The sequence below is a fragment of the Bacillus sp. FCW2 genome (assembly GCF_021228595.1).
GTDB lineage: Bacteria > Bacillota > Bacilli > Bacillales > Bacillaceae > Bacillus > Bacillus velezensis.
In genome coordinates this window covers 1,806,145-1,921,487 of record NZ_CP089436.1, presented here as the reverse complement: position 1 = coordinate 1,921,487, position 115,343 = coordinate 1,806,145, and the positions used below count along the sequence as shown (strand labels likewise).

The 115,343-nt window shown below is 45.7% G+C and carries 112 protein-coding genes and 3 pseudogenes (1 of these 115 running past the window's edge); 111 read left to right on the top strand and 4 right to left on the bottom strand.

The window, feature by feature from the left end; all coding sequences use genetic code 11:
- Positions 1-36 precede the first annotated feature (36 nt).
- From ylqF to K3G25_RS09255, 110 genes and pseudogenes are all read left to right on the top strand, one after another.
- Positions 37-885, top strand: a complete 849-nt coding sequence (ylqF, locus tag K3G25_RS09800) for a ribosome biogenesis GTPase YlqF (protein ID WP_007611396.1) — start codon at positions 37-39, stop codon at positions 883-885.
- 72 nt (positions 886-957) lie between these two features.
- Positions 958-1,725: a ribonuclease HII gene (locus K3G25_RS09795; protein WP_007611398.1), complete on the top strand. Its 768-nt coding sequence runs from the start codon at positions 958-960 to the stop codon at positions 1,723-1,725.
- A gap of 16 nt (positions 1,726-1,741) precedes the next feature.
- Entirely contained in the window at positions 1,742-3,445 is a 1,704-nt protein-coding gene (locus K3G25_RS09790; protein ID WP_022553351.1) for a hypothetical protein, read from the top strand.
- Positions 3,442-3,723 (top strand): FlhB-like flagellar biosynthesis protein, encoded by a 282-nt coding sequence (locus K3G25_RS09785; RefSeq protein WP_014417762.1) that lies wholly within the window; start codon positions 3,442-3,444, stop codon positions 3,721-3,723. The genes K3G25_RS09790 and K3G25_RS09785 overlap by 4 nt, the downstream gene beginning before the upstream one ends.
- 174 nt (positions 3,724-3,897) lie before the next feature.
- The gene (gene sucC / locus K3G25_RS09780) at positions 3,898-5,055 is read left to right on the top strand and encodes an ADP-forming succinate--CoA ligase subunit beta (protein ID WP_003154283.1); all 1,158 of its coding nucleotides are present in this window, start codon (positions 3,898-3,900) and stop codon (positions 5,053-5,055) included.
- Positions 5,056-5,083: 28 nt separating this feature from the next.
- Positions 5,084-5,986 carry a succinate--CoA ligase subunit alpha gene (gene sucD / locus K3G25_RS09775; RefSeq protein WP_003154281.1) on the top strand — a complete coding sequence of 301 codons (903 nt, stop codon included), beginning with the start codon at positions 5,084-5,086 and terminating at the stop codon, positions 5,984-5,986.
- A gap of 64 nt (positions 5,987-6,050) precedes the next feature.
- A complete protein-coding gene (gene dprA / locus K3G25_RS09770; RefSeq protein ID WP_014417764.1) occupies positions 6,051-6,950 on the top strand; it encodes a DNA-processing protein DprA in 900 nt (299 codons plus the stop codon).
- Positions 6,951-7,131: 181 nt separating this feature from the next.
- Positions 7,132-9,207, top strand: coding sequence for a type I DNA topoisomerase (gene topA, locus K3G25_RS09765; protein ID WP_095271967.1), 2,076 nt, complete (start codon positions 7,132-7,134; stop codon positions 9,205-9,207).
- A gap of 64 nt (positions 9,208-9,271) precedes the next feature.
- Entirely contained in the window at positions 9,272-10,579 is a 1,308-nt protein-coding gene (gene trmFO, locus K3G25_RS09760) for an FADH(2)-oxidizing methylenetetrahydrofolate--tRNA-(uracil(54)-C(5))-methyltransferase TrmFO (protein WP_012117550.1), read from the top strand.
- A 69-nt stretch (positions 10,580-10,648) separates the two neighbouring features.
- The gene (gene xerC / locus K3G25_RS09755; RefSeq protein ID WP_007409774.1) at positions 10,649-11,566 is read left to right on the top strand and encodes a tyrosine recombinase XerC; all 918 of its coding nucleotides are present in this window, start codon (positions 10,649-10,651) and stop codon (positions 11,564-11,566) included.
- 15 nt (positions 11,567-11,581) lie between these two features.
- Complete coding sequence (gene hslV, locus K3G25_RS09750; RefSeq protein WP_014417767.1) at positions 11,582-12,127, top strand: ATP-dependent protease subunit HslV; 546 nt, start codon at positions 11,582-11,584, stop codon at positions 12,125-12,127.
- A 16-nt stretch (positions 12,128-12,143) separates the two neighbouring features.
- Positions 12,144-13,547, top strand: coding sequence for an ATP-dependent protease ATPase subunit HslU (hslU, locus tag K3G25_RS09745; RefSeq protein ID WP_017417774.1), 1,404 nt, complete (start codon positions 12,144-12,146; stop codon positions 13,545-13,547).
- Between the two features lie 37 nt (positions 13,548-13,584).
- Positions 13,585-14,364: a GTP-sensing pleiotropic transcriptional regulator CodY gene (gene codY / locus K3G25_RS09740; RefSeq protein WP_003154263.1), complete on the top strand. Its 780-nt coding sequence runs from the start codon at positions 13,585-13,587 to the stop codon at positions 14,362-14,364.
- A 353-nt stretch (positions 14,365-14,717) separates the two neighbouring features.
- Positions 14,718-15,107 (top strand): flagellar basal body rod protein FlgB, encoded by a 390-nt coding sequence (flgB, locus tag K3G25_RS09735; protein ID WP_003154260.1) that lies wholly within the window; start codon positions 14,718-14,720, stop codon positions 15,105-15,107.
- The gene (gene flgC, locus K3G25_RS09730) at positions 15,107-15,559 is read left to right on the top strand and encodes a flagellar basal body rod protein FlgC (RefSeq protein ID WP_003154259.1); all 453 of its coding nucleotides are present in this window, start codon (positions 15,107-15,109) and stop codon (positions 15,557-15,559) included. Before flgB ends, flgC begins: the two co-directional genes overlap by 1 nt.
- Positions 15,560-15,569: 10 nt before the next feature.
- Entirely contained in the window at positions 15,570-15,890 is a 321-nt protein-coding gene (fliE, locus tag K3G25_RS09725) for a flagellar hook-basal body complex protein FliE (protein WP_007409777.1), read from the top strand.
- 42 nt (positions 15,891-15,932) lie between these two features.
- Entirely contained in the window at positions 15,933-17,543 is a 1,611-nt protein-coding gene (gene fliF / locus K3G25_RS09720) for a flagellar basal-body MS-ring/collar protein FliF (RefSeq protein ID WP_014417768.1), read from the top strand.
- 12 nt (positions 17,544-17,555) lie between these two features.
- Positions 17,556-18,572, top strand: a complete 1,017-nt coding sequence (gene fliG, locus K3G25_RS09715) for a flagellar motor switch protein FliG (RefSeq protein WP_003154256.1) — start codon at positions 17,556-17,558, stop codon at positions 18,570-18,572.
- The gene (gene fliH, locus K3G25_RS09710) at positions 18,565-19,320 is read left to right on the top strand and encodes a flagellar assembly protein FliH (protein ID WP_017417778.1); all 756 of its coding nucleotides are present in this window, start codon (positions 18,565-18,567) and stop codon (positions 19,318-19,320) included. The genes fliG and fliH overlap by 8 nt, the downstream gene beginning before the upstream one ends.
- On the top strand, positions 19,317-20,633 hold the full coding sequence (gene fliI, locus K3G25_RS09705) for a flagellar protein export ATPase FliI (protein ID WP_007611430.1): 1,317 nt from the start codon (positions 19,317-19,319) through the stop codon (positions 20,631-20,633). Before fliH ends, fliI begins: the two co-directional genes overlap by 4 nt.
- A 5-nt stretch (positions 20,634-20,638) precedes the next feature.
- Complete coding sequence (fliJ, locus tag K3G25_RS09700; protein WP_003154253.1) at positions 20,639-21,082, top strand: flagellar export protein FliJ; 444 nt, start codon at positions 20,639-20,641, stop codon at positions 21,080-21,082.
- An 11-nt stretch (positions 21,083-21,093) separates the two neighbouring features.
- The gene (locus K3G25_RS09695) at positions 21,094-21,708 is read left to right on the top strand and encodes a MotE family protein (RefSeq protein ID WP_015388236.1); all 615 of its coding nucleotides are present in this window, start codon (positions 21,094-21,096) and stop codon (positions 21,706-21,708) included.
- Between the two features lie 6 nt (positions 21,709-21,714).
- Positions 21,715-23,058, top strand: a complete 1,344-nt coding sequence (locus tag K3G25_RS09690; RefSeq protein WP_072177004.1) for a flagellar hook-length control protein FliK — start codon at positions 21,715-21,717, stop codon at positions 23,056-23,058.
- Entirely contained in the window at positions 23,059-23,499 is a 441-nt protein-coding gene (gene flgD / locus K3G25_RS09685; RefSeq protein ID WP_029973465.1) for a flagellar hook assembly protein FlgD, read from the top strand.
- 24 nt (positions 23,500-23,523) lie between these two features.
- On the top strand, positions 23,524-24,300 hold the full coding sequence (gene flgG / locus K3G25_RS09680) for a flagellar basal body rod protein FlgG (RefSeq protein WP_007409783.1): 777 nt from the start codon (positions 23,524-23,526) through the stop codon (positions 24,298-24,300).
- A 39-nt stretch (positions 24,301-24,339) separates the two neighbouring features.
- A complete protein-coding gene (locus tag K3G25_RS09675; RefSeq protein ID WP_003154243.1) occupies positions 24,340-24,555 on the top strand; it encodes a swarming motility protein SwrD in 216 nt (71 codons plus the stop codon).
- Positions 24,552-24,971 (top strand): flagellar basal body-associated protein FliL, encoded by a 420-nt coding sequence (gene fliL / locus K3G25_RS09670; protein ID WP_021493686.1) that lies wholly within the window; start codon positions 24,552-24,554, stop codon positions 24,969-24,971. The genes K3G25_RS09675 and fliL overlap by 4 nt, the downstream gene beginning before the upstream one ends.
- 33 nt (positions 24,972-25,004) lie before the next feature.
- Positions 25,005-26,003, top strand: a complete 999-nt coding sequence (gene fliM, locus K3G25_RS09665; RefSeq protein ID WP_003154240.1) for a flagellar motor switch protein FliM — start codon at positions 25,005-25,007, stop codon at positions 26,001-26,003.
- The gene (fliY, locus tag K3G25_RS09660) at positions 25,993-27,129 is read left to right on the top strand and encodes a flagellar motor switch phosphatase FliY (RefSeq protein ID WP_014417774.1); all 1,137 of its coding nucleotides are present in this window, start codon (positions 25,993-25,995) and stop codon (positions 27,127-27,129) included. Before fliM ends, fliY begins: the two co-directional genes overlap by 11 nt.
- A 26-nt stretch (positions 27,130-27,155) precedes the next feature.
- On the top strand, positions 27,156-27,518 hold the full coding sequence (cheY, locus tag K3G25_RS09655; protein WP_003154238.1) for a chemotaxis protein CheY: 363 nt from the start codon (positions 27,156-27,158) through the stop codon (positions 27,516-27,518).
- Between the two features lie 14 nt (positions 27,519-27,532).
- Positions 27,533-28,186, top strand: a complete 654-nt coding sequence (fliZ, locus tag K3G25_RS09650; RefSeq protein WP_003154237.1) for a flagella biosynthesis regulatory protein FliZ — start codon at positions 27,533-27,535, stop codon at positions 28,184-28,186.
- Complete coding sequence (gene fliP, locus K3G25_RS09645) at positions 28,179-28,844, top strand: flagellar type III secretion system pore protein FliP (protein ID WP_007409786.1); 666 nt, start codon at positions 28,179-28,181, stop codon at positions 28,842-28,844. The genes fliZ and fliP overlap by 8 nt, the downstream gene beginning before the upstream one ends.
- Before the next feature lie 14 nt (positions 28,845-28,858).
- Complete coding sequence (fliQ, locus tag K3G25_RS09640) at positions 28,859-29,128, top strand: flagellar biosynthesis protein FliQ (protein WP_003154234.1); 270 nt, start codon at positions 28,859-28,861, stop codon at positions 29,126-29,128.
- 6 nt (positions 29,129-29,134) lie between these two features.
- On the top strand, positions 29,135-29,914 hold the full coding sequence (gene fliR / locus K3G25_RS09635) for a flagellar biosynthetic protein FliR (RefSeq protein ID WP_014417775.1): 780 nt from the start codon (positions 29,135-29,137) through the stop codon (positions 29,912-29,914).
- Positions 29,914-30,993, top strand: a complete 1,080-nt coding sequence (flhB, locus tag K3G25_RS09630; RefSeq protein ID WP_014417776.1) for a flagellar biosynthesis protein FlhB — start codon at positions 29,914-29,916, stop codon at positions 30,991-30,993. Before fliR ends, flhB begins: the two co-directional genes overlap by 1 nt.
- A gap of 33 nt (positions 30,994-31,026) precedes the next feature.
- Positions 31,027-33,060 (top strand): flagellar biosynthesis protein FlhA, encoded by a 2,034-nt coding sequence (gene flhA, locus K3G25_RS09625; protein ID WP_014417777.1) that lies wholly within the window; start codon positions 31,027-31,029, stop codon positions 33,058-33,060.
- A complete protein-coding gene (flhF, locus tag K3G25_RS09620; RefSeq protein WP_021493683.1) occupies positions 33,060-34,151 on the top strand; it encodes a flagellar biosynthesis GTPase FlhF in 1,092 nt (363 codons plus the stop codon). The genes flhA and flhF overlap by 1 nt, the downstream gene beginning before the upstream one ends.
- A complete protein-coding gene (locus K3G25_RS09615) occupies positions 34,148-35,041 on the top strand; it encodes a MinD/ParA family protein (protein WP_014417779.1) in 894 nt (297 codons plus the stop codon). The genes flhF and K3G25_RS09615 overlap by 4 nt, the downstream gene beginning before the upstream one ends.
- The gene (locus K3G25_RS09610; RefSeq protein WP_007409791.1) at positions 35,038-36,105 is read left to right on the top strand and encodes a protein-glutamate methylesterase/protein-glutamine glutaminase; all 1,068 of its coding nucleotides are present in this window, start codon (positions 35,038-35,040) and stop codon (positions 36,103-36,105) included. The genes K3G25_RS09615 and K3G25_RS09610 overlap by 4 nt, the downstream gene beginning before the upstream one ends.
- A 5-nt stretch (positions 36,106-36,110) precedes the next feature.
- Positions 36,111-38,129, top strand: coding sequence for a chemotaxis protein CheA (gene cheA / locus K3G25_RS09605; RefSeq protein ID WP_029973461.1), 2,019 nt, complete (start codon positions 36,111-36,113; stop codon positions 38,127-38,129).
- Between the two features lie 22 nt (positions 38,130-38,151).
- Positions 38,152-38,625: a chemotaxis protein CheW gene (cheW, locus tag K3G25_RS09600; RefSeq protein ID WP_003154225.1), complete on the top strand. Its 474-nt coding sequence runs from the start codon at positions 38,152-38,154 to the stop codon at positions 38,623-38,625.
- A gap of 15 nt (positions 38,626-38,640) precedes the next feature.
- A complete protein-coding gene (cheC, locus tag K3G25_RS09595; protein ID WP_014417781.1) occupies positions 38,641-39,270 on the top strand; it encodes a CheY-P phosphatase CheC in 630 nt (209 codons plus the stop codon).
- On the top strand, positions 39,267-39,767 hold the full coding sequence (gene cheD / locus K3G25_RS09590) for a chemoreceptor glutamine deamidase CheD (protein WP_003154219.1): 501 nt from the start codon (positions 39,267-39,269) through the stop codon (positions 39,765-39,767). The genes cheC and cheD overlap by 4 nt, the downstream gene beginning before the upstream one ends.
- Positions 39,768-39,793: 26 nt before the next feature.
- On the top strand, positions 39,794-40,558 hold the full coding sequence (gene sigD, locus K3G25_RS09585) for an RNA polymerase sigma-28 factor SigD (RefSeq protein WP_003154217.1): 765 nt from the start codon (positions 39,794-39,796) through the stop codon (positions 40,556-40,558).
- Positions 40,559-40,585: 27 nt separating this feature from the next.
- Positions 40,586-41,053: a DUF6115 domain-containing protein gene (locus K3G25_RS09580; RefSeq protein WP_014417782.1), complete on the top strand. Its 468-nt coding sequence runs from the start codon at positions 40,586-40,588 to the stop codon at positions 41,051-41,053.
- Positions 41,054-41,196: 143 nt separating this feature from the next.
- Complete coding sequence (gene rpsB, locus K3G25_RS09575; protein ID WP_003154215.1) at positions 41,197-41,937, top strand: 30S ribosomal protein S2; 741 nt, start codon at positions 41,197-41,199, stop codon at positions 41,935-41,937.
- A 99-nt stretch (positions 41,938-42,036) separates the two neighbouring features.
- Positions 42,037-42,918: a translation elongation factor Ts gene (tsf, locus tag K3G25_RS09570; RefSeq protein WP_007409794.1), complete on the top strand. Its 882-nt coding sequence runs from the start codon at positions 42,037-42,039 to the stop codon at positions 42,916-42,918.
- 145 nt (positions 42,919-43,063) lie between these two features.
- Positions 43,064-43,786 carry a UMP kinase gene (gene pyrH / locus K3G25_RS09565; protein WP_003154213.1) on the top strand — a complete coding sequence of 241 codons (723 nt, stop codon included), beginning with the start codon at positions 43,064-43,066 and terminating at the stop codon, positions 43,784-43,786.
- Between the two features lie 2 nt (positions 43,787-43,788).
- The gene (gene frr, locus K3G25_RS09560) at positions 43,789-44,346 is read left to right on the top strand and encodes a ribosome recycling factor (RefSeq protein ID WP_003154212.1); all 558 of its coding nucleotides are present in this window, start codon (positions 43,789-43,791) and stop codon (positions 44,344-44,346) included.
- Positions 44,347-44,471: 125 nt separating this feature from the next.
- The gene (locus K3G25_RS09555) at positions 44,472-45,254 is read left to right on the top strand and encodes an undecaprenyl pyrophosphate synthase (RefSeq protein WP_014417783.1); all 783 of its coding nucleotides are present in this window, start codon (positions 44,472-44,474) and stop codon (positions 45,252-45,254) included.
- 3 nt (positions 45,255-45,257) lie between these two features.
- Positions 45,258-46,055 (top strand): phosphatidate cytidylyltransferase, encoded by a 798-nt coding sequence (locus tag K3G25_RS09550; RefSeq protein ID WP_007409796.1) that lies wholly within the window; start codon positions 45,258-45,260, stop codon positions 46,053-46,055.
- A 55-nt stretch (positions 46,056-46,110) separates the two neighbouring features.
- Positions 46,111-47,262: a 1-deoxy-D-xylulose-5-phosphate reductoisomerase gene (dxr, locus tag K3G25_RS09545; protein WP_003154208.1), complete on the top strand. Its 1,152-nt coding sequence runs from the start codon at positions 46,111-46,113 to the stop codon at positions 47,260-47,262.
- A 6-nt stretch (positions 47,263-47,268) separates the two neighbouring features.
- Positions 47,269-48,537, top strand: a complete 1,269-nt coding sequence (rseP, locus tag K3G25_RS09540; protein WP_095060061.1) for an RIP metalloprotease RseP — start codon at positions 47,269-47,271, stop codon at positions 48,535-48,537.
- Positions 48,538-48,568: 31 nt separating this feature from the next.
- Complete coding sequence (gene proS / locus K3G25_RS09535) at positions 48,569-50,263, top strand: proline--tRNA ligase (protein WP_007611460.1); 1,695 nt, start codon at positions 48,569-48,571, stop codon at positions 50,261-50,263.
- A 111-nt stretch (positions 50,264-50,374) separates the two neighbouring features.
- Positions 50,375-54,688 (top strand): PolC-type DNA polymerase III, encoded by a 4,314-nt coding sequence (locus tag K3G25_RS09530; protein ID WP_109566940.1) that lies wholly within the window; start codon positions 50,375-50,377, stop codon positions 54,686-54,688.
- Between the two features lie 239 nt (positions 54,689-54,927).
- Positions 54,928-55,398, top strand: a complete 471-nt coding sequence (gene rimP, locus K3G25_RS09525; protein ID WP_007409801.1) for a ribosome maturation factor RimP — start codon at positions 54,928-54,930, stop codon at positions 55,396-55,398.
- A gap of 39 nt (positions 55,399-55,437) precedes the next feature.
- Entirely contained in the window at positions 55,438-56,559 is a 1,122-nt protein-coding gene (gene nusA / locus K3G25_RS09520; RefSeq protein WP_003154195.1) for a transcription termination factor NusA, read from the top strand.
- 13 nt (positions 56,560-56,572) lie between these two features.
- Entirely contained in the window at positions 56,573-56,848 is a 276-nt protein-coding gene (gene rulR / locus K3G25_RS09515) for an RNase P modulator RnpM (protein ID WP_003154193.1), read from the top strand.
- A 1-nt stretch (position 56,849) separates the two neighbouring features.
- Complete coding sequence (locus K3G25_RS09510) at positions 56,850-57,152, top strand: YlxQ family RNA-binding protein (protein WP_003154192.1); 303 nt, start codon at positions 56,850-56,852, stop codon at positions 57,150-57,152.
- Positions 57,153-57,171: 19 nt separating this feature from the next.
- On the top strand, positions 57,172-59,322 hold the full coding sequence (infB, locus tag K3G25_RS09505; protein ID WP_232489709.1) for a translation initiation factor IF-2: 2,151 nt from the start codon (positions 57,172-57,174) through the stop codon (positions 59,320-59,322).
- Entirely contained in the window at positions 59,319-59,597 is a 279-nt protein-coding gene (locus K3G25_RS09500) for a DUF503 domain-containing protein (protein ID WP_003154188.1), read from the top strand. The genes infB and K3G25_RS09500 overlap by 4 nt, the downstream gene beginning before the upstream one ends.
- Before the next feature lie 16 nt (positions 59,598-59,613).
- Positions 59,614-59,967, top strand: coding sequence for a 30S ribosome-binding factor RbfA (gene rbfA / locus K3G25_RS09495; protein ID WP_003154185.1), 354 nt, complete (start codon positions 59,614-59,616; stop codon positions 59,965-59,967).
- An 84-nt stretch (positions 59,968-60,051) separates the two neighbouring features.
- The gene (gene truB / locus K3G25_RS09490; protein WP_109566941.1) at positions 60,052-60,981 is read left to right on the top strand and encodes a tRNA pseudouridine(55) synthase TruB; all 930 of its coding nucleotides are present in this window, start codon (positions 60,052-60,054) and stop codon (positions 60,979-60,981) included.
- Positions 60,982-61,000: 19 nt separating this feature from the next.
- Complete coding sequence (ribF, locus tag K3G25_RS09485) at positions 61,001-61,942, top strand: bifunctional riboflavin kinase/FAD synthetase (protein WP_007611467.1); 942 nt, start codon at positions 61,001-61,003, stop codon at positions 61,940-61,942.
- Between the two features lie 165 nt (positions 61,943-62,107).
- Positions 62,108-62,377, top strand: coding sequence for a 30S ribosomal protein S15 (gene rpsO / locus K3G25_RS09480; protein ID WP_003154182.1), 270 nt, complete (start codon positions 62,108-62,110; stop codon positions 62,375-62,377).
- 174 nt (positions 62,378-62,551) lie between these two features.
- A complete protein-coding gene (pnp, locus tag K3G25_RS09475; protein ID WP_007611468.1) occupies positions 62,552-64,675 on the top strand; it encodes a polyribonucleotide nucleotidyltransferase in 2,124 nt (707 codons plus the stop codon).
- 112 nt (positions 64,676-64,787) lie between these two features.
- Positions 64,788-65,747 carry a polysaccharide deacetylase family protein gene (locus K3G25_RS09470; RefSeq protein WP_003154180.1) on the top strand — a complete coding sequence of 320 codons (960 nt, stop codon included), beginning with the start codon at positions 64,788-64,790 and terminating at the stop codon, positions 65,745-65,747.
- 39 nt (positions 65,748-65,786) lie between these two features.
- Entirely contained in the window at positions 65,787-67,022 is a 1,236-nt protein-coding gene (locus K3G25_RS09465) for a M16 family metallopeptidase (RefSeq protein ID WP_232489708.1), read from the top strand.
- Between the two features lie 78 nt (positions 67,023-67,100).
- Entirely contained in the window at positions 67,101-67,358 is a 258-nt protein-coding gene (locus tag K3G25_RS09460; protein ID WP_003154176.1) for a YlmC/YmxH family sporulation protein, read from the top strand.
- A 156-nt stretch (positions 67,359-67,514) separates the two neighbouring features.
- Complete coding sequence (gene dpaA / locus K3G25_RS09455) at positions 67,515-68,405, top strand: dipicolinic acid synthetase subunit A (RefSeq protein ID WP_021493674.1); 891 nt, start codon at positions 67,515-67,517, stop codon at positions 68,403-68,405.
- Positions 68,406-68,407: 2 nt separating this feature from the next.
- Positions 68,408-68,998 carry a dipicolinate synthase subunit B gene (dpaB, locus tag K3G25_RS09450; protein WP_003154171.1) on the top strand — a complete coding sequence of 197 codons (591 nt, stop codon included), beginning with the start codon at positions 68,408-68,410 and terminating at the stop codon, positions 68,996-68,998.
- A gap of 124 nt (positions 68,999-69,122) precedes the next feature.
- The gene (asd, locus tag K3G25_RS09445; protein WP_014417793.1) at positions 69,123-70,163 is read left to right on the top strand and encodes an aspartate-semialdehyde dehydrogenase; all 1,041 of its coding nucleotides are present in this window, start codon (positions 69,123-69,125) and stop codon (positions 70,161-70,163) included.
- An 88-nt stretch (positions 70,164-70,251) separates the two neighbouring features.
- Positions 70,252-71,466, top strand: coding sequence for an aspartate kinase (gene dapG, locus K3G25_RS09440; protein ID WP_003154168.1), 1,215 nt, complete (start codon positions 70,252-70,254; stop codon positions 71,464-71,466).
- A gap of 30 nt (positions 71,467-71,496) precedes the next feature.
- Complete coding sequence (dapA, locus tag K3G25_RS09435) at positions 71,497-72,366, top strand: 4-hydroxy-tetrahydrodipicolinate synthase (RefSeq protein WP_003154166.1); 870 nt, start codon at positions 71,497-71,499, stop codon at positions 72,364-72,366.
- A gap of 178 nt (positions 72,367-72,544) precedes the next feature.
- A complete protein-coding gene (gene rnjB / locus K3G25_RS09430; protein ID WP_021493672.1) occupies positions 72,545-74,212 on the top strand; it encodes a ribonuclease J2 in 1,668 nt (555 codons plus the stop codon).
- 115 nt (positions 74,213-74,327) lie between these two features.
- On the top strand, positions 74,328-75,065 hold the full coding sequence (locus K3G25_RS09425) for a ClpP family protease (protein WP_003154162.1): 738 nt from the start codon (positions 74,328-74,330) through the stop codon (positions 75,063-75,065).
- Positions 75,062-75,271 carry a YlzJ-like family protein gene (locus K3G25_RS09420; RefSeq protein WP_061862200.1) on the top strand — a complete coding sequence of 70 codons (210 nt, stop codon included), beginning with the start codon at positions 75,062-75,064 and terminating at the stop codon, positions 75,269-75,271. Before K3G25_RS09425 ends, K3G25_RS09420 begins: the two co-directional genes overlap by 4 nt.
- A 134-nt stretch (positions 75,272-75,405) precedes the next feature.
- Positions 75,406-77,766 (top strand): FtsK/SpoIIIE family DNA translocase, encoded by a 2,361-nt coding sequence (locus K3G25_RS09415; RefSeq protein WP_061861466.1) that lies wholly within the window; start codon positions 75,406-75,408, stop codon positions 77,764-77,766.
- A gap of 124 nt (positions 77,767-77,890) precedes the next feature.
- On the top strand, positions 77,891-78,616 hold the full coding sequence (locus tag K3G25_RS09410) for a GntR family transcriptional regulator (RefSeq protein ID WP_007409813.1): 726 nt from the start codon (positions 77,891-77,893) through the stop codon (positions 78,614-78,616).
- Positions 78,617-78,727: 111 nt separating this feature from the next.
- Positions 78,728-79,957, top strand: a complete 1,230-nt coding sequence (locus K3G25_RS09405; RefSeq protein WP_017417794.1) for a bacillibactin exporter BcbE — start codon at positions 78,728-78,730, stop codon at positions 79,955-79,957.
- Between the two features lie 106 nt (positions 79,958-80,063).
- Entirely contained in the window at positions 80,064-80,519 is a 456-nt protein-coding gene (locus K3G25_RS09400; protein WP_003154157.1) for a MarR family winged helix-turn-helix transcriptional regulator, read from the top strand.
- Complete coding sequence (locus K3G25_RS09395) at positions 80,519-83,638, top strand: MMPL family transporter (RefSeq protein ID WP_232489707.1); 3,120 nt, start codon at positions 80,519-80,521, stop codon at positions 83,636-83,638. The genes K3G25_RS09400 and K3G25_RS09395 overlap by 1 nt, the downstream gene beginning before the upstream one ends.
- Positions 83,639-83,789: 151 nt before the next feature.
- Positions 83,790-85,070 carry an EF-P 5-aminopentanol modification-associated protein YfmF gene (gene yfmF / locus K3G25_RS09390; protein ID WP_012117578.1) on the top strand — a complete coding sequence of 427 codons (1,281 nt, stop codon included), beginning with the start codon at positions 83,790-83,792 and terminating at the stop codon, positions 85,068-85,070.
- Entirely contained in the window at positions 85,067-86,353 is a 1,287-nt protein-coding gene (yfmH, locus tag K3G25_RS09385; RefSeq protein WP_072177013.1) for an EF-P 5-aminopentanol modification-associated protein YfmH, read from the top strand. Before yfmF ends, yfmH begins: the two co-directional genes overlap by 4 nt.
- A 59-nt stretch (positions 86,354-86,412) precedes the next feature.
- The gene (gene ymfI, locus K3G25_RS09380; protein ID WP_061862203.1) at positions 86,413-87,141 is read left to right on the top strand and encodes an elongation factor P 5-aminopentanone reductase; all 729 of its coding nucleotides are present in this window, start codon (positions 86,413-86,415) and stop codon (positions 87,139-87,141) included.
- Positions 87,142-87,216: 75 nt separating this feature from the next.
- Positions 87,217-87,474 (top strand): DUF3243 domain-containing protein, encoded by a 258-nt coding sequence (locus tag K3G25_RS09375; RefSeq protein WP_003154150.1) that lies wholly within the window; start codon positions 87,217-87,219, stop codon positions 87,472-87,474.
- 127 nt (positions 87,475-87,601) lie between these two features.
- Entirely contained in the window at positions 87,602-88,393 is a 792-nt protein-coding gene (locus K3G25_RS09370) for a DUF3388 domain-containing protein (RefSeq protein WP_003154149.1), read from the top strand.
- Between the two features lie 18 nt (positions 88,394-88,411).
- Positions 88,412-89,311, top strand: coding sequence for a helix-turn-helix domain-containing protein (locus K3G25_RS09365; protein ID WP_014417801.1), 900 nt, complete (start codon positions 88,412-88,414; stop codon positions 89,309-89,311).
- Positions 89,312-89,384: 73 nt separating this feature from the next.
- Positions 89,385-89,966 carry a CDP-diacylglycerol--glycerol-3-phosphate 3-phosphatidyltransferase gene (gene pgsA / locus K3G25_RS09360; protein ID WP_007409821.1) on the top strand — a complete coding sequence of 194 codons (582 nt, stop codon included), beginning with the start codon at positions 89,385-89,387 and terminating at the stop codon, positions 89,964-89,966.
- Between the two features lie 17 nt (positions 89,967-89,983).
- Positions 89,984-91,234: a competence/damage-inducible protein A gene (locus K3G25_RS09355; protein WP_021493669.1), complete on the top strand. Its 1,251-nt coding sequence runs from the start codon at positions 89,984-89,986 to the stop codon at positions 91,232-91,234.
- A gap of 170 nt (positions 91,235-91,404) precedes the next feature.
- Entirely contained in the window at positions 91,405-92,448 is a 1,044-nt protein-coding gene (gene recA, locus K3G25_RS09350; RefSeq protein WP_003154145.1) for a recombinase RecA, read from the top strand.
- Positions 92,449-92,614: 166 nt separating this feature from the next.
- Positions 92,615-93,796 (top strand): serine hydrolase domain-containing protein, encoded by a 1,182-nt coding sequence (locus tag K3G25_RS09345; protein WP_017417799.1) that lies wholly within the window; start codon positions 92,615-92,617, stop codon positions 93,794-93,796.
- A gap of 292 nt (positions 93,797-94,088) precedes the next feature.
- Positions 94,089-95,648 (top strand): ribonuclease Y, encoded by a 1,560-nt coding sequence (gene rny / locus K3G25_RS09340; protein WP_003154140.1) that lies wholly within the window; start codon positions 94,089-94,091, stop codon positions 95,646-95,648.
- A 60-nt stretch (positions 95,649-95,708) separates the two neighbouring features.
- Positions 95,709-96,503, top strand: coding sequence for a TIGR00282 family metallophosphoesterase (locus K3G25_RS09335; RefSeq protein ID WP_003154137.1), 795 nt, complete (start codon positions 95,709-95,711; stop codon positions 96,501-96,503).
- A gap of 199 nt (positions 96,504-96,702) precedes the next feature.
- On the top strand, positions 96,703-96,963 hold the full coding sequence (gene spoVS / locus K3G25_RS09330) for a stage V sporulation protein SpoVS (RefSeq protein ID WP_003154135.1): 261 nt from the start codon (positions 96,703-96,705) through the stop codon (positions 96,961-96,963).
- Positions 96,964-97,220: 257 nt separating this feature from the next.
- Positions 97,221-98,267 (top strand): L-threonine 3-dehydrogenase, encoded by a 1,047-nt coding sequence (gene tdh, locus K3G25_RS09325; RefSeq protein ID WP_173613566.1) that lies wholly within the window; start codon positions 97,221-97,223, stop codon positions 98,265-98,267.
- 12 nt (positions 98,268-98,279) lie between these two features.
- Positions 98,280-99,458, top strand: coding sequence for a glycine C-acetyltransferase (locus K3G25_RS09320; RefSeq protein WP_029325912.1), 1,179 nt, complete (start codon positions 98,280-98,282; stop codon positions 99,456-99,458).
- A gap of 142 nt (positions 99,459-99,600) precedes the next feature.
- Positions 99,601-101,130: a tRNA (N6-isopentenyl adenosine(37)-C2)-methylthiotransferase MiaB gene (gene miaB / locus K3G25_RS09315; protein WP_232489706.1), complete on the top strand. Its 1,530-nt coding sequence runs from the start codon at positions 99,601-99,603 to the stop codon at positions 101,128-101,130.
- Positions 101,131-101,132: 2 nt separating this feature from the next.
- Positions 101,133-101,564: a regulatory iron-sulfur-containing complex subunit RicA gene (locus tag K3G25_RS09310; protein WP_003154113.1), complete on the top strand. Its 432-nt coding sequence runs from the start codon at positions 101,133-101,135 to the stop codon at positions 101,562-101,564.
- Positions 101,565-101,816: 252 nt separating this feature from the next.
- Positions 101,817-102,362, top strand: a complete 546-nt coding sequence (cotE, locus tag K3G25_RS09305) for an outer spore coat protein CotE (RefSeq protein ID WP_003154111.1) — start codon at positions 101,817-101,819, stop codon at positions 102,360-102,362.
- A 118-nt stretch (positions 102,363-102,480) separates the two neighbouring features.
- Positions 102,481-105,066 (top strand): DNA mismatch repair protein MutS, encoded by a 2,586-nt coding sequence (gene mutS, locus K3G25_RS09300; protein WP_232489742.1) that lies wholly within the window; start codon positions 102,481-102,483, stop codon positions 105,064-105,066.
- Between the two features lie 15 nt (positions 105,067-105,081).
- On the top strand, positions 105,082-106,956 hold the full coding sequence (mutL, locus tag K3G25_RS09295; RefSeq protein ID WP_232489705.1) for a DNA mismatch repair endonuclease MutL: 1,875 nt from the start codon (positions 105,082-105,084) through the stop codon (positions 106,954-106,956).
- 248 nt (positions 106,957-107,204) lie between these two features.
- Positions 107,205-107,746, top strand: a pseudogene (locus K3G25_RS09290) (tyrosine-type recombinase/integrase).
- A 248-nt stretch (positions 107,747-107,994) separates the two neighbouring features.
- Entirely contained in the window at positions 107,995-108,702 is a 708-nt protein-coding gene (locus K3G25_RS09285) for a hypothetical protein (protein WP_232489704.1), read from the top strand.
- 129 nt (positions 108,703-108,831) lie between these two features.
- Positions 108,832-109,014 (top strand): hypothetical protein, encoded by a 183-nt coding sequence (locus K3G25_RS09280; protein ID WP_232489703.1) that lies wholly within the window; start codon positions 108,832-108,834, stop codon positions 109,012-109,014.
- A 76-nt stretch (positions 109,015-109,090) separates the two neighbouring features.
- The gene (locus K3G25_RS09275) at positions 109,091-109,639 is read left to right on the top strand and encodes a hypothetical protein (protein ID WP_232489702.1); all 549 of its coding nucleotides are present in this window, start codon (positions 109,091-109,093) and stop codon (positions 109,637-109,639) included.
- A gap of 139 nt (positions 109,640-109,778) precedes the next feature.
- A complete protein-coding gene (locus K3G25_RS09270) occupies positions 109,779-110,180 on the top strand; it encodes a hypothetical protein (RefSeq protein ID WP_232489701.1) in 402 nt (133 codons plus the stop codon).
- Between the two features lie 255 nt (positions 110,181-110,435).
- Positions 110,436-110,663 (top strand): hypothetical protein, encoded by a 228-nt coding sequence (locus tag K3G25_RS09265; protein WP_197464675.1) that lies wholly within the window; start codon positions 110,436-110,438, stop codon positions 110,661-110,663.
- Positions 110,663-111,085 (top strand): hypothetical protein, encoded by a 423-nt coding sequence (locus K3G25_RS09260; RefSeq protein ID WP_232489700.1) that lies wholly within the window; start codon positions 110,663-110,665, stop codon positions 111,083-111,085. The genes K3G25_RS09265 and K3G25_RS09260 overlap by 1 nt, the downstream gene beginning before the upstream one ends.
- Positions 111,082-111,422: pseudogene (locus K3G25_RS09255) on the top strand (HNH endonuclease signature motif containing protein). The gene K3G25_RS09260 and the pseudogene K3G25_RS09255 overlap by 4 nt, the downstream one beginning before the upstream one ends.
- A 199-nt stretch (positions 111,423-111,621) precedes the next feature.
- Here the strand turns inward: K3G25_RS09255 and K3G25_RS09250 are convergent.
- From K3G25_RS09250 to K3G25_RS09235, 4 genes and pseudogenes are all read right to left on the bottom strand, one after another.
- The gene (locus K3G25_RS09250) at positions 111,622-111,906 is read right to left on the bottom strand and encodes a hypothetical protein (RefSeq protein WP_232489699.1); all 285 of its coding nucleotides are present in this window, start codon (positions 111,904-111,906) and stop codon (positions 111,622-111,624) included.
- 5 nt (positions 111,907-111,911) lie between these two features.
- The gene (locus tag K3G25_RS09245) at positions 111,912-112,373 is read right to left on the bottom strand and encodes a hypothetical protein (RefSeq protein WP_404977506.1); all 462 of its coding nucleotides are present in this window, start codon (positions 112,371-112,373) and stop codon (positions 111,912-111,914) included.
- Positions 112,350-113,623, bottom strand: a pseudogene (locus K3G25_RS09240) (ribonuclease YeeF family protein); the annotation flags it as partial. The pseudogene K3G25_RS09240 and the gene K3G25_RS09245, both read right to left, overlap by 24 nt.
- A gap of 389 nt (positions 113,624-114,012) precedes the next feature.
- Positions 114,013-114,222, bottom strand: coding sequence for a hypothetical protein (locus K3G25_RS09235; RefSeq protein ID WP_232489698.1), 210 nt, complete (start codon positions 114,220-114,222; stop codon positions 114,013-114,015).
- 717 nt (positions 114,223-114,939) lie between these two features.
- On the opposite strand from K3G25_RS09235, the gene K3G25_RS09230 reads away from it, so the two are divergent.
- Positions 114,940-115,343: the 5' portion of an MBL fold metallo-hydrolase gene (locus K3G25_RS09230; RefSeq protein ID WP_003154103.1), read on the top strand. 274 nt of this gene lie beyond the right edge of the window; 404 of the gene's 678 nt are visible here — the first part of the coding sequence; the start codon lies at positions 114,940-114,942; the stop codon falls past the right edge of the window.

Sequence of the window (115,343 nt, the reverse complement as noted above, 5' to 3'; positions counted from 1 at the left end):
TCCGGTTCCGGTAAATAAGGCAGGTGTCGAAGTCACATGACCATTCAATGGTTCCCGGGCCATATGGCTAAAGCGAGACGGGAAGTAACAGAAAAACTGAAATTAATTGATATCGTATACGAATTGGTGGATGCGAGAATCCCGATGTCATCGAGAAATCCGATGATTGAGGAGATTTTGAAAAATAAGCCGCGCATTATGCTTTTAAATAAAGCCGATAAGGCGGATGCGGCTGTGACTGCCCAGTGGAAGGACCACTTTCAGGAACAGGGCATTCCCTCTCTTTCAATAAACTCCGTTAACGGGCAGGGACTGCATCAAATCGTGCCGTCCTCGAAAGAGCTGCTGAAAGATAAGTTCGATAAAATGAAAGCAAAAGGCATTAGGCCAAGAGCAATCCGCGCATTAATCATCGGCATTCCGAATGTCGGCAAATCTACGCTCATTAACCGGCTGGCCAAGAAAAACATTGCCAAGACGGGAGACAGGCCCGGCATTACCACTTCACAGCAGTGGGTAAAGGTAGGCAAGGAATTAGAGCTGCTCGATACACCGGGAATTTTATGGCCTAAATTTGAAGATGAGCTTGTCGGCTTGCGCCTGGCGATCACCGGGGCGATTAAAGATACGATTATCAACCTGCAGGATGTGGCCGTCTTCGGGCTGCGCTTTCTGGAAGAGCATTATCCCGACCGCTTGAAGGAGCGCTACGGACTTCAGGAAATCCCTGAGGATATCGCCGCTCTTTTCGACGCGATCGGTGAAAAACGCGGCTGTTTGATGGGCGGCGGAATGGTTGACTATGATAAAACAACGGAAGTCATCATTCGGGACATCCGGACGGAAAAATTCGGCAGGCTTTCATTTGAAACACCATCAGAATAAAGACGCGCAGCGATGCGGGTCTTTATTTTTTCCGCAGAATACCGATATACATAATGTAAGGGAGAAGAGAACGTGAATACATTAACCGTAAAAAGCGTAAAAGAACGCCTGCAAGAGGTCAGGGACGAAAGCGACCCCTTCCTTGCCCAATGTGAGAAAGACCCGAGAAAAAGCGTACAGACGCTTTTAGAGCAATGGCTGAAAAAGCACGCGAAGGAAAAAGCTCTTAAAGAGCAATGGCTGAACATGACGGCATACGAAAGACTGTCATCCAAAAAGGGCTTCCGCCTGATTGCGGGTGTTGACGAAGCCGGAAGAGGGCCGCTTGCCGGACCGGTTGTCGCCGGCGCCGTCATTTTGCCGGCAGAATGCGAGATTCTCGGTCTCACGGACTCGAAGAAATTGTCGGAAAAGAAGCTCGAGGAGTATTACAGCCGGATCACGGAAGAAGCGGCGGCTGTAGGAGTCGGCATTGTCCATGCGGACGTCATTGACCGGATCAACATTTATGAGGCCGCGAGACTGGCGATGGTAAAAGCCGTCAATGCTTTAACGGAAACACCTGATTATCTGCTTGTTGATGCCATGACCCTTCCGCTTGACATTCCGCAGTCATCAGTTATAAAAGGGGATGCCAAAAGCGTGTCAATTGCCGCCGGAGCCTGCATCGCAAAAGTAACGCGGGACCGGCTCATGGCTGAGTACGCCAAAACCTACCCCATGTACGGCTTTGAAAAAAATAAAGGCTACGGAACGAAAGAACATCTTGAAGCTCTTCAGGCATACGGACCGACAACTATTCACCGAAAAACGTTCGCTCCCGTTCAATCTTATTGTTAGAAAAGAGGCTTAAGACATGAACATAAGCGGCGAAATCCAAGCGGCTTTCAGACAGCTGACGGCGGAAATCCCTCCGGACCGGCAAGACGGCGGTAAAGACAGCGGCGCTCAAAGGCTGCTGTTAGGGAAGGTTCTCCGTTTGCTGGACGATCAAAGCGCCCTTATCCAAATCGGCGGCCGGACGATGCAGGGAAAACTTGAAACCGCCCTTCGTCCGCAGGCGTATTACTGGTTTTCTTATGACAAACAGCCGGCGGAAAAAACGGGCCGGCTTCATGTCATTGACCAATTCGAAGGAAGCCCGAAAACCGTTCAGGAAGCGGCGGGAAGACTGTTAAACGCTCTTTCTGTCAAACCGGGCCCTGTGTCTCTGCAGATTGCCGAAACGTTTATGCAGCAGAAGCTGCCGATGACGGAAAACAGCCTCAAAGCCTGCATCCGTTGGGCTGAATCGCTTCCGGCCGCCGAATTGAAAAAAGCGGCGGAAACAATCGTATTTGCGCTGAAACGGGAACTGCCCGCACATCCGGAAGTCTTGTCAGCCATTCATGCCGTTAAATATCCGGTTCCGACCCGGCGCCTCCTCTCAGGACTGCTTCAGGCAATCAATCAGGCTCCGCAATCGGCAAAAGAGCTGTCTGTGCTCAAAGAGGCGGTTTCTGACGTGTTAAACGCGGAAACGGATCTTCATGCAGAACGTCTCTTGAAGAAGCTTGCCGAGGCTGCACGCATGCCGACCCCAGAAACCGGGCTGATGGATGAAGGAGAACGGACGGAATCAAAACAGTCACCATTTGTCCGAGAGACTCGTGAAAACAGAAAGGCAGTCTCAAGCCAACCTTCTCCTCCGAGTGCACGGACAGATCCGGAACTGCCTGAAAAAACGGCAAAACAGATTATAGAGAAATTAATGACCTCGGCAGAAAAAACTGAAAACCGTCCCGTAAAAGTAACGGCGGAGATCATTAAGGCTTTCATTTCTCAAGAAAAAACATTTAAAACAGCACCTGTTCTTCAAAAAGCACATTTGACAGAACAGGAGGCGGCTGTTTTCGAAAAAGCCGTTCAGCTCACCGAATTGAAATATGCGGAAAAACATGATGTATTAAGCCTTTTGCAGAAAATCAAAAAAGGACTGGGCACGCGTGATGAATTATCATTCATTAGAGCGCTTGAAAAAGGCGTGTCTCCGCAGCCGGAGAAACAAGCGCTGAAAACAGCCCTCCAAGCCGTCCGGACGCTTCAAGAAGCGCCCCAATCCGTTAAACAAGAGGCGGAACCGCTTATTCATAAATTAAACGGCCAGCTGTTTATTGAGCAGCATAACCCTTCTTTTACGCAGATGGTGCTGTCATTTCCGCTGGGAGCGTCCGCGTATGAGAATGACATCACAGTTCTCTTTAAAGGACGGAAGAAGCCGGACGGAAAACTCGATCCGTCACATTGCAGGCTCCTGTTTTTGCTGCATCTTGAAACACTGCAAGAAACCGTTGTGGACTGCATCATTCAGCAAAATGTAATGACTATTACGGTTGAGACTGATTTTGAGCTTCAGGCGGCCATCGACCCTCTCGTACCGGCTTTAAAAGAAGCCGTAAAAGAAACGGGCTTCAGTCTGTCAGGCGTCACGGCTAAAAAACGGCGCCCGAAAGACCAGAGCGCTCTTGTGGAAGAGTTTATAGAAAAAGACGGCGGAAGAAAAGTGGATGTGAAAATATGAAAGAGCAAACGCCGTTAAGAAGAGCTGTCGCCCTGCATTACGACCGGCAGAAAGACCAAGTCCCGAAGGTTGTCGCAACAGGCAGGGGGCACGTGGCGGAAAATATTATAAAAGAAGCTGAGAAGGCTGGGGTCCCCATTCAGGAAGACAGAACCCTTGTCGAATTAATGCGCCATTTGACGGTTGACGATCAGATACCGGAGGCGCTTTATGAAACCGTTGCCGAAATTTTTTCATTTGTTTACAGACTGGACGAAACCCTGAAAAACGAAAAATAAGGACCATTCATTTCCCGGACTCCGTTTAAATTTATATTTTCAATAAAATAAAAGTTAGAATGTTTGGAAGGATATAAAGATTTTGTTTTGAACCCTAGACAATTCTTCCAGTATTATATAGAATGAAAGCGCAGTCTATTTTTAGTTTTGCTACATAAGTTAGGAGGATGGGAAATGAATATCCATGAGTACCAGGGAAAAGAAGTCCTCAGAAAATACGGGGTGTCTGTTCCTGAAGGTAAAGTGGCTTTTACAGCAGAGGAAGCAGTTGAAAAAGCAGAGAGCCTGTCAAGCTCGGTTTATGTCGTAAAGGCGCAAATCCATGCTGGCGGCCGCGGCAAAGCTGGTGGGGTAAAGATTGCAAAAACAAAAGATGAAGTGAAAGAGTATGCCGAAGAACTGTTAGGCAAGACGCTCGTCACACATCAAACGGGTCCGGACGGACAAGTAATAAAACGCTTACTTATTGAAGAAGGCTGCGATATTAAAAAGGAATACTATGTCGGGCTTGTACTTGACCGCGCTACTTCAAGAATCGTTTTAATGGCGTCTGAAGAAGGCGGAACGGAGATTGAAGAAGTAGCGGAAAAAACACCTGAAAAAATTAAAAAAGCGGTAATTGATCCGGCTGTCGGCCTTCAGGGCTATCAGGCAAGGGAAATTGCATTCGCAATTAACATCCCGAAAGAGCTTGTCGGCAAAGCCGCTAAATTTATGCTCGGTTTATACAAAGCATTTGTTGAGAAGGACTGCTCCATCGCCGAGATCAACCCTCTCGTCGTTACGGGGGACGGAAACGTCATGGCGCTGGATGCTAAGCTGAACTTCGACAGCAATGCGTTATACAGACAAAAAGACATTATGGAATACAGAGATTTAGATGAAGAAGATCCGAAAGAAATCGAAGCGTCAAAATACGATTTAAGCTACATTTCCCTTGATGGAAATATCGGCTGTATGGTAAACGGCGCGGGTCTTGCAATGTCTACAATGGATATCATTAAACACTACGGCGGAGAACCTGCAAACTTCCTTGATGTCGGGGGCGGCGCAACCGCAGAAAAAGTTACGGAAGCTTTTAAAATCATTCTTTCCGATCAAAACGTAAAAGGAATTTTCGTTAATATTTTCGGAGGCATCATGAAGTGTGATGTCATCGCCGAGGGCGTTGTTGAAGCGACGAGACAAGTCGGATTGACATTGCCGCTGGTCGTGCGCCTTGAAGGGACAAACGTAGATTTAGGAAAGAAAATCCTGAATGAATCAGGCTTAAACATCACATCTGCGGAATCAATGGCAGACGGCGCACAGAAAATCGTATCCTTAGTTTAGGAAAGAATGAAAGGCAGGGGACCAGATAATGAGTGTTTTTATCAATAAAGATACAAGAGTTATTGTACAGGGGATTACAGGTTCTACCGCTTTATTTCATACAAAGCAGATGCTGGAATACGGCACGAATATCGTTGGCGGTGTAACACCTGGAAAAGGCGGAACGGAAGCGGAAGGCGTACCGGTATTCAATACGGTCGCAGAAGCGGTTCATACAACGGGCGCTGATGCGTCAGTTATTTACGTGCCGGCTCCGTTTGCGGCGGACGCAATTATGGAAGCGGTTGACGCGGAAATTGATCTTGTCATTTGTATCACCGAGCACATTCCGGTTTTGGACATGGTGAAAGTGAAGCGCTTTATGGAAGGCAAGAAAACGAGATTAATAGGGCCGAACTGCCCGGGTGTTATTACACCTGAAGAATGCAAGATCGGCATTATGCCGGGATACATTCATAAAAAGGGCCATGTAGGCGTTGTATCCCGTTCAGGAACATTGACATACGAGGCCGTCCATCAGCTTTCAGAAGCCGGCGTAGGCCAATCTACCGCTGTAGGGATCGGCGGCGACCCGGTCAACGGCACGAACTTTATTGACGTGTTAAAAGCGTTCAATGAAGATCCTGAAACACATGCCGTCATCATGATCGGAGAAATCGGCGGCACAGCTGAAGAAGAAGCGGCTGAGTGGGTGAAAGCGAACATGACGAAGCCTGTTGTCGGCTTTATCGGCGGTAAAACCGCGCCTCCGGGAAAACGCATGGGCCACGCGGGCGCCATCATCTCCGGAGGAAAAGGCACGGCAGAAGAAAAAGTCAAAACGATGAACGCCTGCGGAATTGAAGTCGCGGAAACCCCTTCTGTAATGGGTGAAACGCTGATTAAGGTGTTAAAAGAAAAAGGCTTATTTGAAACGTGCAAAACGCACTGATCGAAGCAGGGGCAGCCGTAACGGCTGTTCCTGTTTTTGCTGAAAAAAGAGGAGGTTGCCAGATTTGGATCAAGCATCGCGCTGTTTAATGGTCTGCAGTATTAATCAAATCATTTCCCCGTCTCTTCTATTAAAATGGTGGAAAGCTGATCACTCTCTGTCTTTTTTACCGGATCCGCATCCATTAACTGTTTTATCAGAAGGGAAAACAGCCCCGGAAGCAATTTTTCGGGAAATAGAGCGCAAGGAACCGGAACTTGATGAAGTTCTGTCCGATTACCGCCGCAAAGGCATTACTGTCATTCCGATTTCATCAAGCCGCTATCCAACATGGCTTAAAGCGATTTATGATCCGCCGGCTGTCTTGTATGCAAAAGGGAACACGCTGCTTCTTGAAAAAGGCAGAAAAATCGGGATTGTAGGAACGCGGAAACCGACGGAAGACGGAATAAAAGCGGCTGGGCATCTTTCCGCCGAACTCTCAAAAAAAGGCTGGGTCATTGTAAGCGGGCTTGCATCCGGTATAGACGGATTGTCTCATAAGGCGAGCATCAGGGCAAAAGGGCTTACGATCGGCGTGATAGCCGGCGGATTCCATCATATCTATCCCCGGGAAAATCTCCTGTTAGCAGAATACATGGCTGAACACCATCTCCTACTCTCAGAACATCCTCCTGAAACAAAGCCGAAAAAATGGCACTTTCCGATGAGAAACCGCATAATCAGCGGACTAAGTGAAGGAATTGTGGTCGTGCAGGGAAAAGAAAAAAGCGGTTCATTAATCACAGCTTACCAGGCCCTCGATCAAGGCAGAGAGGTATTTGCCGTTCCGGGTTCCATATTTAATCCATATTCCGGAGGACCTATAAAACTCATTCAAGAAGGGGCGAAAGCTGTATTATGCGCAGAGGATATTGACGGAGAGCTGACCGCCCGATGCGTTCAGTATACGGAACCCTTTTGAAATATCGTTTGACAAACGGTATTGTAATATTTAATAATAGTGAGGATTTAAAGTTGCACATTATTTTCATGTATAAAATGACGTTCATCATAAAGAATGAAATGTTGAAAGCCATAAAAAGGCAGCTCTAAAATGAATTGATACTTGAAAAGAGAGAGAACACCTCTTGAGGGGGATGAAAATGTCTGATTATCTAGTCATCGTGGAATCGCCGGCAAAGGCGAAAACGATTGAACGTTATTTAGGGAAGAAATATAAAGTCAAAGCTTCAATGGGACATGTCCGGGATCTTCCGAAAAGTCAAATGGGAGTTGACATCGAACAGAACTTTGAACCGAAATATATTACGATCCGCGGAAAAGGCCCTGTTTTAAAAGAATTAAAAACAGCGGCAAAGAAAGCAAAAAAAGTCTATCTCGCGGCCGACCCCGACAGAGAAGGGGAAGCGATTGCATGGCATCTCGCACACAGCCTTGATCTGGATCTCAGCTCGGACTGCCGGGTCGTCTTTAATGAAATAACGAAAGACGCCATTAAAGAATCATTTAAACATCCGCGCATGATTAATATGGATCTTGTCGATGCGCAGCAGGCGCGCCGCATACTAGACAGACTCGTCGGATACAAAATCAGCCCGATTCTTTGGAAAAAAGTAAAAAAAGGCCTCAGTGCGGGCCGTGTGCAATCCGTTGCGCTCCGGCTGATCATCGACCGGGAAAAGGAAATCAACGACTTTAAACCTGAAGAGTACTGGACGATTACCGGCTCATTTTTAAAGGGAAAAGAGACGTTTGAAGCCGGATTTTTCGGGAAAAGCGGCAAAAAGCTTCCTTTAAAAAGCGAAGAAGACGTAAAAGCCATCCTTGCTCAGCTGAAAGGCAATAAGTATACAGTTGACAAGGTTACGAAAAAAGAGCGCAAACGAAATCCCGCTCTGCCGTTTACAACGTCCACTCTGCAGCAGGAGGCTGCCAGGAAGCTGAATTTCAGAGCGAAGAAAACGATGATGATCGCTCAGCAATTATATGAAGGAATTGATCTCGGCAAAGAAGGGACAGTCGGGCTCATCACGTATATGAGAACGGACTCAACGCGGATTTCCAATACAGCCGTTGAAGAAGCGTCAGCTTTTATTGATCAGGCGTACGGAAAAGAGTACTTAGCGGGAAAACGGAAACCGGCAAAGAAAAATGAAAATGCTCAAGATGCCCACGAAGCGATCCGCCCGACTTCGGTGCTCAGAAAACCTGCCGACTTAAAAGCGGTGCTTGGAAGAGACCAGCTCAGATTATACAAGCTGATTTGGGAGCGCTTTGTTGCAAGCCAGATGGCGCCTGCAGTCCTAGATACGATGAGCGTCGATCTCAGCAATAACGGATTGACATTCCGGGCAAACGGAAGTAAAGTCAAATTCGCCGGCTTCATGAAAGTCTATGTAGAGGGTAAAGACGATCAGCTGGAAGAAAAAGACCGCATGCTTCCGGACCTTAAAGAGGGAGACACGGTTTTATCGAAAGATATTGAGCCTGAGCAGCACTTTACTCAGCCGCCTCCGCGTTATACAGAGGCGCGCCTGGTTAAAACACTTGAAGAACTGGGGATCGGCCGTCCTTCGACATATGCGCCGACTCTTGACACCATCCAGCGCCGCGGTTACGTGGGATTAGACAATAAACGGTTTGTGCCGACTGAGCTTGGGCAGATCGTGCTGGATCTTATCATGGAGTTTTTCCCGGAAATCATCAACGTTGAATTCACTGCTAAAATGGAAAGAGACCTTGACCATGTTGAAGATGGACAGACAGAATGGGTTCAAATCATTGACAGCTTCTACACCGACTTCGAAAAACGCGTGAAAAAAGCGGAAGCCGAAATGAAAGAAGTGGAAATTGAACCTGAATACGCAGATGAAGATTGTGAGTTATGCGGCTCCCGGATGGTTTATAAAATGGGCCGATACGGCAAATTTATGGCGTGCTCCAACTTCCCTGACTGCCGGAACACAAAACCGATTGTCAAACAAATCGGCGTAAAATGTCCTAAGTGCCATGAAGGAAACATTGTCGAACGAAAATCAAAAAAGAAACGCGTCTTTTACGGCTGTGACCGTTATCCTGAATGCGACTTCGTATCTTGGGACAAACCGATTGAACGAAAATGCCCGAAATGTGAAAATATGCTCGTAGAGAAAAAGCTTAAAAAAGGCATACAAGTCCAATGCGTCGAATGCGATTATAAGGAAGAACCACAGAAGTAGCGGTGAGCAGAGCCTTGCTCACCTTCTTTGTGTGGAAGGGACAAACAACAGGAGATGAAAAGAAATGAACCAGCAAACAGTTAATGTAATCGGAGCAGGCCTTGCCGGAAGTGAAGCGGCATGGCAGCTTGCAAAACGAGGAATTCAAGTGAAACTATATGAAATGCGGCCCGTCAGGCAGACGGCAGCCCATCATACTGATAAATTCGCCGAACTGGTATGCAGCAACTCCCTCCGTTCAAATACACTCGCCAATGCGGTAGGCGTATTAAAAGAAGAAATGCGGGCCCTTGACTCGGCAATCATTCAATCTGCTGATAAATGCTCGGTTCCGGCAGGGGGAGCGCTTGCCGTTGACCGTCATGAATTTGCGCAAAGCGTGACGGATCTCGTGAAAAACCATCCGAACGTAACGGTTCTTACTGAGGAAGTAACAGAGATTCCGGAAGGCCCGACTGTTATCGCGACCGGACCGCTTACGTCAGAATCGCTTTCACAGCAGCTGAAAGAGCTCACGGGAGAAGAGTATCTGTATTTTTATGACGCGGCGGCGCCGATTGTCGAAAAAGACAGCCTTGATATGGAGAAAGTGTACTTAAAATCCCGTTATGACAAGGGAGAAGCGGCGTACTTAAACTGCCCGATGACAGAGGAAGAGTTCGACCGTTTCTATGAAGCATTGACGACGGCTGAGACGGTACCTTTAAAAGAATTCGAGAAAGAAATCTTCTTTGAAGGCTGCATGCCGATTGAAGTCATGGCGAAAAGAGGCAAGAAAACGATGCTGTTCGGACCGATGAAACCGGTCGGACTGGAAGATCCGAAAACAGGCAAGCGCCCTTATGCAGTCGTTCAGCTCAGACAGGATGATGCGGCGGGAACGCTTTATAATATTGTAGGTTTTCAGACACATTTAAAATGGGGAGACCAAAAAGAAGTGCTTAAACTGATCCCCGGCCTTGAAAATGTTGATATCGTCAGATACGGCGTCATGCACAGAAACACATTTATCAACTCGCCGAGCCTTTTGAACCCGACATATCAATTTAAACAGCGGAACGATCTGTTTTTCGCGGGCCAAATGACCGGCGTAGAGGGTTATGTTGAATCTGCCGCTTCAGGTCTTGTAGCGGGAATCAATGCCGCCAAACTTGTGCTCGGTCAGGATCTTGTGACATTCCCGCAGGAGACGGCGATCGGAAGCATGGCTCACTACATTACGACGACAAATCAGAAGAACTTCCAGCCGATGAATGCAAACTTCGGCCTCTTAAAAGAATTGCCTGTAAAAATTAAAAACAAAAAAGAACGAAATGAAGAATACGCTAAACGCGCAATTGAGACTATTCAAACTATTTCGAAAACGATATAGCTTTTCATTGCAACTTCGATGCATTATATGATACCATTTAAAAGCCCTTCGGAGAGGGAGGTCTTCATAATGACTGAGAATGTTAACTTTTTTTTAAAGTTATTCGTTGAATATTTACAAATTGAAAAAAATTATTCACAATATACTATTGTGAATTATGTTAATTCGATTGAAGAATTTGGGATGTTTCTGCATGCTCAAAATATAAATGGAATGAAAGAAGCTGCATATCATGATGTGAGAATATTTTTGACAGAGGCTTATGAAAAAGGCCTGTCAAGAAAAACAATCAGCAAGAAAATTTCAGCTTTGAGAAGCTTCTATAAATTTTTAATGAGGGAAAAGCTTGTTGAAGAGAATCCGTTTCAGCTTGTTCATCTGCCGAAACAAGAGAAACGGATTCCGAAGTTTCTTTATGAAAAAGAACTTGAGGAACTATTCGCTGTTTCAGACAGAAGTCAGCCGTCAGGGATGCGCGATCAGGCCCTGCTTGAGCTTCTTTATGCGACCGGAATGAGGGTCAGTGAGTGCTGTACGCTTACTGTCGGCGATCTTGACCTGTTCATGGATACGGTGCTCGTTCACGGGAAAGGCAAGAAGCAGCGCTATATCCCGTTCGGCTCATATGCCCGTGATGCGCTGGAGCTGTATATCAACAGCGGAAGGCAGTGCCTGCTTGAAAAAGCAAAAGAGCCTCATGATGTGCTGTTTGTCAATCAAAGAGGCGGCCCGCTGACCGCCAGAGGAATCCGGTATATTTTAAGCGGGCTTGTAAAAAAAGCATCCGGCACTTTACATATACACCCGCATATGCTTCGGCACACGTTTGCGACTCATCTGCTGAATGAAGGGGCTGATTTAAGAAGCGTCCAGGAGCTTTTGGGCCATTCCAATCTGTCTTCTACGCAGATATACACGCATGTATCGAAGGAAATGCTGAGAAACACATATATGTCCCACCACCCGAGAGCTTTTAAAGAAAATTAAAAGGAGGCCCTTCTCATGTCATCTTTTCATGCGACAACGATTTTTGCCGTCCGGCATAACGGGAAAAGCGCTATGTCAGGAGACGGCCAGGTCACATTCGGTCAGGCTGTAGTCATGAAACATACCGCGAGAAAAGTGAGAAAGCTGTTTAACGGAAAGGTTCTGGCCGGATTTGCGGGATCTGTTGCAGACGCTTTCACACTTTTTGAAATGTTTGAGGCGAAGCTTGAAGAATACAACGGCAATTTAAAACGTGCGTCGGTTGAGCTTGCGAAAGAATGGCGCAGCGATAAAGTGCTGCGCAAGCTGGAAGCCATGCTGATTGTCATGAACCAGGATACCTTGCTTCTCGTATCGGGAACAGGTGAAGTGATTGAGCCGGATGACGGTATTTTGGCCATCGGCTCCGGCGGAAACTACGCCCTGTCAGCAGGAAGAGCGCTGAAAACCTATGCCGGAGAGAATCTGTCCGCCAAAGATATTGCAAAAGCCGCTTTGAAAATCGCGGGCGAGATTTGTGTGTACACAAACGATCAGATCATTTTGGAAGAACTTGAATAGAAAGGACTTGAGGCGCATGGAAAACAAACCGTTAACACCGAGACAAATCGTAGATCGGTTGGATCAATACATTGTAGGACAGCAGGATGCGAAAAAAGCTGTCGCCGTGGCATTAAGAAACCGCTATCGCAGAAGTCTTCTTGATGAAAAACTGAGAGACGAGATCGTTCCCAAAAACATCCTGATGATGGGCCCGACCGGGGTGGGGAAAACAGAGATCGCCAGACGGATCGCCAAGCTTACCGGTGCGCCATTTATAAAAATTGAAGCGACAAAATTTACAGAAGTCGGCTATGTAGGCAGAGATGTTGAATCAATGGTCAGAGACCTCGTTGAGACATCCGTGCGGCTCATTAAAGAAGAAAAAATCAGCGAAGTGAAAGAACAGGCTGAAGAAAATGCAAACAAACGTATAGTGCGGCTTCTCGTTCCGGGAAAGAAAAAACAAGCGGGTGTGAAAAATCCGTTTGAAATGCTTTTCGGAGGAAGCCAGGCGGCAAATGATGATGAAACCGACCAGCAGGAAGAAGCAAGCCTTGAAGAGAAAAGAAAGCGCATGGCGCATCAGCTCGCATTGGGAGAGCTCGAAGACCATTACGTCTCCGTAGAGGTGGAAGAGCAGCAGCCGTCGATGTTTGACATGCTGCAAGGCTCCGGGATGGAGCAGATGGGCATGAATATGCAGGATGCGCTGAGCAATCTGGTGCCAAAAAAGAAAAAACGCCGCAAAATGACGGTCAGAGAAGCAAGGAAGGTTCTGACCAATGAAGAGGCAGGCAAATTAATCGATATGGATGAAGTCGGCCAAGAGGCCGTGTTAAGAGCTGAAGAGGGCGGCATTATCTTTATTGACGAAATAGATAAAATCGCAAAAAACGGAGGGGCTTCTTCCTCAGCAGATGTATCGAGAGAAGGCGTTCAAAGAGATATCCTTCCGATTGTCGAAGGCTCTACCGTCGTCACGAAATACGGCTCCGTCAAAACAGATCACGTGCTGTTTATCGCAGCCGGGGCATTCCATATGGCAAAACCGTCTGATCTGATTCCGGAGCTGCAGGGCCGCTTTCCGATTCGTGTAGAATTGAGCAAGCTGACGGTAGATGATTTTGTGAAGATTCTCGTCGAACCCGATAACGCGCTGTTAAAACAATATCAGGCTTTATTGCAGACAGAAGGTATATCTCTTGAATTTTCTGACGAAGCTATTCGTAAGATCGCCGAAGTGGCTTATCATGTGAATCAGGATACGGACAACATCGGAGCGAGAAGGCTTCACACGATATTGGAACGTCTCTTGGAAGACCTGTCGTTTGAAGCGCCGGACGTAACGATGGAAAAAGTAGCCATCACGCCGCAATACGTTGAAGAAAAGCTCGGAACGATTGCAAACAACAAAGATCTAAGTCAATTTATATTGTGAAAATTTAATAAGAGGAATTCTAGGAGGATTATTTATCATGGCTTTACTACAAAAAACACGAATTATTAACAGCATGCTGCAGGCTGCGGCAGGCAAACCCGTAAACTTTAAAGAAATGGCTGAAACGCTTCGTGACGTCATTGATTCTAATATTTTCGTCGTCAGCCGCAGAGGAAAGCTTTTGGGCTACTCTATTAATCAGCAGATTGAAAATGACCGCATGAAAAAAATGCTTGAAGACCGCCAGTTCCCGGAAGAGTACACGAGAAATCTGTTCAATGTTCCGGAGACGTCTTCAAACCTTGATATCAACAGCGAATACACGGCGTTTCCTGTGGAAAACAGAGACCTGTTCCAAGCGGGCTTAACAACGATCGTGCCGATCATCGGCGGAGGAGAGAGACTGGGCACGCTCATTCTGTCCCGTCTGCAGGATCAATTTGAAGATGATGATCTAATTCTTGCTGAATACGGAGCAACCGTTGTAGGAATGGAGATTTTAAGAGAAAAAGCGGAAGAAATCGAAGAAGAGGCGCGAAGCAAAGCGGTTGTTCAAATGGCGATCAGTTCTCTGTCTTACAGTGAACTTGAAGCGATTGAGCATATCTTTGAAGAGCTTGACGGAAACGAAGGCTTGCTTGTGGCAAGTAAGATTGCGGACCGTGTCGGCATCACGCGTTCAGTCATCGTTAACGCGCTGAGAAAGCTGGAAAGCGCAGGCGTCATTGAATCCAGATCACTGGGAATGAAGGGGACGTACATTAAAGTTCTGAACAACAAATTCCTTATTGAATTGGAAAACCTTAAATCTCATTAAGACAAAAGCAGGATCCCTAAAAATGGGGGTCCTGCTTTTTTTATGGACAATAGGTGAAAAGTTGCAGTTTAAAGTTGCTTATTGGAATCTGATCTGAGATAATCCATCTTGCTGTGTGAAAAAAGGAGGAAGATACAGAAATTCTGCTATTTTCAGTCTTATATTAAACAAATCCTTGTAGTACAAATATTCTAGGACTTAATACCCACATGCAAAATAGATATAATTGAGCACTTTTTTTTAGCCTAACTTCATAGACTTTAAGCCTGTTATTTCTTACAATAAGCATATGGTTTTACAATTCTCGACAAGGATTTTTAGGAGAAAAATATCTGAAATGGAGGTAAGTGGATTTGGACTTATTTTCTGGAACTATACAAAATCTTGAGAATGCCTTGGGGAGAGCGGACATTAAGCAAAAAGTCTTAACTAATAATATCGCCAATATAGATACACCGAACTATAAGGCAAAAAAAGTCTCTTTCCGAAATTTGTTAGATCAGGAAACATCCAATCTTGAGGCTGTAAAAACCGACTATCGGCACGTTGACTTTACGGGTTCGGGGGACGATTATTCTATCGTGTCCAGCAGTGATACATCGTACCAGCAAAACGGAAACAATGTCGATATCGACAAAGAAATGACAGATTTAGCCGAAAACCAAATTAATTATCAGGCTTTGGTTGAAAGAATGAGCGGCAAATTCAATTCTCTGAAAACCGTCTTGACAGGAGGGAAATAATGAGTGGCTTTCAAAGCTTAAATATTTCGGGTTCCGCTTTAACTGCACAGCGTGTCCGGATGGACGTCGTGTCGTCCAACCTGGCCAATATGGATACAACGAGAGCGAAGCAGGTAAATGGCGAATGGGTGCCTTACAGAAGAAAGCTGGTATCTCTCCAATCCGGAGGCGAATCATTTTCGTCCCTTTTACATTCCAAGATGAACGGAACAGGAAGCGCGGGAAATGGCGTAAAGGTATCTGGTGTTACGGAAGACCCGTCCGCTTTTAATCTCGTTTATGATCCGGAGAATCCTGATGCGAATAAAGACGGATATGTACAAAAACCAAATGTAGACCCATTAAAGGAAATGGTGGATCTTGTCAGCAGCACGAGATCATATGAAGCAAACGTAACTGCATTAAACGCCTCCAAAGGCATGCTTTTGAAGGCCTTAGAAATCGGAAAGTAAGGTGATGTAAGTGGTTAACGCTATTACTCCTTTTCAGCTTCAACAAACCCAAAACACTCAAAACGTAACGAATCAATTAAACCAAACTCAAAAAACTGATTCTTCAAACCAAACAAGCTTTTCGGAGCTTTTAAAAAACTCTATTGATTCGTTAAATGAGTCACAAGTGAAATCTGACCAAATAACGAACGAACTGGCTGCAGGAAAGGATGTAAACCTTGACGAGGTCATGATCGCTGCCCAAAAAGCAAATATTTCTCTGACGGCCGCTACCGAATTCCGCAATAAAGCCGTGGAAGCCTATCAGGAGATCATGAGAATGCAGATGTAGTGGTCAGATTGAAGAGAATGACTGGAATGACCGGGGGTTAACATGAATCGTACTCTAATGCAAATAAAAACCAAAACGGCAGCGTTTTGGAACAACAGATCAAAAACACAGAAGATACTCATGGTAAGCGGCTTGGCCGCATTCATTATTTTACTCATCGTCGTTATTATTTTTACTTCGTCTGAAAAGATGGTGCCTCTTTATAAAGATTTGTCCGCGGAAGAAGCGGGGAAGATTAAAGAAGAGCTCGATACGAAAAAGGTGTCTTCTGAACTTGCTGACGGCGGCACGGTCATTAAGGTTCCTGAGAGCCAAGTGGATTCGCTTAAAGTCCAGCTTGCCGCAGAAGGCCTGCCGAAAACGGGATCAATTGATTATTCGTTTTTCGGACAAAATGCGGGCTTCGGCCTGACGGATAATGAGTTTGACGTTTTAAAGGTTGAGGCGACTCAGACCGAATTGTCAAACCTGATAAATGAAATGGACGGTATTAAAAGCTCGAAGGTCATGATCAATATGCCGAAAGAAGCCGTGTTCGTCGGTGAAGATCAGCCGGCAGCATCCGCTTCAATCGTTTTGCAGATGAAACCGGGCTACTCGCTTGATCAAAACCAGATCAACGGGCTGTACCATCTCGTTTCTAAAAGTGTTCCGAACTTAAAAGAAGATAATATCGTCATAATGGATCAAAATTCTACATATTATGACAAAAGTGACAGCGGTGCAGGGTCCGTTTCTGACAGTTATGCTTCTCAGCAAGGTATTAAGTCGCAGGTCGAAAAGGACATTCAAAAACATGTTCAGTCACTGCTCGGCACAATGATGGGGCAGGATAAGGTCGTTGTTTCCGTGACGGCGGATATTGACTTCACGAAGGAAAAACGCACTGAAGACACTGTCGAACCTGTCGATAAAGATAACATGGAAGGCATAGCGGTAAGCGCCGAAAAAGTTGCGGAAACGTATAAAGGCGACGGCGCGGCCAACGGCGGCACGGCCGGAACGGGAAGCAATGACACCGCGAATTATGCCGAGACAAACGGCGGTTCAAACAGCGGGGACTACGAAAAAAGCAGCAATAAAATCAACTATGAAGTCAACCGCATTCATAAAGAAATCGCTGAAAGCCCGTATAAAGTGCGTGATTTAGGCATTCAGGTCATGGTGGAGCCGCCTAATCCGAAAAATGCCGCTTCCTTATCAGCACAGAGACAGGCTGATATACAGAAGATTTTAGGAACGGTCGTCAGAACGTCTCTTGATAAAAACGAAACGCAAAATCAAAACCTGACAGACAATGATATCAACAATAAAATCGTTGTATCCGTTCAGCCGTTTGACGGAAAAACAAGCCTGAACACAGATTCGGCACAATCTTCAGGTCTTCCGATCTGGGTATACATTACAGGCGGCGTACTGCTTGCGGCCATTATTCTGCTTATTATTCTCCTTATCAGAAAGAAACGCTCACAAGAGGATGAATACGAAGAATATGAATATGAAACACCGCCGGAGCCGGTTCGATTGCCTGATATCAACGAAGAGAAAATTGAAACGGAAGAAACAGTCAGACGAAAACAGCTTGAAAAAATGGCTAAAGAAAAACCGGAAGACTTTGCTAAATTGCTTCGAAGCTGGCTGGACGAGGATTAGGGGGAATGGAAAATGGCGAAACGTGATCAGAACAAGCTTACAGGAAAACAAAAAGCAGCCATCCTCATGATTTCCTTAGGCCTTGATGTATCAGCTTCTGTGTACAAGCATTTGTCTGAAGAAGAAATTGAAAGATTGACACTCGAGATTTCGGGAGTCAGAAGCGTCGATCATCAAAGAAAAGATGAAATCATTGAAGAATTTCATAATATCGCAATCGCTCAGGACTATATTTCACAAGGCGGTTTAAATTACGCCCGCCAAGTGCTTGAAAAAGCGCTCGGAGAAGACAAAGCGGTAAGCATTTTAAACAGGCTCACCTCTTCTTTGCAGGTAAAGCCGTTTGATTTCGCGAGAAAAGCGGAGCCCGAACAGATTTTAAATTTCATTCAGCAGGAACATCCGCAAACGATGGCGCTGATTTTATCCTACCTTGACCCGGTGCAGGCCGGACAGATTTTGTCTGAGCTGAACCCGGACGTTCAGGCTGAGGTGGCAAGAAGGATTGCGGTTATGGACAGAACGTCTCCTGAAATCATAAATGAAGTGGAGCGGGTCCTTGAACAAAAGCTGTCCTCCTCCTTTACGCAGGACTATACGCAGACCGGCGGCATAGAAGCCGTTGTTGAAGTGTTAAACGGCGTAGACAGAGGAACGGAAAAAACGATCCTTGATTCATTAGAAATCCAAGATCCTGAGTTGGCGGATGAAATCAAAAAACGGATGTTTGTCTTTGAAGATATTGTCACCCTTGATAACCGTGCGATTCAGCGCGTGATCAGAGACGTTGAAAACGACGACCTCCTGCTTTCATTGAAGGTTGCGAGCGAGGAAGTCAAAGAAATCGTCTTCAGCAATATGTCACAGCGCATGGTTGAAACGTTTAAAGAGGAAATGGAAATTATGGGGCCTGTGCGTTTGCGTGATGTGGAAGAGGCGCAATCAAGAATCGTGGGCGTCGTCCGCAAGCTGGAAGAAGCCGGAGAAATTGTAATCGCGCGAGGCGGAGGAGACGATATTATTGTCTAATATCATTAAACAGCAATCATCATTTTCTCCTGAACAAAAACGGCGCAAGCTTTCCTTGCAGGAAGTCAGGAAAACACATTCCCAGCCAGACCGGGAGGAACCCGAAAATCCAGAGGCTCTCATGGCTTTTGCCAAAGCAGAAGCCGACAGGGTGTCTGAAGAAGCGAAAAATCAATTTGAGCACACTCTTCGTCAGATTGAAGAAGAGAAACACCGCTGGGCGGAAGAAAAACAAAGATTGATAGAAGAAGCAAAGGCAGAAGGATATGAAGAAGGCATGGCATTGGGAAAAGCCGAGGCTCAAGCTGAATACGCCAATCTCATCAGCCGGGCCAATGCCGTTATGGAAATGGCGAGACAGTCAGTCGAGGAAAAACTGGAAAGCGCTGAGGAAGAAATCATTGAGCTTTCCGTTGCGCTCGCTAAAAAAGTATGGCGGCAAAAAAGTGATGATAAAGAGGCTTTCCTTCTGCTGGTCAAACAGGTAGTAGCCGAAGTAAAAGATTATGATGACATCTCCATCTATGTGGACCCTGAATATTATGAGACGGTTCATCAGCATATGGACGAAATTCAGCAGCTGTTATACAAAGAATGCAGATTAAGCTTATATGCCGATGAAAAAGCCGCGAAGGGAACGTGCTCGATAGAAACTCCGTTCGGACGTGTCGATGCAGGCATAGATACCCAGCTGATGCAATTAAAGCAAAAACTTTTAACGGCGCTTGAGGCGGGAGCGGAGCAATGAAGACACAGTATTTAATAGACTCAATTGAAACAGCGGATCCGTACAAGCGCTACGGCAAGGTTAAACGGGTCATCGGGCTGATGATTGAATCAAAAGGGCCCGAAAGCTCAATCGGAGATGTTTGTCTCATTTATCCGAAAGGCCATGCGAAAAAAGCGATTAAAGCTGAGGTTGTAGGCTTCCAGGATGAAAACATTCTGTTAATGCCTTATCTGGAAGCGGCCAGCATCGCGCCGGGCAGCATTGTGGAGGCCACTGGCGAGTCGCTCCGCATCAAAGTAGGCGCGGGTTTAATCGGACAAGTTGTCGACGCGTTCGGCGAACCTCTTGACGGCCGGGCGCTTCCGAAAGGTTTGTCCCCCGTTTCGACGGAACAGCCGCCTCCAAACCCGATGAAACGCCCGCCGATACGGGAAAAGATGGGTGTCGGCGTCAGATCGATTGACAGTCTGCTGACGGTAGGAAAAGGGCAGAGAATCGGGATTTTTGCCGGAAGCGGGGTCGGAAAAAGCACCCTGATGGGAATGATCGCGAAGCAGACTGAAGCTGATTTAAACATTATCGCACTCGTCGGTGAACGGGGGCGCGAGGTGCGTGAATTCATCGAGAAGGATTTAGGCGAAGAAGGCCTGAAACGCTCGATCGTCGTAGTCGCGACCTCTGATCAGCCCGCCTTAATGCGTTTGAAAGCGGCGTATACGGCCACCGCCATTGCAGAGTACTTCCGCGATAAAGGCCGGAATGTGATGTTCATGATGGACTCCGTCACGAGGGTCGCGATGGCTCAGCGGGAAATCGGCCTGGCAGCGGGAGAACCGCCGACAACAAAAGGATATACACCTTCCGTGTTCGCTATTTTGCCCCGTTTGCTGGAAAGAACGGGCGCGAATGAACAAGGAACGATAACCGCTTTTTATACGGTTCTCGTTGACGGAGATGATATGAACGAACCGATTGCCGATACGGTGCGCGGAATATTAGACGGGCATATCGTTCTCGATCGGGCGCTTGCCAACAAAGGGCAGTTCCCGGCCGTGAATATCCTGAAAAGCATCAGCAGGGTCATGTCTAATATTTCAGACACATCGCATATAGAGGCGGCCAACAAATTCCGTGATCTTCTGTCAACTTATCAAAACTCTGAAGATCTCATTAATATCGGAGCTTACAAAAGAGGGTCATCAAGAGAAATTGATGAAGCGATTCAGTTTTATCCGCAGCTTATTCAATTTTTAAAACAAGGAACGGAAGAACCTGCTCAATTGGAAGACAGCATTGCGGCATTGACGAGTCTGACAGGAAAAGAGGAATAAACATCGTGGCATACCAATTCAGATTTCAAAAGCTGCTGGAATTAAAAGAAAATGAAAAAGACCAAACATTGACTGAATACAGACAATCGGTTTCTGAATTTGAGACAGTGGCTGAAAAACTATATGAAAATATGAGCAAAAAAGAATTGCTCGAAAAAGACAAAGAATCAAAGCTGAAATGCGGGATGAGCGTTCAGGAAATGAGACATTATCAGCAATTCGTTTCCAATCTTGAGAACACCATCTATCATTATCAAAAGCTTGTCATCATGAAACGAAATGAAATGAATGAGAAGCAGGAACAGCTTACCGAAAAAAACATTGAAGTAAAGAAATTTGAAAAAATGCGGGAAAAACAATTTAATATGTTCGCACTTGAAGACAAAGCTGCAGAGATGAGGGAAATGGACGACATTTCAATCAAGCAGTTTATGATTCAGGGGCATTAGGAGCGAATGAAATGGCCGATAAAGAAAAGAGATCTGGAAAGTTCGGTTCAATCCTGCTTTTTATCATGATCCCGCTGATTTTTCTGATCATCGTCGCAAGCATCATCCTTTGGGCTGCCGGCGTTGATGTGATGAAGCCGATTCAGGAAACAGCCGCTAAAACGCCTGTTTTAAAAGAATTGGTTCCCGAAACGAAAGAAATGAAAAGTGCGGCGGAAAAGCAGAAGGAAGACAGAACGGCTTCTCTTGAAAAGACCATAAAGGAACAAAAAAGTGAAATTAACATTTTGAATAAAGATTTAGACACAAGCAAGTCCGAAATCGATAATCTGAATCAGAAAATCCGTTCACTGAAACAGGAAGCTGAACAGCAGCAGAAAACGAAGACGGATGAAACGAAAAAAGACGCTTCGGATTCAGCCGGAAAAGATAAAATGATCAACATCTATAAAAGTATGGACAGCGGTAAAGCGGCAAGCATTATCGTAAAGCTGAAAGAAAAAGAAGCCCTCGATATTTTAAACGGATTAAGTAAAAAGCAGCTTGCTGAAATCTTGACGAAAATGACTCCTGAACAAGCGGCTAAATATACAGAAAAACTATCCGCTGACGGAAATAAGGAGTGATGTAAGTTGAAGCTGCTTGAATTAACGGGTAATCGTACGCAGACTGCGCAAAACAGCAATGTGAAGATGAATGTAAACAGCTTAGGTCTATTTCAGAACTGGCTCCTATCGGAAATCACTTCTCCCCGGCAGCCCGGAGATGAAACAAAAACAAGTGACGCTGAGCTGAATGATGCCCTATCGAAAATCGGTGATTGGCTGAAAGCCGGCCCGGAAGATAAAGAATTGCAGCTAAAACAGCTGCTTGAGGCGGTAAAAGCTCTTGAAGGAAAGCAGACGGCTGAAACAGCTCTTCCTTTATTGAAACAGCTTGCCGAATCTGTTGAAGACATGTTAGCGGGAAAACAGCATGGGGGGAAGCCTGAAACGGATGAGCCGGATTCTTCCGCAAAAGACGGGGATTCCGTCAAGGATGCGCTTGAGAAGGGGCTGCTGTTCATTCAAGAAGCCGTATCCCAGCTCTTCACATCTCAGCAGGAACTGCCTGACAGCGCGCAGGCAAAGGCGGTTTACCAGGAAGGCGCCCGTTTATTAGAGGCATTGAAAAAACAAGGCGTTCCGGACCGCGTGATTCAAGACCTGCGGCAGACATTTTTTCCGAAAAACGAATCGGCATCTAAACTTTACTCCATGACAGCCGCTGAGCTGAAGAGCTTTCAAAGCGTCGCGGAGCAGCTTGCGGGCCTTTCTCAAAAGGGAACAAAGGATTGGGATATGGCTGAAACTGAGCTGAAAGCTTTTGTGTTATCTCAATCATCTGAATCATCCCAAGAGTCAGCCGGGAAAACAGAACAGCAAAACGGCGGCACGGTTTCTCACGCAAAGGCGCCTGACAGCAAATTGTCTGCACATATACTGTTTTCGGGAACGAGAAGCCTTGCCGGCATTCAGCAAACGTCCGCAGGAGCTGAACAGCAGCCGGCAGAAAATAAACCGTTAACGGATCAGGTCATCAGCGGCTGGAAACAGATGAAATACACGCCTTTCGGGAAAACAACCGGAAGCTTTACGATTCGTCTTAATCCCGAGAACCTCGGATTTGTCACAATTAAGGTGACAAACGAAAACGGGATGTTTCAAAGCAAAATAATCGCATCCAGCCAGTCTGCGAAAGAGCTGCTGGAACAGCATCTTCCTCAGCTGAAACAGTCGCTTCCGAATATGTCGGTCCAAGTCGACCGTTTTACAGTCCCGCTTCAAAGCGGGGATCAGCAGCCTGTTTACGGACAGACGGCCGATCACAATAAACAGCAGCATCAGGGACAGAGAGAGCAGAAGAACCAGCAGCAGTCAGGCGATTTCGGAGATATGCTGGAGGAGCTTTCTCTCAATGAAATGGAGGAAGAATAGTTGACATCAGTAAACTCGGATTATGCCGCGGCGGGCGCTTCAGCCACTTCAAGCGCGAAGAGCACCTCCGCAGTAAACAGCAGCACGAATTTAGGGAAAGACGAATTCCTGAAGATCTTAATGACACAGGTTCAAAACCAGGACCCGCTCAATCCGGTTGATGACAAAGAATTCATCAGCCAGATGGCGACATTTTCTTCATTGGAGCAAATGATGAATATGAATACGACGATGACTAAATTTGTAGAAAATCAAGATCCGTTTACGATGTATGTGAACTGGATCGGCAAAAATGTTACATTCAGCGACAGCGACGGGAAGGATCAGACAAGCCCGGTCAATTCAGTCAAGCATTCAAACGGCAATTACGTGCTCGTGCTTGAAAATGGCAAAGAGGTCAGTCCGTGGAATGTCACGGCCGTCAGCGAAACATCTAAATAAAAAGAAACCCAGGGGGAATTTAACATGTTACGTTCATTATATTCCGGTATCAGCGGCATGAAAAACTTTCAGACAAAACTAGATGTAATCGGCAATAACATCGCCAACGTCAACACAGTGGGATTTAAGAAAAGCCGCGTTACATTTAAAGATATGATCAGCCAGACAGTCGCCGGCGGTTCAAACGTGACCAATTCAAAACAAATCGGCTTGGGTGCCGCGACTTCTTCCATTGATGTCGTTCATTCAACCGGCGCCCCGCAGGCTACACAGAATAAAACCGACCTAGCCATTGACGGAGACGGCTACTTTCAGATTAATACAGGTGCGGGAATTGTTTACACACGTGCGGGGAATTTCGGAAAGGACAATCAAGGGAACCTTGTTACGACTGACGGGTACTACCTTGAAAAAATCGGCGGCGGCAAAATCAATATTCCGACTGATGCGAAAGATTACAGCATCGGTGCAGACGGAACCGTTACATACACTGATGCAGGGGATGAGGTTCATGATGCCGGACAAATCGGTCTGGTCACGTTCCCTAACAGCGCCGGTCTGGAAAAAATCGGAGGCAACCTTTACAGAGAATCATTAAGTTCAGGAGCTGCGAGCGCAGTCACCACGCCGGGCGAAAACGGAACGGGTAAGCTTTTGGCAGGCTATCTTGAAATGTCAAACGTAGATCTGACAGATGAATTTACCGAAATGATCGTTGCTCAGCGGGGTTTCCAATCAAACTCAAAAATCATTACGACTTCAGATGAAATCCTTCAGGAGCTGGTTAATCTGAAACGGTAAGGAGGGAGGAGAGGCGGTTAAGCCGCTTCTCCGGATTGCATGATTCAAGTCACCCGTTTAAACGGCCAGCCTTTTACGCTGAACGCGCTGTTTATCGAACAGATTGAGTGCTTCCCCGACACGACGATTACACTGTCCAACGGCAAAAAGTTCGTAGTGAAAGAACCGGAAGAAGCAGTTCTCAAAAAAGTCATATCGTTTTACCATAGCATACAAATATTTTCACTGGATCAGGGAATAGAGGAAGAAGAATGAAGAAAAAATTAGTCATCATTTTGCTGATTATTTTAATTGTCATCGCCGGCCTCGGAACGGCAGCATATTTTGTCGTCAGCGGAAATTCCGTCAAAGATAAAAAGCCGACAATTGACGAAGTCGTTGCAGCCACTGTGTCTGTCGACGATATTACGACAAACTTAAAGTCTGACAGCATCATCCGTATCGGCATCAAGCTTGAAACCGACTCGGCTAAAGCGAAGGAAGAACTTGAAAAACGCGATTTTCAGGTGAAAGACAACATCATTTCCATTTTAGCCGACACAAGCGCCGGAGAGATTGAGGGAGATAAAGGAAGAGAAGCGTTTAAACAATCATTAAAAGAGAAAGTAAACAGCTATCTCCAAGAAGGAAAAGTTCAGAAAGTGTACATTACCTCCTTTAATCTGCAATAAAAACAAATTTGACAGAATACGGAGGTGAAGAAAATGTCAGGAGAAGTTCTCTCCCAAAATGAAATAGACGCACTGCTTTCCGCCATTTCCACGGGTGAGGCGGATGCGGAAGAGCTGAAAAAGGAAGTAAAAGAGAAAAAAGTAAAGGTATATGATTTTAAACGGGCTCTCAGATTCTCGAAAGATCAGATACGCAGTTTAACCCGGATACATGATAACTTTGCGAGGCTTCTCACAACACACTTTTCCGCCAAGCTCAGAACGTATATTCATATATCCGTCAGCTCAGTTGATCAGGTGCCGTATGAAGAATTTATCCGTTCCATACCGAACATGACGATTTTAAATTTATTCGATGTTCATCCGATGGAAGGCAGAATCATGATGGAGGTTAATCCCACCATCGCATACGCAATGCTTGACCGCGTCATGGGAGGCATCGGCATCACTCATAACAAAGCTGACAGCCTTACGGAAATTGAAACGAATATTATTTCTAACTTATTTGAAAATGCACTGGGCAACTACAAAGAAGCGTGGCAATCGATTGCTGATATTGACCCTGAAATGACTGAATTTGAAGTGAATCCTCAGTTTGTACAGATGGTTTCCCCAAATGAAACAGTCGTTGTCATTTCTCTCAATACGCAGATAGGTGAAATCAGCGGTGTCATTAATCTTTGTATTCCCCATGTCGTACTTGAGCCGATTATCCCTAAGCTTTCCGTACATTATTGGATGCAATCAGACCGGAATGAAGCGAAGCCCGAAGAAACGAAGTTGCTTGAAAAGCGCATCATGACGGCTCAAATTCCCGTTGTGGCTCTCTTGGGCGCTTCTGAACTGACAATAGAAGAATTTTTAAGTTTGGAAGTCGGGGACTGTATAACTCTGGACAAATCAGTGACTGATCCTCTTACTGTATTGGTCGGAAACAAACCGAAGTTTTTAGGGCAGGCCGGCCGGGTGAATCGAAGACAGGCAGTGCAAATTTTAGATCACGACATAAGAGGTGAACAAGATGAACAATAGATTATCTCAAGATGAAATCGATGCTCTTCTTAACGGCACAAGCAGTCAATCAGAGGATACAGAACAGCCTCAAGAGGCGAACTTGTCTGAACTTGAGCGCGATGCGATCGGAGAAATCGGGAATATTTCGTTCGGCAGCTCGGCTACGGCGCTGTCCACTCTTTTAAATCAAAAAGTGGACATTACGACGCCGAGTGTGACCGTCATTTCAAAAAGCAAAATCAGTGATGAATTTCCTCATCCGTATGTTGCCATTGAAGTGAACTACACAGAAGGCTTTGACGGCAGCAATTTGCTCGTCGTCGAACAAAGCGACGCGGCCATCATCGCGGATTTGATGATCGGCGGGGACGGCCTGGGCGCCGATCCGTCACTCGGTGAAATCCACCTGAGCGCCGTTCAGGAAGCAATGAATCAAATGATGGGCTCGGCTGCGACGTCAATGTCGACCGTGTTCAGTAAAAAGATTGACATTTCTCCGCCAAGGGTTGAACTTCTGGATGTGACGGAAGAAAAAGGGACCGACAGAATACCTGAGGATGACCTGCTCGTAAAAGTGTCATTCCGTCTGAAAGTCGGCGAATTAATCGATTCGAGCATCATGCAGCTTTATCCGATTACGTTTGCGAAAGATCTGATCGCAGAACTGATGACTGCAGACCAGCATGAGTCAGAGGCCGCAGAAACCGTATCAGAACCACAGGAAACATACGAAACGCCGCAGCCGGAACCTGCCATGCAGCCGGAGCCGCAGGCAAAACCCGAGCTTCCGAAGAGACAGGGAACCGCCAAAAAAGCTGCTCCTGTTCAAGTCGCTCCGGTGGAATTCCAGGCGTTTGATCATAACGAAGCGGCGCAAGGATCAAGGAATAACCTTGATATGCTGATGGATATTCCGCTTTCCGTTACGGTTGAGCTCGGCAGAACGAAGAGAAGCGTCAAAGAAATCCTTGAACTTTCTGCGGGAAGCATTATTGAGCTTGACAAGCTGGCTGGTGAACCTGTTGACATCCTGGTCAACCAGCGGATCGTGGCAAAAGGCGAGGTCGTCGTCATAGAAGAAAACTTCGGCGTGAGAGTCACTGATATTTTAAGTCAGGCAGACCGCCTTAACAATTTAAAATAAGCGAACATAGAGGAGAGAAACAGATTATGGCACACAGAATTTTAATTGTAGACGATGCAGCATTTATGAGAATGATGATCAAAGATATTTTAGTGAAGAACGGTTTTGACGTTGTAGCTGAAGCTTCAGACGGAGCGCAGGCGGTCGAAAAATTCAAAGAGCATTCCCCCGACCTTGTGACAATGGATATTACAATGCCTGAAATGGACGGGATTACAGCTCTAAAGGAAATTAAACAAATCGATCCGCAGGCGAAAATCATCATGTGTTCGGCTATGGGCCAGCAGTCAATGGTTATTGACGCGATTCAAGCCGGCGCAAAAGACTTTATCGTGAAACCGTTCCAAGCGGACCGCGTGCTCGAAGCCATTAATAAAACATTAAGCTAAAGGGTGTACGACTGTTGAAAAAGAGTCATGGTTTACTAGCTTTGATTTGTTGTTTCGTTTTACTCAATGTACATCCGTTCCCTGCTTTTGCGGCGGAGTCTGACAATTCCACCGTCAACGAATGGTTTGACAAACAATCAACAAACAAAACAGAGAAAAAAAGCGATACATCGAAACAAACGGCTGATCAAGAGATAGGGGATGCTTCTGCATCTTCTGTCTCCGCTTTTGATTTTGTAAAGATGATTGGGGCGTTATTATTCGTCATTCTGCTGATCTATGGATTTGTCAAACTGATGAATAGAAGAAACCGTCTGCTGAAGCCGTTTCAATATGTAGAAAATATCGGCGGAACGTCAGTCGGCCAAAACCGTTCCGTGCAGCTGATTAAAGTGGGAAACAGCGTTCTCGTAGTCGGTGTGGGCGAAACGATACAGCTTTTAAAAGAAATTGAAGATGAAAAAGAGCGCGAGGCGATTCTGAGCCAATACGAAGAGTCGATGTCTTCAAAAGTGGAATGGACCAAGCTCGTAAATCCGCGTAAGGATGGAGAAAAAAAGCCGCAAACGATGCTTCCGTCGTTTTCAAAAGCGCTGAAAGAACAGTTGAACGAGCTGAAACAAAGCCGTTCTGAAGGAAAGAAGAAAGGCCCTTATCATCATGAATGAATTTATTAATCTTTTTAATTCAAGCAGTCCGACCGAAGTCAGCTCCACTGTTAAATTACTGCTGCTTTTGACTGTCTTTTCAGTGGCGCCGGGGATTCTGATTTTGATGACCTGCTTTACGAGAATCGTCATCGTCCTGTCTTTTGTGAGAACCTCACTGGCGACGCAGAACATGCCTCCCAACCAGGTTTTAATCGGCCTTGCGCTGTTCTTGACGTTTTTTATTATGGCGCCGACTTTTTCAGAGATTAATAAGGAAGCCTTAACGCCGCTGATGGACAACAAAATCAGTCTCGATGAAGCATATACAAAAGCCGAGAAGCCGATTAAAGAGTATATGAGCAAGCATACAAGGCAGAAGGATCTGGCGCTGTTTATGAACTATGCCAAGATGAAAAAACCTGAATCGATTCAGGATATTCCTTTGACGACGATGGTGCCCGCTTATGCGATATCAGAACTCAAAACCGCTTTTCAAATGGGCTTTATGATTTTTATTCCGTTTTTAATTATCGATATGGTCGTGGCGAGCGTCTTAATGTCAATGGGAATGATGATGCTTCCGCCGGTTATGATCTCTCTGCCCTTTAAAATATTGCTTTTCGTTTTGGTCGATGGATGGTATTTAATCGTGAAATCTTTGCTTGACAGCTTTTAGGGTAGGTGCTAATTGTGAGTTCAGAATTTGTAATTTCCATGGCGGAAAAAGCCGTATATGTAACACTAATGATCAGTGGGCCGCTGCTTGCGATCGCGCTGATCGTCGGTTTGCTCGTCAGTATCTTTCAAGCGACAACTCAAATACAGGAACAGACGCTTGCGTTCATTCCGAAAATCGTGGCGGTGATGCTTGGACTGATCTTTTTCGGTCCTTGGATGCTGTCGACGATTCTTTCGTTCACAACTGATCTGTTTTCTCATCTGAACCGATTTGCAGGGTAGAATCAAATGAATTCCATCATTGATTTATTTCCCGCTTTTTTATTGGTCTTTATCAGAATCTCTGCTTTTTTTGTAACGGTGCCGGTGTTCGGACATCGGAATCTGCCGGCGGTTCACCGAATCGGCTTTGCTTTTTTTCTTTCGGTGATCTGCTTCAGCACGCTGAAACATGCGCCGGAAATAGAAATAGGGGAACAGTATATGCTGCTTGTCATAAAAGAGGCCGTTGTGGGCTTGAGCCTCGGGCTGATCGCTTTCATGATGATGACAGCCATTCAGATAGCAGGTTCCTTTATTGATTTTCAGATGGGCTTTTCCATCGCCAATGTCATTGATCCGCAATCAGGAACGCAAAGCCCGCTGATCGGACAATTCGTTTATACGCTTGCGCTGTTATTTATGCTCAGCGTAAACGCCCATTATCTTTTATTGGACGGGATTTATTACAGCTTTCAGTATATCCCGCTTGACCAGGCATTTCCGTCGTTTGGAAATGATCAGTTTGGACTTTTTATCGCAAAAAGCTTCAATGCCATGTTTATTATCGCTTTTCAAATGTCTGCGCCGGTTGTGGCCAGTCTGTTTTTAGTTGATTTGGCGCTCGGTATTGTAGCGAGAACGGTGCCGCAGCTGAATGTTTTCGTTGTCGGGCTTCCTCTGAAAATAGCCGTGAGCTTTATTATGCTGATCGTTTGTATGTCGGTGATGTTTGTCGTCGTCCGCAACATCTTCAGCCTTACCGTTGAAACCATGCGGAATCTATTGGCATTGGTCGGTGTGACATGATGAGACTCAGACTGAATCTGCAATTCTTTGCCGGTGAAAAAACGGAGAAAGCCACTCCGAAAAAACGGAAGGATACAAGAAAGAAAGGACAGGTCGCGAAAAGTACGGATGTGAATACAGCCGTTTCTTTACTGATTATCTTTCTTTCGCTGATCGCGCTCGGTCCTTATATGCGGGACAGGCTGCTGTCCTTTATTAAAACGTTTTATACGAAATCGATAACATTACACCTGTCAGCATCTGCCGTGCATGAACTGTTCGTGGATACGGTGAAAGATATCAGCCTCATCCTCGCGCCGATTATGCTGGTCGCGCTTGTGGCAGGTGTCGTGAGCAATTACATGCAGGTGGGTTTTCTGTTTTCTGCGGAAGTCCTCAAGCCTGACTTGAATAAGCTCAGCCCGCTGAAAGGATTTAAGCGGATTTACAGCATGAGGGCGATTGTTGAACTGGTCAAATCCATTTTGAAGATTACTGTGGTCGGTTTTGCCGCCTTTATGGTGCTCTGGCTTCATTATGGCGATATTCTTCGCCTTCCGCTTTTAACGCCTGCGGAAGTGCTCACTTTCGTTTCTAAGCTCACGCTTTGGATGGGGCTTGCGGGATCAGGGGCTTTAATGCTGCTGGCCGGGCTTGATTATTTATATCAGCGTTTTGACTATGAGAAAAATATCAGAATGTCAAAGCAGGATATAAAAGATGAATACAAAAAATCGGAGGGTGATCCGATAATCAAGTCCAAAATTAAGCAGAAGCAGCGGGAAATGGCGATGAGGCGGATGATGCAGGAAGTGCCGAAAGCGGATGTCATCATTACCAACCCGACCCATTATGCGATAGCTTTAAAATATGATGAAAAGAAAATGGACGCCCCTTACATTGTTGCCAAAGGGGTCGACCATCTCGCATTAAAAATCAGGCAGATCGCCAAAGAACATGATGTCATGACGATTGAAAACAGGCCGCTCGCGCGTGCGTTATATGATCAGGTTGACATTGACCAGGCTGTGCCGGAAGAGTTTTTCAAAGTCATTGCGGAAATTTTGGCTTATGTATATAAAACGAAACAAAAAGTATAGTGAATTTCAAATTCAAAAGGAGAGAAAAACAGCATGTCAACAAGAGATTTATCGGTTTTAATAAGTGTTGTCCTCATTGTGGCAATGCTGGTGATTCCATTCCCTCCATGGTTGTTAAGTATTTTGATCATCATTAATATCTCTCTTGCGTTGATCGTGCTTCTCACCACAATGAATATGCAAGAACCGCTGCAATTCTCGATATTCCCGTCATTGCTGCTGTTATTGACGCTGTTTCGGCTTTCGCTCAATGTGTCGACGACACGTTCGATTCTTTCTCACGGAGAAGGAGGAAAGGTTGTTGAGACATTCGGGAATTTCGTTGTCGGCGGAAATGTGCTGGTAGGGCTTGTTGTCTTCATTATCTTGATTATTATTCAGTTTATCGTCATTACAAAAGGCGCCGAGCGGGTATCGGAAGTGGCGGCGAGATTTACGCTCGATGCGATGCCCGGAAAGCAAATGAGTATTGACGCGGATTTAAATGCCGGCATGATTACGGAGCAGGATGCAAAGCACAGACGTGAAAAAGTCGCCCGGGAAGCCGATTTTTACGGCGCCATGGACGGTGCGAGCAAATTCGTCAAAGGAGATGCCATCGCGGGTATCATCATCGTGATGATCAATATTATTTTCGGAATCGTAATCGGCATGCTGCAGCAGGGGATGAGCATACAAGAAGCTGCGTCTCACTTTACAATGCTGACGGTCGGTGACGGTATCGTTTCTCAAATGCCGGCTTTGCTCATCTCAACGGCTACGGGGATTGTCGTGACGAGAGCGGCATCTGAAGGAAACCTCGGTCATGATATTACAGGCCAGCTGTTTGCTTATCCGAAGCTCTTGTATGTAGCCGCGGGAACTGTACTTTTGCTCGGTCTTCTTACACCGATCGGCATTCTGCTGACGGGACCGATCGCCGGTCTGCTTGCATTCGGCGCTTACATGCTGTCCAAAACGGATAAGCCGAGCGAAGAAGAGGAAGAAATTCTTGAAGAAGAGGCTCAGGCGGATGAACTGAAAAGCCCGGAAAGCGTCGTGCAGCTTTTACATATTGATCCGATTGAATTTGAGTTCGGATACGGACTCGTGCCGCTTGCAGACGCGGGGCAGGGCGGTGATCTTCTTGACCGCATCGTCATGATCAGACGTCAGCTTGCGCTTGAATTGGGACTTGTCATTCCGGTTGTGCGCATCAGGGATAACATCGCGCTCCAGCCGAATGAATACAGATTGAAAATTAAAGGCAATGAAGTCGCTAAAGGAGAGCTCCTGCTAGATCATTACTTAGCGATGTCACCGACGCCTGAAGATGACGTCATTGAAGGAATTGAAACGATTGAACCGTCGTTCGGACTTCCTGCAAAATGGATCAGCGAAGCTGCGAAAGATGAAGCAGACATGCTGGGGTATACAGTTGTTGATCCGGCGTCAGTCGTATCTACGCATATTACAGAAAAAATTAAGCAGCATGCCCATGAACTGGTCGGCAGACAGGAAACAAAGCAGCTGATCGATCATCTGAAGGAAAATTATCCTGTGCTTGTTGAGGAAGTCACGCCAAACCCTCTTTCTGTCGGCGATATTCAAAAGGTGCTTGCCAAATTGCTGAGAGAAAAAGTGTCAATCAGAAACTTGGTGACCATTTTTGAAACTCTTGCCGATTACGGAAGATTAACGACAGATTCAGATCTTTTGACAGAATACGCGAGACAGTCGCTTGCCAAACAAATCACGGCACAATATGCGAGAGAGCATGAAACGCTGAAGGTCATCACATGCTCAGGCCGGGTGGAAAAAGCGATTGCAGACGGGGTACAGCAGACTGAACAGGGCAATTACCTGTCACTCGACCCTGAGGTTTCAGACAGCATCATCCGTTCTGTCGCTAAAGAGGCCGAGCAGCTTTCCATCCGTCAGGAGTCAGCGATTCTTCTTTGCTCGCCTGCTGTCAGAATGTATGTTAAACAGCTGTTAGAACGGTATTTCCCTGATCTTCCGGTTCTTTCTTATAATGAGCTGGAAGCAAATGTTGAAGTACAGAGCATTGGAGTGGTGGATATTTAATGAAAATAAAAAAATTTACAGCCGCTTCAATGCAGGATGCCGCGAAGCAAATCAAAAAGGAACTCGGCAATGATGCCGTTATTTTACATTCCAAACAAGTAAAGAAACGAAAATGGCTGGGGCTGCGGTCGCAGCAGGCCGTTGAAGTGATAGCGGTTTTAGATCGTGACGTCAGGGAAGCGAGAAAAACGCCGCCGGCTGCCGCTGAAGAAATGAAAAAGACGGAAACGGCGGAGAAAGCTGAGCCTGTTCAGCCGCCGCGTCTTCCGGATCAAAGTATTTCCGGCGAACTGGCGCATTATAAAGAAGTGCTCCCTGAACCATTAAAAAAAGCCGAGAGACTATTGAAGCAAGCTGGGCTTCCTGATCATACGCAAAACGCCGTACTCAGTGAATTGCTCCGTTCTTCAATTGTTTCCGGAGATTTAACTGAAGATAATGTCAGCTCAAAACTGCAGGATTTGTTAGTGAAAAAACTCCCTTCGGAAGACAAGTGGCAGGAAGGGATTCAATCAAAATACGTCGTGCTTTTCGGTTCAACCGGGGCCGGCAAAACGACTACACTTGCGAAACTCGCGGCCTCATCAATGCTGACAGAGCATAAAAAAATTGCCTTTATGACGACGGATACTTACCGGATTGCCGCGGTCGAGCAGCTGAAGACATATGCGGAGCTGCTTCAGGCTCCTCTTGAAGTATGCTATTCAAAGGAAGAATGTCTGAAGGCACTGGAAAAATTCGCTGAATATGACCATGTTTTCATTGATACAGCCGGTAGAAACTTTAAAGAAGAGCAGTATATTACGGAATTACAAGAGATGATTCCGTTTGAATCAGGCTTACAATCCTTTCTCGTATTATCAGCATCTGCAAAATATGAAGATATGAAACAGGTGCTGAAACGTTTTTCCGGTGTGCCGGTCAATCAATTCATTTTCACGAAAACGGATGAAACCGCCTCACTCGGCTCCGTGTTTCAAGTGCTGTCGGAATCAAGAATCGGCGCCGCCTATTTGACAAATGGACAGGATGTGCCTGAGGACATCCTATCGGCTTCACCAAAAGAGTTTGTAAGGATGCTTTTGACATGAAACCCGATCAGGCAGAGTCATTAAGAAGGAAAATGAGAGAGCGGCAAATGATCAAGCCGGAGCTTTATGAGAAAAAAGCGAAGACATTAGCTGTCATCAGCGGTAAAGGCGGCGTCGGAAAATCTAATTTAACATTAAACATGGCAGTTGCCCTGCAGGAAAAAGGAAAAAAAGCACTCATCATTGATCTTGACATCGGAATGGGCAACATTGATGTGCTGATCGGCGCTGCTTCTTCCCGCACCATTATTGATGTGATGGAGAATCGGCACGCATTGGCGCAATCACTGTCCTCCGGTCCGAAAGGCCTTCGGTACATATCCGGAGGAACGGGGCTTGAGGCGATCTATCAAGCTGACGGAGAGAAGTGGGCGGCTTTTATGAATGGTCTTTCCGCTGTATTAAGCGATTTTGATTACGTTCTGTTTGATATGGGAGCGGGACTTTCAAACGAACAGCTGCCGTTTATTTTATCGGCGGAAGACATTCTCGCCGTGACAACGCCTGAGCCGACGGCCATTATGGATGCCTACAGCGCGATCAAACATCTTTTGCTCGCGGATGAACGGCTGACCGTAAACATTGCCGTCAATCGCGCCCGCTCCCAAAAACAGGCGCTGGACACGTACAACCGCCTTTCTCATGCGATTCACACGTTTTTAGGCGCGGAAGTGCGTTTCGCCGGCTCCATACCCGATGACCCGCTAGTAAGTCAAGCCGTCATTGACCAGGTGCCTTTTTTAATAAAAAGTCCTCAAGCAAAAGCCAGCAGGTCCGTCCGTCTTCTGACGGATGTCTTGTTTCAAACGGAAGAAAACAAACCAAGAGAAGAGAAACCGGCATTTATTGAGAGATTATCTTCTTTTTTATTGAGGAGGACTTTACAGTGATTCGTGTGCTTGTCGTTGATGACTCAGCTTTTATGAGAAAGATGATTACCGATTTTCTGGCTGCGGAAGTGCAGATAGAAGTCATCGGGACAGCCAGAAACGGGGAAGAGGCGCTGAAGAAAATAGAGCTTCTCAAACCGGATGTTGTCACGCTTGATATTGAAATGCCGGTCATGAACGGAACGGATACATTGCGGAAGATCATCAGCATATATAAACTTCCCGTAATCATGGTATCGAGCCAGACACAACAAGGGAAGGACCGAACGATCAACTGCCTGGAAATGGGCGCTTTTGATTTTATCACCAAGCCTTCCGGAGCGATTTCACTTGATCTTTATAAAATTAAAGAGCAGCTGATTGAGAGGGTGATTGCAGCCGGGCTGTCCCGCGCACAAAAACCTGAGGCGGCAGTGAAAGAGTCTTCTATCCCGGAACGTCCGGCTTTAGCGGGATTTGAAAGACCGAAAGCAAAATCCGCCAAGCAGGCCGTATTCATCGCGACCTCTACAGGCGGACCGCGGGCTCTGCAAAAGGTGATTCCGAAACTGCCGAAGGATTTAAAGGCGCCTGTATTTGTCGTTCAGCACATGCCTGAAGGCTTCACCGCTTCACTTGCAGACAGACTCAACCATTTGTCAGATATTCAGGTCAAAGAAGCGGAAAACGGTGAAGAAGCGAAAGACGGATGGGTGTACATCGCGCCCGGCGGAAAAAATATGACGGTTGCAGAGGAAGGCGGAAGGCTCCGCATCATTCTTGACGTTCATGATACGGAAAGCCGGCATAAACCGTCAGCCGATTATTTGTTTCGGTCGGCAAGCCGCTTATCCGATTACGAAAAGGTAGCCGTCATTATGACCGGCATGGGCAGCGACGGAACCGAAGGCGTAAAAGAAATGCTCAGAACAGGCGGCGTTAAAACGATTGCGGAATCGGACGAATCCTGTGTTGTGTTCGGAATGCCGAAGTCAGCGATAAAGGCGGGCCTCATTCATGAGATTAAACATGTGGAAGATATCGCGGCATCCATCACCGGATGTGTGAAAAAAGAGAGGGTGTGAATCAATTGGATATGAATCAATATTTAGATGTCTTTATTGATGAAAGTAAAGAGCACTTACAGACATGTAACGAAAAGCTGCTGCTGTTGGAAAAAGATCCGGCAGACCTTCAGCTTGTGCATGACATCTTCAGAGCTGCCCATACGCTGAAAGGCATGAGCGCAACGATGGGATATACAGATCTGGCGCATTTAACCCACCTGATGGAAAATGTGCTGGACGCCATCCGCAACGGAGAAATGCCCGTTACATCAGATTGGCTGGATGTGCTGTTTGAAGCGCTTGATCATCTTGAAGAGATGGTGCAGTCCATTATTGACGGAGGAGACGGCAAACGTGATATTTCTGAAGTGAGTGCGAAGCTCGACGTAAATGCGGTGCATGAGACTGCGGCTTCAGCCGAAACAGCAGAACCGCCGGCTTCAAAACAACAGGCTTCAGCTGAATGGAATTATGATGAGTTCGAACGGACTGTTATTGAAGAGGCGGAAGAGCAAGGATTCAGCCGCTATGAAATAACGGTTTCCCTGAATGAAAGCTGCATGCTCAAAGCCGTGCGGGTGTACATGATTTTTGAAAAGCTGAATGAAGCCGGAGAAGTCGCAAAAACGATACCTGCCGCGGAAGTGCTTGAGACGGAAGATTTCGGAACGGATTTTCAGGTGTGTTTCTTGACAAAGCAGCCTGCTGAAGAAATTAAAGAACTCATCAGCGGCATTTCAGAAGTGGAGAATGTCGAAATTTCTGCCGGTGCGCCGTTAAAAACGGCCGAAAAACCGCAAGCGGCTGAACAGGTGAAGGAAGCTCCGGTTAAAAAGGCTGAGAAACAGCCAAAGCCGCAAGCGAAAACGGAAGAACAGCCGAAGCATCACAGCGGCTCGAAAACGATTCGCGTCAACATTGAAAGACTGGATTCTTCAATGAACCTTTTTGAAGAACTTGTCATTGACCGCGGACGTCTTGAGCAGATCGCCAAGGAGCTTGACCACAATGAGCTGACTGAAACCGTTGAACGCCTGACCAGAATCTCGGGCGACCTTCAGTCTATTATTCTTAATATGCGGATGGTGCCGGTAGAAACCGTCTTTAACCGTTTCCCGAGAATGATCCGCCAGCTTCAAAAGGAATTAAACAAGAAAATCGAATTGTCCATCATCGGAGCTGAAACGGAGCTGGACCGTACGGTGATTGATGAAATCGGTGATCCGCTTGTCCATTTAATCAGAAACAGCATCGATCACGGCATTGAATCGCCTGAAGTGCGGGTGAATAAAGGAAAATCAGAATCAGGTCATGTCGTGCTTAAGGCATATCACAGCGGCAATCACGTCTTTATTGAGGTTGAAGATGACGGGGCCGGCTTGAACAGAAAGAAAATTCTTGAAAAAGCGCTCGAACGGAGTGTAATCACCGAACGTGATGCTGAAACGCTTGAAGATAATGAGATTTACGAGCTTATTTTTGCTCCGGGCTTCTCGACTGCCGATCAAATTTCTGACATTTCAGGGAGGGGCGTCGGTCTGGATGTTGTGAAAAATAAACTCGAATCACTCGGCGGCTCTGTCAGTGTCAAATCCGCGGAAGGCCAAGGTTCTCTTTTCAGTATCCAGCTTCCGCTGACACTTTCAATTATATCTGTTCTTCTCATTAAACTGGAAGAAGAGACGTTTGCGATACCGATTTCTTCTATTATAGAGACGGCTGTTATTGATAAGAAAGATATCCTGCAGACGCATGACAGAGAAGTGATTGATTTCAGAGGCCAAATCGTTCCGATCGTCTATCTGAAAAAAGAATTCGGCATTACGGATTCAAAACAGGATGCCGATCAGTTCCATGTAATCGTCGTGAAAAAGGGCGATAAATCCACTGCTTTTGTCGTGGACTCTTTTATCGGACAGCAGGAAGTCGTACTGAAATCACTCGGCGACTATTTGACGAACGTCTTTGCGATTTCCGGCGCTACGATTCTCGGAAACGGAGAAGTGGCGCTGATTATTGATTGTAATGCGCTGATCTACTAAAACGACACGAGGAGGTGCCCGAATGACTGCTGAAATCAAAACAGGTGAAAAAATGATTGTGTTTATGATAAACGGGAAAGAATACGCTATCTCAGTTTCCCAGGTGAAATCAATTGAAAAGTGGCAAAAACCGACGAGGGTCCCGGGTGTGGAATCTTATATCCGCGGCGTTATCAATCTGCGCGGAGTGATTACCCCGGTTCTTGATTTAAGAAAACGTCTGAACCAGCCTGAACAGGACATCACAGAAGAGACTCGGATTATCATCATTTCTTACCGTGACGCTGATGTCGGATGGGTCGTGGATGAGGCCAATGACGTCATCACCGTGCATGAAAATGAAATCGAATCCGCGCCTGAAAGCCAGACAAAGGAAACGGATGTGTGGATTAAACAGATCGTTAAGCAAGATAACAGGCTCCTCAATATTATCGATGCGCATGCGGTGCTGGATAAAGGTGCTTCGGCATCTGCGTCCGGAGAGCCTAATGCTTAAAGGGGAAAAGACAACATGAGTAAGTTTGAAGCGATCAAAGAAGAGCAGATGGATATTTTGCGGGAAGTCGGAAATATCGGGGCGGGTCACTCGGCTTCTGCAATGGCTCAGCTGCTGAACAGAAAGATAGACATGGAAGTGCCGTTTGCGACTTTATTGACATTTGATGAGCTCGCTGATTTTTTCGGCGGGGCTGAAACGCCGGTCGCCAGTATCTTTTTAAGAATGGAAGGCGACATGACCGGCTCTATCTTTCTCATCATGCCTTTTGATCAGGCGGAACAGTTTATCAGAGAGCTGATCGGAAATCCGGATTTTGATATTGACCAGCTGGGCGAAGATCATTTGAGTTCTTCTGCTTTACATGAGTTCGGCAATATTTTAGCAGGTTCCTATTTAACGGCATTGGCTGATTTGACAAAGCTTGAGATTTACCCGAGCGTGCCGGAAATCTCACTTGATATGTTCGGCGCGGTTATCAGTGAAGGGCTGATGGAGCTCAGCCAAGTCGGAGAGCATGCCATTGTCGTGGATACTTCTATTTTTGACCAGGGCAGCCGGCAGGAGCTCAAAGCCCACATGTTTATGCTCCCGGACTATGATTCTTTTGAAAAGCTCTTCGTCTCATTGGGTGCGGCTTTATGAGCCGTGCGGAAGCCGCAGTCGTTAAAGTGGGGATTGCGGATGTTCAAGTCGCGCGTTACCCGGATAAAATCCGGACCTCGGGACTCGGTTCATGCGTGGGGCTGGTTTTATACGATAAAGACAAACAAACGGCAGGACTCGTTCACGTCATGCTGCCGGACTCCGGTTTATCAAAAACGGCGGAGCTCAACCGTGCAAAATACGCGGACACCGCCGTTAAGATGACGATTGATATGCTTTTGAAAGCCGGCTGCCGCAAGTTTGCCCTGAAGGCAAAACTCGCCGGGGGAGCGGAGATGTTTAAGTTTAAAATGACAAATGACCTGATGAAAATCGGTCCGAGGAATGTAGCGGCCATCAAAGAGCAGCTTTCATTGTATAACATTCCGGTCATCAGTGAAGATACGGGCGGCTCAAGCGGCCGGACGATTGAATTTGAGCCAAAGTCCTGCATGCTGCACATTCGAACTGTTAAACAAGGTGAAACAACGATTTAATAAAGGTATGAGGTAGGGGGATAACAATGCAATCCTTGAATTATGAAGATCAGGTGCTTTGGTCGCGCTGGAAAGAGTGGAAAGATCCTAAAGCCGGTGATGATTTAATGCGCCGTTACATGCCGCTGGTCACATATCATGTCGGCAGAATTTCCGTCGGACTGCCGAAATCGGTGCATAAAGACGATCTAATGAGCCTTGGTATGCTTGGTTTATATGATGCCCTAGAAAAATTTGACCCCGGCCGGGATTTAAAATTTGATACCTATGCCTCGTTTAGAATTCGCGGTGCAATCATCGACGGGCTGCGTAAAGAAGATTGGCTGCCCAGAACTTCACGGGAGAAGACAAAAAAAGTCGAAGCGGCGATCGAAAAACTTGAACAGCGCTACCTTCGGAATGTGACGCCTTCAGAGATCGCAGAAGAGCTGGGGATGACGGAGCAGGACGTAGTATCAACGATGAATGAAGGGTTTTTTGCCAATCTCTTATCAATTGATGAAAAGCTTCACGACCAGGATGACGGTGAGAATATTCAAGTGATGATCAGAGATGACAAAAATGTGCCGCCGGAAGAAAAAATCATGAAGGACGAGCTGATCGCTCAGCTTGCGGGCAAAATTCATGAGCTCTCTGAAAAAGAGCAGCTTGTCGTCAGTTTATTCTATAAAGAAGAACTGACTTTGACCGAAATCGGACAAGTCCTGAACCTTTCGACGTCGCGGATTTCACAGATTCATTCAAAGGCGCTGTTCAAATTAAAGCACCTGCTTGAAAAAGTAATTCAATAATGAACTCATGGTTAGCGAGTGAAAAACATGTCAACACTATTATGGCTTTTAAGCTTTGTGCTTCACGGCGTACTGCTTTATGCCGTCATTATTCTGTACACGAGGTTTTCAGCCCTCAAGGAGACGGAGCGCCAGCAGAAGAAGATTCTTGAAGAGACGGAAAACACCCTTGCAGCGTTTCTGCTTGAGCTGAAAGAAGAAAATGAAAGACTCGAAGACGCAAAAAGCCGTCAAGCGCCGGACGCAGAAGACGCCGAACCCCGGCCGGAACCGAAAGAAGAGCCTGATATTCCGGACCACATGGAAAAGCTCATCAGTGCAACGGAACGGGCTGAAAGTGACGAAAACAGCGGCGCGCATTCGTTTGAAGAACGTGTTTCAGAATTATATGAACAAGGGCTCACCCCCGCGGAAATTGCCAAACGGATGCAGAGCGGAAAGACAGAAATCGAGCTGTTTTTAAAATTTCGCGGCAAAGCTGTAAAGGATTCTTGATTGTCGCATAAAGCTGTGTTATATTATTTCTTGGTGTTAAATACACACGCTTAACGATTTATGCAGAGGGTGCTGCAAACGGCAGTTCTGCACAAAAATGACCTAAGCGGAGGAAAAAAACCATTTTATTAGGAGGAAATCACATGTCAGTTATTTCTATGAAACAATTGCTTGAAGCTGGTGTTCACTTCGGCCACCAAACACGCCGCTGGAACCCAAAAATGAAGCGTTACATTTTCACGGAGCGTAACGGAATCTACATCATTGACCTTCAAAAAACAGTGAAAAAAGTAGAGGAAGCTTACAACTTCACGAAAAACCTTGCTGCTGAAGGCGGAAAAATCCTTTTCGTCGGCACAAAAAAACAAGCTCAGGATTCTGTTAAAGAAGAAGCTGTACGCTCTGGCATGTACTATGTCAACCAACGCTGGTTGGGCGGTACACTGACAAACTTCGAAACAATCCAAAAACGCATTAAGCGTCTGAAAGACATCGAGAAAATGCAAGAAAACGGTACATTTGAAGTACTTCCGAAAAAAGAAGTTGTTCAATTGAAAAAAGAATTAGAGCGTCTTGAAAAATTCCTCGGCGGAATTAAAGACATGAAGGATCTTCCTGATGCATTATTCATCATCGATCCTCGCAAAGAGCGCATCGCTGTTGCGGAAGCTCGTAAATTGAACATTCCTATCATCGGAATCGTAGATACAAACTGTGATCCTGATGAAATTGATGTCGTAATCCCTGCAAACGATGACGCAATCCGCGCTGTCAAACTTCTTACTTCTAAAATGGCAGATGCTATTCTTGAAGCGAAGCAAGGCGAAGAAGAAGCGGAAGCTGCTGAAGAGACTGCACCTGAAACAGAAACGACAACTGCGTAACCTAATCAAAAGGTGATAGAAGGGACTGCCTTTTATCACCTTTTTTCAAGAAAAATGTATCTATACATATCTTGTTTACACATATAAGGAGGAATTCAAATGGCTATTACTGCACAGCAGGTAAAAGAACTGCGTCAAAAAACAGGCGCTGGTATGATGGACTGTAAAAAAGCATTGACTGAAACTGACGGAGATATGGACAAAGCAATCGACCTTCTGAGAGAAAAAGGAATTGCGAAAGCGGCTAAAAAAGCTGACCGTATCGCTGCTGAAGGTTCTACTCTTATTAAAACTGACGGCAACAAAGGCGTTATCTTAGAAGTAAACTCTGAAACTGATTTCGTTGCGAAAAACGAAGGCTTCAAAGAGCTTCTGAACACGCTTGCTGACCACCTTCTTGCAAACGCTCCTGCTGATCTTGAAGAAGCAATGGGTCAAAAGATGGAAAACGGTTCTACTGTTGAAGAATACATCACAAGCAACGTTGCTAAAATCGGAGAGAAAATCACTCTTCGCCGTTTTGCTGTTATTACAAAAGAAGACAGCGAAGCGTTCGGTGCTTACCTTCACATGGGAGGCCGCATCGGCGTTTTATCCGTTCTTAGCGGAACAACTGACGAAGATCTTGCAAAAGACATCGCGATGCATGTTGCAGCGGTAAATCCTCGTTACATTTCCCGCGACCAAGTGTCTGAAGAAGAAGCAAACCATGAGCGTCAGATCCTGACTCAGCAAGCTCTTCAAGAAGGCAAACCGGAAAACATCGTAGCTAAAATGGTTGAAGGCCGTCTGAACAAATTCTTCGAAGAAATTTGCTTATTAGACCAAGCTTTCGTTAAAAACCCAGACGAAAAAGTGAAACAAGTTGTGGCTGCGAAAAACGCATCTGTTAAAACTTACGTCCGCTACGAAGTTGGAGAAGGTATTGAAAAACGCCAAGAAAACTTTGCTGAAGAAGTTATGAACCAAGTGAAAAAATAATGGCGGAAAGCCTTGGCGAATCTTTCGCGGCTTTTCAGGCAGTATAGGGGACACTACTTGTGTTCCCTATTTTTAAAACTATATTTACAAACCTTTTTTTCTCTTGCATAATAGGAAACGGCAATGTTTACACTTGGAGGTTATTATGGAAAAACCAAAATACAATCGTATCGTTTTAAAGCTTAGCGGAGAAGCATTGGCAGGAGAGCAGGGAAACGGCATTAATCCGACTGTCATCCAGTCCATCGCTAAACAGGTAAAAGAAATCGCTGAGCTTGACGTCGAAGTGGCCGTAGTCGTAGGCGGCGGCAACTTATGGCGCGGAAAAACAGGCAGTGACTTAGGAATGGACCGCGCGACGGCCGATTATATGGGCATGCTTGCTACTGTCATGAACTCACTTGCCCTGCAGGACAGCCTGGAAACGCTCGGAATTCAGTCCAGAGTGCAGACATCAATTGAAATGCGTCAGGTCGCTGAGCCTTACATCAGAAGAAAAGCCATCCGGCACCTGGAGAAAAAACGCGTTGTTATTTTTGCCGCGGGAACAGGAAATCCTTATTTCTCTACGGACACAACCGCAGCGCTGCGTGCCGCTGAAATAGAAGCGGATGTGATTTTAATGGCGAAAAATAATGTCGACGGTGTGTATAATGCTGATCCGAGAAAAGATGAGTCAGCCGTTAAATACGAAAAATTATCTTATCTCGATGTGTTAAAAGACGGGCTGGAAGTCATGGATTCTACGGCTTCTTCATTATGTATGGATAATGATATTCCGCTGATCGTCTTTTCTATTATGGAAGAAGGAAATATTAAGCGTGCCGTAATCGGCGAATCAATCGGAACGATCGTAAGGGGGAAATAACGTTGTCAAACGAAGTATTAACACAAACAAAAGAACGCATGGAAAAAGCGGTTGCCGCTTATTCACGCGAATTGGCGTCAGTCCGCGCAGGACGTGCCAACCCATCTCTATTGGATAAAGTGACAGTAGAATACTACGGTGCCCAAACACCTTTAAACCAGCTGTCTTCCATCAATGTGCCTGAAGCGCGTATGCTTGTTGTCACACCGTATGACAAAACGGCAATCGGCGATATTGAAAAAGCGATTCTGAAAGCTGATCTTGGGGTAACTCCGACAAGTGACGGCACCATTATCCGCATCGCGATCCCGGCTTTGACGGAAGAAAGACGTAAAGAACTTGTCAAAGTCGTGAAAAAGTACGCGGAAGAAGCGAAAGTAGCAGTCCGTAATGTCCGCCGTGACAGCAACGATGACCTCAAAAAACTTGAGAAAAACGGAGACATTACAGAAGACGAGCTTCGTGCTTCCAGTGAAGACGTTCAAAAGCTGACAGATGAATATGTGTCAAAAATTGACAGCGTCACAAAGGACAAAGAAAAAGAAATCATGGAAGTTTAATGAAAAACTATGTACAATAGATAATGTGAAAAGACCCTCTCATGTTTACAGGGGGTTTTTTTGTTAATACTGTTGATTACATTGATCATCAGCAACGCAACCTTTTTGGGTGACGGAGGAATCTCATGCTCAACATACTCAAAAATTGGAAGAATCAGCAGAATGCGGCTTCCAACTTAGAACGGTATACAAAAGAAGACATACTGAAGGGTGAAATTCCCGCACACATTGCTATTATTATGGACGGAAACGGACGCTGGGCGAAGAAGCGCTCACTCCCTCGGATTGCCGGACATCATGAAGGAATGAAAGTGGTAAAAAGGGTGACAAAGCTCGCAAGTCAGCTCGGCGTTAAAGTTCTGACTCTTTATGCGTTTTCAACGGAGAACTGGAAGCGCCCGAAGATGGAAGTCGACTTTTTGATGAAGCTTCCGGAAGAGTTCCTGAATACGTATCTTCCTGAATTGATAGAGGAAAATGTACAGGTGAAAATTATCGGAGATGAATCCGCGCTCCCTTCTCATACGTACAGGGCGATTGAGAAAGCCGTAAAAGATACAGAACAAAATGACGGGATGATTCTCAATTTCGCTTTGAACTACGGCGGACGCACGGAAATCGTCAATGCGGCAAAAGCACTGGCCGAACAGGTGAAAAGCGGCACGCTGAATATCGAAGACATTGATGAAGCGCTCTTTTCCGGGCATTTAATGACGGAATCAATCCAGGACCCGGAGCTGCTCATCAGAACGAGCGGAGAAATCAGATTGAGCAACTTTATGCTTTGGCAGGTGGCTTACAGTGAATTTGTTTTTACAGATGTCCTGTGGCCCGATTTTAAAGAAGATCACTTTCTGCAGGCAGTGGGAGAATTTCAGCAGCGGGGCCGGAGGTTTGGCGGAATTTAGAGGATGGTGGAAATGAAACAAAGATTGTTAACAGGTGTTCTGGCAGCGGCACTATTTTTATTTTTGGTTATTTTCGGAGGATTGCCGTTCACCGTATTTGTTTACGTGATGGGAAGTATAGCGCTTTTTGAGCTTTTGCGGATGAAAAAGCTCAGATTTTTTTCTTTTCCGGGTCTGATCAGCCTCTTGTTGTTATGGTTGTATATGATGCCGGACAAGTATCATTTTTTCGATGCGAAAATGGAAGTAACGATTTTCGCCGTATTGATTCTGCTCAGCTATACGGTGCTCGTGAAAAACACCTTTACGTTTGACGAAGTCGGGTTTATCGTTCTCGCGACGGTATATATCGGACTGTGTTTTCATTATTTTATTGAAATCAGAAACATTGAAACAAACGGGCTTTTGTATATCTTTTATGCCTGCGTTGTCATATGGTCAACGGACTCAGGCGCATATTTCGTCGGAAAGTCGCTCGGGAAGCGGAAGCTGTGGCCCGAAATCAGTCCCAACAAAACAGTGGAAGGGTTTCTCGGCGGTATTGTCATCGCCCTTATTTTTACGGCTGTTTTTCAGCTGTTTGCGCACCTTCCGATTTCATACCCGGTTCTTTTGGTCATCACGCTTGTTCTGTCTGTGTTCGGACAGATCGGGGATTTGGTTGAATCAGCGCTTAAGCGGCACTATGATGTGAAGGATTCGGGAAAAATCCTTCCCGGGCACGGCGGCATTTTAGATCGATTTGACAGCTTTTTGTTTGTCATGCCGTTCTTATACTTTCTGCTTGCGCTTTTTTCATGAGAAAAGCTAATATGAAAATAAGACCGATCTGGACGCATAGAATGGGAGTGGCATTTTGAAGAATATTTGTCTTTTAGGAGCAACAGGATCAATAGGGGAGCAGACGTTAGACGTATTGCGCATGCATCAAGATCAGTTCCGTCTCGTCTCGATGACTTTCGGTAAAAACGCCGAGAAAGCGATCCCGTTGATCAGAACGTTTCAGCCGAAATATGTAGCAGTCGGCGACATGGATACATACCAAAAAGTGAAAGAAGCGTCTTTTTCTCATGAATGCCAAATCGGCATCGGAGAAGAAGGCCTGATTGAAGCGGCAGTCATGGACGAAGTGGATATCGTGGTCAATGCGCTGCTTGGAAGCGTCGGTTTAATCCCGACTTTGAAAGCGATTGAACAGAAAAAAACAATTGCGCTTGCAAATAAGGAAACTCTCGTCACTGCCGGGCATATAGTGAAAGGACACGCAAAACGATACGGTGTTCCTCTTCTTCCGGTCGACAGCGAACATTCCGCTATTTTTCAGGCGCTGCAAGGCGAACAGAGCAAAAATATCGAGCGCCTGATCATTACGGCATCCGGCGGCAGTTTCAGAGATAAAACGCGGCAGGAGCTTGAGTCTGTAACGATTGCCGACGCCCTTAACCACCCGAACTGGTCGATGGGCGCAAAAATTACGATTGACTCGGCTACAATGATGAATAAAGGACTTGAAGTTATTGAGGCGCATTGGCTGTTTGACATTCCGTATGAACAGATTGACGTTGTATTACATAAGGAGAGCATCATTCATTCGATGGTTGAATTTCACGACAGAAGCGTCATCGCCCAGCTCGGAAATCCGGACATGAGGGTGCCGATTCAATATGCGCTGACATATCCGGACCGGCTGCCTCTGCCTGAAACAAAAAGGCTTGAATTATGGGAGATCGGAAGCCTTCATTTTGCGAAAGCTGACTTTGAAAGGTTCCGCTGCTTACAATTTGCCTTTGAATCAGGTAAAATAGGGGGAACGATGCCGACGGTTTTAAATGCGGCCAACGAAGAAGCCGTTGCCGCTTTTCTTGCCGGACGGATTTCATTCTTATCGATTGAGGACCTGATTGAAAAAGCATTGGACCGCCACAGCGTAATTCAGGATCCGAGTCTTGCGGATATCCAAGAAGTGGACAAAGACACCCGGGGATACGTTAATTCAATACTCACATAAGGTGGTATGTTCGTGAATACAGTTATCGCGTTTATTATTATTTTCGGAACGCTTGTTTTTTTCCATGAGCTCGGGCATTTATTGCTCGCCCAAAGAGCGGGAATCCTTTGCCGTGAATTTGCGATCGGCTTCGGCCCTAAAATCTTTTCATTTAAAAAGAATGAAACCGTGTATACGATCAGACTCCTTCCGGTCGGCGGGTTCGTCCGCATGGCCGGTGAAGACCCGGAGATGATCGAAGTCAAACCCGGTTATACCGTCGGGCTTCTTTTTAATAAAGATGACGAAGTGGAAAAAGTCATCATTAATCAAAAGGAAAAATATCCTGACGCTTTAATTATCGAGGTGGAGACGGCTGATCTTGAGCACGAAATGAAGATTACCGGGTACGAGCAGGGGAAAGAAGATGAACTGGCGGGCTTTACTGTCAGTCAGACCTCTTTTTTTATCGTAGACGGAGAAGAAGTGCAGATTGCGCCTTACAATCGACAATTCGGGTCTAAACCCGTATGGAAGCGGATTAAGGCGATTGCTGCCGGTCCGATAATGAACTTCATCTTAGCGTATGTCATTCTCGTCATGCTTGGATTCATTCAAGGCGTGCCTTCAAATCAGCCTGAGCTCGGGAAGCTGACAGACAATGGACGCGCAGCGGCTGCCGGTTTAAAAGAAGGCGACTATATCCAGAGCATTAACGGTGAAAAAATGAGGTCATGGACCGACATCGTGACAGCGGTAAAAGAAAATCCCGGAAAAAAAATCGATGTCGCCGTCAAACGGGACGGCAAATCGTTTCATATCTCGGTTACACCTGAAGCTGTAAAAGATGAAAATAAAAAAACAATCGGCCGCTTCGGCTCTTATGCGCCGACTGAAAAAGGCGCGCTTGCAGCGATCGCCTACGGCGCGACATCTACCGTTGATGTCACAAAAGCGATCCTGACCAATCTGGGCAAAATTGTGACAGGCCAGTTTAAGCTTGATATGCTTTCGGGTCCTGTCGGCATTTATGATATGACGGATCAAGTTGCAAAAACCGGTATTATCAACCTATTCCAGTTTGCGGCGTTTTTAAGCATCAACCTGGGAATCGTCAACCTGCTGCCGATACCGGCGCTTGACGGCGGGCGGCTGCTGTTTTTATTCATTGAAGCAATCCGCGGCAAGCCGATAAACCGTGACAAGGAAGCATTTGTCGTATTTATCGGCGTAGCTTTCTTAATGCTTCTTATGCTGGTTGTCACATGGAACGATATCCAGCGTTTATTCTTATAATTGACTAGTAAAAAATCAGAGGTGCGAAGACATGAGACAAAGTTTGACGCTTATTCCGACCCTGAGAGAAGTGCCGGCTGATGCTGAAGCAAAAAGCCATAAGCTTCTGCTGAGAGCGGGATTTATCAGACAAAATACGAGCGGGGTTTACAGCTACATGCCCCTGGCTTACAGGGTCATTCAAAACATTCAGAAGATCGTGCGTGAAGAAATGGAAAAAATCAACGCGGTGGAAATGCTGATGCCGGCCCTTCAGCAGGCTGAAACATGGCAGGAATCAGGCAGATGGTATACGTACGGGCCTGAATTAATGCGTCTGAAAGACCGCCACGGCCGTGAATTTGCTTTAGGCGCGACACATGAAGAAGTCATTACTTCTCTCGTGCGCGATGAGGTGAAATCTTATAAGCGTCTGCCGCTCACTCTTTACCAGATCCAGTCTAAATTCAGAGATGAAAAACGCCCGCGTTTCGGGTTACTGCGCGGACGCGAATTCATCATGAAAGATGCGTATTCTTTCCATGCTTCTGAAGAAAGTCTGGAGGAAACGTACCAAAACATGTACGGCGCATACAGCAGCATTTTCGCACGCTGTGAATTAAACGTCCGTCCCGTTATTGCCGACTCGGGCGCGATGGGCGGAAAAGATACGCATGAATTTATGGCTCTTTCTGAAATAGGGGAAGACACCATCGCTTATTCCGATGGATCCTCTTACGCAGCCAATACGGAAATGGCGGAAGTTGTCATGAACAGCGAGCCGTCAGATGAAACACCCGAGGCATTGGAGAAAATTGATACGCCGAATGTCAAAAGCATTGAAGAACTCGCTTCGTTCTTGCAGATCGAGCCGAGCGCCTGCATCAAATCAATGCTGTTTAAAGCGGATGACCGATTTGTTCTCGTGTTAGTAAGAGGCGATCATGAGGTCAATGACGTGAAAGTGAAAAACCTTCTGAACGCGGAAGTGGTTGAGCTTGCGTCTCATGAAGAAGTAGCGGAGAAACTTGGCACGGAGCCGGGATTTGCGGGGCCGATCGGCGCTGCCGGCGACATTGAGATTTATGCCGACCAAGCCGTGAAAGTCATGGTAAACGCCGTTAGCGGCGCGAATGAAAAAGACCGTCATTACCGAAACGTAAACATCGAACGTGACGCGTCCGTAAAAGCGTATGCCGATCTTCGAATCATACAGGAAGGCGATCCGTCACCTGACGGAAAAGGCACGATCCGTTTCGCTGAAGGGATTGAGGTCGGACAAGTCTTTAAACTCGGCACGCGTTACTCTGAAGCGATGAATGCGACATACCTTGATGAAAACGGGCGTGCGCAGCCGATGCTGATGGGATGTTACGGAATCGGCGTGTCCAGAACGCTTTCAGCCATCGCTGAACAGCATCACGACGAAAAAGGCTTGATCTGGCCGAAAAGCGTTGCTCCGTATGATCTTCATATTTTGGCGCTGAATATGAAAAACGAAGCGCAAAAAGAGCTTGCTGAACAGCTTTACGGCAAATTCCAGGCGGAAGGTTATGAGGTATTATACGATGACCGCGCTGAACGCGCAGGCGTGAAATTTGCTGATTCTGATCTGATCGGCCTTCCGATCCGCATCACTGTCGGAAAACGTGCCGACGAGGGCATCGTAGAAGTGAAAATCCGCAAAACCGGTGAATCTGCCGAAGTTTCAGTGGATGAGCTTTCTGAATTTATCAAGACGAAGTAATCACCATAACGAATCATACAAAATCATGTTAAAATAGAGAAAAAAGAAGGTACCTCATCACCTGCGGAGGTACCTTCACTTATGATGTTTTAAGGGAGGGATACTGTCTGAATGGAACAGTTATCAGTAAACAGAAGACAGTTTCAGATTCTTCTGCAGCAGCTTAATATGACAGATGATACCTTCATGACATACTTTGAAGACGGAGAGATTGATAAACTGACAATCCATAAAGCAGAAAAAGCCTGGCATTTCCAATTTCGCTTTAAGGCTCTTTTGCCGTATCAAATATATGATTCATTCATGATGAGGTTAACACAATCGTTTGCTCACATCGCCCGTGTCACATCGTCTGTTCAGGTCATTGACCCTACAGTGACAGAGGAGCTTGTACAGGATTATTGGACACGCTGTATTGAAGAGCTTGAAGGAACCTCGCCGCCGATGGTGGCTCTTTTGAATCAGCAGAAGCCGAAGCTCAAGGGAAACAAGCTGATCGTGAAAACAAAAACAGATACAGAAGCATCTGCGCTCAAAAATAAATACAGCGCACTGATTCAGCACAGCTATCGCCAATTCGGCTTTCCGGAACTGCAGCTGGATACCGAAATTTTCGTATCTGACCAAGAAGTCCAGAAATTCCGCGAGCAAAAGCTTGCTGAAGATCAGGAGCGGGCGATGCAGGCGCTTATCGAGATGGAGAAGAAGGAAAAAGAGGGCGATGAGGATCAGGCACCGTCCGGACCGCTTGTCATCGGCTATCAAATTAAAGAGAACGAAGAAATCCGGACGCTTGACAGCATCATGGATGAAGAAAGAAGAATTACAGTGCAGGGGTTTGTGTTTGATGCTGAAACACGCGAGCTGAAAAGCGGACGCACGCTCTGCATTTTCAAAATCACGGACTATACAAACAGCATTTTAGTAAAAATGTTCGCCAGAGAAAAAGAAGACGCCGCTTTGATGAAAACGCTGAAAAAAGGCATGTGGGTGAAGGCGCGGGGAAGCATTCAAAACGATACATTCGTCAGAGACCTCGTCATGATTGCAAATGACGTGAATGAAATAAAAGCCAAAACCCGTGAAGACACCGCTCCTGAAGGCGAAAAACGGGTTGAGCTTCATCTGCATTCTCCGATGAGCCAAATGGATGCTGTAACGGGCATCGGAAAGCTTGTCGAACAGGCGAAAAAATGGGGACATGAAGCGATTGCGTTAACTGATCATGCCGTTGTGCAGTCTTTCCCGGATGCCTATTCCGCCGCGAAAAAACACGGCATTAAAATGATTTACGGAATGGAAGCCAATATCGTAGATGACGGCGTTCCGATCGCATACAATCCAGCTCACCGTCTCCTGGAAGAAGACACATACGTCGTCTTTGACGTTGAAACGACAGGTCTGTCCGCAGTGTATGACACCATCATTGAGCTTGCCGCAGTCAAAATAAGAGGCGGAGAAATCATCGGTAAATTCGAAGCGTTCGCCAATCCGCACCATCCGCTGTCAGCAACGACGATAGAGCTTACCGGGATTACGGATGACATGGTCCGCGACGCTCCCGATGTCGTTGACGTCGTCCGGGATTTTAAAGAATGGATCGGCGATGACGTGCTTGTGGCTCATAACGCCAGCTTTGATATGGGATTTTTAAATGTGGCGTACAAGCGTCTTTTGAAAACGGAAAAAGCGAAAAATCCAGTCATTGATACGCTGGAACTCGCGCGTTTCCTGTATCCTGAGTTTAAAAATCACCGCTTAAATACGTTATGTAAGAAGTTTGATATCGAATTAACCCAGCATCACCGAGCGGTCTTTGACGCTGAAGCAACGGGCTACCTGCTGTTGAAAATGCTCAAAGATGCCGCTGAAAAAGACATTTTTTATCATGATCAGCTGAATGAGAATATGGGACAATCCAATGCTTATCAAAGATCAAGACCTTATCACGCTACATTGCTTGCCGTAAATGAGACCGGCCTTAAAAATCTGTTTAAGCTCGTGTCCATTTCTCATATTCAATATTTCTACAGAGTGCCGCGCATTCCGAGGTCGCAGCTTAATAAATACAGAGAAGGTCTGTTAATCGGCTCTGCCTGTGACAGGGGAGAGGTCTTTGAAGGCATGATGCAAAAATCTCCTGAAGAGGTTGAAGATATCGCATCCTTCTATGACTATCTTGAAGTGCAGCCGCCGGAAGTATACAGACACCTTCTGCAGCTTGAGCTCGTCCGGGATGAAAAAGCGCTGAAAGAAATCATCGCCAACATTACGAAGCTCGGAGAAAAATTGAATAAGCCGGTCGTGGCTACGGGAAATGTCCACTATTTAAACGATGAGGATAAAATTTACCGGAAGATCTTAATATCTTCCCAAGGCGGCGCCAACCCGTTAAACAGACACGAACTGCCTAAAGTGCACTTCAGAACGACAGATGAAATGCTGGAGGCTTTCTCCTTCCTCGGTGCGGAAAAAGCGAAAGAAATCGTGGTTGACAATACGCAGAAAGTCGCTTCGATGATCGATGACATCAAACCGATCAAAGACGATCTGTACACGCCGAAAATTGACGGGGCTGATGAAGAAATCCGTGAAATGAGCTATCAGCGCGCCAAAAGCATTTACGGTGAAGAGCTTCCTGAAATTGTGGAAGCGAGAATAGAAAAAGAATTAAAAAGCATCATCGGCCATGGATTCGCCGTTATTTATCTCATCTCTCATAAGCTTGTAAAACGGTCTTTGGATGACGGTTATCTCGTCGGCTCCCGGGGGTCCGTCGGTTCATCGCTTGTGGCGACCTTAACGGAAATCACTGAAGTGAACCCGCTCGCTCCGCACTATGTGTGCCCGAGCTGCCGATATTCCGAATTCTTTAATGACGGATCAGTCGGTTCTGGTTTTGACCTTCCGGATAAAACCTGCCCGTCTTGCGGTACGCCTTTGAAAAAGGACGGGCATGATATCCCGTTTGAAACGTTCTTAGGCTTTAAAGGTGACAAAGTACCCGATATCGACTTGAACTTCTCAGGTGAGTACCAGCCCCATGCCCATAACTACACGAAAGTATTGTTTGGTGAAGATAACGTGTATCGCGCGGGAACGATCGGCACCGTCGCGGAAAAGACGGCTTACGGATATGTGAAAGGCTATGCGGGCGATCACAACCTACACATGCGCGGCGCGGAGATCGACCGTCTGGTGCAAGGCTGCACTGGCGTTAAGAGAACGACCGGCCAGCACCCGGGGGGGATTATCGTTGTCCCGGATTACATGGATATTTACGATTTTTCCCCGATACAATTCCCGGCAGATGCGACGGGGTCTGAATGGAAAACGACTCATTTTGACTTCCACTCCATTCATGACAACCTGCTGAAGCTTGATATATTGGGGCACGATGATCCGACAGTCATCCGGATGCTTCAGGATTTAAGCGGAATTGATCCGAAGACGATTCCGACAGATGATCCGGAAGTGATGAAGATTTTCCAAGGTACAGAATCGCTAGGCGTCACTGAAGAGCAGATCGGCTGTAAAACGGGGACGCTCGGCATTCCTGAATTCGGGACGCGATTTGTCCGGCAGATGCTTGAGGATACGAAGCCGACGACGTTCTCCGAGCTTGTCCAGATTTCCGGGCTTTCCCACGGAACGGACGTATGGCTCGGCAATGCGCAGGAACTGATACACAACAATACGTGTGAACTGAGCGAAGTGATCGGCTGCCGTGATGACATTATGGTTTACTTGATCTATCAGGGCCTTGAGCCTTCACTGGCCTTTAAAATCATGGAATTCGTCCGTAAAGGCAAAGGCCTGACGCCGGAATGGGAAGAAGAAATGAAAAAGAACAACGTGCCGAACTGGTATATTGATTCATGCAAAAAAATCAAATACATGTTCCCGAAAGCCCACGCCGCCGCATACGTGCTGATGGCGGTGCGGATTGCATACTTTAAAGTGCATCACGCGCTTTTATATTATGCTGCGTATTTTACCGTCCGCGCAGATGACTTTGACATTGATACAATGATTAAAGGCTCGACCGCTATCAGAGCGGTGATGGATGATATCAGCTCTAAAGGGCTTGATGCTTCGCCGAAGGAGAAAAACCTCCTTACCGTGTTAGAGCTTGCTCTTGAAATGTGTGAGCGCGGCTATTCCTTCCAGAAGGTCGATCTATACCGTTCGAGCGCTTCGGAATTTATCATTGACGGCAACAGTCTCATCCCGCCGTTCAACTCAATTCCGGGACTCGGAACCAACGCCGCTCTCAATATTGTGAAAGCGCGGGAAGAAGGGGAGTTCCTTTCAAAAGAAGATCTTCAAAAACGCGGAAAAGTGTCAAAAACCATTTTAGAGTATTTAGACCGTCACGGCTGTCTTGAGTCCCTTCCGGACCAAAATCAGCTGTCTCTGTTTTAAGCTTTGTGCACAGCCGCCGAGCGGAGTTTGATTTGCATTAAATATATGGTTATGGTATAGTTTTATTGGAAATGCTAACGATTACCGAGGCAAAGAGTGGGGAAACCCGCTCTTTTGTATTGAACAGGCAATTTTGCCTCGACATGTCCATCGTTTTCTCAATGCCCCTGCTCTTTTGAAGCAGGGTTTTTATGCAGAGGAACGGCTGATATGATATCGACAGCACAAGGAGGAAAAACATGAGCAAAAAAGTGACTGATACCGTTCAAGAAATGGCTCAGCCCATACTGGATGACCTTCAGCTTGAACTCGTAGACATTGAATTTGTCAAAGAGGGTCAAAACTGGTTCCTTCGCGTGTTTATTGATTCCGAGAACGGTGTTGATATTGAGGAGTGCGCCAAAGTCAGCGAAGCGTTAAGCGAAAAGCTGGATGAGGCCGATCCGATCACCCAGAACTACTTTCTTGAAGTATCTTCTCCTGGAGCCGAGCGTCCATTAAAGAAAAAAGCCGACTTCGAAAAATCACTGGGCAAAAATGTGTACATGAAAACGTACGAACCGATTGACGGTTTAAAAGTGTTTGAAGGCAAATTGGCTGAATTTGATGGACAAACTGTTACAATAGAGATGACGGTCAAAACAAGAAAGAAACGGGTCAATATTCCGTATGAAAAAATAGCTAACGCAAGATTAGCTGTAACATTTTAATGAATGAAGTATTAGTGTTTAAGGGGGGAGACCGCTAACATGAGCAGTGAACTATTAGATGCTCTCACTATTCTTGAAAAAGAAAAAGGCATCAGTAAAGACATTATCATCGAAGCAATTGAAGCTGCCTTAATTTCCGCGTATAAGCGAAATTTTAACCAGGCGCAAAACGTACGGGTCGATCTGAACCGTGAGACGGGCACGATCCGCGTGTTCGCAAGAAAGGATGTCGTAGACGAGGTATACGATTCAAGACTTGAAATCTCGCTTGACGACGCCCAGCACATCCATCCGAACTACCTTGTCGGAGATGTCGTTGAAATAGAAGTAACGCCGAAAGACTTCGGCCGCATTGCTGCGCAGACGGCGAAACAAGTGGTGACGCAGCGTGTCCGTGAAGCTGAGCGCGGCGTGATTTACTCAGAATTTATCGATCGTGAAGAAGACATTATGACGGGAATTGTACAGCGCTTAGACAGCAAGTTTATTTACGTGTCTCTCGGCAAGATTGAAGCGCTGCTGCCCGTCAATGAACAAATGCCGAATGAGAGCTATAAACCGCACGATCGGATTAAAGTATTTATCACAAAAGTCGAAAAAACGACAAAAGGGCCGCAGATCTATGTATCAAGAACGCATCCCGGTCTGTTGAAGCGTCTTTTTGAAATCGAAGTGCCGGAAATTTATGACGGAACGGTCGAACTGAAATCCGTTGCCAGAGAAGCGGGCGACCGCTCTAAAATCTCCGTCCGCACTGATGATCCTGACGTTGATCCGGTCGGTTCATGCGTGGGTCCCAAAGGCCAGCGCGTGCAGGCGATCGTCAATGAACTGAAAGGCGAAAAAATTGATATCGTTAACTGGTCTGATGATCCGGTTGAATTTGTTGCCAATGCGCTCAGCCCGTCTAAAGTGCTGGATGTCATCGTCAGCGAAGAAGAAAAAGCCACGACTGTCATCGTTCCTGATTACCAGCTTTCTCTGGCAATCGGAAAAAGAGGGCAAAACGCCCGCTTAGCTGCGAAACTGACAGGCTGGAAAATCGATATCAAAAGTGAAACGGATGCAAGAGACCTTGGCATCTATCCGAGAGAGCATGAAGAAGATGACGATTTAGAGCCGCTCTTTATGGAGCCTGAAACAGCCGAATCGGATGAATAAGAGGTGACTTTAGGTGAATAAGCGAAAAAAAATTCCTCTGCGCAAATGCGTGGTAACGGGGGAAATGAAGCCTAAAAAGGAACTGATCCGAATTGTCCGTTCTAAAGAAGGAGAGATTTCAGTCGATCCGACCGGAAAGAAGAACGGGCGGGGTGCCTATATCACCCTTGAGAAAGAATGCATCTTAGCTGCGAAAAAGAAAAACACATTGCAAAATCAATTTCAATCACAAATCGATGACCAGATTTTCGAAGAATTGCTGGAACTGGCGGAAAAGGTGAAAAAATAACATGTCTGGAATGGAATGGTTTCCCTTGCTGGGTCTGGCCAATCGAGCTCGTAAGGTCGTGTCGGGCGAGGACTTGGTTATAAAAGAAATTAGAAATGCGCGTGCAAAACTTGTTCTGCTGACAGAAGATGCATCTGCGAATACTGCAAAAAAAGTATCCGATAAATGCAATTATTATAAAGTGCCTTATAAAAAAGTCGAAAGCCGCGCGGATCTCGGCCGCTCTATCGGCAAGGAATCACGTGTCGTTGTCGCCGTCACTGACCAAGGTTTTGCGAATAAGCTGATCAGCTTGCTCGATTAATATTTTTGGGGGTGAACGAATGGCTAAAATGAGAGTTTACGAATATGCAAAAGCCATCAATGTTTCAAGCAAGGAAATTTTGACTGCGCTGAAAAACATGGATATAGTAGTAAATAACCATATGGCAATGCTTGAAGAAAAGACCATTAAGCAGCTTGATGCGAAATTTAAAAAAGGCGGCGCCGGCGTTACATCTCAGAAGCCTGCGGAAACGAACAAAAACAAGCCGCAAGGGATTAATCAGCAGTCTGCTGGGAATCAACCAAACAAAATTCGAGACGGAAAGAAGAATGACGTGCAGAATAATCAATTTAACAAAAACAAGAAGAATAACAACAACAACAAAAACAAAAACAAACGCAATCATAACAACAAAAATCAGTATCAGCAAAAACCGCTGAAGCCGAAAAAAGAGCTTCCTGAGAAAATTACGTTTTCCGGCTCTTTAACAGTCGGAGCTTTAGCCGAGGAACTGGGCAAAGAGCCGTCTGAACTCATTAAAAAACTGATGCTTCTGGGCGTAATGGCTACCATTAACCAGGAGCTTGACAAAGACACAATCGAACTGATCGCATCTGAATACGGTGTAGAAACAGAAGAAGTGATTGTGCTTGAAGAAACTGAGCTTGAAAAATATGAAGAGGCTGACAAAGAAGAAGATCTTCAAATCCGTCCGCCTGTCGTGACGATCATGGGCCACGTTGACCACGGGAAAACGACCCTCCTTGACAGCATCAGAAAAACAAAAGTTGTTGAAGGAGAAGCCGGCGGAATCACCCAGCATATCGGGGCTTACCAGATCGAAGAAAACGGCAAAAAAATCACGTTCTTAGATACTCCGGGACACGCGGCGTTTACAACAATGCGCGCGCGCGGTGCGGAAGTAACTGATATCACCATTTTAGTCGTAGCGGCCGATGACGGCGTTATGCCGCAGACAGTCGAAGCCATCAACCATGCGAAAGCGGCTGAGGTTCCGATTATCGTTGCCGTGAATAAAGTTGATAAAGAAAGCGCGAACCCTGACCGTGTCATGCAGGAGCTGACTGAATACGGACTCGTTCCTGAAGCATGGGGAGGAGAAACGATTTTCGTTCCTCTGTCCGCTCTTACAGGCAAGGGAATTGACGAGCTTGTCGAAATGATTCTGCTTGTCAGTGAAGTGGAAGAGCTGAAAGCCAATCCGAACCGTCAGGCAAAAGGAACGGTTATTGAAGCTGAGCTCGATAAAGGAAGAGGATCTGTCGCGACACTTCTCGTTCAAACGGGAACATTGAATGTCGGAGATCCGATCGTTGTCGGAAATACATTCGGCCGCGTGCGGGCCATGGTTAATGATCTCGGCCGCCGCGTGAAAACAGCCGGACCGTCCACACCTGTAGAAATCACGGGCTTAAACGACGTACCGCAGGCTGGCGATCAATTCCTCGTCTTTAAAGACGAAAAAACAGCCCGTTCTGTCGGTGAAGCACGCGCTTCCAAGCAACTGGAAGAACAGCGCAGCGACAAAGCGAAGCTGAGCCTCGATGATCTGTTTGAACAAATTAAACAAGGCGATGTCAAAGACATCAATTTAATCGTAAAAGCTGACGTTCAAGGTTCAGCCGAAGCGTTAACAGCCGCTCTCCAAAAAATTGAAGTAGAAGGCGTAAAAGTGAAAATCATTCACACAGGCGTCGGTGCGATTACGGAATCAGACATCATTCTCGCATCTGCTTCAAATGCAATCGTTATCGGGTTTAATGTGCGCCCAGACGGAAATGCTAAGAGCACGGCTGAAGCTGAAAATGTAGATATCCGTCTTCACCGTATCATTTACAAAGTCATCGAAGAAATTGAAGCGGCGATGAAAGGAATGCTTGATCCTGAATACGAAGAAAAAGTCATCGGCCAGGTTGAAGTGCGCCAAACATTCAAAGTGTCGAAAATCGGCACGATTGCCGGCGGATATGTAACAGACGGCCACATTACACGTGACAGCGGACTCCGCCTGATCCGTGACGGCGTGGTCATCTTCGAAGGGGAAGTAGACGTTCTGAAACGCTTCAAAGATGATGTGAAAGAAGTTTCACAAGGATATGAATGTGGTATTACAATTAAGAAATACAATGACATTCGCGAAGGCGACATCCTTGAAGCGTATGTCATGCAGGAAATCGAAAGAAAGTGATCGGATTTGCGGAATGTGAATGCATCATTTATGATGCGGGATCATTAAAGGAGAAACGAGCCGTTCTGAAGCGGATTATAACGAGGGTTCAGAATAAGTTCAACGTGTCGGCCGCAGAAATCGGCTATCAGGACACTTGGCAGCGGACCAGCTTCGGAATCGCCGTCGTCTCCTCCTCTCACGTTCAGGCGGAAAAGGAGATACAGCGCGTACTCGCGTTTATTGACTCCTTTCCCGAAATAGAACGGACGATCACTAGAACAGAGTGGTTTTAACTTAGAGGTGATTGAATTGAGTATGAGAGCAAACCGTGTCGGCGAGCAGATGAAAAAAGAGCTCGGGGATATTATCAGCCGAAAGCTGAAAGACCCGAGAATCGGATTTCTCACTGTAACAGACGTACGTGTTTCAGGTGATTTACAAATAGCGAAGGTGTATATCTCCGTTCTCGGCGGAGAGAAAAAGAAAGAGGAGGCGCTGAAAGGGCTTGAGAAAGCGAAAGGATTTATCCGTTCCGAAATCGGCAGCCGAATCAGACTCCGCAAAACGCCTGAGCTTGAATTTGAATTTGATGAATCAATTGAGTACGGCAACCGTATCGAAACATTGATTCACGAACTGCATTCAGATAAACCGTCTGAATAACAAGGAAAGAGGATGGGCGAGTGTCGTCTGTCCTCTTTTCTGCGTTTTACGGGATACAATTGATAACAAAGGAGCGAAAGACAGATGGTTAACGGAGTTCTCCTTTTACATAAACCGGTCGGCATGACTTCTCACGACTGTGTAATGAAAATAAGAAAACTGTTAAAAACAAAGAAAGTCGGACATACGGGAACGCTTGATCCGGAAGTGTCAGGCGTACTGCCGATCTGTGTCGGACGGGCCACAAAGATCGTTGAGTACGTCACCGACAAGTCAAAAACGTACGATGCTGAGATTACTCTCGGCTTCTCCACATCGACCGAAGACCAGACGGGAGAAACGGTCAGCGTAAAACCTGTCAAGGAGCCGCTGAAAGAAGCGGATATCAAAGCCGTTTTAGACGAACTGAAGGGACCGCAGGAGCAAGTGCCGCCGATGTATTCCGCTGTAAAGGTCAACGGAAAAAAGCTCTATGAATACGCCAGGGCGGGTATTGAAGTGGAGCGGCCGAAGCGGAATATCACGATTGAAGATATCGCGCTCACTTCCCCTGTCACTTATAACGAAGACACAGCATCATTCCGCTTTACAGTCACGTGCTCAAAGGGCACTTACGTCAGAACATTGGCGGTGACAATCGGTGAAAAACTCGGCTATCCCGCGCATATGTCGCATCTCATCCGCACCGCTTCCGGCGATTTCAGCCTTGATGAGTGTTTCACGTTTGAGGAACTTGAACAGCAGGTTTCAGACGGAACGGTTGCAGAGCATGCCGTGCCGATCGATAGAGCGCTCAATCATTTGCCGAAATGGGTCATAAGTGATACATTAGCTAAGAAAGCTGAAAACGGGTCAGTGTTTGACATCCCGGCGGAATTTTCTGCAATGACAGCTGACGCCCGTATAGCGGTCTGTGCTGAAGACGGAGAATGTGTGGCTATTTATATGCCGCATCCTTCAAAAAAAGGACTGCTGAAACCGGCTAAAGTGCTCATGCAAAAAAGCGAACAATAAGAAAAAAGGTGACCGTTCTGTGAAGACGATACATATTTCTCATCCGCATCATTTACAAAAAGAAGAGCAGCCGGCGTCTGTCATGGCGCTCGGCTACTTTGACGGCGTACATTTGGGACACCGGAAAGTAATCGGAACAGCCAGACAAATTGCCGAAGAAAAAGGCCTGTCGCTGGCCGTTATGACGTTTCATCCTCACCCTTCCCATGTGTTGGGCAGGGACAAAGAGCCAAAGGATCTGATTACGCCGCTTGAAGATAAAATCAGCCAGATCGGACGTTTAGGCGCTGATGTGCTGTATGTCGTAAAGTTTGATGAAGCGTTTGCGTCTCTTTCTCCAAAACAGTTTGCCGAGGAGTATATTTTAGGGTTAAACGCGCGGCACGCTGTGGGAGGCTTCGATTTTACGTACGGAAAATACGGAAAAGGCACGATGGAGACGCTGCCGGACGATTTAAACGGCAAGGCCGGATGCACGACTGTCGAGAAACAGACCGAGCAGGACAGAAAGATCAGCTCTACTTATATCCGGTCAGCGCTGCAGGATGGTGACGTTGAACTGGCGCACACTCTTCTCGGCCAGCCGTATTTTATCCGGGGCACTGTGATTCACGGAGACAAAAGAGGCCGCACCATCGGTTTTCCGACCGCGAATGTCGGCCTGCACAACAGTTATATCGTGCCGCCGACAGGCGTGTATGCAGTGAAAGCCGAAATAAAAGGCGAGGTGTATGAAGGCGTCTGCAACATCGGCTACAAACCGACCTTTTATGAAAAGCGTCCCGATCAGCCGTCAATTGAAGTACATTTGTTTAATTTTCAACAGGATGTATACGGAGAAGACGTTAAAATCGAGTGGTACAAACGAATCCGAAGCGAACGGAAGTTTAACGGCATCGATGAACTGACGGCTCAGATCGGGAAAGACAAACAAGAAGCGATCCGTTTTTTCAGCAAATAACGGAAAAAACATCAAAAGTACACAAATTTTCTTCTAAAAGATTTGCATATGGGCGCGATTTTTAGTATCATATGTTTCGTAGTCTTAAAACCATTGCTTGGCAATCCGAAGTCACCGACGGTTGCTAGGTAACTGGGGCTAATTATGATATGGAGGTGAAACAGGATGGCAATTACTCAAGAGCGTAAAAATCAACTCATCAGCGAGTTCAAGACACACGAATCTGATACTGGATCTCCAGAAGTTCAGATCGCTATCCTAACAGACTCAATTAACAACTTGAACGAGCATTTGCGTACTCACAAGAAAGATCACCACTCACGTCGCGGTCTTCTTAAAATGGTAGGTAAACGTCGTAATCTTCTTACGTATCTGCGTAATAAAGACGTAACTCGTTACCGTGAGTTAATTAACAAACTAGGCTTACGTCGATAATCGTAAAAAGCGGGAGGATTCCCGCTTTTTTATCGTATTAAAGCGAAAAAAATAATGATAAAAAAACAATGAAATCCTTTTACATACTACTTTGACATTGATATGTTCAATTCATTTCGTTCATAATAGGAGTAATTGATTATTTCACACATTAAGAGAGGAGCTCGTAATCGAATGGGACAAGAGAAACATGTCTTTACCATAGATTGGGCCGGCAGACAGCTTACAGTAGAAGCCGGCCAGCTTGCCAAACAGGCAAACGGCGCTGTCATGGTCCGCTACGGCGATACTGCAGTGCTCAGCACAGCAACCGCATCAAAAGAACCGAAACCGCTAGATTTTTTCCCGCTTACCGTTAACTATGAAGAAAGATTATACGCAGTAGGTAAAATTCCGGGCGGTTTTATTAAAAGAGAAGGCCGTCCAAGTGAAAAGGCCGTTTTAGCCAGCCGTCTGATCGACCGTCCGATCCGCCCGCTTTTCGCAGACGGATTCCGTAACGAAGTACAGGTCATCAGCATTGTCATGAGTGTTGATCAGGACTGCTCATCTGAAATGGCTGCAATGTTCGGTTCATCACTCGCTCTTTGCGTTTCCGATATCCCGTTTGAAGGCCCGATCGCGGGTGTGACGGTAGGCCGCATTGACGGGAAATTCGTCATCAATCCGACGGTTGACCAGCTTGAAAAAAGTGATATCAACCTCATCGTTGCAGGCACAAAAGACGCCATCAACATGGTGGAAGCCGGAGCAGATGAAGTTCCTGAAGAAATCATGCTTGAGGCGATTATGTTCGGTCACGAAGAAATTAAGCGCCTGATCGCATTCCAAGAAGAAATCGTCGCAGCAGTCGGCAAAGAAAAAACAGAAATCGAACTGTATGAAATTGACGAAGAGCTCAGCGAAAAAGTAAAAAGCCTTGCGGAGCCGGATCTTCTCAGCGCCATTCAGGTTCACGAAAAACATGCTCGCGAAGACGCGATCAATGAAGTGAAAAATGCAGTTGTCGCGAAATTCGAAGAAGAAGAGCATGATGAAGATACGATTAAAAAAGTGAAACAGACACTGTCTAAACTCGTGAAAAACGAAGTGCGCCGTTTGATCACAGAAGAAAAAGTCCGTCCGGACGGCCGCGGCGTTGATCAAATCCGCCCGCTTTCTTCAGAAGTCGGCCTTCTGCCGAGAACGCATGGCTCCGGGCTGTTTACGAGAGGACAGACGCAGGCGCTCAGCGTTTGTACATTAGGCGCCCTTGGGGACGTTCAGATTCTTGACGGTTTAGGCGTGGAAGAATCAAAACGTTTTATGCATCATTATAACTTCCCGCAGTTCAGCGTTGGGGAGACAGGCCCGATGCGCGGACCGGGACGCCGTGAGATCGGTCACGGTGCTCTTGGAGAGCGTGCGCTTGAGCCGGTCATTCCGAATGAAAAAGACTTCCCGTATACGGTCCGCCTCGTATCCGAAGTACTTGAATCAAACGGTTCCACTTCACAGGCCAGCATTTGCGCAAGTACGCTTGCCATGATGGACGCAGGTGTTCCGATTAAAGCCCCTGTTGCGGGTATCGCGATGGGACTTGTGAAATCAGGCGAGTACTATACGGTATTAACGGATATTCAAGGGATGGAAGACGCCCTCGGTGACATGGACTTTAAAGTAGCCGGCACGGAAAAAGGCGTGACAGCGCTGCAAATGGACATTAAAATTGAAGGCCTTTCAAGAGAAATTCTTGAAGAAGCGCTTCAGCAGGCGAAAAAAGGAAGAATGGAAATCTTGAACAGCATGCTCAGCACGCTTGGTGAATCAAGAAAAGAACTTTCTCAATATGCGCCGAAAATTTTAACGATGAACATTAATCCGGATAAAATCCGTGACGTTATCGGACCGAGCGGTAAACAAATCAACAAAATCATTGAAGATACCGGTGTTAAAATTGACATTGAACAAGACGGCACCATCTTTATTTCTTCTACTGATGAAAGCAGCAACCAAAAAGCGAAAAAAATCATCGAAGATCTTGTCAGAGAAGTCGAAGTCGGCCAGCTTTACCTCGGTAAAGTCAAACGGATTGAGAAATTCGGCGCTTTCGTTGAAATCTTCAGCGGAAAAGACGGTCTCGTTCACATCTCTGAACTAGCGCTCGAACGGGTCGGCAAGGTTGAGGATGTTGTGAAAATCGGTGACGAAATCCTTGTGAAGGTAACTGAAATTGACAAACAGGGACGAGTGAATCTGTCGCGTAAAGCAGTGCTGCGCGAAGAGAAAGAAAAAGAACAGGAACAACAACAATCTTAAATGAAAACCTAACAAGGAGCCTGGGAGACCCGGCTTCTTTATTTTGAGAAAGACAACAGACGGGTTCTACCTTGTCCTCCTCATACATAATGTGTGATGAGGGGGGAAGGACATGTTGAAAAAATTCGTGCCGTTTGCCGTTTTTTTATTTCTTTTTTTTGTTTCGTTTGAAATGTTAAAAAATCCGTATACAGTTGATTACATAGACGCAATGAAAAAAGACGCTGTAACTGTGTCAGCATCAAAAGATCCGCTCTATGAAGAATTACTGCAAAAAGCGTCAGAGTATGAAGTGAAGCCGCAAGACGCGCGGATTGATAAAATATGGAAGAGTATACCGGGGTATAACGGTTTAAAAGTCAATGTGGAAAAATCCTATAAGCAAATGAAAAAGGACGGAGAATTTCACGAAGACGACCTTGTCTATGAGCAGGTGAAACCGAAAGTCCATCTTGATTCTCTCGCGCCCGAACCCATTTATAAAGGAAATCCCGACAAACCGATGGTCGCTTTCCTGATAAATGTCGCCTGGGGAAATGAATACGTGGAGCAAATGCTGCCTATTCTGAAGCAGCACCAGGTCAAAGCAACTTTCTTTCTTGAAGGGAAATGGCTGAAAAACAATCAGGAACTGGGGAAAAAAATAGCGGCAGACGGACATGAAATCGGAAATCATTCATACAATCACCCTGATATGAGCAAACTGACTTCAGGAAGCATTTCCGAACAGCTTGACAAAACCAATGCACAAATCAGCGAGACGCTCGGCATGAAGCCGAAATGGTTTGCGCCGCCAAGCGGCAGCTTCAGAAAAGCCGTGGTCGACCTTGCGGCGGAAAAAGGAATGGGCACCATCATGTGGACCGTTGACACCATTGACTGGCAAAAACCGTCTCCGGCTGTTTTACAAACAAGGGTGTTGAGCAAAATACATAACGGAGCCATGATTTTAATGCATCCGACTGATCCGACTGCGAAAAGCCTGGATACACTGATTGCAAAAATCAAAGAAAAAGGCTACGCGCTCGGCTCAGTGTCTGACTTAATGGATGAAAACAGGCTGATGAAGTAGCAGGCGGCAGTTGCCTGTCTTTGAATAGGAGGAACAGACTTGATAAAACGCTATACATGCCAAAACGGTGTAAGAGTTGTGCTTGAAAATAATCCAACGGTGCGGTCTGTGGCAATCGGCGTCTGGATCGGGACGGGGTCACGTCATGAAACGCCGAATACAAACGGTATTTCGCACTTTCTTGAGCATATGTTTTTTAAAGGAACAAATACCAGGTCCGCACGGGAAATCGCAGAATCCTTCGATCGGATAGGCGGCCAAGTGAATGCCTTCACTTCAAAAGAATATACGTGCTATTACGCCAAAGTTCTGGATGAGCATGCAAACTACGCACTTGATGTGCTGGCTGATATGTTCTTTCATTCTGCTTTTGACGAAGATGAGCTCAAAAAAGAAAAGAACGTCGTATATGAAGAAATCAAAATGTATGAAGACGCGCCGGATGACATTGTCCACGATCTGCTGAGCAAAGCGACATACGGCAATCATTCGCTCGGCTACCCGATTCTCGGGACGGAGGAAACGCTTTCGTCATTTAACGGCGATTCTCTCAGACAGCATATGGATGACTTTTACACGCCGGACCGCGTCGTCATTTCTGTCGCCGGAAATGTAACAGAACAATTCATTAAAGACGTGGAGAAATGGTTCGGTACATACGAAGCGAAGGGCAAAGCAAGCGGCATCAGCGAGCCTGAGTTTCATTATGAAAAGCTGACCAGAAAAAAAGACACCGAACAGGCGCATCTCTGTCTCGGTTTCAAAGGCCTGAAAGTCGGAGATGCGGACATTTACGATTTGATCGTCTTAAACAACGTGCTGGGCGGAAGCATGAGCAGCCGTCTTTTCCAGGATGTGCGCGAAGATAAAGGACTGGCCTATTCTGTATACAGCTATCACAGTTCCTATGAAGACAGCGGTATGCTGACGATTTACGGAGGCACCGGCGCGAATCAGCTCGGACTTCTGTCTGAAACCATTCAGGAAACGTTATCGGTTCTAAAACGTGACGGTATCACCCCGAAAGAGCTGGAAAACAGCAAAGAGCAAATGAAGGGGAGCTTAATGCTCAGCTTAGAGAGCACAAACAGCAAAATGAGCCGGAACGGGAAAAACGAACTCCTGCTCGGAAAGCATAAGACCATGGATGAAATTATCACTGAATTAAATGCGGTCAGCCTGGAAAGCGTCAACGGCCTCAGCCGCCGCTTATTTACGGATGATTACGCACTATCGCTCATCAGCCCGACTGGCAATATGCCGGCCTCATCTTAAGCAGAAAAGCAGTCTGCCTCTATACGGGGCAGGCATTTTTTTTTGCTCCGGGTCATATAGTACAAGGGGGTGGCTATCATGAGGCTCAGTGAACTGTCAGGTAAAGAAATTGTGGACATTAAACGGGCAGAGCGGCTCGGTGTGCTCGGCCAGACCGATTTGGAAATTAATGAACAGGACGGACAAATTACCGCGCTGTTGATACCGACGGTAAAATGGTTCGGATTGCGAAAACAAGGCCACGACATCCGCGTCCCCTGGAACCATATCCAAAAAATCGGGTCAGACATGATCATTTTAGACGTTCCGGGGGAGATCACGCCTCCCGAAGAGTAGATCTTATTCAATTGTTGCAAGCACCGGCTCATACAGCCGGTGCTTTTTTTATGAAAAAGACGCTGTACATTCACCGCCCTTTCTCTTCGCACATACGATGAAGAGGAGGATGACACTTAAAAGATCCAGTAACTGTAAAGAAGGTGAACGTTTCAGATGTTAACCGGATTGACAATTGCGATCATTGGCGGTGACGCAAGACAGCTAGAGATTATAAGAAAGCTGACAGAACAGCATGCCGATATTTATCTTGCAGGGTTTGACCAATTGGATGACGGTTTTACAGGAACCGTCAAATGCAAAATCGATGAGATTCCCTTTCAAAAAATAGACAGTATCATCCTGCCCGTATCGGCAACGACCGGAGAAGGCGTTGTTTCCACGGTTTTTTCAAATGAAGAAGTGATATTAAAGCAGAGCTATCTTGAGCGGACACCGGAGCATTGCGTCATTTATTCAGGCATCTCCAACGCGTATCTTGAGGGGATCGCCAGCGAAGCGGGCCGCAAACTTGTGAAATTATTTGAACGGGACGATATCGCGATATTCAACTCGATTCCCACTGTTGAAGGAACAATCATGATGGCGATTCAGCATACGGATTATACCATTCACGGATCAAATGTCGCCGTTCTCGGCATGGGGCGCACCGGTATGACGATCGCCCGGACGTTTGCGGCGTTAGGGGCGAAGGTAAAAGTGGGCGCGCGGAGTTCGGCTCATTTGGCCCGTATAACGGAAATGGGGCTTTCTCCTTTTCAACTTGAAGAGCTTACTGAACATGTAAATGATATTGATATCTGCATTAACACCGTACCGAGCTTGATTCTGAATCAAAGCGTTTTATCGCGCATGACGCCGAAGACCTTGATTTTGGATTTAGCATCCCGCCCGGGCGGAACGGATTTCAAATATGCTGAAAAACAAGGCATTAAAGCGCTGCTTGCCCCGGGTCTTCCGGGAATTGTGGCCCCGAAAACAGCCGGACAGATTATTGCGAACGTATTGAGCAAGCTTTTGGCAGACTTAAAGAAAGAGGGGGAATAACCATGTCTCTGAAAGGGAAAAGAATCGGATTCGGATTAACCGGCTCGCACTGCACATATGAGGAAGTTTTTCCGCAAATAGAGGCGCTTATCAGTCAAGGAGCTGAAGTCCGGCCGGTCGTGACGTCAACCGTTCAATCGACCGATACCCGCTTTGGGGAGGGGGGAGATTGGGTCAGAAAAATTGAAGAAACAACAGGCTTTGAGGCGATTGATTCCATCGTAAAAGCGGAGCCTCTCGGGCCGAAACTTCCGCTCGACTGCATGGTCATCGCCCCTTTAACCGGAAATTCAATGAGCAAACTCGCAAATGCGATGACTGACAGCCCCGTCCTTATGGCTGCGAAAGCCACGATCCGCAACGGCCGCCCGGTCGTGCTCGGAATTTCGACAAACGACGGACTCGGTTTAAACGGAACGAATTTAATGAGGCTGATGTCCGCAAAAAACATATATTTCATCCCGTTCGGCCAGGATGACCACGTGAAAAAACCGACATCGCTCGTCGCAAGAATGGATCTTCTTCCGATTACGGTAGAAAAAGCTCTTTTGCACCAGCAGGTTCAGCCGGTGCTCGTACACCATCATGAATGATGACAGAAAATCATTCCGGAATAAAAAAATTCGGTCAATCCGTGACTATTCTATGGTAAAATAAAACGTAAAATGCAAAGTCAATTCAATAAATGATGCTTAATTGGCGGAAGGAGTTTTACAGATGGGAAGAGGATTACACGTAGCAGTTGTCGGAGCGACGGGAGCCGTAGGACAGCAAATGCTGAAAACACTGGAAGACAGAAACTTTGAAATCGAAACACTCACACTACTATCCTCAAAGCGTTCTGCTGGTACGAAAGTAATGTTTAAAGGCGAAGAATATACAGTGCAGGAAGCTGTTCCTGAAAGCTTCGAAGGCGTTCATATCGCGTTATTCAGCGCCGGCGGAAGCGTATCACAAAGCTTGGCGCCTGAGGCTGTAAAACGGGGAGCCATCGTGATTGACAATACCAGCGCATTCCGTATGGACGAAAATACACCGCTCGTGGTGCCAGAGGTGAACGAAGGTGATCTGCACAAACATAACGGCATTATCGCCAACCCTAACTGTTCAACGATTCAGATGGTGGCTGCGCTTGAACCGATCCGCAAAGCGTACGGTTTGAAAAAAGTCATTGTATCTACTTACCAAGCTGTGTCCGGGGCCGGCAATGAAGCGGCGAAAGAATTGTACAGCCAGACAAAGGCGATTTTAAACAATGAACCCGCAGAACCGTCCATTATGCCGGTTAAAGGCGACAAAAAGCATTATCAAATCGCATTTAACGCCATTCCGCAAATTGATAAATTCCAAGACAACGGCTATACGTTTGAGGAAATGAAAATGATTAATGAAACGAAAAAAATCATGCATATGCCGAAGCTGGAAGTGGCTGCGACATGTGTCAGACTGCCGATTGAAACAGGGCACTCAGAATCTGTTTACATTGAGCTTGACCGTGATGACGCAACCGTTGAAGATATTAAACAGCTTTTAAAAGAAGCTCCGGGTGTTACGCTTCAGGATGATCCGGCGGAGCAGCTTTACCCGATGCCTGCTGATTGCGTCGGCAAACGCGATGTATTTGTAGGAAGAATCCGGAAAGATTTGGACAGAGCAAACGGTTTTCATTTGTGGGTTGTTTCTGATAACCTGTTAAAAGGCGCCGCTTGGAACTCAGTCCAAATCGCGGAAAGCCTGCAAAAACTGAACCTCGTATAAAACAAACGTATTTTCTATAGGCGAATAGAAGAGAGTAAGGCTCTGCCTGCTCTCTTCTGTTACGTCAGACTAATTTGGAGTGAAAATAGTGAAGATCATTGTTCAAAAATTCGGCGGAACATCCGTAAAAGATGACAAAGGCCGCAAGCTTGCGCTAGCACACATTAAAGATGCCATCAGTGAAGGTTATAAAGTTGTCGTTGTCGTATCGGCGATGGGAAGAAAAGGAGACCCGTACGCGACAGATTCTTTAATCGGGCTCCTTTACGGCAGCCAGTCCGACATTTCTCCGAGAGAGCAGGATATGCTTCTGTCTTGCGGAGAAACGATTTCGTCCGTTGTTTTTTCCAGCATGCTGAAGGAAAACGGCATAAAAGCCGCAGCTTTAACAGGAGCCCAAGCCGGCTTTTTAACCAATGCCCAGCATACTGACGCCAAAATTATAGAAATGAAAACAGAGCGGCTTTTCGCTGCACTCGCCAGCCATGACGCTGTCGTTGTCGCAGGATTTCAGGGAGCGACTGAAAAAGGCGACACGACGACGATCGGCAGAGGAGGAAGCGATACTTCAGCAGCGGCGCTCGGCGCGGCGGTAGATGCTGAGTTTATCGACATTTTTACGGACGTGGAAGGCGTTATGACAGCCGATCCGAGAATCGTGGAAAATGCTAAGCCGCTTCCGAACGTCACATATACGGAAATCTGCAACCTTGCCTATCAAGGCGCGAAAGTCATTCATCCGCGCGCGGTGGAAATCGCCATGCAGGCAAAGGTGCCGATCCGCGTGCGCTCCACTTATTCAAAAGACAAAGGCACTTTGGTGACGTCCCATCATTCGTCTAACATCGGCAGCGATGTATTCGAACGGCTGATCACGGGGATCGCCCATGTGAAAGATGTGACGCAATTTAAGGTTCCCGCCAAAATGGGGCAATACAACGTTCAGACTGAAGTCTTTAAAGCGATGGCAAATGCCGGAATCAGCGTAGATTTCTTTAACATTACGCCGAGTGAAATCGTATATACCGTAGCCGGCAGTAAAACGGAAGCCGCGCGCAGCATTTTGGCTGAATTAGGATATGAGCCGACAGTGACGGAGAGCTGTGCGAAAGTGTCAGCGGTCGGCGCCGGGATAATGGGTGTTCCGGGTGTCACGTCAAAAATCGTCTCCGCACTTTCTGATAAAGGCATTCCGATTCTGCAATCTGCCGACAGCCATACGACGATCTGGGTGCTCGTTCATGAAAAAGATATGGTAACGGCCGTAAATGCGCTGCATGAAGTGTTTGAACTTTCAAAGTAAATGTGATTGAATCATGATGAGGTGAAAAAAATGAATGTCGGAAATATATCTACAGCGATGATTACCCCCTTTGACAGTAAAGGGAATGTAGACTTTCAAAAACTGTCTACATTAATCGACTATTTGTTGAAAAACGGCACGGATTCTTTAGTCGTCGCAGGCACGACCGGCGAATCTCCGACACTTTCAACGGAAGAAAAAATTGCACTCTTTGAATTTACAGTCAAAGAAGTGAACGGACGTGTGCCTGTTATTGCGGGTACGGGAAGCAACAATACGAAAGATTCCATTAAACTGACAAAAAAAGCTGAAGAAGCCGGCGTCGATTGCGTTATGCTTGTCACGCCGTATTATAATAAGCCTTCCCAAGAGGGCATGTACCGTCATTTTAAAGCCATTGCGGAAGAAACGTCTCTTCCTGTGATGCTTTACAACGTGCCGGGCAGAACGGTCGCTTCACTTGCGCCGGAAACGGCCATCAGACTTGCGGAGATTCCGAATATCTCTGCGATTAAAGAAGCGAGCGGCGATCTTGATGCCATTACGAAAATCATTGCCGAAACACCGGAAGATTTTTACGTCTATTCAGGTGATGACGGGTTAACGCTTCCTATTCTCGCAGTCGGCGGAAGAGGAGTCGTGTCAGTGGCCAGCCATATCGTAGGTTCTGACATGCAGCAGATGATTAAAAACTATACGAACGGGCAGACGGCAACCGCGGCGCTGATTCATCAGAAGCTTCTGCCGATCATGAAGGAGCTCTTTAAAGCGCCTAATCCGGCTCCGGTCAAAACGGCGCTACAGCTGAAAGGCCTTGATGTCGGATCTGTGCGTCTTCCTCTTATCCCGCTGAATGAAGATGAACGTCTGAGCCTGAGCAGCGTCATCAGCGAACTGTAAGAAAAAATTTATACAGTTAAAATACGCGGTCATTCTCATTTTTATCGTGAGTTTGACCGTTTTGTATACATATTGGTTTTCCCTAAACCTTCCGCTTCTTCTTGTTTTCTAAAATTGATATCAGTTATAATAGGAACAAGTGATGATGGACGGGTATGAGACTAGGAGGATACAGATTTTGAAAAAGAAAAATACAGAAAACGTCAGAATTATCGCCCTTGGCGGCGTCGGAGAAATTGGGAAGAACCTATATGTCATTGAAATTGACTCAGACATATTTGTAGTGGATGCAGGGCTGATGCACCCTGAAAATGAAATGCTCGGTATTGATGTCGTCATTCCGGATATTTCCTACTTAGTAGAACGGGCTGACCGCGTGAAGGCCATCTTTCTGACACACGGGCACGATGAAAACATCGGAGGCGTCTTTTATTTATTGAACAAGCTGTCGGTGCCGGTATACGGAACGAAGCTTACGCTTGCATTACTGAGAGAAAAACTCAAGCAGTACGGGCATAATCGAAAAGCTGATTTACGTGAAGTTCACTCTAAATCAGTCATTACATTTGAATCAACGAAAGTATCGTTCTTTAAAACGATTCACAGTATTCCGGATTCAGTGGGAGTCAGCTTCAAAACATCACTTGGCTCTATTGTATGCACGGGAGACTTTAAATTTGACCAGACGCCTGCTTATCACCAATCATGTGATATTGGCGAAATTGCCAAAATCGGAAACAGCGGCGTGCTCGCCCTGCTTTCTGACAGCGCCAATGCGGAGCGCCCGGGGTATACTCCGTCAGAAGCATATGTAAGCGGTGAAATTTCCGATGCGATGAACAGTTCAGAAAACCGTGTCATCATTGCTGTATTCGCGTCTAATATCAACCGGATCCAGCAAGTGATACAGGCTGCCGTCCAGAACGGCCGCAAACTTGCAATCGCCGGAAAAAATCTGCAAAACGTGCTTCAGCTTGGGCGAAAGCTCGGCTATATTGAAGCCGAAGATGAAATGTTTATTCCTGTACAGGATGTGAAAAAATATCCGAAGCGGGAAGTGGCAATTGTTACAGCCGGAAGCCATGGTGAGCCGCTGGCCGCTCTTACGCGGATGGCCAAGCAGGCGCACAAGCAGCTTAACATTGAAGAAGGAGACACCGTTGTCATTGCATCAACACCGATTCCGGGGCATGAATTGATATATTCCAAAACCGTCAACCTGCTTGCCCGCGCCGGCGCTCAAGTCATTTTCGCCCAAAAACGCGTGCATGTGTCCGGTCACGGTTCGCAGGAAGAATTGAAACTCATGCTTAATTTGCTGAAACCGAAATATTTAATTCCGGTTAACGGTGAATTCAGAATGCAAAAAGCGCATTCCAAAATCGCAGAAGAGATCGGCATGAAACGCAGCGACATTTTCTTGATTGAAAAAGGTGACGTCGTTGAATTCCGCGGCCAGAATGTGAAAATCGGGGATAAAGTCACGTACGGAAACGTTCTGATTGACGGCCTCGGAGTCGGCGACATCGGCAACATCGTGCTGAGAGACCGCCGCTTATTATCACAAGACGGCATTCTCATCGTCGTGATTTCACTCGATAAGCAGAAAAAGAACCTTGTATCAGGTCCTGAGATCATTACGCGCGGTTTCGTGTATGTCAGAGAATCAGAAGGTTTAATTGTACAAGCTACTGAGCTCGTCCGCTCTATCGTGACTGAAGCGACGGAAACATCTGCCGTAGAATGGTCCACGCTGAAACAAGCAATGCGTGATGCGCTGAATCAATTCCTTTATGAAAAAACAAAACGCAAGCCGATGATCATTCCGATCATTATGGAAGTATAATGTATACAAAGCCGGAGCGCATGATGCTCCGGCTTTGTTTTTGTTCATGTCCCGGATGGAAATCATCATCTTTGTTCATAATACAAAGAGACATTCGGAAAGGGTGAAAGATAAAATGGATCATCGTATGGAAAACACCGAAGAACAGCAGCCCGAAAAATCAGATGCGAAAGACAGCATTATGAGCAAAATTCAGCAGCTGGGAGAGACATCTCTGCCGCAAATGTCCCAAGATACCAATATTCACTGCCTGACGATCATCGGCCAAATTGAGGGGCACGTCCAGCTCCCGCCGCAAAATAAAACAACCAAATATGAACACGTCATTCCGCAAATCGTCGCGATTGAGCAAAATCCGAAAATCGAAGGACTTCTGATCATCTTAAACACCGTCGGAGGCGATGTGGAAGCGGGGCTTGCGATTGCGGAAATGCTCGCATCCTTATCAAAACCGACCGTTTCAATCGTACTCGGCGGGGGCCACTCCATAGGTGTGCCGATCGCCGTGTCATGTGATCATAGTTTTATCGCGGAGACAGCGACAATGACCATTCACCCCGTTCGGCTTACAGGTCTGGTTATCGGGGTTCCGCAAACGTTTGAATACTTGGATAAAATGCAGGAGCGGGTCGTCAACTTTGTGACCCATCATTCAAATATTTCCGAAGAAAAATTCAAAGAGCTGATGTTTTCAAAAGGAAACTTAACCAGGGACATCGGAACGAACGTAGTCGGAAAAGATGCGGCTGATTACGGATTAATTGATGCTGTGGGCGGCGTCGGACAGGCGATAAAAAAGCTGAATCAGCTGATTGAGGAACGAAAGGGCGAGGAAGGAAGGATGATTCAATGATCCTTTATACCGTCATGCCCCAAGAAGTCGTTTACGGTCAGGATCTAGAGCAAAGCGTGCATGAACAGGTAGATTACGCCGGCGTGCCGCTGCTAGTTGAGATGAAGGGAAATGAAGCTGAAGTCGTACAAATTTTAAGTACGAACCCGATGGATTTTCTGAATCCGGACATCGCTCCGGGACAAAAAATCAAGCTGAAAATCTAACCGGCATTCAGTCCGTTTCTCGGGGGCAAAATATGCTATAATAGGGGAATCCTACAGAAAAATGCAGCCGGCAAAAGGCTGCTTTTCTTCATGATGTATGATTTTACATTTTTTAACGCAGTAAGGTGATGAGTGTGGCAAAGAAAAAACGGAAATCTAAAAAGAAACAAGAGAGTAAGCTCAATCTAAAATACGAACTAAGCGGACTGCTCTGTGTTGCAATCTCGATTATTGCTGTTTTGCAGCTCGGCGTTGTGGGACAGACATTTGTGTACTTGTTCCGTTTTTTTGCCGGAGAGTGGTTTATTTTATGCTTAATTGCGCTCTTCCTTCTCGGAATTTCGCTGTTTTGGAAAAAGAAGAGTCCAAGCCTTTTAACGAGAAGAAAGGCAGGATTGTACTGTATTATCGCCAGTATATTGCTGCTGTCTCACGTGCAGCTCTTTAAAAATCTGTCTCATCACGGGTCGATTCGGTCGGCAAGTGTCATCGGCAACACGTGGGAGCTGTTTATGATTGACATGAAACAGCAGGCTGCTTCCCCTGATTTGGGCGGCGGCATGATCGGCGCGGTACTGTTTGCAGCTTCCCACTTTTTATTTGCATCAACGGGTTCACAAATCATGGCGATCGTGCTGATCTTAATGGGGCTGATTCTTGTAACGGGCCGTTCACTGCAGGAAACGCTCAAAAAGTGGACGAGCCCCGTCGGCCGGTTTATCCGCGGCCAGTGGCAGGCATTTCTTGAGGATATGAAAACGGTCAGAACGAATATGTCTTCGCCGAAAACAAAAACAAAATCGGGCAAAAAACAAAAACGGGTTCAAAAGAAAAAAGAAGAGCCTGAACCGGAGGAAGAGGATGAGGAAATCATTTCGCCGATCATCCATTCAGAGCCGATTATTTCAAGCTTTTCAGACCGTCAGGAAGAGCCCGCCGAACCGCTGATTCCGGAAAAAACGCAGGAGGCTGCACAAGCGGCAAAAGATGAGCCTTCCGGCGGCGCTCAAGACAGTGGCGAAACGGCTGCGGCTCCGCCGATGACGTTTACAGAGCTTGAAAATAAAGATTATCAAATGCCTTCATTGGACATACTGGCTGACCCGAAACATACCGGCCAGCAGACCGATAAGAAAAACATTTACGAGAATGCAAGAAAACTCGAACGGACTTTTCAAAGCTTCGGCGTAAAGGCGAAAGTGACCCAAGTTCATCTCGGTCCGGCGGTCACAAAATATGAGGTGTATCCGGACGTCGGGGTCAAAGTCAGTAAAATCGTGAATCTGAGCGATGACCTCGCGCTCGCGCTTGCCGCGAAGGATATCCGGATCGAAGCGCCGATTCCGGGTAAATCGGCAATCGGCATCGAGGTGCCCAATGCTGAAGTTGCGATGGTTTCGTTAAAAGAAGTGCTTGAATCCAAGCTCAATGACAAGCCGGACGCGAAGCTTCTGATCGGCTTGGGACGAAATATTTCCGGGGAAGCCGTGCTTGCCGAACTGAACAAAATGCCCCACCTGCTCGTAGCGGGGGCAACGGGAAGCGGAAAAAGCGTCTGTGTCAACGGTATTATTACGAGCATTCTGATGAGGGCCAAACCGCATGAAGTGAAGATGATGATGATTGACCCGAAAATGGTTGAACTGAATGTGTATAACGGCATTCCTCATCTGCTTGCGCCGGTCGTGACAGATCCGAAAAAGGCCTCGCAGGCTTTGAAAAAGGTCGTCAATGAGATGGAGCGCCGCTATGAGCTGTTCTCCCATACGGGTACGAGAAATATAGAAGGCTATAACGACCATATCAAGCGGTCAAATGCCGAAGAAGAAGTCAAGCAGCCTGAGCTGCCATACATCGTCGTCATCGTTGACGAGCTTGCCGATCTGATGATGGTCGCTTCTTCCGACGTGGAAGATTCAATTACGAGACTTTCACAGATGGCGCGGGCAGCGGGAATTCATTTGATTATCGCGACACAGAGGCCTTCAGTCGACGTTATTACCGGTGTTATTAAAGCCAACATTCCGTCAAGAATCGCCTTCAGTGTCTCATCTCAGACCGATTCACGGACGATTTTAGACATGGGCGGCGCTGAAAAGCTTCTGGGGCGCGGAGACATGCTGTTTCTGCCTGTAGGCGCAAATAAGCCGGTGCGTGTGCAAGGGGCATTTTTATCCGATGAAGAGGTTGAGCATGTCGTCGATCATGTCATTACGCAGCAAAAAGCGCAGTATCAAGAAGAGATGATTCCGGAAGAAGTTTCGGAAACACACAGTGAAGTAACGGATGATCTCTATGACGAAGCGGTCGATTTGATTATCGGCATGCAGACGGCATCAGTCTCCATGCTTCAAAGGCGGTTCAGAATCGGATATACGAGAGCTGCCCGTCTGATTGACGCAATGGAGGAACGGGGCGTCGTCGGGCCGTATGAAGGAAGCAAACCGAGGGAAGTACTATTATCTAAGGAACAATATGATGAGCTCTCTTCTTAAAAAGGAGAGAGTTTTCACTGAAAATGTTATCACCAAAATCATTCCTATTTATTTTTTTATCAAAACATGATATAGTTGTCCCAATTGTTCAATAATTTATGAAAGTGGTTTACGGAGGGGAAACATGTCTACAAAAGCTGACAATCGTCACTTGTATCTAAAAGTGATTGAGCGAATCAAAGAGGATATACAAAACGGAATTTACACCGAAAAGGAAAAGCTTCCTTCTGAATTTGAGCTTTCAAAATCAATGGGTGTCAGCCGGGCAACTCTGCGTGAAGCTTTGCGTATCCTTGAAGAGGAGCATGTGATTATCAGAAGGCACGGTGTGGGCACTTTCGTCCATACAAAACCGCTGTTTCTTTCAGGTATTGAACAGCTCAACAGCGTGACGAAAACGATTCAGCAGGCGAACATGGTGCCGGGTACGATTTTTTTATCGTCTCAGGTCATCACGCCGTCTGATGAAGATATCGCTAGATTCCGGCTTGAGCCTGAGCAGGAGCTTTTTTATTTGGAACGCGTGAGAACGGCAAGCGGCACTCCGGTCGTTTACTGTTTAGATACGATTCCGATGCACATTCTGCCGAATTCTTTCTGTCATGAACAGGAGTCTATTTTTGATCTTTTGGAAAAAAACTCCGGGTCTGTGATCAGCTATGCCGTTGCTGATATCGAACCGATCGGATATCACGATACGATTTCGCCGGTTTTGGAATGCGAGCCGGAGACGGCGCTTTTATTGCTGAAGCAAACCCACTATAATCAGAATGATGAACCTGTGCTGTATTCATTAAATTATTTCCGGGCTGATAAGTTCAGTTTTCATGTTGTAAGAAAACGTTTTTAAGACAGACGCGTCATGTGTCTGTTTTTTTATTTGCCGTTTCAGTACATACTTTGTTTTCTGCAAGGCACAATAAAACAGGAAACAACCAAGTATAGTGAATGGGTGAATAAGTTGAGTAAGAAGAAAAATGGAACGAAAAATATCATTGCTCTGGCTTCTGTACCGCTCGTGATGACACTCGGGAATTCCATGCTGATTCCAGTGCTTCCGATGATTGAAAAGAAGCTGTCCATATCGTCTTTTCAAGTATCGTTAATTATAACGGTCTATTCGATTGTGGCGATTATTTGTATTCCGATTGCCGGATATCTGTCCGATAAATTCGGAAGAAAAAAGGTTCTTCTGCCTTGTCTTCTCATAGCCGGTGCGGGCGGAGCGCTTGCCGCGATAGCTTCCACCGCGTTCAAGCATCCTTATCCCATTATCTTGGCGGGGCGGGTGCTGCAGGGAATCGGTTCGGCAGGGGCGGCTCCTGTAGTGATGCCGTTTATCGGTGATTTATTCAAAGGGGATGATGAGCGGATTACCGCGGGGCTCGGCGACATTGAGACGTCAAACACAGCCGGGAAAGTAATAAGCCCGATTCTCGGGTCGCTCTTGGCTGCATGGTTTTGGTTTATGCCGTTTTGGTTCATTCCGTTTTTTTCGCTCATCAGTTTTTTTCTCGTATTGTTTTTGGTGGCAAAGCCGGAGGAACAAAAAGAAGCGCCTTCTATTTCCGAATTTGTGAAAAATGTCGGCCGCATATTTAAGCGTGACGGACGCTGGCTCTTTACGGTTTTTATCATCGGCTGCGTGATTATGTTTTTGCTGTTCGGGGTTCTTTTTTATTTATCAGACTCACTGGAGAAGAAATACGGAATTGACGGTGTGGCTAAAGGAGCGCTTTTGGCAATCCCGCTTTTATTTCTATCCGTCAGTTCATATATATCAGGCCGAAAAATCGGAAAAGACCAAGGCAAAATGAAGTTTTGCATCGTTTTCGGAATGAGTGCCGTGACACTGTCGTTTATCGGCCTATGGTGGAATCACAGTTTTTATTTATTATTTATCTTTTTGTGTGTCAGCGGTATCGGTATCGGAATGGCATTGCCGGCTTTAGACGCTGTCATCACAGAAGGCGTAGACAACGAGGAATCGGGAACCATCACCTCATTTTATAACAGCATGCGGTTTATCGGAGTAGCGGCGGGACCGCCGATCTTTGCTGCCCTGATGTCAAATGCAGGCTGGCTGATTTTTATTTTATCCGCTTTTTGCGGCATTGTGTCTGTATTTTTAGCGCTGTTAAATATCTCATCACAAGCAAAAGAAAAAAAGGAATCATTAAAGACGGTGTAATCTGCACTGTCTTTTTTTATTTTATTTTGAAGATTGACATGATACCGTCAAGTCGTTATTCTTTTTAATAGTTAAACATATTAACTATCGGAAGGAGGGGGAAAAGGTGCATGAAGAAAAAGTAAAGCAGCTGATTCAGCGTTATTCCGATGTATACCTGCACGTCTTAAAAAAAATTGACAGCATTATCGCTGAAAAAGTGAACAAAGAGCTGACATTGGACCAATATTACATACTTCGCTATATTATGCTCAATCCCGATTGCAAATCAATTGAACTGGCCGCGGTGTGCCACGTCAATAAAAGCGCCATTACATCTATGACGAACCGCCTGTATGAAAAAGGCTACATCAATAGAGAACGCAGCCAAAGCGACCGCCGGAGCATACTTTTAAATGTCACGGAAAAGGGGACGGAAGTATTTCACCGTGTGGAGCGGCGGATTGAGGAACTCGTCCGTTCATATATTATGTATTTTGATGAAGACGAGGCGGAGATGTTCGTGAATACATATGAAAAATTATATCGATTGATGATGACTGAGGAGGATCAGCAGACATAATGAAAAACATTATCCGAGCCCGCTGGATCATCGCCGCGGTATGGGTCGCCGCAACAGTGATATTTATGCTTACAGCGCCTGATATGGCTGAATTGACACGGGAGAAAGGGCAGATCTCCGTACCGGACGGATATTCCTCTTCTTACGCACATGAATTGCTTGATGAAATGTCTGATTCAGATGCACCGTCTTCTTCTGCCGTCATCGTATTTCACGAAAAAGGCTTAATGACAGACAAAAAAGATCGTCTGGAAGAAGCCGTCAGCACTTTGTCTGAACATAAAAAAGCGCTTCAGATTAAAACGGTGACTTCATACTTCGGGGAGAAAAATGACGACATCAAAAAACAGCTGCTGTCAAAAGACAGACAAACGATGCTCGTTCAGCTGCAGCTTGATACATCCAAAAACGATATCATCGAAATAAAAAATAAAATTGATAAAGAGCTGAAACCGTACGGCGTATCATACGGCATTACAGGCCAATCGCTGATCGACGAAGATGTGTTAAAAAGCTCACAGGACGGCTTAAAAAAGACTGAATATATAACGGTTGCTTTTATCCTGATCGTGCTGATTCTTGTATTTCGGTCAGTGGTCGCTCCGTTTGTGCCGCTTTTATCAGTATTGATATCTTATTTAGTCAGCCAGTCGATTGTCGCATTTTTAGTCGATCAGCTGAATTTTCCGCTCTCAACTTTTACTCAGATTTTTATGGTTGCGATTATGTTCGGAATCGGTACAGACTACTGCATTCTGCTTCTCAGCAGGTTTAAAGAAGAACTGTCGCATGGCGCTGATATAAGAGAAGCGATCGTCGTGACTTACAAAACGGCCGGAAAGACGGTTTTGTACAGCGGCGGTGCGGTGCTGATCGGATTTGCCTGCATCGGATTTGCGACATTTAAGCTGTATCAGTCGGCAGCCGCCGTTGCGGTCGGTGTCGCGGTGCTGCTGCTTGCGCTCATGACGATCGTGCCGTTTTTTATGGCTGTTTTAGGAAAAAGACTGTTTTGGCCTGTTAAGGGCGATATTTCCCATCCTCAAAGCAAAGCATGGGAAACGTCAGGGCGGTTTTCATTTAAAAGGCCGCTCATCAGTCTTGCAATCGTTGCGGTATTCACCGTCCCGCCTATCCTTCTTTACAAAGGGTCGCTATCTTACAACAGTCTTGACGAAATCGGGGATAAATATGAATCCGTCCGCGCGTTTAATACGATTTCAGACGCATTCGGCCCGGGAGAACTTCTTCCGGCCACAGTCGTCATCAAAAATGATGAGACTCTAAATACCGAAAAACACCTGATTGATATCGAAAAAATCAGCAGAGAACTTGAAAAAACAGAGGGTGTAAAAACGGTCAGAAGCGCCACGCGCCCTGCCGGAAACGGATTGAATCAATTATTTGTCACAAATCAGGCAAAGCAGCTTCAAGAAGGGCTTGATAAAGGCAATACAGGACTTGAAAAAATTACGGACGGATTAGGGCATGCCGCAAAGTCGTTAGCTGATTCACAGCCGCAGATCGAAGAGTCGGGGAAAAGCGTCAATCAGCTTATTGACGGAACATTGTCTCTGAAATCCGGGCTTTCTGATATAGGAGAAAACCTGAATAAACTGCAGGCTGGCGTGAACGAGAATAAAGCCGGCGTCGCCCAGATGAGAAAGCAGATTGAAGAGCAAAAACAAATGCTGACTTCACAGCTCAGCCAAAACAGCGGTCTCGCTTCAGAAACGCAAAACGCTTTAAAATTGGTAAAAACCGTCCTGCCGATGAAAGATGAAGCCAGCAGACAGCTTGCCGATTTGAACAAGCAGCTTGCCCGTCTGCCGTTTGCAAAATTGGAAGCGTCAATACCGTCAGTCAAAACCGATCCCTCTTACCAAGAAATCAAATCGTCCTTTACGGGTGTACAGTCAGCCGTTTCCAAGGCAAACGCGGATGCAGAAGCTTTTTCTAAACAGGTCGACATTCAAAAGGCTCATCTGCAGCAAGCGGAAAAACAATTTACCCGGCTGGCAGCCGCTCAGAAGAAGATTGACACTCAAATTAACGCAATGATCAACGGTCTGACCAGTATTGAAAACGGACTGCAGCAAGTGTCAGACGGACAGGGGGCTCTCGCAGGACAAATGCCGCGCCTTGAATCGGCGGCGGGACAGCTCGCGGAGGGCCAGAAAAAAATGCAGAGCGGTCTCGGCGATTTTTCTTCCCGGCTCAGCGATCTTTCTTCAGGCCTTAACGACAGTGTAAAAGGGCTTAAGAAAGTATCAAGCGGCATGATGGGGGCGAATGATTACCTGGGTGAGCTTCACAAGGCGTCAGACAAAGAAATGACAGGCTGGTTTGTGCCGAAAGACGCGTTGACAAACAGTGATTTCACAAGCGTGTTTAATACGTACATGTCAGATGACAGAAAAACGACAGAATTGACTGTCGTTCTTGATAACAATCCTTACTCAAATACGGCCATTCAAGATATTCAAGCGATCAAAGCGAGCGTAAAAAGGGCCATTCCGAACACGGATCTGAAGAATGCTTCCTTCGGCGTTTCGGGAGTCTCCAGCATGAATGCCGATCTGAAGGAAGTATCGGATTCAGACTTCAAACGGACGGCAATGTTTATGCTGGCGGGAATTTTTCTGATTCTCATCGTGATGCTGCGCTCCCTCATTATGCCTGTTTATTTAGTGGCGTCGCTCGTACTGACGTATTTCGCATCCATCGGCGTGACGGAATACATCTTTACACACTTCTTCGGGTATCCGGGCGTAAACTGGGCCGTGCCGTTCTTCGGCTTTGTCATTTTGATGGCTCTTGGCGTGGATTATTCCATCTTTTTAATGGACCGCTTTAATGAGCTTAAAAAAGAAGGAACGGAACCCGCAATGATCAGCAGTATGAAAAATATGGGTTCCGTCATCATTTCTGCGGCGATTATTTTAGCGGGAACCTTTGCGGCCATGCTGCCGTCAGGCGTTCTTTCCTTATTACAGATTGCAACCGTGGTATTAACAGGCCTTCTCATGTACGCAATTGTCGTCCTTCCGTTTTTTGTACCGGTCATGGTGAAAATATTCGGAAGAGCCAACTGGTGGCCTTTCAATTTGAAAAAATAACGTTCAATGCCTCTGCCTGTTTTCGGGCAGAGGTTTTTTGTTTCCTTATAAATCCTCCAGTTGATATAATTACATCTGCGTACTCTTTTTTGCGAATGCTCAAATTTGGTCATAATACATACTATGAAAGAATGAACGAAGGAGGTTTCACATGACTTACGTAAATGAAATGAAGTCAAAGCACGGCGGGATCACCGCCCACATCGTAAAGACCGAGAAATTTAAAACCGTTTCGCTGACGTTTAAAATGCTGGCTCCTTTAACGAAAGAGCTCGTAACAAAAAGGGCGCTGTTTCCGCATGTGCTTCTGCGCGGAACAGAAAGCCGCCCGAAAACCGCTGATCTGCGGTCTTATTTTGATGAGCTGTACGGCACATCCGTTTCAGCTGATCTGACAAAAAAGGGAGAACGTCATGTCATTACGTTCAGACTTGAGATTCCTAATGAAAAGTATCTGAAGGACCGCACACCGTTATTGGAAAAAGGTCTTCAGCTTTTATCAGAGCTTGTCTTTTCGCCCGCTTTGGAAAACGGCGCCTTCCTGCCCCTTTATGTCACGCAGGAAAAACGGACGCTGAAACAGCGGATTCAAGCCGTATATGATGATAAGATGAGATATTCTAATCTGCGTCTCGTTCAGGAAATGTGCAAAAGCGAACCGTATGCCCTTCACGTCAACGGAGAGTTCGATGATGTTGAACACATTACACCGCAAGATTTGTATGAAGCCTATCAAAAAGCCATACGCGAAGATCAGCTGGACCTGTACGTCATCGGCGATGTTGATACAGATCAGGTGAAAACGGCCGTTGATACGTATTTTAAAACGGAAGAACGGGAGCTGCAGCCTTTTGAAAGAAGCGCGGCGAATGAACAGCCCGATCCGAAGGAAGTCATTGATGAAGAGGACGTCAAGCAGGGCAAGCTGAATATCGGATTCCGGACCAATACGACATATACAGATCCGGATTATCCTGCATTGCAGGTGTTTAACGGGCTGTTTGGAGGTTTCTCTCATTCAAAGCTGTTTATAAATGTCCGTGAAAAAGCGAGCCTCGCCTATTATGCAGCCTCAAGGGTGGAAAGCTTCAAAGGGCTTTTGATGGTCATGTCGGGCATTGAGGTGAAAAATTACAAGCAGGCCGTCACCATCATTGAAGAACAGTTTCAGGCTATGCAAAACGGTGACTTTTCAGAAGATGATATCGCCCAAACGAAAGCCGTTATTAAAAATCAAGTATTAGAAACCATTGATACGGCATACGGTTTAGCGGAATTTCTGTATCAGCAGGCCTCGGCCCAAGTAGAGATACCGATCGAAAGATTCCTTGACAATATCGAGAAAGTGACAAAAGAGGACATTATCAATGTCGGAAAGAACATTAAGCTGGATACGACTTATTTCTTAAAAGGGACGGGGGGAGCATCTTGACTAAACCGATAAACTTCGAACAGCTTCAGGAAACGCTGTTTCATGAAAAAATGGCAAACGGCCTTGATGTCTATGTGCTGCCGAAACAGGGCTTTAATAAAACATACGCCGTGTTTACGACAAAGTACGGTTCCATTGACAATCAATTCGTTCCTTTAAATAAGGAAGAAATGGTACACGTCCCTGACGGAATCGCGCATTTTCTGGAGCATAAACTGTTTGAAAAAGCGGACGGCGACGTGTTTCAGGACTTCAGTAAGCAGGGGGCGTCGGCAAATGCCTTTACATCATTTACACGAACCGCTTATCTGTTCTCCAGCACTTCTAATGTGGAGAAAAACCTGGAAACACTCGTGGATTTTGTTCAGGACCCGTATTTCACGGAAAAATCAGTTGAAAAAGAAAAAGGCATCATCGGCCAGGAAATTAATATGTATGATGATAATCCGGATTGGCGGCTGTTTTTCGGCCTTATCGAAAATATGTATAAAGACCACCCCGTGAAAATTGACATTGCCGGAACGGTGGAGAGCATCTCACATATTACGAAAGATCTGCTGTATGAGTGCTACGAAACGTTTTATCACCCGAGCAATATGCTGCTCTTTATCGTCGGTCCCGCAGATCCTGAAGCGGTCATCAGCCAGGTGCGGAAAAACCAGGAGAAAAAGCCTTTTACAGACCAGCCCGAAATCAAACGTGAAGAAGTTCAGGAGCAGGAAGCGGTTTTCCGCCGGGAGCAGGAGTTAAAAATGAACGTGCAAGGCTCAAAATGTCTTGTCGGCTTAAAGGCGAAAGACCCTTATAAAACGGGGCAGGAGCTGTTGAAGCACGAGCTCAGCATGAACCTCATGCTTGAATGTCTCTTCGGAAAAAGCTCACCGCATTACGGTGACTTGTACGACAAAGGCTACATTGATGAAACCTTCAGCTTTGATTACACGGCTGAATACGGATTCGGTTTTGCCTCTGTCGGAGGAGATACACCGGAGCCGGATAAGCTCGCTGACGAATTAAAACACATGCTGCTTGATGCGGAATCAGCCGTGACTGCGGAAAAACTTGATCTTGCGAGAAAAAAGAAGATCGGGTCATTCTTAAAAGCGCTCAATTCGCCTGAATATATCGCCAACCAATTTACACGCTACGCCTTTTTAGATATGAGTCTGTTTGATGTCGTAACCGTACTGGAGCAGATTACGCTAGAAGACGTAAAGCGGGTCATTAAAGAAGAAATATCAGAAGACAGGCTGACAGTCTGCAAAGTCGTGCCAAAATCATAACAAAAACATCCCTCACGCCCTGAGGGATGTTTTTCTGGGGAAAGAAGGAGTATTGATTGATGAAACAGACAGCGCTCGTAACCGGAGCAAGCGGCGGAATCGGACAAAGTATAAGTGAAGTCCTCGCAAAAAACGGATATGACGTCCTTTTGCATTATCATTCTAATAAGGAAGCCGCACACAGGCTTGCGGAAAGGCTGAGCGCATCATTCGGCGTAAAAGCCTCCGTTATTCAGGCGGATCTGTCCTCACCGGATGGCGCGGAGACACTCAGCCGTTCCGTTAAGCAGCCTGTGGACGCTCTGATATTAAACAGCGGCAAAAGTCATTTCGGCCTGATTACGGACGTTACGGATGACACGGCGCGGGAGATGGTGCAGCTGCATGTGACGAGTCCGTTTCTTTTGGCGCGTAATCTGGTGCCCGGCATGATCCGGAAAAAAAGCGGGGGCATCGTCGCGATCGGTTCCGTCTGGGGAGAAACCGGCGCATCGTGCGAGGTATTATACAGCATGGTCAAGGGAGCGCAGCATTCGTTCGTCAAAGCGCTTGCCAAAGAGCTTGCTCCGAGCGGCGTCCGCGTGAATGCAGTCTCGCCGGGTGCCGTTGATACAAATATGCTTGATCAGTTCACGTCTGATGAAAAAGAAGCGTTGGCAGAGGAAATTCCCGCGGGCCGGCTGGCAAAGCCGGAGGAAATCGCCGAAGCGGCGGCCTTTTTATTATCGGACAAGGCTTCCTATATTACGGGGCATATATTATCCGTAAACGGCGGCTGGCACTGCTGAAAAAAATGTGTGTATAGTTTGCATCTGCACGGACAAAATAATTTTGTAACAACAGATGAAATGGAGGAACCCAACATGTCAGTATTAGAAAACTGGGATAATTGGAAGAATTTCCTTGGCGACAGATTGAACTATGCGCAGGAAAAAGGGATGAGTGATGAAACGATCACTGACCTCGCTACAGAAATCGGCGGTTACCTTGCGAACGAAGTCGACTCGAAAAACCATCAGGAAAAAGTGCTTGCTGATCTTTGGAGCGTTGCTTCTGAAGATGAACAGCGCGCCATCGCAAATATGATGGTGAAGCTTGTTGAAAATAACAGCACTCATTAAGAGGGGGGATTTCTCCTCTCTTTTTTTATGTTTTCCTCTATAGAGCAACATTCTTCTTTCTAATTAGAGAAAAATGTTTTATGATAAAGGAAGGTAAAAATTTGCCACAATGGAGGGGGTATATCATTTGGCAAAGCTCGAATGGTATTTTGAATATGAAATTCAAGTGAACCGCCCCGGCCTGCTCGGGGATATTTCATCTCTTCTCGGGATGCTGTCAATTAATATTGTCACAATTAACGGTGTCGACCTTTCCAGAAGGGGAATGCTGCTCAGATGCCGGCATATAGATCAAATTAAACGATTGGAATCAATTTTAAAAACAATGGAGACCATTAAAGTAACGAAGCTGAGAGAACCGAGGCTTCGCGACCGTCTCGCAGTCCGCCACGGAAGATACATTCAGCGTGATGCCGATGACAAAAAAACCTTCCGTTTTGAAAGGGACGAGCTCGGTCTTCTGGTTGACTTTATGGCCGAGCTGTTTAAAAAAGAAGGGCACAAACTGATCGGAATCCGTGGAATGCCGAGGGTCGGAAAAACGGAGTCCATCGTTGCGTCAAGCGTTTGTGCCAGCAAAAGATGGCTTTTCGTATCATCAACGCTGCTAAAACAAACGATCCGGAGCCAGCTGGTTGCCGATGAATACAGCACGGAAAACGTGTTTATCCTCGACGGCATCGTTTCGACAAGACGGGGATCTGAGCGCCATCTTCAGCTCGTCAGTGAAATTATGCGGCTTCCGGCGACAAAGGTCGTGGAGCACCCCGATATTTTTGTTCAAAATTCGGAGTATACGCTCGATGATTTCGATTATATTATCGAACTCAGAAATGATCCTGACGAAGTCATTACATATGAACATGCAGAAGAACCGCAAATGTTTGATCAGACCGGTTTTTCAAGCTTTGATTTTTAATATTGGAAGGTGTTTGTTGTGACAGAATTAGCAATCCGGCTTAAAGAAGCCAGAGAGGAAAAAGGGATGTCATTGGATGAACTCCAGGCGGCGACGAAAATTCAGAAAAGATACTTAACCGCTCTGGAAGAAGGCAATTATGACGTCATTCCCGGCAATTTTTATGTGCGGGCGTTTATCAAGCAATACGCTGAAGCTGTCGGGCTTGATTCAGATCAGTTATTTGAAGAATACAAAAAAGACATCCCTAACACGTACCATGACGATGTGTCGGAAAAAATCTCCGGTCTTGCCATGCAAAGGGAGCTTCCTAAGTCCGCTTCAAAGGCGGCGGAATGGCTTCCGACCGTCCTTGTCGTCATCGGTGTCATTATCGTCATCGCGATCATTTATGCGATTATTCAGCTCGGAATGAGTAAATCCGGGCAGACAGACGGAGACAAAGCCGTCACCCAAAGTGAGAGCAAGTATGAGATTCCTAAGGATTCTGCGCTGAAAAACGACGGCAATACAAATGACGAAGCGCAATCTGACAGCAAGAAAGATAAAAAGGACACAAAAGCATCAGAGCAGAAAAAGAAAGAAAAAAGCAGTGAAAAGACGGAGATCAAAGCGGCCGGAACGGAAGGCTCAGCTTCTTCATACAACGTCTCCGGGGCAGATAAGTATAAGCTTGAACTGATTGCTTCTGACAGCGCATGGATCCGCGTCCGTGATGACAGCGGCGGTTCTTTAAAAGAAGGAACGCTGCAAAAAGGCGAAACCTTTAAAAAAGACGTCACGGATCAAAAGCAGATTGAAATCCGCACGGGCTATGCCCCTAACCTGAAAATTAAAATCAACGGAGAGGTTCTGTCCTATGAACTCAATCCGCATGATGTGATGGCGCAGACCATCACAATCAAGATGAAAAAATAAAAGGGGAAAAGTCATCTGAACGATTAAGATGACTTTTTCTTCACGTCCGAGTACATATTATTGGAGGGGCTTTATGTTTAACTTACCGAATAAAATCACACTGGCAAGAATCGCTTTAATTCCTGTATTTATGATTATCATGCTTGTTCCTTTTCAGTGGGGCAGCGTTCATATAGGGGATGAATCGATTCCGGTAGCGCATCTTACGGGAGCTGTTTTATTCATTATCGCATCAACGACTGACTGGGTGGATGGCTACTACGCCAGAAAACTGAACCTCGTGACAAACTTCGGGAAATTTTTAGATCCGCTGGCTGACAAACTGCTGGTATCCGCGGCATTAATTACGCTTGTGCAGTTTGACCTTGCGCCGGCGTGGATGGTCATCATCATCATCAGCCGCGAATTTGCCGTAACGGGATTAAGACTTGTGCTGGCGGGAACGGGGGAAGTTGTAGCCGCCAATATGCTGGGGAAAATTAAAACATGGGCTCAGATCATCGCTGTTGCCGCGCTTTTGCTGCATAATCTTCCGTTTGAGCTCGTTTCTTTCCCGTTCGGCGATATCGCTTTATGGGTAGCTGTGCTCTTCACAGTCATTTCCGGCTGGGATTATTTTGCGAAGAACTGGGATGCGTTAAAAACATCTAACTAAGAAAGAAGGACTTAAAGATGGAAATAGCAAAAAAAGCAGAAATCATTGCAGTCGGCTCGGAGCTTCTGCTCGGCCAGATCGCCAATACGAACGCGCAGTTTATCAGTAAAGAGCTGGCGGAAATCGGTGTAAACGTGTTTTATCATACCGCTGTCGGTGACAATCCGGAGCGGCTTAAGCAAGTCATCCGCATTGCCGAAGAGCGCTCAGACCTGATTATTTTTTCAGGCGGCCTCGGGCCGACCAAGGACGATTTAACGAAAGAAACCATTGCAAACACACTGGGGCGCCCGCTCGTTCTGAATGACGAAGCATTCCGGTCGATCGAAGAATATTTCGTGAAAACAAAACGGACCATGTCGCCGAATAACCGCAAACAGGCGCTCGTCATTGAGGGCTCAGACGTTTTGGCGAATCATTTCGGCATGGCGCCGGGAATGCTTGCAGAGCACGGCTCAAGGCTTTATATGCTGCTTCCCGGGCCGCCGAGCGAGCTGTGTCCGATGTTTGAAAATGAAGCGAAGCCGCTGCTTCTTAAAAAGCTCGGTTCTAATGAGAAAATCGTTTCAACCGTGCTGCGGTTTTTCGGAATCGGTGAATCCCAGCTTGAAGCTGATTTAGAAGATATCATTGATGCGCAGACGAACCCGACGATTGCGCCGCTTGCTGCTGACGGAGAGGTCACGCTGCGTTTAACGGCGAAACATGCTGACGAAAAAGAAACAGAACGGCTTTTAAAAGAAACGGAAGCCGCCATTTTAGAACGTGTCGGTGAATTTTTCTACGGATATGATGATACGTCTCTGGTGAAGGAGCTTTCAAAAGCATGCAGACAAAACAAAATCACGATTTCCTCTGCCGAAAGCTTTACAGGCGGCCTGTTTTCAGAGTGGGTGACTGATTTAAGCGGTGCGTCTCAACTATTTGCAGGGGGCGTTGTCTGTTATTCCGACAGCGTGAAACAGCATGTGCTCGGCGTGAAAGCTGAGACGCTCGCAGAAAGCGGAGCGGTCAGCAAAGAGTGTGCGAAAGAGCTTGCAGCCGGTGTGAGAAAGCTGACCGGAAGCGATATCGGCATCAGCTTTACCGGGGTTGCGGGTCCCGACCCGCAGGAAGGGCATGCTCCCGGCCGCGTCTTTATCGGCATTTCGGCGGAAGGAAAAGAAGAGGTGCACGAATTTAACTTTGCCGGCTCAAGAACCGGAATCAGAAAGCGCGCCGCTAAATACGGCTGCCATCTCATTTTGAAAATGCTGGATCAAAAATAAAGTTTTAAAGAGCCGTTTTCTCTGATTTTTAAGTTTTATAAGGGAAATTATGCTCTTTTGCAGAAAAGCGAACGCGGAAAAAATCCGAATATGCGTTCGCTTTTTTCTTGGCAAATGCCAGTAAACAAGGTATAGTATATGTAGTGGCAAGATAAAGGAGGAAAAAATAAATGAGTGATCGTCAGGCAGCCTTAGATATGGCTCTTAAGCAAATAGAAAAACAATTCGGCAAAGGTTCCATCATGAAGCTCGGAGAAAAAACGGATACAAGAATTTCAACGGTGCCAAGCGGTTCCCTTGCACTTGATACCGCTCTCGGAATAGGCGGATACCCGCGCGGACGGATTATTGAAGTATACGGACCTGAAAGCTCAGGTAAAACGACTGTAGCGCTTCACGCAATCGCTGAGGTTCAGGAAAAAGGCGGACAGGCAGCATTTATTGATGCTGAGCATGCTCTTGATCCTGTTTACGCGCAAAAGCTCGGTGTCAATATCGAAGAGCTTCTGCTTTCTCAGCCGGATACGGGAGAGCAGGCGCTAGAGATTGCTGAAGCGCTGGTGCGAAGCGGAGCTGTTGATATCGTAGTCGTTGACTCTGTTGCGGCGCTTGTTCCAAAAGCTGAAATTGAAGGTGACATGGGTGATTCACACGTCGGTTTACAGGCGCGTCTTATGTCTCAGGCGCTCCGTAAGCTTTCCGGCGCCATCAATAAATCTAAAACAATCGCAATCTTTATTAACCAGATTCGTGAAAAAGTCGGCGTTATGTTTGGAAATCCGGAGACGACACCGGGGGGCCGCGCGCTGAAATTCTATTCTTCCGTGCGCCTTGAAGTGCGCCGTGCCGAGCAATTAAAGCAGGGCAACGACGTCATGGGGAATAAAACGAGAATTAAAGTCGTAAAAAACAAAGTCGCTCCTCCGTTCCGTACGGCTGAAGTGGACATTATGTACGGTGAAGGAATCTCCAAAGAAGGGGAAATCATCGACCTTGGAACTGAACTGGATATCGTCCAAAAAAGCGGTTCATGGTATTCTTATGAAGAAGAACGCCTCGGCCAAGGCCGTGAAAACGCCAAGCAGTTCTTAAAAGAAAATAAAGACATCATGCTGATGATTCAGGAGCAAATCCGTGAATATTACGGTTTGGACAATAACGGTGTAACGGACAAAGCGGAAGAAGTTCAGGAAGAGATGGAATTAGAAGAATAAAAACACGATCAAAAGAGCGGAATAAGCAATTTCCGCTCTTTTTTTGTGTGTTTCAAAAAACACTGGCTGTTTCGGAAAATTTTATCTGGAATGTTACAACTTTTTTCACCCTTCACTCGTCTAACATCATGGCGAAAGTTGAAATTATATCTGAGGAGGAAAAAAGATGACGAGCCCCCGCCGCACAAGAATAAATAAAAAAAGAAAGAAGAAGCTGATGAAAACGGGAGGGCTGTTTCTTTTTCTGCTGCTTGTCACTGTTTTTATTATGATCTGGACCGTCACAGCGCATCACCGGGAGAAGGAATCCGTTAAAAGCGCTCCCGCCGCTCAATCTGATACTTCAAAAGACCAGACTCAACAGAAAAAAGAAAAGACGCAAAAAGAGAAAACACCTAAATCAATCGATCACAATAAACAGATCAGCAATTACTTGCAACAGATCGGGTTCAGCGGCACAGCAATGATCGTAAAAGATGGAAAAGTTGTGCTGAAAAAAGGCTTTGGCTATGCGGACCGAAAACAAAAAATTAAAAACAATCCGGAGACATCATATTATATCGGTTCTTCACAAAAAGCGTTAATCGCGACGGCTGTCCTGCAGCTTGAAGAAAAAGGGCTGCTGCAGACGAGTGACCCCGTCAGTACATACTTGCCGAATTTTCCTAACGGCACGCGCATTACATTGAAAAACCTGCTCAATCATACGTCCGGCATAAACGGGCATATTGAGGGTCAGGGACCGATTTCTCCAATTGATTTAATCAAGGATATAGAAAACCGCGGAATTAAACGGCAGCCCGGGGTTTGGGATTACAGGGATTCCAACTATTCAGTGCTTGCTTATATCGTATCTCAGGTCAGCGGGGAGCCTTATGAACAATATATAAAAGAACACGTGTTCAAACCGGCCGGAATGAAGCATGCCGGATTTTACAAAACATTTGCCAAAGCCAAATATCCTGCCGTCGGCTACAAAGTCGATGAGAGCGGCAGTCTTGTAACGCCGCACCTTTTGGACTTATCGCAGCTGTACGGGGCAGGCGACATGTATATGAGCGCTGAAGATCTCTATAAATTTGATAAAGCGATCGTAAACAACACGCTCCTTTCAAAAGCAAGCTTCACAAAAATGTTTACAGCAGGAAGCAGTGCCGCTTACGGCATGGGGTTTTACATTGATCCGGGAAGCTATTCCAATCACGGTGTTATGCCCGGTTACAACATTTTGAACAGCTTCAGCCATTCGGCAAGCAAATATGTCATATTACTGTCAAACATTCAGAATAACGCCAAATTGGGACAGGTAAACAATAGAATTTATCAATTGCTTAACCAGGCGGACTGACAGAGCCGTCATTCACGAAAAGCAGATCTAGGTATGGTATGATATATACATGGCGAAGATTCCGAGCTGAAGGCGAATCGTTAAGCTGGCAAGCTTGACAAGTATTTCCGACACAATTACAATGAAGTTGTAACATTTGTTTTTTTAACATGATTGTTAAACCATTTAAACTTGACAAGGGCATGAGAGACTCATTCCCTGTGAAGGTTCTGTATGTTGAGAAAATCAAACAATGTACATGCCGGCACTTATTTAAGCAAAAACCAAGTTCATAGCAAGAGGAGGTGAAAGTATGACCCCAATGACGGTTCTCATCTCCATTTTGCTGACTCTGCTCGGTTTAGTTGTTGGCTACTATGTTCGTAAAACCATTGCCGAAGCAAAGATTGCGGGCGCACGCGGTGCTGCCGAGCAAATCCTTGAAGATGCAAAGCGTGATGCTGAAGCACTGAAAAAAGAAGCTCTGCTTGAAGCAAAGGACGAAATCCATACACTTCGAATAGATGCTGAACAGGAAGTTCGTGAAAGACGAAATGAGCTTCAAAAACAAGAAAACCGTTTACTTCAAAAAGAAGAAAATCTTGACCGTAAACATGAAGGAATTGATAAACGGGAAGCGATGTTGGAGAAGAAAGATCATTCTCTGAATGAACGACAACAACATATTGAAGAGATGGAAAGCAAAGTGGATGAGATGATTCGTATGCAGCAGTCAGAACTCGAACGCATTTCGAGCCTGACACGGGATGAAGCGAAACAAATCATTCTTGACCGGGTTGAAAATGAGCTTTCACATGACATCGCCATCATGACAAAAGAAACCGAAAACCGTGCGAAAGAAGAGGCAGATAAAAAGGCGAAAAACATTCTGTCGCTTGCTTTGCAGCGCTGTGCAGCAGATCATGTTGCCGAAACGACGGTATCGGTCGTCAATCTTCCGAATGATGAGATGAAAGGACGTATCATCGGCCGTGAAGGGCGTAACATTCGTACGCTTGAAACGCTTACAGGTATTGACCTGATTATTGATGACACACCTGAAGCAGTCATTCTTTCCGGATTTGATCCGATCAGACGGGAGACGGCAAGAATCGCTCTTGATAAACTCGTTCAGGATGGCCGTATTCACCCGGCGCGCATTGAAGAAATGGTTGAAAAATCCCGCCGTGAGGTTGATGACTATATCCGGGAAATGGGTGAGCAGACGACGTTTGAAGTCGGCGTTCACGGACTCCACCCGGATCTGATCAAGATCCTCGGCCGGTTGAAATTCCGTACAAGCTACGGGCAGAACGTACTGAAACATTCTATGGAAGTTGCGTTTTTAGCCGGTTTAATGGCTTCCGAGCTTGGAGAAGATGCAAAGCTTGCCAAGCGGGCCGGTCTTCTGCATGACATCGGAAAAGCAATTGACCATGAAGTGGAAGGAAGCCACGTGGAAATCGGAGTGGAGCTTGCGACCAAATATAAAGAGCATCCAGTCGTCATTAACAGTATTGCGTCACACCACGGAGACGAAGAGCCGACTTCCATTATCGCCGTTCTGGTCGCTGCCGCTGATGCACTGTCAGCCGCAAGACCGGGCGCGAGAAGTGAAACGCTCGAAAACTATATCCGCAGACTTGAAAAGCTTGAAGAAATCTCCGAGTCTTACGAAGGTGTTGAAAAATCATTTGCGATTCAGGCCGGCCGTGAAGTTCGCATCATGGTGAAGCCGGACTCCATTAATGATTTAGAAGCCCATCGTTTGGCACGTGATATCCGTAAACGAATTGAGGACGAGCTTGATTATCCGGGCCACATTAAAGTGACCGTAATCAGAGAAACTCGAGCCGTAGAGTATGCAAAATAAAGTGATGCTTAGCGCATCACTTTATTTTTTTGAGTCCCTGAAAAGGAAGGAATGGAATGTATGAGAATTTTATTTATCGGAGATGTTGTCGGTTCCCCGGGCCGCGACATGGTAAAAGAATATGTCCCGAAACTGAAAGCGAAACATAAACCGCATTTTACAATTATTAACGGAGAAAATGCAGCACACGGAAAAGGACTGACAGAAAAGATCTACCACAGCCTGATGGAAGCGGGAGCCGATGCCATTACAATGGGAAACCATACGTGGGATAAAAGAGAGATCTTCGACTTTATTGATGATGTGCCGCATCTTGTCCGCCCGGCGAACTTCCCGGAAGGTACACCGGGCAAAGGCATTACCTATATTAAATCGAACGGAAAAGAGCTTGCCGTCATTAATTTACAGGGGCGGACGTTTCTTCCGCCGCTTGATGATCCGTTTGCTAAAGCGGATGAATTAATAGAAGAAGCGAAAAAGCGCACGCCGTACATTTTTATTGATTTTCACGCCGAAGCGACAAGCGAAAAAATTGCGATCGGCTGGTACACAGACGGAAGAGCCTCTGCCGTGGTAGGCACCCATACACACGTGCAAACGGCAGATAACCGCATTTTACCGAAAGGAACGGCATATATTACTGATGTAGGCATGACGGGTCCGTACGACGGAATTCTCGGTATGGACAGAGAAACGGTCATCAAGCGGTTTAAAACCAATCTTCCCGTCCGGTTTACGGTGGCGGAAGGTAAAACTACGCTGAGCGGAGTGCTCATTGACATCGACGATCAAACGAAAAAGGCCGTAAATATCGAACGGATATTAATCAATGATGACCATATGTTCTTTGAATAGGTGATCATGTGTTTATTTTATAAAAATATTAAAAGGAAAAGCAGGAATATAGCAACTTCTTAGTGAATATAGTAGAAATGGAAGGTAGCCCGCTATTTTTGAAAAGCATTGTGGGGATGGCTTTTTGGATAGCAACATCTAATAATGATTGTTCTAATGAACACTCACTTATCCATTGTAAAACTAAGGGGGAGCAGAAATGGAAATCTTAAAAGTTTCAGCAAAATCAAGTCCAAATTCAGTAGCAGGCGCGCTTGCCGGTGTATTGAGGGAACGCGGAGCCGCCGAAATTCAAGCAATTGGGGCGGGTGCCTTAAACCAGGCTGTTAAAGCGGTTGCGATTGCCAGAGGCTTTGTCGCGCCAAGCGGCGTAGATTTGATTTGTATTCCGGCTTTTACAGATATACAGATTGACGGAGAAGAAAGAACGGCGATTAAGTTAATCGTCGAACCCCGTTAAAAACAAAAACACGACATTCTCAACCTGCTTGCGTAAGGCGAGCGGGTTGTTTTTATTGTTGTCATATTTTCTCACAATATTATATTGATAGTACGAAGAGATGATAAATGGCTTTATTCATATAATATTCAAAAAAAATCCCGCCCATTTTTCCGGACGGAAGCAGTTGTTTTCTTGGAGTGGACACTGGTATTTACCTCCTTTTTATCTCGTGTTACAATCCAGTTATTACAGTGTTTTTTCGAGGAGGAGTGTACATGTTGGGAGGAAAGATGAAAGCTATCGTCAAAAATGAAAACGCTTTCGGAGCAACTCTGAAAGAAATTCCCATACCTTCCATTAATGAGAATGAAGTTCTCATTAAAGTACAGGCCGCATCTATATGCGGTACAGATGTGCATATTTATAATTGGGATCAATGGGCGCAGAAACGAATCAAAACACCTCAAGTATTCGGACATGAATTCAGCGGTATCGTAGCGGAAACGGGCAAACACGTCACAAATGTCAAAATAGGTGACTACGTTTCGGCTGAAACCCACTTCGTCTGCGGTACTTGTGTCCCTTGTTTAACAGGAAAACATCATGTGTGCACCCATACAAAGATCCTCGGCGTAGATACAGCCGGTTCCTTCGCTGAATATGTCAAAGTGCCGGCTCGAAATGTTTGGAAAAATCCCGCTGATATGGACCCCGCCGTCGCTTCTGTTCAAGAGCCGCTTGGCAACGCGGTGCATACGGTGCTGGAAAACAGCCAGCTTGCGGGCGGTTCCGCTGCAATTATCGGTTGCGGACCGATCGGACTGATGGCGGTGGCGGTGGCTAAAGCGGCCGGTGCGTCCCGTATTGCGGCCATTGATAAAAATGATTACAGGCTGGCTCTTGCGAAGAAATTGGGAGCCACGATCACCATTCCAGCTGACGAGGAAGATCCGCTTGAGGTGATCGACACCTTAACAGGCGGAGAAGGAATCGACCTTGTCTGTGAAATGTCCGGCCACCCGACAGCCATAACACAAGGATTAAAGATGGCGGCCAACGGGGGAAGGTTCCACATGCTGAGTCTGCCGGAACGTCCGGTGACGGTTGACCTGACAAATGACGTGGTGTTTAAAGGACTTACCGTCCAAGGCATCACAGGCAGAAAAATGTTTGAAACATGGCGGAAGGTATCGCACCTGCTTGAATCCGGCCTTGTTGATCTGACGCCGGTGATCACGCATCAGTTTCCGCTTGAAGACTTTGAAAAAGGGTTTGACCTGATGAGAAAGGGCCGGTGCGGCAAAGTCATTTTGATTCCATAAGGGGAGGGTTCTATAATGAAAGAATTTGAATTTCTAAAAGCCGAGCTTGATAAAATGAAAGAAAATAAAACGTGGCAGCAAATGAAACAAATTGAAACGAAGCAGGGTCCGTCGGTGGAAGTCAAAGGGGAAAACGTGATACAGCTTTCATCGAACAATTATCTCGGTTTGACGTCGCATCCAAGGCTTGTCGAAGCGGCCAAACGCGCCGCGGAAGAATTCGGAGCGGGTACGGGGTCCGTCCGGACAATCGCCGGAACATTCACAATGCACAATGAGCTGGAGAAGAAATTGGCAAACTTTAAAAAAACAGAAGCGGCACTTGTTTTTCAATCGGGGTTCACAACGAATCAGGGCGTCCTATCAAGCATTCTTACAAAAGAGGATATCGTGATCTCTGACGAACTGAACCATGCTTCCATCATTGACGGGATCAGGCTCACAAAAGCAGATAAAAAGGTGTACCGCCATGTTGATATGGACGATTTGGAAAGGGTGCTGAAAAAATCGATGAATTACCGCATGCGCCTGATCGTCACCGACGGCGTATTCTCAATGGACGGCAACATCGCTCCTTTGCCTGACATCGTCAAACTTGCAGAGGCGTACGATGCCTTTGTGATGGTCGACGACGCGCATGCTTCCGGCGTACTCGGAAAAAACGGAAGGGGAACGGTTAATCACTTCGGGCTTGACGGAAGAGTCCACATACAGGTGGGCACATTAAGCAAAGCCATCGGAGTGCTTGGCGGTTACGCCGCAGGATCGCAGGTTCTGATCGATTACCTGCGCCATAAAGGGCGCCCTTTCTTATTCAGCACTTCTCATCCGCCTGCGGTAACGGCCGCATGCATAGAGGCCATTGACGTCCTGCTGGAAGAGCCTGAGCATATGGAAAAGCTATGGGAGAACACGGCGTATTTCAAAGACAAACTGGTTCAAATGGGGCTGACCCTCACAAAAAGCGAAACACCGATCGTGCCGATATTAATAGGGGAGGAAGAAAAAGCCCAGGCATTATCAGACCTTTTATTGACCCGCGGCGTGTTTGCACAAAGCATCGTGTATCCGACGGTCGCCCAAGGAAAAGCGAGAATCCGCACCATTATTACGGCGGAGCATACAAAAGAGGAGCTTGACCGGGCACTGGAAGTAATCCGTTCAGCCGCAAAAGAGCTTCAGCTTGTGTAAGGGGGAAATGATTCCCTCTTTTTTATTTCTTATTGATTCTTATTCTCAATAAGGTGTACAATAATAGGCTGGCGGTTGTGCCAAACGCTTTTAACCAGTATACTTGAGGGTGGAAGTTTCGGTTGAAAGGAGACATTCGAACATGAATGAAAAGCAAAAGCAGGAAAGCGGACAAGTGAATCTGGCGGACAAAAAATCCGAAAAGGATTACAGCAAGTATTTTGAAGCCGTATATATTCCGCCTTCTTTAAAAGATGCGAAAAAACGGGGCAAAGAATCCGTTCAATATCATAACGATTTTAAAATCTCAGAAGAATTTAAAGGCCTCGGTGAAGGCAGGAAATTTTATATCCGCACGTACGGATGCCAAATGAACGAGCATGATACGGAAGTCATGGCGGGTATTTTTATGGCGCTCGGTTATGAAGCGACAAATTCGGTTGATGACGCGAACGTTATTTTATTAAACACTTGCGCTATCCGGGAAAACGCTGAAAACAAAGTGTTCGGCGAGCTCGGCCATTTAAAGGCGCTCAAAAAAAATAATCCGGACCTGATTCTGGGTGTCTGCGGCTGCATGTCACAGGAAGAATCAGTCGTAAACCGCATCCTTAAGAAGCACCCGTTTGTCGATATGATTTTCGGCACGCACAACATTCACCGTTTGCCGGAACTGTTATCAGAGGCATATTTATCAAAAGAGATGGTCATTGAAGTGTGGTCGAAGGAAGGGGATGTCATTGAGAACCTTCCGAAAGTCCGCAACGGAAAAATTAAAGGCTGGGTCAACATTATGTACGGCTGTGACAAGTTCTGCACATACTGCATCGTACCGTATACCCGCGGAAAAGAACGAAGCCGCCGTCCTGAGGAAATTATCCAGGAAGTCAGAAGACTTGCAAGCGAAGGCTATAAAGAAATCACGCTGCTCGGTCAAAACGTGAATGCGTACGGAAAAGATTTTGAGGATATGACGTACGGTCTCGGTGATTTAATGGACGAACTGCGTAAAATTGATATTCCGAGAATCCGATTCACGACGAGTCATCCGCGTGACTTTGATGATCATCTGATCGAAGTGCTCGCCAAAGGCGGCAACCTTCTTGACCATATCCATCTTCCGGTTCAATCAGGAAGCTCAGCGATGTTAAAAATGATGGCGCGCAAATATGACAGAGAACGCTATCTGGAGCTTGTCGGAAAAATTAAAGCGGCGATGCCGAACGCTTCACTGACGACCGATATTATTGTCGGTTTCCCGAATGAAACCGATGAACAGTTTGAAGAAACGCTTTCGTTATATCGAGAAGTGGAATTTGACAGCGCATATACGTTTATTTACTCTCCTCGTGAAGGCACGCCGGCAGCGAAGATGAAAGACAATGTTCCGATGAGGGTCAAGAAAGAACGTCTTCAGCGCCTCAATGATTTGGTGAAAGAAATTTCAGCCAAAAAAATGAAGGAATATGAAGGCAGGACCGTCGAAGTATTAGTTGAGGGAGAAAGCAAAAATAACCCTGACATTCTTGCCGGCTATACGGAAAAAAGCAAGCTCGTCAACTTCAAAGGGCCGAAAGACGCCATCGGCAAGATTGTACGCGTCAAAATCGAACAGGCGAAAACATGGTCGCTTGACGGTGTGATGGCAGGAGAAGCAATCGAGGTGAAATAATAATGACGCTTTACTCTAAGAAAGACATTGTACAGCAGGCTAGGAACCTTGCGAAAATGATTTCTGAAACAGAAGAAGTTGATTTTTTCAAACGCGCTGAGGCGCAGATTAACGAAAATGAAAAAGTCTCTGCGATTATTAATCAGATTAAAACCCTGCAAAAGCAAGCCGTTAACCTGAAGCACTACGAAAAGCTTGAAGCGCTGAAACAAGTAGAAAGTAAAATTGACGCCCTGCAGGAAGAGCTTGAAGGGATTCCGATCATTCAGGAATTCAGAGATTCCCAGATTGAGGTCAATGACCTTCTTCAGCTTGTCGCACATACGATCTCAAACCAGGTGACAAACGAAATCATTACATCTACCGGAGGCAACCTGCTGACGGGAGAAACCGGTTCAAAAGTAAAACATTCGAATAACAGCTGTTCTATTTAAACACGGGGCCTTCATCGGCCCGTGTTTTTTTGCTATTTGAGAACTAATTGTAATATGTACTAAATTTTCATTGACTCACCGTTTTGTCCCATTTTACTGGAAAGTTTTATCATACTTAAAAGTAAAGTTTCTGGGCAGGGCTGCATACAATGAAACAGAAACTTTGTATTTTTATATTTTTATTATAAAAATGCACATGAGACAAATGCCCAGCATAAGATAACACGAAGAAGAACAAGGAGGCCTGCCGGAATGTCTGAATACAGGGAAATTATTACGAAAGCGGTAGTTGCGAAAGGAAGAAAATTCACCCAATGCACCAACACGATCTCACCTGGAGAAAAACCGTCAAGTATATTGGGCGGCTGGATTATCAACCACAAGTACGATGCCGAAAAGATCGGGAAGACTGTAGAAATTGAAGGGTATTATGATATAAACGTCTGGTACTCTTACGCCGATAATACAAAAACGGAAGTTGTAACCGAGAGAGTAAAGTATGTCGATGTGATTAAACTCAGATACAGAGACACAAATTACTTAGATGACGAACACGAAGTCATTGCCAAAGTGCTACAGCAGCCGAATTGTCTTGAAGTCACCATTTCTCCTAACGGAAATAAAATCGTGGTTCAGGCAGAGAGAGAATTTTTAGCAGAAGTGGTCGGTGAAACGAAAGTCGTCGTCGAAGTCAATCCTGACTGGGAAGAAGACGATGATGATGATTGGGAAGACGATCTTGATGAAGAATTAGAGGACATTAACCCTGAATTTTTAGTCGGAGATCCTGAAGAATAAGTTGAGGCTAGGGGAGTTTAACACCCCAAGTCTCTTTTTTATATATAAAGATATCACTCTTTTGTTTATGTTATAATGGGATTCGGATAAGAGAAGATACATAGTGAGGGATTAAATGATGGCTAGTTACACGCCTATGATACAGCAATACTTGAAGATAAAGGCAGAGCACCAAGATGCCTTTTTATTTTTTCGGCTTGGTGACTTTTATGAAATGTTTTTTGAAGATGCAAAAAAAGCGTCACAAGAGCTTGAAATTACACTGACAAGCAGAGACGGAGGTTCGGCTGATAAAATTCCGATGTGCGGCGTGCCGTATCATTCCGCGGCGGCTTATATTGAACAGCTGATTAAAAAGGGCTATAAAGTGGCGATCTGTGAGCAGACGGAAGATCCGAAGGCGGCTAAAGGCGTTGTAAAAAGAGAAGTCGTCCAGCTGATCACACCGGGAACCGTGATGGATGGAAAAGGCATTCATGAGTCGGAAAACAACTTTATCGCTTCCGTTTCCGAATTCCGTGACGGATACGGTCTCGCTTTATCGGACTTAACGACCGGAGAAAACCTGGCCGTATTTATTGAGCGGATTGAGGATGTCATGTCAGAAATTTACTCAGTCGGCGCAAGGGAAATTGTCGTATCGAGCAAGTTTAACGAACATACAGCTGCTCAGCTGAAAGAACGGTGCGGCGCCACGATTTCCATCGAAGACGGGGAAATAACAGAACGCATTGAAATCGCAAAGCACTTGCCGGGCGAAGAGCTGACAGAGACGTTTATGCGTTTATATACGTATTTGCAGAAAACGCAAAAACGGAGCCTGGATCATCTGCAGCCGGTTCAAGTATATGAATTGGAAGAAGCGATGAAAATTGACCTGTATTCAAAACGGAATCTTGAGCTGACGGAAACGATCCGTTCGAAAAGCAAAAAAGGGTCATTGCTTTGGCTTTTAGACGAGACGAAAACAGCAATGGGCGGCCGGCTTCTCAAACAATGGATTGACCGCCCGCTGATCAGGGCATCCCAAATCGAAGAACGCCAGGAAATGGTCGAGACGTTGATCAATCATCTGTTTGAGCGTGAAGATCTGCGCGAGCGCCTGAAGGAAGTATACGATTTAGAACGTCTGGCGGGCCGGGTCGCATTCGGAAACGTCAACGCAAGGGATTTAATCCAGCTGAAAGAATCTTTAAAACAAGTGCCGAGGATCAAAGAGCTTGTAGGGTCTCTTAACCATAAAAAAGCAAAAGAACGCGCCGGCTTGATTGATCCGTGCGGAGATTTGCTTGACCTGTTAGAAGAAGCCCTTCATGAAAACCCGCCGTTATCGTTAAAAGAAGGCAATTTAATTAAAGACGGCTATCATCAGAAGCTCGATGAGTACCGTGACGCCAGCAAAAACGGTAAAGACTGGATTGCCAGACTGGAGCAGCAGGAACGCGCTTATACGGGCATCCGTTCATTAAAGGTCGGTTTCAATAAAGTGTTCGGCTATTATATTGAAGTCACAAAAGCAAACCTTCATCTGCTTGAAGACGGACGGTATGAGCGGAAGCAGACCCTCACAAACGCCGAACGGTACATTACGCCGGAATTGAAGGAAAAAGAAGCGCTTATTTTAGAAGCGGAAAACAACATCTGCGAGCTGGAATATGAGCTTTTTGCCGGACTGCGTGAAAAGGTGAAACAATTTATTCCGCGTCTGCAGCGTCTTGCCAAACAAATGAGTGAGCTGGACGCACTGCAATGTTTTGCTACGATCAGTGAAAACAGGCATTACACAAAGCCCGTCTTTTCTGATAATGAAGTAAAAGTCATTGAAGGGAGACACCCCGTCGTTGAAAAGGTGATGGACAGTCAAGAATACGTCCCGAACAACTGCCTGATGGGCGATTCGCGGGAAATGCTCCTGATTACGGGTCCGAATATGTCAGGTAAAAGCACGTACATGAGACAGATCGCACTTCTATCGATCATGGCCCAGATCGGCTGTTTTGTGCCCGCAAAAGAAGCGGTTCTGCCGATTTTTGATCAAATCTTCACGAGAATCGGGGCAGCGGATGATTTGATTTCCGGACAAAGCACCTTTATGGTGGAAATGCTGGAAGCGAAAAACGCGATTGTGAACGCCACAAAAGACAGCCTGATCCTGTTTGATGAAATCGGCCGCGGGACATCAACGTACGACGGAATGGCGCTGGCACAGGCGATTATTGAATATGTTCACGATCATATCGGCGCTAAAACACTGTTCAGCACGCATTATCATGAGCTGACGGTGCTTGAAGATAAGCTTCCTCAGCTGAAAAACGTTCATGTGCGCGCAGAGGAATATAACGGAACGGTCGTGTTTCTCCATCAAATCAAAGAAGGAGCCGCAGATAAAAGTTACGGCATTCATGTCGCCCAGCTTGCCGAGCTCCCGGACGATCTGATCAGCCGCGCGCAGGAGATCTTGAAACAGCTTGAGCAGACGGGAGATAAACCGGAGCTTCCGGCGGTATCTGAGAAAAAGTCCGCCGTCAGAGAAGAACCGGCACAGCTGTCCTTTTTTGCTGACGGTGAAAAAGAACAGAAGGCACCGGCTGTTTCTAATAAAGAAAAACAAGTGCTTGAAGCCTTTAAATCAATCAATATTCTCGATATGACGCCGCTTGAAGCGATGAACGAAATGTACAAGCTGCAAAAAAAATTAAAATAGAAAGAGGTGACGGACTTGGCAAAAGTCATCCAGCTCTCAGATGAACTTTCAAATAAAATAGCGGCCGGCGAGGTGGTCGAACGGCCTGCCTCAGTCGTTAAAGAATTGGTGGAAAACGCCATCGACGCAAACAGCACAGTCATTGAAATCGACATAGAGGAAGCGGGGCTTTCGTCGATTCGGGTGCTCGATAACGGCGAAGGGATGGAAACCGATGATTGCAAGCGGGCTTTCCGCCGCCACGCGACCAGTAAAATCAAAGATGAAAACGACCTGTTCCGGGTGAGAACACTCGGTTTCCGCGGAGAAGCTTTGCCAAGTATCGCGTCTGTTTCTCATCTGGAAATCAAAACGAGCATCGGCGAGGGAGCGGGCACCCATCTCATTCTTCAGGGCGGGAATATCATTTCTGAACAGAAATCCTCCAGCAGAAAAGGAACGGAGATTATCGTTACCAACCTGTTTTTCAATACACCCGCCAGATTGAAATATATGAAAACCGTGCATACGGAGCTCGGCAATATTACGGATGTTGTCAACCGGATCGCTCTTGCGCATCCGGAAGTATCGATCCGTCTCCGTCATCAGGGGAAAAATCTGCTGCAGACAAACGGTAACGGGGACGTGCGCCATGTGCTGGCCGCAATTTACGGGACGGCGGTTGCGAAAAAAATGATACCGCTCCATGTCAGCTCGCTTGATTTTGAAGTCAAGGGCTACATTGCGCTTCCGGAAATCACGCGTGCATCCAGAAACTACATGTCATCTGTCATTAACGGAAGATACATTAAGAATTTCCCGCTTGTAAAAGCGGTGCATGAGGGCTATCACACACTTCTGCCGATCGGCCGCCATCCGATTACGTTTATCGAAATTACGATGGACCCGATTTTGGTCGATGTCAATGTCCATCCGTCGAAGCTTGAAGTCCGCCTCAGCAAAGAGACGGAGCTGCATGAGCTGATCCGTGACGGCATAAAGGAAGTGTTTCAAAAGCAGCGGCTTATTCCGAGCGCCCAGCTCCCGAAAAAATCAGCGCCGGCACCGGCCAAAAACGAACAGCAATTTATGACATTCGAGGAAAGCGCGCCTGAACGGAAACTTCCTGAAAAAACGCCGGAGCCGTCTTACTCACCAATGAAGCTGAGTTCGGTCGTAAAAGAGCCTGAGCCGGTAATAATAGAAGAAGAGATCCTCCCGAATGAAGCGGATCACGGAGTGCCGCCGGAGATCGGCATGGCGGAAACGGCAGCGCCTGTTTCCGATACTCCGGAACCGGAAGCTGTCTCTGAAGAAATACGGGAAGAAAGAGTTCCGGTGATGTATCCGATCGGCCAAATGCACGGGACATATATTTTAGCCCAAAACGAAAACGGCTTGTATATCATTGACCAGCATGCGGCACAAGAACGGATTAAATACGAATATTTCCGGGAGAAAGTCGGGCAGGTCGAGCCTGAAGTACAGGACATGATCGTGCCGCTCACCTTTCATTACGCGGCAAACGAAGCGCTGATCATTGACCAGCATCAGCATGAGCTTGAAAGTGTCGGAGTGTTTTTAGAAGCATTCGGCACGAACAGCTACATCGTCCGCTGCCATCCGGCCTGGTTTCCAAAAGGGGAAGAAGCTGAACTGATTGAAGAAATCATTCAGCAGGTGCTTGACGCCAAACAGATCGATATTAAGAAACTGCGGGAGGAAGCGGCCATTATGATGAGCTGCAAAGGCTCAATCAAAGCGAACCGCCATTTGCGAAACGATGAAATCAAAGCGCTCTTGGACGACCTGCGCCGAACGACAGACCCGTTCACATGCCCGCACGGCCGGCCGATCATTATCCACCACAGCACGTATGAGATGGAGAAGATGTTTAAGCGTGTGATGTAGAAGGGTTCAGTGTGGGATGTACCCCTCGTGCCCACATTTTGCCCACTGATTTTTAGCTGTTTAGGTATTTATCAAACCGATTAATGCTTTTTTTGATTGATATGGATATAGACATCAGTTGTCATTTTCACATCGGTATGACCGAGTCGTTCACTTACAAAATTTGATATCTGAACGAAAGCAAAAGCGTTTTACCGGCTGGCTTTTGCCCTTCGCGTGGAAGTCTATAAGGACGGGGGCGCGCCGGAATGAATTTTGTTCAGCCGATAAGGGACCCGGAATGCATTTTCTATATCAAACGGTTTTTAAAAGAACAGAGCGAGGGGAATCACATGCTATTTGTTACCGGGATAAACTCAGGGCTTCGCATATCAGATATACTGGAACTGAGGGTAAGGGACGCTAAACGGCCGTATTTCAATCTTATAGAGAAGAAAACCAAAAAGAAAAAGAGAATTGACATGACGCCGGCTCTTCAAAGAGAACTAAAAGCGTATATCGAGGGGAAAGAAGATCATGAATATCTTTTCAAAAGCCGCGAAGGGATCAACAAGCCCATTTCCCGGTCGATGGCTTATAAGATTCTAAGGGCTGCCGCTGAGTATGTCGGTTTGGATGATATAGGCACACACACGCTGAGGAAAACATTCGGATACCATTTTACAGGCAAACAAAAGATGTTGCCATGCTACAGGAGATTTTTAATCACTCAGACCAGCGGACAACCCTTCGATACATTGGAATCAATCAGGATGCCATGAACAACGCCATGAAGAAATTTAAAATATAAGCAGGCTCATCTCATAAGCAAGATGAGTCTTTTTTTTCTGCATATTTTTTATTGATTCCCTTCAAAAAGCAAACGTGGAATTCATTTTAGGGATATTGCTTGAAAACAAGGGTGCCAAGGGTTGACGGCACTTCGGGCAGTTGCACAGTCTATAACATATGGGTAATTCGTGGATTGTGTGGATAAATCTATGGAATATGTACTATAAAGGGAATATAATGTAATTAAAAAACAGAAGGGATTGTCTTATGAGGAGCAAACAAGTAGGTATTGTTCATTTAGTTTACATATTGATTATTTCCATATTAGTCATTACATTCATATCTATAATAGCCTTTGGGGGAGGGAAAGAAGCGGGGAATCAGATGAATGTTGCTGCGACTGCAGTTTCAATAATTCTTGCAGTAATAGCCATTCTAATGACTTTAGTAGACGTTGCAGGTCAGAGGCAGTCTATAACTGATTTGAAAGATGCCGGTGAAAAACTAGAAAGTTCAACTCAATCAGCTAATAAAATGTTTAAAGAAGCTATTAATGCTGTTGGTGATTTCCAAAATGCTAAAAATGATTTAATGGACTCTTTCGCAGATACTATTTCAAGACTAGAAGAGATAAAACAAGGAGATACAGATAAAATTAATGAAGTAATTGACGAATTGAAGGAAAAACAAATTGAAAATATCAGCAAATACTCAAATAAAAATTTCGAAAAAACTACGGCTAATGGAACCCCGAATTATGCCTCGTTGGTATCTTACTTCAAAGTCTATTCAATACTTAAAAGCTTCGGCGATGACGCGGTAGAGTACGATGAGTTTGTTGAAACGTTTAGTAAGAGATATGGAAAAGAAGAAGCAATGAAAATCATCCGTAATTTATCAGAGGATAGGAAAATATTTGTTGTAAAATATGATAAAGATGGTAAGGGGATAAAGAAAGTTATTATTAACATCTGAATTTTTGGCACAATCTTGGCACGATAACGGCACACCATTTTGTTTTAGATAAGGTATTATGGCAATAGGTAATAAACAGGCAGGCGCTTTCCCAATCGGGAGGGCGCTTTTTCTATTGGAGGGATTTCATTGAAGAATTTAGTAATGCGGGATACACATTGCAAGGAAGCGGCTCTGGACAAAATCAAACAAATTCTTAACGCTGGTCAAATATTAGAAGTCGAGTCAACAAAAGAAGAACCCTCTTTAAAGAATGAATACAACAAGCACGGCGACATTTGTTACAGCATAAGAGGTTATGATCCAGTTTAATAACTAATCGTTCGACAATTTCTTCAAGAATTAAATTTCCTATAATTTGGTCGATAATCTAAAATGGGTGATAACATTGACTAAAAATTTAGGTGAATCAAAAATAATACTAACCTATCTTAAAAAAAAATATGGTAAATTTTATAATCTAACAGTGGATGCAGAAAAAGCTTTACAGAGCAGAATCATTCAAGATCACAAAAAAGAGGATATTCGTAGAATGCTTAACAGAATAGAAGGATCTATAAATATCGCTAAGGATAGCCAAAGCCTTACTGTTCAGCCTTTTTCTTTTTTTATGGTGTTATTTACAGCTTTCAGTTCAGCTACAGTGGGACTGGTGACAGCTTCATTGAATCTATTTAATGGCCTTTTAGGTAAATATATAGGTGATAAAGAAATAACAAAAGATCAATTAATACAAATGATAAATTCCCTAGATATGACACCTCTTTTTAAGTCGGTTATATTTTCAGTTATAGCTCCTTTTGTAATCATAATTTTATGGTGGATCTCTTTTTTTAAAAGAACTACTAAAAAAATTGATAAAAATTATGTTGCTTACACTTTGCTTAAAGAGTGTATAGAAGACTATGACAAAGTGAAAATTGAAATCATTTTATAAAGTGCAAAATGAAACGTCTTGTTACATCAAGGCGTTTTTTATATTCTCTGTAAACTGCGTCCGGTAAATCGTTCGACAAATTTTGCAAATAGTTCCTTCCTTATGCTCTTTCACCGATAATAAGGTGGGAGGTGATAACATGGGTTATAGGTATGATATGGGAAAATATAGTCCTCAGCAGCAAGCAATTGTACGTCAAAGAGATGAAGCAGAAAAACGTCGTCGAGAAGAAGCTGAACGACAAAAAGTGAAATGCGAGGGAAGTCCAAGAAATGGTGATTATGAGGGTGTCTATTTCACCAAAAACGGAGAATATTTATTGGAATTAAGAGTCTCTGGGACTGCTCTTGTAAATGCTCCTTGTAATTTAAAGGATATTGACATAAAGAAATGGTTGTGTAAAACAGGGAGATTATATCTTGATAAGGTTAAGAAATTTGAAATAGTTACTATTCTTTCCGATGACGTAGAAAATCAAAAGATTATAACAGAATGGGAGTCACTCCGCAGAGAGGCTTTACCCGAACAATTTGATTCATAAGAACCAATTAGTAGCGCTTTCCAATGGAGGGCGCTTTTTTATTTGGGTAGTTGCATACCACTAAAGGTGTTCAGGTGCACATGAGCATTGGAGGAAAGGAACGTTTCAGGGGGAAGGGAAACCTTTAAACAAGTCTTAATCCCCCTTGATTTTATATTCTCTGTAAACTGCGTCCGGTAAGTCTCAGGATAGACAATCGGCGGTTAACGGCTTGAGCGCGGGGGCAGTTTAGAAAGAATATGAAGGAGGATAAGCATGAGTGTCATAAAGGGATTGACGCATTTCGCATTCAGTCCACTGAAAGAGTGTACTAAGCCACCGTTGGGTGTAATGCCCAATTGGTTGCATAACGAACGCAGAGCAGAAGATTTAAAGGCGGCTATTAATAGATGCATTGACGCAAACTGCGAGATTCCCGCTGAATGGATTGAGGAATACAATTTGTTGATTAGTTCGATTAGAGCTGAAGGGGTGAATGAGTAATGAAAAATATATTGAGAAACAAGGTCTATGAGCAAGCGCGTTATGCTTTAGAAGAGAAAATACCTACTCTTGAAGAATCAATTAAAGGCATAGATCAAAAAATTGAACGGCTAAAAAAGCAAAAGGAACGTCCTTGTGAAATGTTAGATGAAGACAAGGGCTTTGTAGAAGAGGCTATTGAAAAATTTGATTTTGTTAAACAATTCTTTTTAGGTGAACGGGGTCTCGATTGTGGCTATCTGCTGTTTTTGAATAAAGAATTCCTAGCCGATAAGGATGGATATTCATACCAAGATGCGATCAAAAAAAGAGATGAGGACAGACATGAAATGCCGGTTAATGATGCTGTAGCCGAAACACTTTATTGTGATGATCAAAAATTCACAACTATACATTTTCCTCATGGGGGCATTCAATCATGAAAAAAGCTTTGAAGCCTTGCAATGAACCCGGCTGTCCAAACCTCACACGAGAGGGCTACTGCGAACAGCACAAGCGAACCAAGCCGGCCTATGATCAATACCGGGAGTCTGCTGCCAAACGAGGGTATAACGGCAAGTGGAGGCAGGCCCGCGCTGGCTACCTGTCCAAGCATCCGTTATGTGATGCCTGCTTAATGCAAGGCAGAAGAACCCCGGCGACAGTTGTCATATCGTTCCGCATAAAGGCGACAAAAAACTATTCTGGGACTCGGGTAACTGGCAGCCTCTCTGCGGGCCGTGCCCCGGCCGAAAGACAGCAAAGGAGGTGAGGGAATGACCAGATCGCGGCAACTTTAGATTTGTTACTTTACCAAGCTTTTAATCAATCAGGACAAGCTATTTTAGTAATGCCGGCAAGCTTCCAGTGATTTAGAGGGTGTATGTGCTGCATTTTCCTGTTGGTCCGACGACGAAAGTTGCGGAGTACAATTTGAAATCAAAAAGGGGCCCTCTCTTTACGAGGACCCTAATCCGATTTATCTCCATCTCCAATTTATTTCGTTATCTTCTTCATAGATTCCGGGCAGGGAAATTCCTACTCTTTTTTGCTCATCGTCAACAATAAACCAATTATCATCGTCTAATAGATCGTCGTCAAACTTCTCAATTGCAGAGGGGTCATCTTCATCTACTACAGCTCTAAAGAAGTCCTTGAAGTTTTCCATCTTGTCATTAGGGATAATCTTGCCATAAGCCCAAGACCCTTCTACTGCAACCCCTTCAATTTTACCTAAACACTCATTTTGATAGTAAAGAAACATAAGCGTCACTCCTTAGAAAACATTTTGAAGTATTCTTTTGGTATCTCACCTTTAACAAAATACTCAGTATCTCTATTTGTCCATTTGAGGGCTTTATTTTTCCAATTGTCTGTTTGTCTCGTATCGTTTTTTATAAGTCTCTCAATTTGCTTAGGGTTAAGGATGGCAACTTCTTTTAGCTTACCAGAGCGTATTGCTTTTCGAAGAGAGGATATGTCCAATTCAATAGTATGATCCCCGTAACCTTTTGCAATCTTTTTGTTGACTGTAAAGCTGGTATATGGGCTATTTGATTTTCCGCCTCTTCTATATCCTCCTAAAATATGTTCTGTTACAGTTACCTGACGACCTTTATACAGTCCACTTTTGTTAGCAGGTATTAAGTTTCCGGTTTCAGGTGATATATAAGATTTGCTGATGCCATTTTCCCTTTTTGCAGCATAGGGGAAATTTTCTCCTCTGAACAGGTTAGAAGGTTTTCCTGTTCCAGCGTTTGCCTTTAAGACTTTTCCCGTCCCAATCATACCTATAGGGCTGATTACAGCCAATGCTTGATGGAATCCGTTTTCCCGTCTCTCATCAGATATTTTATTCCCGAACATATCCCGGCCGGTTACAGCCTCGCCGAACCCATTTGCAGACGCAAGCCCGTATAGTCCTTTCTCTGAATTATGAAGAGCTTTAAAGGTCTTGGAAGTTTTATATATTCGAGCGCTTTATCAGCCTTGTATATTGCTTTTCCAGTTGAATAGACTGCTTTTCCGCCTTTAAAGATGCAGCCTGCCCACCCAACAATCGGAATGTAGCCAGCAGCAGCCATTCCCCCGGCTGCGACCCGTTGCCCGGCAGTGAGTTTTTCACCTGTGACGGGGTCAACTCCATCAGCGGCCCTTTTATAATCATAATATCCGGTAACCTCACCTGTAAAATCACATACAACATTCCACGTTTTTTCGTACCAGGGTCTATTTGCAAACTCTTCTTGTTCCTTGGCGATTCTTCGCTCTTCAGCCTGCTGCTTTTTGAACGAAAGATATTCGGATGACTGCTTATGCAATCCTGCTTGCATCTGGTGGATTTCACTTTTCCGATACGCCTTAGCATTATAGTTGAGCGGGGTGGCGTTTTTGCCTTTACCTGTCGCATCCTGTAATGCCTGAAAATCCGCCATAATAAACGCCTCATTAGCTTCTGTCAACGCATACTCATTTGAAAGGTTGTTATCCAGTTCACCAATTTTTTGTATTGTTTCTCTTCTTGTTGTATCCGAATCAACTAATTTTTGATCTGCGTTATCGGTTGAAAAGAGATCAAGCGGCAGTATATCTGCGATTTCATCAAGGATACCTTTCATGTCATTGCGCTGCTCTTGCATAATCGCTTTTGATTTATCAAGTGCGTTTGTCAATTCATGTTCAAGGAAAGATTCTTCCACATAAGAGTATGAAAGGCCGGCATCTTCAACCATAGCTTCTATGCTTGTGAGAAATGCAATTTTCATATCAATCAATTCCAACCATTCATCTGTGACGCCTGCATGATCTTGAAATAAGGCTTTGATGTTGTCAGCGCCTTTGCCCGAAAAATCGCTGTCGCCCAGGTCTGCTATGCCTTGGAACGCATTTTTCAGGTTCGTCATTTGGCTGCGCAATTCTTTGTATTCATTTGCGCGTTGTTTGGCGGCAGAAAGCAGGGTGGTTGCTTCAAAGATTTTCATGATCATATCCTTTCGCGATAAAATGTTATTTAAAATTTTACCATGTTGAAACCCGGAGTAAAATGAATTTCGTTAAGAATTCTCCGAGGTTAATATAATGAGGGAAATGTCAAAAGGACTTACCGAAAAGATCACGAGCAAGTGATAAAAATATATGAGCAACATCAGGGGGGACCAAGATTTAAACTTGTTTCAATGTTTCCGCCAATGTTTAAAGGGTCAAATGATTATAAAAGTAATTGGAAAGCTACATGATTATCATGGGTTATACAAGTACCTCCTCTTACAAATTCACAGGGAGATGGGGGAAGAATTTAAATAAAATTGGAATTTGGTGAGTTGACAATGTGCAAGAATCAAGGGGGACTAGTAATTAGCCCCCCTTACATTTAGTTCTTCCTGCGGTTTTTTCTATTTTTGATCAAACTGAAAACCACTAAGAGAACCACACCGACAGCAACAATATAAAATGAAATTTCTGCTGCTGCGGTATTAATATTCTTAAGAAGAAGGATAAGCCCTATTAAAACTATAGGAATGATGTAAGTTAGAATTCTTATAGCTTTTGGGCTCGGTTCAGCGTTTCTTTTATTTTCCATAATTACCTCCCGTCTAAAGCTTAACACAGGTTAAATTTGATAATCACCAACAATAGTCCCGTTTAAAGAGGAAACATAAGAGTTTAAGTAATCCATCAAGCGGCGTACGTGCCGTTTGGTCCAGAAGATGCTTTATCTCTAGCATAAAAGATTACTCAGGGGAGAATGCTCCGGCTGTTCCAAGAAAGTGAAGTGAGGAAACAACATCTTGTGTGTGAATTACGTCGTATTTTTCTAATTCGGAATTGTGCGTTAATGCCAACTCATAAGCATAACATTTAAATTCGGGTAAGGAGCTAAGGTATTCTGATATATTTTGGGGAAGCCGTATCGGTTTAGGTTATCTTGAAGAAAAGGATTGAAATAAGAATCTAGATTGAATGTCATTTAAAGACTGATTATCCTCTCAGGCTACTTCGACAATTGCTTTTCAAAACAAAAGCTCAATTTGTTTTCTTTTTATCCGAAACCCATATTCATCCTTCATTTTCTGAATAAAATCTCCTAAAGTATTCATGTAAATGAATAATCTTATTTCCTTATATATTACGATAACAAATTTTAAAAACCGGAGGCTCGTTCTTTTGGTTGATTTGAGCAGTTTTTTATCTTTACCGGAAAATCCATGGAAAAACGTGGTGTCATCTGGTAAAGTGGTTACAGTCGGCTGGGCGGCGGCAGCAGTCTGCCCGGATCTTTTAAATGGGAATGGTGACAATGGATCATACATATGAAGTGCATCAAATCAAAACTTATCACCAGATGTGGTCCAACTATTGTTATATTATCGCAGACCGCTCAAAAAAATCTGCGATAGCGGTGGACCCGTCCTGGGAAATCGATAAAATAACCGATAAACTGCATGAATTGGATGTTGATTTATCAGCTATTTTATTAACACATTCGCATTATGACCATGTAAACTTGGCGGAGCCGCTTCAGCAAATCTATCATTCTGATATATACATGTCGTCGGCGGAAATCGATTTCTATCAATTCCGGTGCAGAAACTTAATAGCGCTTGAAGACGGCCAAACCTTTGCGGCCGGAGGGTTTATCATCAGAAGTATACTGACCCCGGGACATACGGCCGGGGGAATGTGCTATTTGCTATCTGATCA

Coding starts and splice junctions, on each gene's coding strand:
- ylqF (WP_007611396.1), top strand. CDS start 37: ATGACCATTCAATGGTTCCCGGGCCATATGGCTAAAGCGAGACGGGAA.
- K3G25_RS09790 (WP_022553351.1), top strand. CDS start 1,742: ATGAACATAAGCGGCGAAATCCAAGCGGCTTTCAGACAGCTGACGGCG.
- K3G25_RS09785 (WP_014417762.1), top strand. CDS start 3,442: ATGAAAGAGCAAACGCCGTTAAGAAGAGCTGTCGCCCTGCATTACGAC.
- sucC (WP_003154283.1), top strand. CDS start 3,898: ATGAATATCCATGAGTACCAGGGAAAAGAAGTCCTCAGAAAATACGGG.
- sucD (WP_003154281.1), top strand. CDS start 5,084: ATGAGTGTTTTTATCAATAAAGATACAAGAGTTATTGTACAGGGGATT.
- topA (WP_095271967.1), top strand. CDS start 7,132: ATGTCTGATTATCTAGTCATCGTGGAATCGCCGGCAAAGGCGAAAACG.
- trmFO (WP_012117550.1), top strand. CDS start 9,272: ATGAACCAGCAAACAGTTAATGTAATCGGAGCAGGCCTTGCCGGAAGT.
- xerC (WP_007409774.1), top strand. CDS start 10,649: ATGACTGAGAATGTTAACTTTTTTTTAAAGTTATTCGTTGAATATTTA.
- hslV (WP_014417767.1), top strand. CDS start 11,582: ATGTCATCTTTTCATGCGACAACGATTTTTGCCGTCCGGCATAACGGG.
- hslU (WP_017417774.1), top strand. CDS start 12,144: ATGGAAAACAAACCGTTAACACCGAGACAAATCGTAGATCGGTTGGAT.
- codY (WP_003154263.1), top strand. CDS start 13,585: ATGGCTTTACTACAAAAAACACGAATTATTAACAGCATGCTGCAGGCT.
- flgC (WP_003154259.1), top strand. CDS start 15,107: ATGAGTGGCTTTCAAAGCTTAAATATTTCGGGTTCCGCTTTAACTGCA.
- fliF (WP_014417768.1), top strand. CDS start 15,933: ATGAATCGTACTCTAATGCAAATAAAAACCAAAACGGCAGCGTTTTGG.
- fliG (WP_003154256.1), top strand. CDS start 17,556: ATGGCGAAACGTGATCAGAACAAGCTTACAGGAAAACAAAAAGCAGCC.
- fliI (WP_007611430.1), top strand. CDS start 19,317: ATGAAGACACAGTATTTAATAGACTCAATTGAAACAGCGGATCCGTAC.
- K3G25_RS09695 (WP_015388236.1), top strand. CDS start 21,094: ATGGCCGATAAAGAAAAGAGATCTGGAAAGTTCGGTTCAATCCTGCTT.
- flgG (WP_007409783.1), top strand. CDS start 23,524: ATGTTACGTTCATTATATTCCGGTATCAGCGGCATGAAAAACTTTCAG.
- K3G25_RS09675 (WP_003154243.1), top strand. CDS start 24,340: ATGATTCAAGTCACCCGTTTAAACGGCCAGCCTTTTACGCTGAACGCG.
- fliL (WP_021493686.1), top strand. CDS start 24,552: ATGAAGAAAAAATTAGTCATCATTTTGCTGATTATTTTAATTGTCATC.
- fliM (WP_003154240.1), top strand. CDS start 25,005: ATGTCAGGAGAAGTTCTCTCCCAAAATGAAATAGACGCACTGCTTTCC.
- fliY (WP_014417774.1), top strand. CDS start 25,993: ATGAACAATAGATTATCTCAAGATGAAATCGATGCTCTTCTTAACGGC.
- cheY (WP_003154238.1), top strand. CDS start 27,156: ATGGCACACAGAATTTTAATTGTAGACGATGCAGCATTTATGAGAATG.
- fliP (WP_007409786.1), top strand. CDS start 28,179: ATGAATGAATTTATTAATCTTTTTAATTCAAGCAGTCCGACCGAAGTC.
- fliR (WP_014417775.1), top strand. CDS start 29,135: ATGAATTCCATCATTGATTTATTTCCCGCTTTTTTATTGGTCTTTATC.
- flhB (WP_014417776.1), top strand. CDS start 29,914: ATGAGACTCAGACTGAATCTGCAATTCTTTGCCGGTGAAAAAACGGAG.
- flhA (WP_014417777.1), top strand. CDS start 31,027: ATGTCAACAAGAGATTTATCGGTTTTAATAAGTGTTGTCCTCATTGTG.
- flhF (WP_021493683.1), top strand. CDS start 33,060: ATGAAAATAAAAAAATTTACAGCCGCTTCAATGCAGGATGCCGCGAAG.
- K3G25_RS09615 (WP_014417779.1), top strand. CDS start 34,148: ATGAAACCCGATCAGGCAGAGTCATTAAGAAGGAAAATGAGAGAGCGG.
- cheW (WP_003154225.1), top strand. CDS start 38,152: ATGACTGCTGAAATCAAAACAGGTGAAAAAATGATTGTGTTTATGATA.
- cheC (WP_014417781.1), top strand. CDS start 38,641: ATGAGTAAGTTTGAAGCGATCAAAGAAGAGCAGATGGATATTTTGCGG.
- cheD (WP_003154219.1), top strand. CDS start 39,267: ATGAGCCGTGCGGAAGCCGCAGTCGTTAAAGTGGGGATTGCGGATGTT.
- sigD (WP_003154217.1), top strand. CDS start 39,794: ATGCAATCCTTGAATTATGAAGATCAGGTGCTTTGGTCGCGCTGGAAA.
- K3G25_RS09580 (WP_014417782.1), top strand. CDS start 40,586: ATGTCAACACTATTATGGCTTTTAAGCTTTGTGCTTCACGGCGTACTG.
- rpsB (WP_003154215.1), top strand. CDS start 41,197: ATGTCAGTTATTTCTATGAAACAATTGCTTGAAGCTGGTGTTCACTTC.
- tsf (WP_007409794.1), top strand. CDS start 42,037: ATGGCTATTACTGCACAGCAGGTAAAAGAACTGCGTCAAAAAACAGGC.
- pyrH (WP_003154213.1), top strand. CDS start 43,064: ATGGAAAAACCAAAATACAATCGTATCGTTTTAAAGCTTAGCGGAGAA.
- K3G25_RS09555 (WP_014417783.1), top strand. CDS start 44,472: ATGCTCAACATACTCAAAAATTGGAAGAATCAGCAGAATGCGGCTTCC.
- K3G25_RS09550 (WP_007409796.1), top strand. CDS start 45,258: ATGGTGGAAATGAAACAAAGATTGTTAACAGGTGTTCTGGCAGCGGCA.
- rseP (WP_095060061.1), top strand. CDS start 47,269: ATGTTCGTGAATACAGTTATCGCGTTTATTATTATTTTCGGAACGCTT.
- proS (WP_007611460.1), top strand. CDS start 48,569: ATGAGACAAAGTTTGACGCTTATTCCGACCCTGAGAGAAGTGCCGGCT.
- K3G25_RS09530 (WP_109566940.1), top strand. CDS start 50,375: ATGGAACAGTTATCAGTAAACAGAAGACAGTTTCAGATTCTTCTGCAG.
- rimP (WP_007409801.1), top strand. CDS start 54,928: ATGAGCAAAAAAGTGACTGATACCGTTCAAGAAATGGCTCAGCCCATA.
- nusA (WP_003154195.1), top strand. CDS start 55,438: ATGAGCAGTGAACTATTAGATGCTCTCACTATTCTTGAAAAAGAAAAA.
- K3G25_RS09510 (WP_003154192.1), top strand. CDS start 56,850: ATGTCTGGAATGGAATGGTTTCCCTTGCTGGGTCTGGCCAATCGAGCT.
- infB (WP_232489709.1), top strand. CDS start 57,172: ATGGCTAAAATGAGAGTTTACGAATATGCAAAAGCCATCAATGTTTCA.
- truB (WP_109566941.1), top strand. CDS start 60,052: ATGGTTAACGGAGTTCTCCTTTTACATAAACCGGTCGGCATGACTTCT.
- rpsO (WP_003154182.1), top strand. CDS start 62,108: ATGGCAATTACTCAAGAGCGTAAAAATCAACTCATCAGCGAGTTCAAG.
- pnp (WP_007611468.1), top strand. CDS start 62,552: ATGGGACAAGAGAAACATGTCTTTACCATAGATTGGGCCGGCAGACAG.
- K3G25_RS09470 (WP_003154180.1), top strand. CDS start 64,788: ATGTTGAAAAAATTCGTGCCGTTTGCCGTTTTTTTATTTCTTTTTTTT.
- K3G25_RS09460 (WP_003154176.1), top strand. CDS start 67,101: ATGAGGCTCAGTGAACTGTCAGGTAAAGAAATTGTGGACATTAAACGG.
- dpaA (WP_021493674.1), top strand. CDS start 67,515: ATGTTAACCGGATTGACAATTGCGATCATTGGCGGTGACGCAAGACAG.
- dpaB (WP_003154171.1), top strand. CDS start 68,408: ATGTCTCTGAAAGGGAAAAGAATCGGATTCGGATTAACCGGCTCGCAC.
- asd (WP_014417793.1), top strand. CDS start 69,123: ATGGGAAGAGGATTACACGTAGCAGTTGTCGGAGCGACGGGAGCCGTA.
- dapA (WP_003154166.1), top strand. CDS start 71,497: ATGAATGTCGGAAATATATCTACAGCGATGATTACCCCCTTTGACAGT.
- K3G25_RS09425 (WP_003154162.1), top strand. CDS start 74,328: ATGGATCATCGTATGGAAAACACCGAAGAACAGCAGCCCGAAAAATCA.
- K3G25_RS09420 (WP_061862200.1), top strand. CDS start 75,062: ATGATCCTTTATACCGTCATGCCCCAAGAAGTCGTTTACGGTCAGGAT.
- K3G25_RS09410 (WP_007409813.1), top strand. CDS start 77,891: ATGTCTACAAAAGCTGACAATCGTCACTTGTATCTAAAAGTGATTGAG.
- K3G25_RS09395 (WP_232489707.1), top strand. CDS start 80,519: ATGAAAAACATTATCCGAGCCCGCTGGATCATCGCCGCGGTATGGGTC.
- yfmF (WP_012117578.1), top strand. CDS start 83,790: ATGACTTACGTAAATGAAATGAAGTCAAAGCACGGCGGGATCACCGCC.
- ymfI (WP_061862203.1), top strand. CDS start 86,413: ATGAAACAGACAGCGCTCGTAACCGGAGCAAGCGGCGGAATCGGACAA.
- K3G25_RS09375 (WP_003154150.1), top strand. CDS start 87,217: ATGTCAGTATTAGAAAACTGGGATAATTGGAAGAATTTCCTTGGCGAC.
- pgsA (WP_007409821.1), top strand. CDS start 89,385: ATGTTTAACTTACCGAATAAAATCACACTGGCAAGAATCGCTTTAATT.
- K3G25_RS09355 (WP_021493669.1), top strand. CDS start 89,984: ATGGAAATAGCAAAAAAAGCAGAAATCATTGCAGTCGGCTCGGAGCTT.
- recA (WP_003154145.1), top strand. CDS start 91,405: ATGAGTGATCGTCAGGCAGCCTTAGATATGGCTCTTAAGCAAATAGAA.
- K3G25_RS09345 (WP_017417799.1), top strand. CDS start 92,615: ATGACGAGCCCCCGCCGCACAAGAATAAATAAAAAAAGAAAGAAGAAG.
- rny (WP_003154140.1), top strand. CDS start 94,089: ATGACCCCAATGACGGTTCTCATCTCCATTTTGCTGACTCTGCTCGGT.
- K3G25_RS09335 (WP_003154137.1), top strand. CDS start 95,709: ATGAGAATTTTATTTATCGGAGATGTTGTCGGTTCCCCGGGCCGCGAC.
- spoVS (WP_003154135.1), top strand. CDS start 96,703: ATGGAAATCTTAAAAGTTTCAGCAAAATCAAGTCCAAATTCAGTAGCA.
- tdh (WP_173613566.1), top strand. CDS start 97,221: ATGTTGGGAGGAAAGATGAAAGCTATCGTCAAAAATGAAAACGCTTTC.
- miaB (WP_232489706.1), top strand. CDS start 99,601: ATGAATGAAAAGCAAAAGCAGGAAAGCGGACAAGTGAATCTGGCGGAC.
- K3G25_RS09310 (WP_003154113.1), top strand. CDS start 101,133: ATGACGCTTTACTCTAAGAAAGACATTGTACAGCAGGCTAGGAACCTT.
- cotE (WP_003154111.1), top strand. CDS start 101,817: ATGTCTGAATACAGGGAAATTATTACGAAAGCGGTAGTTGCGAAAGGA.
- mutS (WP_232489742.1), top strand. CDS start 102,481: ATGGCTAGTTACACGCCTATGATACAGCAATACTTGAAGATAAAGGCA.
- K3G25_RS09285 (WP_232489704.1), top strand. CDS start 107,995: ATGAGGAGCAAACAAGTAGGTATTGTTCATTTAGTTTACATATTGATT.
- K3G25_RS09270 (WP_232489701.1), top strand. CDS start 109,779: ATGGGTTATAGGTATGATATGGGAAAATATAGTCCTCAGCAGCAAGCA.
- K3G25_RS09265 (WP_197464675.1), top strand. CDS start 110,436: ATGAGTGTCATAAAGGGATTGACGCATTTCGCATTCAGTCCACTGAAA.
- K3G25_RS09260 (WP_232489700.1), top strand. CDS start 110,663: ATGAAAAATATATTGAGAAACAAGGTCTATGAGCAAGCGCGTTATGCT.
- K3G25_RS09250 (WP_232489699.1), bottom strand. CDS start 111,906: ATGTTTCTTTACTATCAAAATGAGTGTTTAGGTAAAATTGAAGGGGTT.
- K3G25_RS09235 (WP_232489698.1), bottom strand. CDS start 114,222: ATGGAAAATAAAAGAAACGCTGAACCGAGCCCAAAAGCTATAAGAATT.